Source organism: Streptomyces sp. NPDC050147, from assembly GCF_040660195.1.
In the GTDB taxonomy this organism is placed as follows: Bacteria; Actinomycetota; Actinomycetes; order Streptomycetales; family Streptomycetaceae; genus Streptomyces.
In genome coordinates this window covers 57,541-172,883 of sequence record NZ_JBFALJ010000008.1, presented here as the reverse complement: position 1 = coordinate 172,883, position 115,343 = coordinate 57,541, and the positions used below count along the sequence as shown (strand labels likewise).

General features: G+C 70.5%; 92 protein-coding genes (2 of these 92 only partly in view). 49 read left to right on the top strand and 43 right to left on the bottom strand.

Annotated elements, in window-relative coordinates:
- The 3 genes from AB0I94_RS15305 to AB0I94_RS15295 all read left to right on the top strand — a co-directional run.
- A protein-coding gene (locus tag AB0I94_RS15305) for an MMPL family transporter (RefSeq protein WP_363310041.1) crosses the window boundary here: on the top strand, positions 1-761 show its end. Its footprint begins 1,516 nt before the window's first position; only the last 761 of its 2,277 coding nucleotides appear in the window; the start codon falls outside the window, past its left edge; it ends in the stop codon at positions 759-761.
- A 61-nt stretch (positions 762-822) separates the two neighbouring features.
- Complete coding sequence (locus tag AB0I94_RS15300) at positions 823-2,871, top strand: APC family permease (protein WP_363310040.1); 2,049 nt, start codon at positions 823-825, stop codon at positions 2,869-2,871.
- A 107-nt stretch (positions 2,872-2,978) separates the two neighbouring features.
- On the top strand, positions 2,979-4,361 hold the full coding sequence (locus AB0I94_RS15295; RefSeq protein WP_363310039.1) for a class I SAM-dependent RNA methyltransferase: 1,383 nt from the start codon (positions 2,979-2,981) through the stop codon (positions 4,359-4,361).
- A gap of 407 nt (positions 4,362-4,768) precedes the next feature.
- Here the strand turns inward: AB0I94_RS15295 and AB0I94_RS15290 are convergent, their stop codons facing one another.
- Positions 4,769-6,592: a discoidin domain-containing protein gene (locus tag AB0I94_RS15290; RefSeq protein WP_363310146.1), complete on the bottom strand. Its 1,824-nt coding sequence runs from the start codon at positions 6,590-6,592 to the stop codon at positions 4,769-4,771.
- A 179-nt stretch (positions 6,593-6,771) separates the two neighbouring features.
- Positions 6,772-8,586: a coagulation factor 5/8 type domain-containing protein gene (locus AB0I94_RS15285; protein WP_363310038.1), complete on the bottom strand. Its 1,815-nt coding sequence runs from the start codon at positions 8,584-8,586 to the stop codon at positions 6,772-6,774.
- Between the two features lie 449 nt (positions 8,587-9,035).
- Here AB0I94_RS15285 and AB0I94_RS15280 point away from each other — a divergent pair, with 449 nt between their 5' ends.
- Positions 9,036-10,088 carry a LacI family DNA-binding transcriptional regulator gene (locus tag AB0I94_RS15280; protein ID WP_363310037.1) on the top strand — a complete coding sequence of 351 codons (1,053 nt, stop codon included), beginning with the start codon at positions 9,036-9,038 and terminating at the stop codon, positions 10,086-10,088.
- Positions 10,089-10,112: 24 nt separating this feature from the next.
- On the opposite strand, the gene AB0I94_RS15275 is transcribed toward AB0I94_RS15280, so the two are convergent.
- Both AB0I94_RS15275 and AB0I94_RS15270 read right to left on the bottom strand, forming a co-directional pair.
- Positions 10,113-10,613 carry an ATP-binding protein gene (locus tag AB0I94_RS15275; RefSeq protein ID WP_363310036.1) on the bottom strand — a complete coding sequence of 167 codons (501 nt, stop codon included), beginning with the start codon at positions 10,611-10,613 and terminating at the stop codon, positions 10,113-10,115.
- Complete coding sequence (locus tag AB0I94_RS15270; protein ID WP_363310034.1) at positions 10,610-11,473, bottom strand: MEDS domain-containing protein; 864 nt, start codon at positions 11,471-11,473, stop codon at positions 10,610-10,612. The genes AB0I94_RS15275 and AB0I94_RS15270 overlap by 4 nt, the downstream gene beginning before the upstream one ends.
- Before the next feature lie 128 nt (positions 11,474-11,601).
- Here AB0I94_RS15270 and AB0I94_RS15265 point away from each other — a divergent pair, with 128 nt between their 5' ends.
- Positions 11,602-12,510, top strand: a complete 909-nt coding sequence (locus AB0I94_RS15265) for an aminoglycoside phosphotransferase family protein (RefSeq protein ID WP_363310033.1) — start codon at positions 11,602-11,604, stop codon at positions 12,508-12,510.
- 81 nt (positions 12,511-12,591) lie between these two features.
- On the opposite strand, the gene AB0I94_RS15260 is transcribed toward AB0I94_RS15265, so the two are convergent.
- From AB0I94_RS15260 to AB0I94_RS15245, 4 genes are all read right to left on the bottom strand, one after another.
- A complete protein-coding gene (locus tag AB0I94_RS15260) occupies positions 12,592-14,604 on the bottom strand; it encodes an ABC transporter permease (protein WP_363310032.1) in 2,013 nt (670 codons plus the stop codon).
- A 240-nt stretch (positions 14,605-14,844) separates the two neighbouring features.
- Positions 14,845-15,651, bottom strand: coding sequence for a molybdate ABC transporter substrate-binding protein (modA, locus tag AB0I94_RS15255; protein ID WP_363310031.1), 807 nt, complete (start codon positions 15,649-15,651; stop codon positions 14,845-14,847).
- Between the two features lie 78 nt (positions 15,652-15,729).
- A complete protein-coding gene (locus AB0I94_RS15250; RefSeq protein ID WP_363310030.1) occupies positions 15,730-16,137 on the bottom strand; it encodes a helix-turn-helix transcriptional regulator in 408 nt (135 codons plus the stop codon).
- A 99-nt stretch (positions 16,138-16,236) separates the two neighbouring features.
- A complete protein-coding gene (locus AB0I94_RS15245) occupies positions 16,237-17,019 on the bottom strand; it encodes an arylamine N-acetyltransferase (RefSeq protein WP_363310029.1) in 783 nt (260 codons plus the stop codon).
- A 172-nt stretch (positions 17,020-17,191) separates the two neighbouring features.
- On the opposite strand from AB0I94_RS15245, the gene AB0I94_RS15240 reads away from it, so the two are divergent.
- The 6 genes from AB0I94_RS15240 (at position 17,192) to AB0I94_RS15215 (ending at position 22,845) form a co-directional block, all read left to right on the top strand.
- Positions 17,192-18,346, top strand: coding sequence for an epoxide hydrolase family protein (locus tag AB0I94_RS15240; protein ID WP_363310028.1), 1,155 nt, complete (start codon positions 17,192-17,194; stop codon positions 18,344-18,346).
- Positions 18,347-18,497: 151 nt separating this feature from the next.
- A complete protein-coding gene (locus AB0I94_RS15235) occupies positions 18,498-19,733 on the top strand; it encodes an alpha/beta hydrolase-fold protein (RefSeq protein ID WP_363310027.1) in 1,236 nt (411 codons plus the stop codon).
- A 118-nt stretch (positions 19,734-19,851) separates the two neighbouring features.
- Positions 19,852-20,232 carry a cell division protein SepF gene (locus tag AB0I94_RS15230; RefSeq protein WP_363310026.1) on the top strand — a complete coding sequence of 127 codons (381 nt, stop codon included), beginning with the start codon at positions 19,852-19,854 and terminating at the stop codon, positions 20,230-20,232.
- Between the two features lie 324 nt (positions 20,233-20,556).
- Positions 20,557-21,732 carry an ATP-binding protein gene (locus AB0I94_RS15225; protein ID WP_363310025.1) on the top strand — a complete coding sequence of 392 codons (1,176 nt, stop codon included), beginning with the start codon at positions 20,557-20,559 and terminating at the stop codon, positions 21,730-21,732.
- Positions 21,719-22,042 (top strand): nucleotide pyrophosphohydrolase, encoded by a 324-nt coding sequence (locus AB0I94_RS15220; RefSeq protein WP_363310024.1) that lies wholly within the window; start codon positions 21,719-21,721, stop codon positions 22,040-22,042. Before AB0I94_RS15225 ends, AB0I94_RS15220 begins: the two co-directional genes overlap by 14 nt.
- 320 nt (positions 22,043-22,362) lie before the next feature.
- The gene (locus AB0I94_RS15215; protein ID WP_363310145.1) at positions 22,363-22,845 is read left to right on the top strand and encodes a DUF6099 family protein; all 483 of its coding nucleotides are present in this window, start codon (positions 22,363-22,365) and stop codon (positions 22,843-22,845) included.
- Between the two features lie 260 nt (positions 22,846-23,105).
- Here the strand turns inward: AB0I94_RS15215 and AB0I94_RS15210 are convergent, their stop codons facing one another.
- Positions 23,106-24,029: an LLM class F420-dependent oxidoreductase gene (locus tag AB0I94_RS15210; protein ID WP_363310023.1), complete on the bottom strand. Its 924-nt coding sequence runs from the start codon at positions 24,027-24,029 to the stop codon at positions 23,106-23,108.
- A 178-nt stretch (positions 24,030-24,207) separates the two neighbouring features.
- Here AB0I94_RS15210 and AB0I94_RS15205 point away from each other — a divergent pair, with 178 nt between their 5' ends.
- The 6 genes from AB0I94_RS15205 to AB0I94_RS15180 all read left to right on the top strand — a co-directional run bounded on the left by AB0I94_RS15205 (position 24,208) and on the right by AB0I94_RS15180 (position 32,946).
- On the top strand, positions 24,208-24,660 hold the full coding sequence (locus tag AB0I94_RS15205) for a cold shock domain-containing protein (protein ID WP_363310022.1): 453 nt from the start codon (positions 24,208-24,210) through the stop codon (positions 24,658-24,660).
- Positions 24,661-24,783: 123 nt separating this feature from the next.
- Positions 24,784-26,313 (top strand): 3' terminal RNA ribose 2'-O-methyltransferase Hen1, encoded by a 1,530-nt coding sequence (locus AB0I94_RS15200; protein WP_363310021.1) that lies wholly within the window; start codon positions 24,784-24,786, stop codon positions 26,311-26,313.
- Positions 26,310-28,916: a polynucleotide kinase-phosphatase gene (locus AB0I94_RS15195; RefSeq protein ID WP_363310020.1), complete on the top strand. Its 2,607-nt coding sequence runs from the start codon at positions 26,310-26,312 to the stop codon at positions 28,914-28,916. The genes AB0I94_RS15200 and AB0I94_RS15195 overlap by 4 nt, the downstream gene beginning before the upstream one ends.
- Positions 28,917-28,982: 66 nt before the next feature.
- Positions 28,983-30,209 (top strand): arginine deiminase, encoded by a 1,227-nt coding sequence (locus AB0I94_RS15190; protein ID WP_363310019.1) that lies wholly within the window; start codon positions 28,983-28,985, stop codon positions 30,207-30,209.
- 140 nt (positions 30,210-30,349) lie between these two features.
- Positions 30,350-31,348 (top strand): ornithine carbamoyltransferase, encoded by a 999-nt coding sequence (gene argF / locus AB0I94_RS15185; protein WP_363310018.1) that lies wholly within the window; start codon positions 30,350-30,352, stop codon positions 31,346-31,348.
- 152 nt (positions 31,349-31,500) lie between these two features.
- Positions 31,501-32,946 carry an amino acid permease gene (locus AB0I94_RS15180; protein ID WP_363310017.1) on the top strand — a complete coding sequence of 482 codons (1,446 nt, stop codon included), beginning with the start codon at positions 31,501-31,503 and terminating at the stop codon, positions 32,944-32,946.
- Here AB0I94_RS15180 and AB0I94_RS15175 read toward each other — a convergent pair.
- Complete coding sequence (locus AB0I94_RS15175) at positions 32,927-33,343, bottom strand: ATP-binding protein (protein ID WP_363310016.1); 417 nt, start codon at positions 33,341-33,343, stop codon at positions 32,927-32,929. The genes AB0I94_RS15180 and AB0I94_RS15175 overlap by 20 nt on opposite strands.
- A 283-nt stretch (positions 33,344-33,626) precedes the next feature.
- Here AB0I94_RS15175 and AB0I94_RS15170 point away from each other — a divergent pair, with 283 nt between their 5' ends.
- Together AB0I94_RS15170 and AB0I94_RS15165 are read left to right on the top strand one after the other, a co-directional pair.
- Positions 33,627-34,454 carry an enoyl-CoA hydratase family protein gene (locus tag AB0I94_RS15170; protein ID WP_363310015.1) on the top strand — a complete coding sequence of 276 codons (828 nt, stop codon included), beginning with the start codon at positions 33,627-33,629 and terminating at the stop codon, positions 34,452-34,454.
- 2 nt (positions 34,455-34,456) lie between these two features.
- A complete protein-coding gene (locus tag AB0I94_RS15165; RefSeq protein ID WP_363310014.1) occupies positions 34,457-36,760 on the top strand; it encodes a bifunctional salicylyl-CoA 5-hydroxylase/oxidoreductase in 2,304 nt (767 codons plus the stop codon).
- Here AB0I94_RS15165 and AB0I94_RS15160 read toward each other — a convergent pair.
- Positions 36,744-37,559, bottom strand: a complete 816-nt coding sequence (locus AB0I94_RS15160) for a PaaX family transcriptional regulator C-terminal domain-containing protein (protein WP_363310013.1) — start codon at positions 37,557-37,559, stop codon at positions 36,744-36,746. The genes AB0I94_RS15165 and AB0I94_RS15160 overlap by 17 nt on opposite strands.
- Before the next feature lie 4 nt (positions 37,560-37,563).
- Positions 37,564-39,186, bottom strand: coding sequence for an AMP-binding protein (locus AB0I94_RS15155; protein WP_363310144.1), 1,623 nt, complete (start codon positions 39,184-39,186; stop codon positions 37,564-37,566).
- Between the two features lie 121 nt (positions 39,187-39,307).
- On the opposite strand from AB0I94_RS15155, the gene AB0I94_RS15150 reads away from it, so the two are divergent.
- Together AB0I94_RS15150 and AB0I94_RS15145 are read left to right on the top strand one after the other, a co-directional pair.
- Positions 39,308-40,480 (top strand): acyl-CoA dehydrogenase family protein, encoded by a 1,173-nt coding sequence (locus tag AB0I94_RS15150; protein ID WP_363310012.1) that lies wholly within the window; start codon positions 39,308-39,310, stop codon positions 40,478-40,480.
- A gap of 56 nt (positions 40,481-40,536) precedes the next feature.
- Positions 40,537-40,935 (top strand): RidA family protein, encoded by a 399-nt coding sequence (locus tag AB0I94_RS15145; protein ID WP_363310011.1) that lies wholly within the window; start codon positions 40,537-40,539, stop codon positions 40,933-40,935.
- A gap of 60 nt (positions 40,936-40,995) precedes the next feature.
- On the opposite strand, the gene AB0I94_RS15140 is transcribed toward AB0I94_RS15145, so the two are convergent.
- From AB0I94_RS15140 to AB0I94_RS15130, 3 genes are all read right to left on the bottom strand, one after another.
- On the bottom strand, positions 40,996-42,390 hold the full coding sequence (locus AB0I94_RS15140) for a VCBS repeat-containing protein (protein WP_363310010.1): 1,395 nt from the start codon (positions 42,388-42,390) through the stop codon (positions 40,996-40,998).
- A 93-nt stretch (positions 42,391-42,483) separates the two neighbouring features.
- On the bottom strand, positions 42,484-44,013 hold the full coding sequence (locus AB0I94_RS15135) for a UDP-N-acetylglucosamine 1-carboxyvinyltransferase (protein ID WP_363310009.1): 1,530 nt from the start codon (positions 44,011-44,013) through the stop codon (positions 42,484-42,486).
- A 121-nt stretch (positions 44,014-44,134) separates the two neighbouring features.
- Positions 44,135-46,021, bottom strand: coding sequence for an amidohydrolase (locus AB0I94_RS15130; protein WP_363310008.1), 1,887 nt, complete (start codon positions 46,019-46,021; stop codon positions 44,135-44,137).
- 158 nt (positions 46,022-46,179) lie between these two features.
- Between AB0I94_RS15130 and AB0I94_RS15125 the strand changes: the two genes are divergently transcribed.
- The gene (locus AB0I94_RS15125) at positions 46,180-47,187 is read left to right on the top strand and encodes a LacI family DNA-binding transcriptional regulator (protein ID WP_363310007.1); all 1,008 of its coding nucleotides are present in this window, start codon (positions 46,180-46,182) and stop codon (positions 47,185-47,187) included.
- Here the strand turns inward: AB0I94_RS15125 and AB0I94_RS15120 are convergent.
- Positions 47,169-48,275, bottom strand: coding sequence for an alkene reductase (locus AB0I94_RS15120; RefSeq protein WP_363310006.1), 1,107 nt, complete (start codon positions 48,273-48,275; stop codon positions 47,169-47,171). The two genes, AB0I94_RS15125 and AB0I94_RS15120, sit on opposite strands and share 19 nt — an antisense overlap.
- Positions 48,276-48,362: 87 nt before the next feature.
- On the opposite strand from AB0I94_RS15120, the gene AB0I94_RS15115 reads away from it, so the two are divergent.
- The 5 genes from AB0I94_RS15115 to AB0I94_RS15095 all read left to right on the top strand — a co-directional run bounded on the left by AB0I94_RS15115 (position 48,363) and on the right by AB0I94_RS15095 (position 59,302).
- Positions 48,363-49,268, top strand: a complete 906-nt coding sequence (locus AB0I94_RS15115) for a sigma-70 family RNA polymerase sigma factor (RefSeq protein WP_363310005.1) — start codon at positions 48,363-48,365, stop codon at positions 49,266-49,268.
- Between the two features lie 156 nt (positions 49,269-49,424).
- Positions 49,425-52,139, top strand: coding sequence for an aconitate hydratase AcnA (gene acnA, locus AB0I94_RS15110; protein ID WP_363310004.1), 2,715 nt, complete (start codon positions 49,425-49,427; stop codon positions 52,137-52,139).
- A 131-nt stretch (positions 52,140-52,270) separates the two neighbouring features.
- A complete protein-coding gene (locus tag AB0I94_RS15105; RefSeq protein ID WP_363310003.1) occupies positions 52,271-55,465 on the top strand; it encodes an NACHT domain-containing protein in 3,195 nt (1,064 codons plus the stop codon).
- Between the two features lie 130 nt (positions 55,466-55,595).
- Complete coding sequence (locus AB0I94_RS15100; protein ID WP_363310002.1) at positions 55,596-57,755, top strand: ATP-binding protein; 2,160 nt, start codon at positions 55,596-55,598, stop codon at positions 57,753-57,755.
- Positions 57,752-59,302: an ABC transporter substrate-binding protein gene (locus AB0I94_RS15095; protein WP_363310001.1), complete on the top strand. Its 1,551-nt coding sequence runs from the start codon at positions 57,752-57,754 to the stop codon at positions 59,300-59,302. The genes AB0I94_RS15100 and AB0I94_RS15095 overlap by 4 nt, the downstream gene beginning before the upstream one ends.
- 15 nt (positions 59,303-59,317) lie before the next feature.
- Here AB0I94_RS15095 and AB0I94_RS15090 read toward each other — a convergent pair whose 3' ends face one another.
- The 6 genes from AB0I94_RS15090 to AB0I94_RS15065 all read right to left on the bottom strand — a co-directional run bounded on the left by AB0I94_RS15090 (position 59,318) and on the right by AB0I94_RS15065 (position 65,201).
- On the bottom strand, positions 59,318-59,707 hold the full coding sequence (locus AB0I94_RS15090) for a VOC family protein (protein ID WP_363310000.1): 390 nt from the start codon (positions 59,705-59,707) through the stop codon (positions 59,318-59,320).
- Between the two features lie 335 nt (positions 59,708-60,042).
- Positions 60,043-61,374: an MFS transporter gene (locus AB0I94_RS15085; protein ID WP_363309999.1), complete on the bottom strand. Its 1,332-nt coding sequence runs from the start codon at positions 61,372-61,374 to the stop codon at positions 60,043-60,045.
- 110 nt (positions 61,375-61,484) lie between these two features.
- Positions 61,485-63,467 (bottom strand): HEAT repeat domain-containing protein, encoded by a 1,983-nt coding sequence (locus AB0I94_RS15080; RefSeq protein ID WP_363309998.1) that lies wholly within the window; start codon positions 63,465-63,467, stop codon positions 61,485-61,487.
- Positions 63,468-64,115: an SAVMC3_10250 family protein gene (locus AB0I94_RS15075; protein WP_363309997.1), complete on the bottom strand. Its 648-nt coding sequence runs from the start codon at positions 64,113-64,115 to the stop codon at positions 63,468-63,470. It abuts the gene before it with no gap.
- A gap of 7 nt (positions 64,116-64,122) precedes the next feature.
- Complete coding sequence (locus tag AB0I94_RS15070; RefSeq protein ID WP_363309996.1) at positions 64,123-64,377, bottom strand: DUF397 domain-containing protein; 255 nt, start codon at positions 64,375-64,377, stop codon at positions 64,123-64,125.
- Positions 64,374-65,201 (bottom strand): helix-turn-helix transcriptional regulator, encoded by an 828-nt coding sequence (locus AB0I94_RS15065; protein WP_363309995.1) that lies wholly within the window; start codon positions 65,199-65,201, stop codon positions 64,374-64,376. Before AB0I94_RS15065 ends, AB0I94_RS15070 begins: the two co-directional genes overlap by 4 nt.
- Before the next feature lie 84 nt (positions 65,202-65,285).
- Between AB0I94_RS15065 and AB0I94_RS15060 the strand changes: the two genes are divergently transcribed.
- Positions 65,286-65,705 carry an ATP-binding protein gene (locus AB0I94_RS15060; protein ID WP_363310143.1) on the top strand — a complete coding sequence of 140 codons (420 nt, stop codon included), beginning with the start codon at positions 65,286-65,288 and terminating at the stop codon, positions 65,703-65,705.
- Between the two features lie 93 nt (positions 65,706-65,798).
- On the opposite strand, the gene AB0I94_RS15055 is transcribed toward AB0I94_RS15060, so the two are convergent.
- Entirely contained in the window at positions 65,799-69,653 is a 3,855-nt protein-coding gene (locus AB0I94_RS15055) for a GH92 family glycosyl hydrolase (RefSeq protein ID WP_363309994.1), read from the bottom strand.
- A 521-nt stretch (positions 69,654-70,174) separates the two neighbouring features.
- On the opposite strand from AB0I94_RS15055, the gene ngcE reads away from it, so the two are divergent.
- From ngcE to AB0I94_RS14990, 13 genes are all read left to right on the top strand, one after another.
- Positions 70,175-71,608 carry an N-acetylglucosamine/diacetylchitobiose ABC transporter substrate-binding protein gene (ngcE, locus tag AB0I94_RS15050; protein ID WP_363309993.1) on the top strand — a complete coding sequence of 478 codons (1,434 nt, stop codon included), beginning with the start codon at positions 70,175-70,177 and terminating at the stop codon, positions 71,606-71,608.
- A gap of 190 nt (positions 71,609-71,798) precedes the next feature.
- Positions 71,799-72,713 carry a sugar ABC transporter permease gene (locus AB0I94_RS15045; RefSeq protein WP_363310142.1) on the top strand — a complete coding sequence of 305 codons (915 nt, stop codon included), beginning with the start codon at positions 71,799-71,801 and terminating at the stop codon, positions 72,711-72,713.
- A 21-nt stretch (positions 72,714-72,734) separates the two neighbouring features.
- Entirely contained in the window at positions 72,735-73,628 is an 894-nt protein-coding gene (locus AB0I94_RS15040; protein WP_363309992.1) for a carbohydrate ABC transporter permease, read from the top strand.
- 148 nt (positions 73,629-73,776) lie between these two features.
- On the top strand, positions 73,777-75,039 hold the full coding sequence (locus AB0I94_RS15035) for an extracellular solute-binding protein (RefSeq protein ID WP_363309991.1): 1,263 nt from the start codon (positions 73,777-73,779) through the stop codon (positions 75,037-75,039).
- Positions 75,040-75,168: 129 nt separating this feature from the next.
- Complete coding sequence (locus AB0I94_RS15030; RefSeq protein ID WP_363309990.1) at positions 75,169-76,047, top strand: sugar ABC transporter permease; 879 nt, start codon at positions 75,169-75,171, stop codon at positions 76,045-76,047.
- The gene (locus AB0I94_RS15025) at positions 76,047-76,931 is read left to right on the top strand and encodes a carbohydrate ABC transporter permease (protein WP_363309989.1); all 885 of its coding nucleotides are present in this window, start codon (positions 76,047-76,049) and stop codon (positions 76,929-76,931) included. Before AB0I94_RS15030 ends, AB0I94_RS15025 begins: the two co-directional genes overlap by 1 nt.
- 199 nt (positions 76,932-77,130) lie before the next feature.
- Entirely contained in the window at positions 77,131-78,330 is a 1,200-nt protein-coding gene (locus tag AB0I94_RS15020) for an ROK family transcriptional regulator (protein WP_363309988.1), read from the top strand.
- Between the two features lie 120 nt (positions 78,331-78,450).
- The gene (locus tag AB0I94_RS15015; protein ID WP_363309987.1) at positions 78,451-79,569 is read left to right on the top strand and encodes a sugar ABC transporter substrate-binding protein; all 1,119 of its coding nucleotides are present in this window, start codon (positions 78,451-78,453) and stop codon (positions 79,567-79,569) included.
- Positions 79,570-79,762: 193 nt separating this feature from the next.
- On the top strand, positions 79,763-80,551 hold the full coding sequence (locus AB0I94_RS15010) for an ATP-binding cassette domain-containing protein (protein WP_363309986.1): 789 nt from the start codon (positions 79,763-79,765) through the stop codon (positions 80,549-80,551).
- A complete protein-coding gene (locus tag AB0I94_RS15005) occupies positions 80,548-81,840 on the top strand; it encodes a sugar ABC transporter permease (RefSeq protein WP_363309985.1) in 1,293 nt (430 codons plus the stop codon). The genes AB0I94_RS15010 and AB0I94_RS15005 overlap by 4 nt, the downstream gene beginning before the upstream one ends.
- Positions 81,841-82,063: 223 nt before the next feature.
- The gene (dxs, locus tag AB0I94_RS15000; RefSeq protein ID WP_363309984.1) at positions 82,064-83,998 is read left to right on the top strand and encodes a 1-deoxy-D-xylulose-5-phosphate synthase; all 1,935 of its coding nucleotides are present in this window, start codon (positions 82,064-82,066) and stop codon (positions 83,996-83,998) included.
- A gap of 146 nt (positions 83,999-84,144) precedes the next feature.
- Positions 84,145-85,644 carry an amino acid permease gene (locus tag AB0I94_RS14995; protein ID WP_363309983.1) on the top strand — a complete coding sequence of 500 codons (1,500 nt, stop codon included), beginning with the start codon at positions 84,145-84,147 and terminating at the stop codon, positions 85,642-85,644.
- Between the two features lie 84 nt (positions 85,645-85,728).
- Positions 85,729-87,207, top strand: coding sequence for a glycosyltransferase family 39 protein (locus tag AB0I94_RS14990; protein WP_363309982.1), 1,479 nt, complete (start codon positions 85,729-85,731; stop codon positions 87,205-87,207).
- A gap of 26 nt (positions 87,208-87,233) precedes the next feature.
- Here AB0I94_RS14990 and AB0I94_RS14985 read toward each other — a convergent pair whose 3' ends face one another.
- Positions 87,234-87,605, bottom strand: coding sequence for an NTP pyrophosphohydrolase (locus tag AB0I94_RS14985; RefSeq protein WP_363309981.1), 372 nt, complete (start codon positions 87,603-87,605; stop codon positions 87,234-87,236).
- A 109-nt stretch (positions 87,606-87,714) separates the two neighbouring features.
- Between AB0I94_RS14985 and AB0I94_RS14980 the strand changes: the two genes are divergently transcribed.
- Positions 87,715-88,839, top strand: a complete 1,125-nt coding sequence (locus AB0I94_RS14980; RefSeq protein WP_363309980.1) for a hypothetical protein — start codon at positions 87,715-87,717, stop codon at positions 88,837-88,839.
- A 128-nt stretch (positions 88,840-88,967) separates the two neighbouring features.
- Positions 88,968-89,429, top strand: coding sequence for an ester cyclase (locus AB0I94_RS14975; protein ID WP_363309979.1), 462 nt, complete (start codon positions 88,968-88,970; stop codon positions 89,427-89,429).
- A gap of 60 nt (positions 89,430-89,489) precedes the next feature.
- On the opposite strand, the gene AB0I94_RS14970 is transcribed toward AB0I94_RS14975, so the two are convergent.
- From AB0I94_RS14970 to AB0I94_RS14950, 5 genes are all read right to left on the bottom strand, one after another.
- Positions 89,490-91,631, bottom strand: coding sequence for a 3-hydroxyacyl-CoA dehydrogenase NAD-binding domain-containing protein (locus tag AB0I94_RS14970; protein WP_363309978.1), 2,142 nt, complete (start codon positions 91,629-91,631; stop codon positions 89,490-89,492).
- Complete coding sequence (locus tag AB0I94_RS14965) at positions 91,628-92,854, bottom strand: acetyl-CoA C-acyltransferase (protein ID WP_363309977.1); 1,227 nt, start codon at positions 92,852-92,854, stop codon at positions 91,628-91,630. Before AB0I94_RS14965 ends, AB0I94_RS14970 begins: the two co-directional genes overlap by 4 nt.
- Positions 92,855-93,156: 302 nt before the next feature.
- Positions 93,157-94,437 (bottom strand): ribonuclease D, encoded by a 1,281-nt coding sequence (locus AB0I94_RS14960; protein WP_363309976.1) that lies wholly within the window; start codon positions 94,435-94,437, stop codon positions 93,157-93,159.
- Between the two features lie 78 nt (positions 94,438-94,515).
- Entirely contained in the window at positions 94,516-95,178 is a 663-nt protein-coding gene (locus AB0I94_RS14955; RefSeq protein WP_160507754.1) for a response regulator transcription factor, read from the bottom strand.
- Between the two features lie 289 nt (positions 95,179-95,467).
- Positions 95,468-96,136 (bottom strand): DUF3000 domain-containing protein, encoded by a 669-nt coding sequence (locus AB0I94_RS14950; RefSeq protein WP_363309975.1) that lies wholly within the window; start codon positions 96,134-96,136, stop codon positions 95,468-95,470.
- 133 nt (positions 96,137-96,269) lie between these two features.
- Between AB0I94_RS14950 and hemE the strand changes: the two genes are divergently transcribed.
- A complete protein-coding gene (gene hemE, locus AB0I94_RS14945) occupies positions 96,270-97,352 on the top strand; it encodes a uroporphyrinogen decarboxylase (protein ID WP_363309974.1) in 1,083 nt (360 codons plus the stop codon).
- 120 nt (positions 97,353-97,472) lie between these two features.
- On the opposite strand, the gene AB0I94_RS14940 is transcribed toward hemE, so the two are convergent.
- Both AB0I94_RS14940 and AB0I94_RS14935 read right to left on the bottom strand, forming a co-directional pair.
- Positions 97,473-98,855: an FAD-dependent oxidoreductase gene (locus tag AB0I94_RS14940; protein WP_363309973.1), complete on the bottom strand. Its 1,383-nt coding sequence runs from the start codon at positions 98,853-98,855 to the stop codon at positions 97,473-97,475.
- A gap of 37 nt (positions 98,856-98,892) precedes the next feature.
- A complete protein-coding gene (locus tag AB0I94_RS14935; RefSeq protein ID WP_363309972.1) occupies positions 98,893-99,849 on the bottom strand; it encodes a DUF4349 domain-containing protein in 957 nt (318 codons plus the stop codon).
- Positions 99,850-99,975: 126 nt separating this feature from the next.
- Between AB0I94_RS14935 and hemG the strand changes: the two genes are divergently transcribed.
- The 3 genes from hemG (at position 99,976) to AB0I94_RS14920 (ending at position 102,691) form a co-directional block, all read left to right on the top strand.
- Positions 99,976-101,427, top strand: coding sequence for a protoporphyrinogen oxidase (hemG, locus tag AB0I94_RS14930; protein WP_363309971.1), 1,452 nt, complete (start codon positions 99,976-99,978; stop codon positions 101,425-101,427).
- 4 nt (positions 101,428-101,431) lie between these two features.
- Positions 101,432-102,160, top strand: a complete 729-nt coding sequence (gene hemQ / locus AB0I94_RS14925) for a hydrogen peroxide-dependent heme synthase (RefSeq protein WP_363309970.1) — start codon at positions 101,432-101,434, stop codon at positions 102,158-102,160.
- Positions 102,161-102,316: 156 nt separating this feature from the next.
- Entirely contained in the window at positions 102,317-102,691 is a 375-nt protein-coding gene (locus AB0I94_RS14920) for an RNHCP domain-containing protein (protein ID WP_363309969.1), read from the top strand.
- Here the strand turns inward: AB0I94_RS14920 and AB0I94_RS14915 are convergent, their stop codons facing one another.
- The 12 genes from AB0I94_RS14915 to AB0I94_RS14860 form a co-directional block, all read right to left on the bottom strand.
- Complete coding sequence (locus AB0I94_RS14915; protein ID WP_363309968.1) at positions 102,692-104,311, bottom strand: alpha/beta hydrolase; 1,620 nt, start codon at positions 104,309-104,311, stop codon at positions 102,692-102,694. It abuts the gene before it with no gap.
- A 107-nt stretch (positions 104,312-104,418) separates the two neighbouring features.
- On the bottom strand, positions 104,419-105,180 hold the full coding sequence (locus tag AB0I94_RS14910) for a TIGR04222 domain-containing membrane protein (protein WP_363309967.1): 762 nt from the start codon (positions 105,178-105,180) through the stop codon (positions 104,419-104,421).
- A gap of 39 nt (positions 105,181-105,219) precedes the next feature.
- Positions 105,220-106,083: a DUF4142 domain-containing protein gene (locus tag AB0I94_RS14905; RefSeq protein WP_363309965.1), complete on the bottom strand. Its 864-nt coding sequence runs from the start codon at positions 106,081-106,083 to the stop codon at positions 105,220-105,222.
- Positions 106,084-106,250: 167 nt separating this feature from the next.
- On the bottom strand, positions 106,251-107,216 hold the full coding sequence (locus AB0I94_RS14900) for a TIGR04222 domain-containing membrane protein (protein WP_363309964.1): 966 nt from the start codon (positions 107,214-107,216) through the stop codon (positions 106,251-106,253).
- 12 nt (positions 107,217-107,228) lie between these two features.
- The gene (locus tag AB0I94_RS14895) at positions 107,229-108,539 is read right to left on the bottom strand and encodes a DUF692 domain-containing protein (RefSeq protein ID WP_363309963.1); all 1,311 of its coding nucleotides are present in this window, start codon (positions 108,537-108,539) and stop codon (positions 107,229-107,231) included.
- 109 nt (positions 108,540-108,648) lie between these two features.
- Positions 108,649-109,416 carry a DUF4142 domain-containing protein gene (locus tag AB0I94_RS14890; protein ID WP_363309962.1) on the bottom strand — a complete coding sequence of 256 codons (768 nt, stop codon included), beginning with the start codon at positions 109,414-109,416 and terminating at the stop codon, positions 108,649-108,651.
- Between the two features lie 86 nt (positions 109,417-109,502).
- Entirely contained in the window at positions 109,503-110,120 is a 618-nt protein-coding gene (locus AB0I94_RS14885) for a TIGR03086 family metal-binding protein (protein ID WP_363309961.1), read from the bottom strand.
- A 20-nt stretch (positions 110,121-110,140) separates the two neighbouring features.
- The gene (locus tag AB0I94_RS14880; RefSeq protein ID WP_363309960.1) at positions 110,141-110,590 is read right to left on the bottom strand and encodes a hypothetical protein; all 450 of its coding nucleotides are present in this window, start codon (positions 110,588-110,590) and stop codon (positions 110,141-110,143) included.
- A gap of 109 nt (positions 110,591-110,699) precedes the next feature.
- Positions 110,700-111,386 carry a TetR/AcrR family transcriptional regulator gene (locus AB0I94_RS14875; protein ID WP_363309959.1) on the bottom strand — a complete coding sequence of 229 codons (687 nt, stop codon included), beginning with the start codon at positions 111,384-111,386 and terminating at the stop codon, positions 110,700-110,702.
- Positions 111,387-111,572: 186 nt separating this feature from the next.
- Positions 111,573-112,247, bottom strand: a complete 675-nt coding sequence (locus AB0I94_RS14870) for an aminoacyl-tRNA hydrolase (protein ID WP_363310141.1) — start codon at positions 112,245-112,247, stop codon at positions 111,573-111,575.
- 191 nt (positions 112,248-112,438) lie between these two features.
- Positions 112,439-112,663, bottom strand: a complete 225-nt coding sequence (locus AB0I94_RS14865) for a hypothetical protein (protein WP_363309958.1) — start codon at positions 112,661-112,663, stop codon at positions 112,439-112,441.
- Positions 112,664-112,673: 10 nt separating this feature from the next.
- Positions 112,674-113,528: a polysaccharide deacetylase family protein gene (locus AB0I94_RS14860; RefSeq protein WP_363309957.1), complete on the bottom strand. Its 855-nt coding sequence runs from the start codon at positions 113,526-113,528 to the stop codon at positions 112,674-112,676.
- 337 nt (positions 113,529-113,865) lie between these two features.
- Between AB0I94_RS14860 and AB0I94_RS14855 the strand changes: the two genes are divergently transcribed.
- Entirely contained in the window at positions 113,866-114,288 is a 423-nt protein-coding gene (locus AB0I94_RS14855; protein ID WP_363309956.1) for a VOC family protein, read from the top strand.
- A gap of 118 nt (positions 114,289-114,406) precedes the next feature.
- Positions 114,407-115,343, top strand: the 5' portion of a protein-coding gene (locus AB0I94_RS14850; RefSeq protein WP_363309955.1) for a Cmx/CmrA family chloramphenicol efflux MFS transporter. 269 nt of this gene lie beyond the right edge of the window; only the first 937 of its 1,206 coding nucleotides appear in the window; its start codon is at positions 114,407-114,409; its stop codon lies beyond the right edge, outside the window.

Sequence of the window (115,343 nt, the reverse complement as noted above, 5' to 3'; positions counted from 1 at the left end):
TCCCCGCGACGGTCGGCAAGCTGCCCGGCGTCGAGACGGCCGTCACCGGCGAGGTGCCGCGCGGCACGGACTACGTGGAGCACCAGAACGAGAAGCTGCCGCTCGTCCTCGGCTTCCTGCTCCTGATGACCTTCGCCATGACGGTCTTCGCGTTCCGCTCGGTCGTCCTCGGACTCCTCGGCATCGTGCTCAACCTGCTCTCCGCCGTGTCCGCGCTCGGACTGCTCGTCCTGGTCTTCCAGGGCAAGTGGGCCGAGGAACTGCTCTCGTTCGTCTCGCTCGGCGGGATCTCCTCGCGGGTGCCGCTCTTCCTCTTCGTGATCCTCTTCGGGCTCTCGATGGACTACCAGGTGTTCGTGGTCAGCCGGATCCGGGAGGCCGCGCTGAACGGGGTACCCACCCGGCAGGCCGTCATTGAGGGCATCGGCTCGTCGGCCAAGGTCGTCACCAGTGCCGCGATCGTCATGGTCACCGTCTTCGCGAGCTTCGTGATGCTGCACATCCTGGAGATGAAGCAGATGGGCTTCGTCCTCGCGGTGGCCGTCCTGCTCGACGCGTTCGTGATCCGCATCATGATCCTGCCCGCGGCGCTGCTGCTCCTCGGGCGTGCCACCTGGTGGCCGTCCCGAGCGATCCGCCGCGCCGAGCAGCGGACGGCCGAGCGGTACGGGGCGCGGGGGGTGCCAGAGGCACCGCAGGCCACCGACGGGCGTCCGCTTTCCGGGCATTGGGCGGAGCCGCCGGCGGCGCGTCGTGGCTAACCGGCGCGGTTAGGGGGTGGTGGGTGGGCGGGCCCCCATTCGAACGCTTACGATCCTCTGCGTGTCCAAACTGACCGACGTGCCCAAACGGATCCTCATCGGGCGCGCACTGCGCAGCGACCGGCTCGGAGAAACCCTCCTGCCGAAGCGCATCGCTCTACCCGTGTTCGCGTCCGACCCGCTCTCCTCCGTGGCCTACGCGCCGGGGGAAGTGCTCCTAGTCCTCTCGATCGCGGGTGTGTCGGCGTACCACTTCAGCCCCTGGATCGCTGTCGCGGTCGTCGTGCTGATGTTCACCGTCGTCGCGTCGTACCGGCAGAACGTGCACGCCTACCCGAGTGGTGGTGGCGACTACGAGGTCGCCAACACCAACCTCGGCCCCAAAGCCGGACTCACCGTCGCGAGCGCCCTGCTCGTCGACTACGTCCTGACCGTCGCCGTGTCGATCTCATCGGGCATCGAGAACCTCGGCTCGGCGGTGCCGTTCGTCGTCGAGCACAAGGTGCTCTGCGCCGTCGCCGTCATCGTGCTCCTCACGGTGATGAACCTGCGCGGCGTGAAGGAGTCCGGGAAGCTCTTCGCCATCCCGACGTACGTCTTCGTGGCCGGCGTCTTCATCATGATCGCGTGGGGTGCCTTCCGCGGCATCGTCCTCGACGAGTCGATGAAGGCGCCCACCGCGGATTACGAGATCAAGCCCGAGCACGGGGGCCTGGCGGGCTTCGCGCTTGTCTTCCTCCTCCTGCGGGCCTTCTCCTCCGGCTGTGCCGCGCTCACCGGCGTCGAGGCGATCAGCAACGGCGTCCCGGCCTTCCGCAAGCCCAAGAGCAAGAACGCCGCGAGCACCCTGGCGCTGATGGGCGCCCTCGCCGTCACCATGTTCTGCGGCATCATCGCGCTCGCCATGACGACCAAGGTCCGCATGGCCGAGTATCCGGGCAAGGACCTCTTCCACAACGGGGTGCCGGTCGGCGCCGACTACGTCCAGAACCCGGTGATCTCCCAGGTCGCCGAGGCGGTCTTCGGCCACGGCAGCTTCCTCTTCATGATCCTCGCCGCCGCCACCGCCCTTGTCCTCTTCCTCGCCGCCAACACGGCCTACAACGGCTTCCCGCTGCTGGGCTCGATCCTCGCGCAGGACCGCTACCTGCCGCGTCAGCTGCACACCCGCGGAGACCGGCTCGCGTTCTCCAACGGCATCGTGCTGCTCGCGGGCGCCGCGGCGCTCCTCGTCGTCATCTACGGCGCGGACTCGACCCGCCTGATCCAGCTCTACATCGTCGGCGTCTTCGTCTCCTTCACGCTCAGCCAGATCGGCATGGTCCGGCACTGGAACCGCCATCTGCGCAAGGAGAGGGACCAGGCCAAGCGGCGCCACATGATCCGCTCGCGGGCGATCAACACCTTCGGCGCCTTCTTCACGGGCATGGTCCTGGTCGTCGTACTCGTCACGAAGTTCACGCACGGCGCCTGGGTCGCGCTGCTCGGCATGGTGATCTTCTACGCGACGATGTCCGCGATCCGCCGTCACTACGACCGGGTCGCCGAGGAGATCGCCGCCCCGGACACCCCGTCCGACGACAGCGTGCGCCCCTCGCGCGTGCACTCCATCGTCCTGGTCTCCAAGATCCACCGCCCGACGCTGCGCGCCCTGGCCTACGCCAAGCTGATGCGCTCGCACAACCTCGAAGCGCTCAGCATCAACGTCGACCCGGCGGAGACCAAGGTGCTCAAGGAGGAGTGGGAGCGACGCGGCATCACCGTGCCGCTGAAGGTCCTCGACTCGCCCTACCGCGAGATCACCCGGCCGATCATCGAGTACGTGAAGAACCTGCGCCGGGAGAGCCCGCGCGACGTGGTCAGCGTGATCATCCCGGAGTACGTGGTGGGCCACTGGTACGAGCATCTGCTGCACAACCAGAGCGCGCTCAGGCTCAAGGGACGGCTGCTCTTCACCCCGGGCGTCATGGTGACGTCCGTTCCCTACCAGCTCGACTCCTCCGAGGCCGCGAAGAAGCGGGCCCGGAAGCGGTCGGAGTGGAACGCGCCGGGCGCGGTGCGGCGGGGGCCGGTGGAGAAGCGCCCCAAGGAGCCGAGCAACAAGGCCTGAGCCCTGCTTCTGGTGAGCGGCCGGACAACACCCAAGTAGACTGGTGGGCTGTTGTCCGGCCGTTTCCTTTCGGCCGATCCCCCCTTACGTAGTGGAGTCACCCCGCCATGCAGGCAGAACCGAAGAAATCGCAGGCGGGGAACTCGGAGGAGGGCTCGCGCTCGGAGGGCTCGCAGGCAGCCTCCCTCGTCGGGCAGGAGTACGAGGTCGAGGTGGGCCCCGTCGCGCACGGGGGCCACTGCGTAGCCCGCACGGCGGAGGGCCGCGTCCTCTTCGTCCGCCACACGCTCCCTGGCGAGAAGGTCATCGCGCGCGTGACCGACGGCGACGAGGAGAGCCGCTTCCTGCGCGCGGACGCGGTGACGGTCCTCGACCCCTCCAAGGACCGAGTCGAGGCTCCCTGCCCGTACGCGGGCCCCGGCCGCTGCGGCGGCTGCGACTGGCAGCACGCGAAGCCGGGCGCGCAGCGCCGCCTCAAGGGCGAGGTCATCACCGAGCAGCTGCAGCGCCTCGCGGGGCTCACCCCCGAGGAGGCCGGCTGGGACGGCACGGTCGTCCCGGCGGAGGGCGACAAGCTGCCCCCGGGCGAGGTCCCCTCCTGGCGCACGCGCGTCCAGTACGCGGTCGACCCCGACGGCAACGCGGGCCTGCGCCGCCACCGCTCGCACGAGGTGGAGCCCATCGAGCACTGCATGATCGCCGCTCCCGGGGTCTCCGAGCTGGGCATCGAGAAGCACGACTGGTCCGGCATGGAATCGGTCGAGGCGATCGCGGCCACGGGCTCCCAGGACCGCCAGGTCATCCTGGAACCGAAGCCGGGCGCGCGCCTGCCCCTCGTCGAGCTGGACAAGCCGGTGTCAGTCCTCCGCATCGCCGAACAGGACGGCGGCGTCCACCGCGTCCACGGCCGCCCCTTCGTCCGCGAGCGCGCCGACGGCCGCACGTACCGCGTCGGCAACGGCGGCTTCTGGCAGGTCCACCCGAAGGCCGCGGAGACGCTCATGCTGGCCGTCATGCAGGGCCTGACCCCGCGCAAGGGCGACACGGCCCTGGACCTCTACTGCGGAGTGGGCCTGTTCGCCGGCGCGATCGCCGACCGGGTCGGCGAGAAGGGCGCGGTCCTCGGCATCGAATCCGGCAAGCGAGCCGTCGAGGACGCCCGCCACAACCTCGCCGCCTTCGACCGCGTCCGCATCGAACAGGGCAAGGTCGAGGCGACTCTGCCGCGCACCGGCATCACGGAGGTCGACCTGATCGTCCTCGACCCGCCGCGCGCGGGCGCGGGCAAGCAGACGGTGAAGCACTTGACGGGCCTGGGAGCACGCAGAATCGCGTACGTGGCCTGCGACCCGGCCGCACTGGCACGTGACCTGGGGTACTTCCGCGAGGGCGGCTACCGGGTGCGGACGCTGCGGGCGTTCGATCTGTTCCCGATGACGCATCATGTGGAGTGCGTGGCGATTCTTGAACCGATCAAGGAAGACAGCTGACCTACTGCCCGATGCCTGTTCCGATCACGCGAGCGGAAGTCTTATCCTCGGCTGAGGAGTGAGGACGCAGCTGTGTGGTCGCACCGGTGACCGTCCTGCACCCTTCTGCTCGACGCCGACCGGACATGCCTGCGGGCCAGCAGGAGCCGCATCACCGACGACGCGGCTCCTGCCAGAGCCCTTCGTGGTGGGACATCCCGCATCCCACCCATGGAGGGCACCGCGCGAGGAAGCGACGAGGGGGAGCCTCGTTCCTCGCGCCCCGAGCGGCCGTCGCCACCCAGTGCGCGGCGGCCGCCGTCAATCAGCCGCTCCTATCGCACGGTCACGACATTACTCCGCCTTACCTTCACCGTCCGCACACAAGTGCGGAGTTGGTGTGAACCGTTGTGCCTCGGGGATCCGCCTCACCCCTTCTGCTCCACCCGCACCCAGTCGACCTCCGCTCTGACCCCGCCCCGCGCGATCTTGTCGACGCTGGACTGGGGCAGACCCCAGTACGGCTGGGTGACTTTGTTCCAGCCGGCCGGGTAGGCGCCGCCGAGGGCGAGGTTGAGGATGACGTACTGGTCGTGGTCGAAGACCCACTCGCCGCGGGTGGACTCCAGTTTGTTGCGCGTCGTCTCCTGGACGAGACGGTCATCGACGTAGAAGCGCATGGCCGTCGGTGTCCACTCCACCGCGTACGTGTGCCACTGGTCGGCCCTGCCGCCGTCCGGATAGGTCTGGCGGGCGCCGATGTTGCCGTCCGCCGAATAACCGGGGCCGTGCAGGGCGGAACTCGTCCAGTCCGCGTAGCCGATGTTCTCCATGATGTCGGTCTCGCCGGAAGCGGGCCACGAGACGTTCGGGTCGTCCACGTCACTGCCCAGCATCCAGAAGGCGGGCCAGAACCCGTCGCCGACCGGCAGTTTCATGCGCGCGCTGACCTTGCCGTACGTGAAGTCGAACTTGGTGTTGGTGTCGACGCGGCCCGAGGTGAAGTCGTAGGTACCACCACCCGCGGTGGTGCAGTTGTCGCAGTAGTCGGCCTCGAGGACCAGACTGCCGTTCTCCGTACGGATGTTGTCCGTCGAGTCGACGTACGCCTGCGACTCGCCGTTGACCGGCCCCATCTCCTGGCCCGTCCTGACGACACGCCACTTGGAGCGGTCCAGGCTCCCGGTCGTGAAGTCGTCGAAGAACGTCGTCCTGTACGCCCCCGACTGGTCGCCCGGCAGCGCCGGATACGCGGCGGACGCGCTGCCGCCCGTTCCCCACACCTGGAACTCGTACAGGGAGTAGCCGAATTGAGCGGTGGCCGGGGCCGGGTTGTGGAAGGACCGGCGCTCCTTCCCCAGCATCCGTACGTAGCGGCCGGCCGCGGGCTGTGAGAGCCGCACGCTGTCGTGCCGGCCCACCGCGTCGGCGGGAGACTTGACGTCCGCCCGGCGCGCGGCGACCTCCGCGGCGGAGGGTTTGTGGACCGTGCGCCAGTTCTGGTTGTCGTCGGAGACCTGGAGTTCGTAGTCGACCGCGTAAGCCGCCTCCCAGTACAGGTCCACGGTGTCGATGGTGGAGCGTGCCCCCAGGTCGACCGAGATCCAGCGATTGGCGTTCCAGTCGCTCGACCAACGGGTCTGATCGGCCTTGAGGTCCCTGGGCCAGCCGCCGTCGGTCGCGTAGGACGGTGAATTGCCCGCGTGCTGATACCGGTTGGTGTAGGCGGGGTGGTTCAGGGCCAGGTTGGCGCGGGTCGTCGAGGCCGGGGCGGGTTCACCGCCGTAGACCTTGAAGGCGTGCAGCGAGTAGCCGTAGGGCGTGGCACGCTCGACGCCGCGCATCCTGACGTAGCGGCCCGTCACCTCCTGGGGGTAGGTGTGGGCGGTGACGGAGCCTCCGGTGCCCGCCGTCTCGGTGTAGAAGGGGGTCCAGTCGGAGCCGTTCTTGGACACCTCCAGGGCGTACTTCTTGCCGTACGCGGCCTCCCAGTCCAGTACGACGCGGTCGACGCGAAGGGTGGCGCCGAGGTCGATGCGTATCCACGCGTCGTCGGTGAACTGGCTGGACCAGCGGGTCGAGGCGTTGCCGTCGAAGGCGGCGCCAGGGCCGGCGGTGCCCGCCTCGTTGCCGGACGCGGTCACGGAGGACGGGTTCGCGGTGTACGCCTCGGCGGCGCGGTCGGTGTCCCAGGCCGCTGCGGCGACCGCGCCGGGAGGGTCGGCCGGAGCGGCGGAGGCCGAACCGGCCATCAGGGTCAGGACACAGGCCGTCGCCAGCGCGACGACCGGGGTGAGTCTCCTTCTCCGGGGGACGCCGGATATTCGGGAGACGCGGGTTCTTCGGGGGGTGCCGGTTCTTCGGGGGGTGCTGGAGCGCATGCTGCTCTCCTCGCGGGTGGGTGAGTGACTGGCCCGGGCTGTCCGGTGGTTCAGGGGAAGGAGACGACCGTGGACGGCACCGTGCCGGAGCCCGATGTGGGAGCGCCGGTCGCGTTGATGACGTGTGCGTACTGGCCCTTGCCGCCGAGCGAGACGACGAGCAGGTGGTGGAATTTCACGCCCGGTTTGTTCGGCGCCGCGAAGCCGTGTTCCTGCACGATGGTCGGGTCGACGTTGTAGTAGCAGTAGCTGCCGAGCCCCCACCCCTCATGGGTGTTGACGGAGTCGGCGACCTTGTACGAGGCGTAGCCCCTGAGGCTGCCGTTCTGGATCGCGGCCTGGTTGGGGGCGTCGTACGCCTTCTCGTTCTGGTAGAAGATCGTGCGCCCGCGCTCGCCGTTCCACTGCACGTCGTACTTGTTGAAGTGCTCCACGAACAGGCCGGTCGCCAGCACGTCCGCGCCGTTGACGACGACGCCGTAGTCGGCCCGGTTGGTCTCCCAGCCGACGCCGTCGCCGTGGTCGGCGCGCCAGACCCAGGTGTGGTCGACGATGGTGTGGCGGCTGTTGACCACCATGCTCGTGGTGGCCTTGCCCGCGCCCGCGCCGCCGATGCGGATGAACACGTCCTGGACGGTGGTCGGATTGCCGACGTGCGAGGCGCTCGCGCCCGAGGGGCCGACCTCGACGAGCGTGCGGGAGTTCCGCGTCCCGGCGTCGACCAGGAACCCGGCGAGCCGCACGCCGTCGACGTCGGCGGTCTTCACCGCGGTGACTCCGTTGTCCGGGATGAGGGTGGCGTAGCCGATGCCGAGGACGACGGCGTCGGCCCTCTTGACCTCGATCGGCCGGTCGAGGTGGTAGATGCCGGGGGTGAGCAGGAGGTGCAGCCCCTGGGCGAGGGCGGCGTTGAGGGTGGCCGCGCTGTCGCCCGGCTTGGCGAGGTAGAAGGCGGAGAGGGAGAGCGCCTGCCCCTGCGGGGTGCCGTGGCCCCAGCTGGTGCCGCGGGCGTTGGTGCGCAGGGCGGGCAGGAAGACCTTGTACTCCGTGCCGTCCAGGTAGAGGAAGGGCTTCTCCCGGGAGTACGGGGTGTTGTTCAGGGTGGTGTAGGGCGGGTTGGGGAAGGAGTCGCCGGGCGCGCCCTCCACCCCGGAGAACACCATGTTCCACACCGCGTTCAGCCAGCCGCCGATCGAGCTGTCACGGGTGTACCACTGCTGCTGGGAGTACGGCTGGACGGTGCCGTCGATGCGGCTGTCGGCGATGTATCCGCCGCTGGCCCAGCCGTAACCGTTGGGGGCGAGGTTCAGGTCGCCGCGGATGTGCATGCGGCGGAACGGGGCGGCCTGAGAGACCGCCCAGCGGTTGGCGCCGCTGACCGGGGAGAGGGAGAGGTTCTCGGCCGAACGCCAGAAGTTCTGCGTGGCGTTTCCGTTGAACCAGCCCGCGTCGACCGTGACGTCACCGTTGAAGTGAGTGTCGTCGGGGGAGAGGCCCAGGCCCATGATCGAGGTGTAGAAACCGATCTGGGCGTTGAGGCCGCTGTAATGGCCGGGCTTGAACAGCAGGGCGTAGCGGGCCGTGCCGAACTGCGCGGACTCCTGCTTCCTGAAGATCTCGTCCAGTTTGGCCTGGATGCCGCCGGTGGACGGGTCGAAGACGATGACGTTCGGGCCGAAGTCGGGGGCGAGGGCGTTCGCGGGCCGTGGTCGGCGGGCGGCGGCGGACTGCTCCGAGGACGCGTCGGGAGCGGCGACCGCCTGGGAGGCGAGCAGGCCGGTGGCCGGGACCGCCAGCGCGGCGGCCAGGGCGGAGCGGCGGGAGAGGGTGGATCTCGCGGCGGGCACAGGCTGGTGCTCAGACATGGCAAGTCCTTCTGTTCGCTGGGCGACGGGTGCGCTGAAGTGCTGGTGGTGGGGGGCAGCACCGCCCGGAGCGGGGGAGCAGCGCCGCCTGGAGTGGCGGGGCAGCGCCGCCAGGAGTGGTTGGGGCGGAGCGGTGCCGCATGCGTTCGGTTCACGTGCCGGACTTACGTTCAGGACCTGAACGGTGATCGCTGAGAGAGCGCTCTCTCGCGTTGGATAGTTGTGTCTGGGACAAGGCGCGTCAAGGGGGTGCGCACGATGTCGCACTGACTGGGCGGGAAGAAGTCAACTAGGTACCTGTCTGGGCAAGTTGAAACCGATCGCTCGCGCCTGAGCGATATGTCCGACGGTGCGACGTGCCGTACAACAGCCGCCGTGGAGACGCGAGGTGACGTTGCATCAGAAAGGTGCGCCGAACGCACGCCCGCCCCGGTTGCTATAAAGGCCCCGTGACTGCCGACGCCCTGCGCCCAGCCCGCCCCGTGACCCTGGAGGACGTGGCCCGGACCGCCGGGGTGTCGCGCGCCACCGCCTCCCGGGTCGTGAACGGCGCGCCCACCGTCGACCCGGTGCTGCGCCGCAAGGTGGAGGAGGCGGTCGAGGCCACCGGCTACGTCCCCAACCAGGCCGCCCGGTCCCTGGTGACCCAGCGGACCGACTCCATCGCCCTGGTCGTGTCGGAGCGGGAGCGTCGGCCCGTCGAGGCCCCCTTCGTCGGCCGGATGTTCACCGACCCCCACTTCGGCCGGGTGGTCGGCGGCCTCCTGGACGTGCTGCGCCCGGCCGGGGTCCAGATGGTCCTGATGCTGGTGGACGACGACACCTCGCGCAGGCAACTGCTGTCGTACCTGCGCCAGGGCCACGTGGACGGCACGGTGCTCGTCTCCTCGCACGCCTCCGATCCGCTGCCCCGGCTGCTCGCGGAGACCGGCCTGCCCGCGGTGCTCGCGGGTCGCCCGGCTCAGCCGGTCCCGCTGCCGTACGTGGAGGTGGACCAGCGGGCGGGGGCGCGGATGGCCGTCGACCGTCTGGTGGCCGGGGGCCGACGTGTGATCGGCAGCATCGCGGGACCGCAGGACATGCCGGCCGCCCAGGAACGCCTCCAGGGCTTCCGCGACGCGCTGGCCGCGCACGGCATCACCGAAGCGCCCTGGGCGGAGGCGGATTTCACCCGGGCGGGGGGCGCCGAGGCGACCCGGCGGCTTCTTGCCGAACGCCCGGACCTGGACGGTGTGTTCGTCGCGTCGGACCTCATGGCGCAGGGCGCGCTGCAGACCCTGTTGCGGGCGGGCCGACGGCTGCCGCGGGACGTGGCGGTGGTCGGCTTCGACGACAGCGAGGCCGCCGGTGCCTGCGAGCCCGCGCTGACGACGGTGCGCCAGCCGGTCGAGGAGATGGCCGCCGAGATGGCCCGGCTGCTGCTGGGCCGGATCAAGCAGCCGGGGAACGCGCCGCTGTCGATGGTGTTCCGTCCGGCGCTGATCGAGCGGGCGTCGGCATGAGCGGTGAAGGCGGTGCGGCCCGGCTCAGGAGAGCAGCGCCACCAGCGTGACCGTGGTCCCGGCCGGGCAGACCGCGATGTCGAAGTGGTCCGTGAGGGTCTGGGCGAGCCACAGACCCCTGCCGCTCTCGGCCTCGTCCCCGTCGGGAAGGGTGGCCGACGCGCACGGCTGCGCCCGGGACAGCCCCTGTCCGCTGTCCCCGATGACGCACCGCAACCCCTCGGGCGTGTGCGTGAGATGGATGCGGCCCTTGCCACCGCCGTGCACGACGGCGTTGCTCGCGACCTCGTGCACGGCGAGCACGAAGTCGCTGAGCCGGGGGTCGCAGAGACCGGCGTCCTCGGCGCGGCGGGTGACCTGGTGGCGCAGCCGAGCCAAGTCGCCCATGGTGAACGGCAATTCAAGCGATGACGCCCTGACCGGTGTGGAGGCGAGTTTGGCGTCGATGTGATCCCGGTGTGGGGCCGGATCACCGCCGTTGTCGTCGTTGCCGATTCCGCGGTTGAGGATCACTTCGCGGATCACCCTTCTCCCAGGACCAGTTGAGGCACTTCGACGGCTCCGCAGAGCCGTATCACTCTGTCCTGCTCGGGCCGGGAGCGGACCGCGAGGAGGTGGTCGCGGGGCAGCCCACCCGCGAGCCGCACCAGCGTCGATGCGGCGTGTACGTCCATGAAGCACAGCTCGGAGAGATCGAGCAGGCCGGGCCGGTCCGGGCCGGTCAGGGCGCGCGCGAGCGCCGAGTCGAATTCCTCGCGCGTGGCGAGGTCGACGTCTCCGGCGACCCGCAGCTCGGTGCCTGTCCGGGTGATGTCCAGGGCGCCCAGGTGGCGCAGGACCTGTTTGGGATGGGCGCCGCGGACTCGGTCGAGGAGTTCGCCGCCGTACTTGCGCCGGTCGTACTCGCAGATGGCGGTGAACCCGATCTCCGCGAAGAGCGGTGAGAGCCCGGTCTCGTACTCGACCAGGAGATCCTGGTCGACGCCCGGCTCGGTGGCCCAGCCCATGTCGCCGACCGCCCGGATTCCGGAGAAGCCGTCGTGGCGTGCCTTGTCGGTCAGCTCCACCCAGGTGGCGGCGCGTTCGACGGGGTCGAAGCCGGTGACCGGGTCGTACCCGGGGACGTCGTTGACCACGACGAGGCGGCCGTCCATGAGTGCGGGGCCCAGCGGAAAGCCGCCCGCACTGAGCTGCTCGGCCGCGACGGCGGGTGTGGTGGCCCGGTCGGTGAAGAACACCACCTGCTCGCCGCGCGACAGGCCGATGTCGGCGTACGCGGCACGGAGTTCCCAGCGGGTTTCGTCATCGTCGAATCCGAGGCATGCGTGGTCCCCGGAAGTCATACGGGTGACGGAGACCGTCCTGGTCGCAGAACTGGCATCCATGGGGCAGAGCCTAGGGTCCGCGCGAGGCGGCGCGCCCGTGGTGATCATTGTTGACTGAAGTCGTTCCAATCGCTCGACAACTGGAAAATTCGTTGCGCGGCACGATCACCGAAGACGATGATCCCCGCATGGTTTCGACTCCTCCTGATGGCCGCGCCGGAATCGACGCCGCCCTGGTGAAGCGCCTGGTCGCCGCCCAGTTCCCGCAGTGGCGCGACCTGCCCGTCAGGCCGGTGGAGGTCGACGGCTGGGACAACCGCACCTACCGCCTCGGAACCGCCCTGACGGCCAGACTGCCCACTGCCGCCGGTTATGTTCCCGCGGTGGCCAAGGAGAACGCATGGCTGCCGCGGCTCGCGCCGTCCCTGCCGTTCGCCGTCCCGCCGATTCTGGGCGAGGGCGCCCCGGGCGAGGGCTATCCCTTCCCGTGGTCGGTGCGCGGCTGGCTCGACGGGGAGACGGCCGCGCGCGGACGCATCGACGACATGGCCGACTTCGCCCTCTCCGTGGCCGAGTTCATCCTCGCCCTCCAGCGCTGCGACACCACCGGAGGCCCGCTCGCGGGCGAGCACAGTTGGTACCGGGGAGCGTCACCGGCGTACTACGACGAGGAGACCCGGCGGTGCCTCGCCGCGCTCGACGGCCGCGTCGACACGGCCGGAGCGGCGGCCGTCTGGGATGCCGCCCTCGCCGCCGAGTGGCGCGGGGCGCCCGTGTGGTTCCACGGGGACATCGCCTCGGGCAATCTGCTGGTCGCCGACGGCAAGCTGACCGCCGTCATCGATTTCGGCACGTCGGGCGTGGGGGACCCGGCCTGCGACCTGGTGATCGCGTGGGGGATGTTCTCGGGCGAGAGCCGGGAGGTGTTCCGCCGCGCGGTCGGGCAGGACGAGGGCACCTGGGCGCGGGCCCGCGGCTGGCTCCTGTGGAAATGCCTGCTGACCCTGTCCGAGAACATCGACACCGACGCCGAGCGGGCAGCCGTCGACCAGCGGCTGATCGCGGACGTCCTGGCCGACCACGAGCACTTCGGCTGAGGCGGAGCCGGGGAGGGCGACGCTGCGGCTCCGGTGCCGCCGCCACGCGCTACGTATTACGCGCCACGCGCGAAGCCGGCCTTACGTGGGCACGACCGTGACCTCCGTCGCCTTCACGCTGGTCCATACGCGCGTCCCGTCGGTGAGGCCGAGTTCGGCGGCGGCCTGCGGGGTGATCTCGGCGACGAGGTCCGGGGCCGCGGGCGAGGTGATCAGGAGCCGGAGCCTGCTGCCGCTGGCGGTGATCTCGCGGATGGTGCCGGGCCAGACGTTGCGGGGGCTGCCGGTGGGCCTGTCGCGGTGCACGGAGACCGCTTCGGGGGCGATGATCGCCAGGGCATCGGTGCCCGGCTCCAGCGGATCGGCGATCACGAGGGTCCCCCCGCCGGGCAGGGCGAGCCCCTCGGGTCCCGCGGTGCCGGGCCAGGCGTTGCGGCCCAGCATCCTGGCCACCCACGGGGAGCGCGGGTGCCGGGTGACCTCGGCGGGTGCCTCGTCCTGCAGGGCGAGGCCCTGGTCCAGTACGAGAACCCGGTCGGCGAGGGACACCGCCTCGACGGGGTCGTGCGTGACGATCAGGCAGACGCCACCGAAGGTGTCGAGGTGCGTACGCAGGGTGTGGCGCACGTGGGCCCGCGTCGTCTGGTCGAGCGCGGCGAGCGGTTCGTCAAGCAGGAGCAGCCGGGGCCGAGCCGCCAACGCCCGTGCCAGCGCCACCCGTTGGGCCTGACCGCCGGAGACCTGGCCGGGCCTGCGGTGCGCGAGGTGACCGACACCGAGCCGGTCGAGCCACTCCTGCGCGCGCCGCCGGGCCTCGGCCCGTGGCACACCCAGCGCGCGTGGCCCGTACGCCGTGTTGGCGAGGGCGCTCATGTGCGGGAAGAGGGCGCCGTCCTGCGGGACCCAGGCGACGTGGCGGCGGTGCGGCGGCAGTCCGGTGACGTCGGTGTCGCCGAGCCGGAGCTCGGCGTGGGCGCGCGGGGTGAGGCCGAGGAGCGCCCGCAGCAGCGTGGTCTTGCCCGCGCCGTTGGGTCCGACGACGGCGATCGTGGTGCCTGGTCCGGCGTCCAGGGTGAGCTGATTGAAGCCGGTGACCTCGGCATGCAGGGACCAGCGCTCCGGGGACGGCGACGGTGACGCGGGCTCGGCGGTGTCCGCTTCGGCTGCGGGCTCTGCGGTGCCTGCTTCCGCTGTGGACCCGGCAGTGGCGGACCCGGCCGCGGGCTCGGGGAGCGCGGGCGACGACGCTTCGTCCGGCAGCCGCTCGTACCCCCCCTTGCGCCGGCTGCCCGGAGCGCCCATCCAGCGGCCGCGCAGCGCGACGAGCACCGCCATCGCGATGGCGAGCAGCAGCAGCGACACGGACGTCGCCGCCTCGGGGGAGTCCTGGAGCAGCAGGTACACCTGGAGGGGCAGGGTCTGGGTGGTGCCGGGGAGGTTGCCGGCGAAGGTGATGGTCGCGCCGAACTCGCCCAGGGCCCGCGCCCAGGTCAGGGCGGCTCCGGCGATGAGCCCGGGAGCGACCATGGGCAGCGTGACGGTGCGGAAGACCCGTACCGGCGAAGCGCCCAGGGACGCCGCGGTCTCCTCGTAACGGGGGCGGAGCCCGCCGAGCGCGCCTTCGAGGCTGATGACGAGGAACGGCATCGCGACGAAGGTCGCGGCGATCACCGCGCCGGACGTGTGGAACGGCAGGGTGATCCCGAACGTGTCCTCGAGCCACGGCCCGAGCAGCCCGCGCCGCCCGAACGCGAGCAGCAGGGCGACGCCGCCCACGGTGGGCGGAAGCACCATCGGGAGCAGGACGAGGGACCGTACGACCGCCTTGCCGGGGAAGTCGACGCGGGCGAGCAGCCAGGCCAACGGCACCCCGAGCAGCAGGGAGAGCGCCAACGCCCAGAAGGAGACGACGAGGGACAGCTCCAGGGCCTGCGTGGTTCCCTCGCTGGTCAGATGGGTCCCGATCTCGCCCCATTCGGTGCGGGCGAGGATGCCGAGCAGCGGCAGCGCCAAGAACGCGATGGCGAGGAGCGCGGGGATCGCGAGGGCGATCGGGGTGCGGGGGCCGACGGTGCGGCCGCGCAGGCGTTTCATCGTGGTCCCTGGGGTGCGCGCTGGATGGTTCTCGTTCGTGAGGTGAGGGGGCGTCAGGGGCGTTCCGGCGTTCCGACATTCCGGTATCCCGGCGTTCCGGTATTCCGGCGTTCCGGAAGACGGTCGGACCGCCCAGACCGGGGAGGCGGTCGGCCCCCTCACCTCGGCGGGTGCGGACCCATCCTGTCGGTTGAGGTCGGTTTCTCCCGACAGGACGGAGCCACGGCTTCTGAGCGGTGGTTACGGCTTCTCGAAGCCCGCGCTCCGCAGGATCTTCTGCGCGGCGGGCGTGGAAAGCCATTTCACGAACGCGGTCGCGGCCTCCGCGTGCTCCGACGTCTTCAGGGTGGCCGCGGGGTACTCGGCGATCGCGTTCTCGCCGTCGGGGATCTTGACCGCGTCGACCTTCTCGGTCGCGGTGGCCGCGTCGGTCTTGTAGACCAGCCCGGCGTCGGCCTCACCCAACTCGACCTTGCTCAGGACCGCGCGGACGTTGGGCTCCTGCGAGACCGGCTTCACGTCGATCTTCTGGTCGTCCAGGATCTGCTTGCCGTAACGGCCGACCGGCACCTCGGACGCGGCGAGGACGACCTTCAGCTTGCTGTCGGAGAGGTCCTTCAGCTCGGTGATCTTCTCCGGATTGCCCTCGCCGACCGCGATGACCAGGCGGTTGGCGGCGATGACGGACGGCTTCCCGGTGTCGGCCGCGAGCCCGTCCATGGTCTTGGTGTCGGCGGTGACCAGGGCGTCGGCGGGAGCGCCCTGCTTGACCTGGGCGGCCAGTTCCTGGGAACCGGCGAAGGAGAAGTCGACCTTCGTCCCCGGGTGCTCCTTCTCGTACGCGGCGCCCGCGGTCTTGAAGACATCGGTGAGCGAGGAGGCGGCGAGCACGGTGAGGTCGGCCTTCGGGGCGGCGGCGCCCGCGGGCTTCTTGCCGCTGTCGTCCTTGCTGTCGTCGTTGCCGCAGGCGGCGAGCGGGACGAGCAGGGCGGCCGTCAGTACGGCTGCCGCGGCGCGGCGCCGGACGGGGGTGAGAGCGAGGGACATGAGCGTGGAACTCCTTGGAGCCGGTCCGGCGGCGCGGTCCGGCCCGTGGTGGCGGACCCTGGGGTGCGGACCAGGGGGTCAGGTGCGGTCGATGTGCACGCTGGTGGACTTCACGCGGGCGGTCGCCTGCATGCCGACCTCCAGGCCGAGCTCCTCCACGGCCTCCCGGGTCAGGAGCGAGACGAGCCGGTGCGGACCTGCCTGGATCTCGACCTGGGCCGCGACGTCGCCGAGCTTCACGGCGGTGACGATGCCGGGGAAGGCGTTGCGCGCGGAGGTGTAGGGGACCTCGTCCTCGTGGTTGCCTCCCTGCGTCTGGCCCTGCGCGACCTCGACGGAGAACGCGGCGAGATCGCGGCCGTCGATGAGCCGCCGGCCGCCCTCGTCGCGGTGGGTGGCGACCCGTCCGGCGTCCGCCCAACGACGAGCGGTGTCGGGGCTGACGCCGAGCAGGCGTGCCGCCTGTCCGATGGTGTAGGACTGCATGCGCGACACGATAGGCCGGTTTGCCTGGCATCTACAACACTTCTGGGCGTTCCTCCATAGCAGATGCCGCACCTCTTGGAGGAAGGGTCAAGAGGCGGGTCAAGCCGGTTGAGCCCGCACCTGCGGCACCTGCTTCAGGGCGATGCCGAAGTGTGTGGCGTACGCGTCGAGCACGTCGGCGTCCGTGGCCAGTTCGGTGGTGTGGCGCTCCCCGTCCTTCGTCGTGGTGAGGGTGCGGCCGCTGAGGGTGATCCGTCCGGTCCCGGTCAGCATCGAGCAGACCAGTGACCGCGTGAAGTGGGACCGGGGCGAGGTGCGGTGCCACCACGCGCCGGAAGTGAAGTCGCCGAGGGCGCGCGGGCGCCGGTCGAGCACGTACTGGGCCTTGCCGTCCATGCTGACGTCCAGATCACCTTCGGGGGTCTCGGTGATACGGAAGGTGCCGCCGGGGTCCGGCTGGTCGCCGCGCTCGTCGAAGGCCAGCGGGTAATGGCTGTGGGCGCCGAAGCCGACGTCCGCGAGCCGGTCGTCGCCGTCGGAGGTGCGCACGCGCAACGCCATGTGGTCGTAGGGGATCCCGGGCCGCCCTTCGGCGTCGTACACACGGGCCTGCAGCAGGGTGACCTCGAAGCCGAGCGCGGTGAGCAACGCGGCGAAGGCGCCGTTGAGTTCGTAGCAGAAGCCGCCGCGCCGGGCGCCGACGACCTTCGCGACCAAGGAGTCCTCGGTGAGTTCGATGTCCTCGCCGAGATGGATGGAGAGATTCTCGAAGGGGACGGCGCGCAGGTGCGCGAGGTGCAGGTCGTGCAGGGCCCGCGTGGTGGGAGCCGCGGGGCGCTCGGCACCGATGCGGCGCAGGTAGGCATCCGTATCAAATTCCATGGGCAGATTCTTGCGCGTCGCGCATCATGGGTCTGGCGCCGCGTCACTGACGTATCGCCGCTGTACTGCCGCTCCACAACCGCTGCATCGCCGACGTATCGCTGACCTGTTGCAGCTGTATCGCCGTCTACCGGCGTTGCGGCACTCCCTGTCTCCCGCTCCCAAAGGAAACATGACAACCGCACCCGCCCCTTTTCGGACCTCCGTCTCCGACGACGTGCTGAACGACCTGCGTACGCGCCTGAAGCGCACCCTCTTCACGCGGCCCTCCGACTCCACCCACTGGGCGGCCGGCGTCGACCCCGGCTATCTGCGCGAACTCGTCGCCCACTGGGCGGACGGCTTCGACTGGCGCGCCGCCGAGGCCGAACTCAACGCCTTTCCCCAGTACGTCGCCGAAGTCGCCGGACGGCGCGTGCACTTCGTCCATCTGCGGGGCCGCCGCCCCGCAGGCGCCCCCGCGCCACTGCCGCTGATCCTGAGCCACGGCTGGCCGAGCAGCTTCGTGGAGATGCTGCGGGTCGCCGGGCGTCTGGCCGACCCGGGCGCGCACGGCGGTGACCCCGCCGACGCCTTCGACGTGGTGATCCCCTCACTGCCCGGTTTCGTCCACTCCGAGCTGCCGCGCGAGCCGTTCACCCGGCGGGGCGTCGCCGAGATCTGGCACGAGCTGATGACCCAGGCCCTGGGGTACGAACGCTTCGGGGCCTTCGGCGGTGACATCGGCGGCGGGGTCACGCAGTGGCTCGGCGCCCTCTATCCGCAGGCCGTGGCCGGGGTGCACCTCACCTCCGCCGTGATCACGGAACGGTTCGACGGGGAGCCGCCGACTGCGGAGGAGCGGGCTTACCTCGACGCGCTGGCCGCGTACGACGTGGGCGACCAGGGCTACAGCGAGATCATGTGCACCCGCCCCGACACGATCGCCGCGGCCCTGATGGACTCGCCGGCGGGGCTCGTCGCCTGGATCGCCGACAAGTACCGGGACTGGAGCGACTGCGGCGGCGATCTGGAGGCCCGCTGGGACAAGGACACCCTGCTCACGGTCGCGACCCTGTACTGGGCCACCGGCAGCATCGGCTCGTCCTTCCGGCAGTACTACGACTACCCCCGGAACGAGCCGGTGCCGCCCATCACCGTCCCCGGGGCCATCACCCTCAGCCATGAACCGGCGTTCGCGGGCTACCCCAGGAGCCTGGCCGAGCGCGCCTTCACCGATCTGCGCCACTGGAGCACCCCGAAGCGGGGCGGGCACTTCATGGCGCACGAGGAGCCGGAGCAGGTGGCGCGGGAGCTGCGGACGTTCTTCCGGCCGCTGAGGAACTGATCCCAAAAGCGCGACACCCCGCTGAGCAGTCATGCGGCGACTTGGACAAGGCGGGGGTTAGGTTAGGCTTAGCTAAGTTAGTGCTGAGTTGATGCTTAGTTGCGTGCTGGACCAGGAAGGCGGGAACGATGCGGGTCCTCTTCGTGTGCGGATGAGTGTGACCACGGGGGTGCTCACGGCCGACGCGGCGCCCCGCAGGGTCGCGGGCCCGGCGCCCCGCGTCGAGCGCGTCGCCGCCCTCGCCGCCGACGCCACCGAAGCCGAGCGTGCCGTCATCCTGGAGGAGTTCTGGGCGGATGCCGCGCGCCGCGGCACTCCGCTGATCGAGGCGCTCGATGGTGACCCCGACCACCGTGCCGTGACGTTCCTGTGGCGGGGGCACCGCGCCACCCGGCAGGTCCTGCTCCTCGCCGAGGGCATCGCGGACCGTACCGACCTCGCCGCGTCCCGGCTGAGCCCGCTGCCCGGCACGGACATCTGGCACCTCACCTACCGGCTGCGCGCCGACCACCGCGGCTCGTACCGCATGGCCGCCGACATCTCGCCCGGTGAACCGCCCGTATCCGCCGAGCTCCTCCAACGGCGGCTGCTCTCCCTGTCCGCGCACGCCGCGCCCGACCCGCTCAACGGCCGTCGGATGCCAGGGCGTTGGCCGGACCGCGACACCTCCGTGCTCGAACTCCCGCAGGCGCCCGCCCTGCCCCGGGCCGAGCGGCGCGCCGGGGTGCCCCGGGGAAGCGTCGAGCGGCATCGGCTGCCCGCGGGGGTGCTCGGCGCCGAGCGGGACGTGTGGGTGTACCTCCCGCCGGGCGGTGGCCGGGCGGCCGAACTGCCGGTGCTCGTGTTGAACGACGGCGACATGTGGCTGGGGCGGCTCGCCTTCCAGGACACGCTGGACGCCCTCGTCGCCGACGGCGCCGTGCCGCCGCTCGCGGTTCTCGCCCCGGACGCCGTCGACAGGGACACGCGCGGCCGGGAACTGGGCGCCCACGACAGCCATGTGAGGTTCCTCGCCGACGAGCTGCTGCCGTGGGCGGCCGGCCGCTGGCGCCTCACCGCCGACCCCGCGCGCACGCTCGTCGCGGGCCAGGGCCTGGGCGGACTGGCCTCGCTGTACGCGGGCTTCCTGCGGCCGGAGCGCTTCGGCAAGGTCCTGGCCCAGTCCGCGCCCCTCTCACGCCTCGGTGTCGGCACCTCACGGCCCGTCACCGTGCGTCTGGATGTCGGACTTTGTGAGGAAGAAATTCTCGACCACCATCGTGATCTGTACGAGGTCCTGCGCTCGCACGGCTGCCCGGTGACCCTGAACGAATACAACGGCGGTCATGATTGGGCCTGTTGGCGCGCCTGTCTGACCGAAGGTCTTGTGGGACTCCTGGGACACTGACCCGCCGGCCCTGGCACACTGGTCCGCCCGCTCCGTGTCGCTGTTGGGCTGAACGGGTGAGGTCGCGTAAGAATGAGCCAGTGCAGATATCGAGTGCGAGCCAGGACGGGGTGGAGCGTTGAACAGCCACGACGTCACCGATGAACAGTGGGAAGGGCTCGCCCAGGTCGTACCGCTGCGCAGCCGCAACGAATGGCCGTCCTGGCCCGGCCACCGTGCGATGCCCGACGCGGAGACCGAGGCGCGGCGGCGTTTTGTGGTGATGCGGGTGAACGTCTTCTCGGACGCCCGCGAGGTCGCCGAGACCGTGATGGCGCAGATCCCGGTCCTGCTCGACCTGACCGGCGCGGAGACGGAAGTCGCCAAGCGGGTACTGGACTTCAGCAGCGGCGTGGTCCTCGGCCTCGGCTGCGGGATGCACCGGGTCGACAAGAACGTCTTCCTTCTCGCCCCGCCCGGCACGGAGGTGCAGGGTCTCGTCGCGGCGGCACAGTCGTAGGGGACGCAGGGGTGCTGCCCGGCGTGTAGACCGCCGGGGTGACGGTTCGCAGAGGCGCTGGGGTGCTGGTCGTAGAGGCGCTGGTCGTAGAGGCGCTGGGGCGCCGGTCGTGCCGGTCGTAGCGGTGGCTAAGGTGTTCAGCCGAGCTCGTCGGGGTGCCGTCGGGACGTTTCATGTCTTCGGCGTGGTCGTCGTCCGGCATAGGCCAGCCGCATAGCCACTCGCGGCGCGGTGCCTGCATCGCTCTCCGCGGAATCCCTCATTCGTAGGAAGGTCACTTGGGCGGAACGGTTCGCCAGAGCCTGCGCCGCCTACCGTCCGGACATGACTGTGCACCTCCCGGAGGCGGGCGCCGAGCCCCCGTCGGGTCCGGACCGGAGCCGCGTCACCGAACTGCGGCTGTCGGCTTTCGCCTCACACCGGGGCGCCGTGTTCCCGCTCGGTCCGCTGACCCTCGTCGCGGGGCCGAGCGGGAGCGGCAAGACCACCGCGCTCACGGCGTACGAGGCGCTGGCGAGGCTCGGCGCGGGTGAGGAACTCGTCGACGTCTTCACCGATCCCGTGGCCTGTGTGCCGGACCGCGCTCGGGGCGACGGACAGCACCGGCGTGGATTCCGCATCGGCTGCACGGTCGAGGGTCCCGTTGGAGCGGTGCGGCTCGACGTCGCCGTACAGGCCGAGCCCGAACTGCGCGTCGTGGGTGAGCGGCTGACCCGGGGCGGGCTCACGCTGCTGGAGACGGCCCTGCGCGATCCGGGGCGGCGCGCGGTGCAGGCCGCCTGGCACACGGCGGGCATGACGCCGGTGACGCGCGGTCCGCTGCCCGACGACCGGCTCGGCACGGCGCTGCTTCCGCTGCGGGTCGCGGGCAAGACCGAGGGGCAGCGCCTGGTGCTCGCCGCGGCCGAGCAGGTGGTGGTCGCGCTGCGCTCGGTGTTCCCGTGCTCCCCCCGGCCCGGCCTCATGCGGCTGCCCGTGCCTCCCGGACTGATCGGCGCCGGCCGCCTCCTGAGCGGCTGCGACAACCTCGCCGAGGTCCTTCTCCGTACGCGGGAGGAGTGCGGCCGGCGTCATGCGCGGCTGGTGGCCGCCGTGCGGGCGGGGTGTGCGGGGCCGGTCGCCGACGTGCTGGCGGAGGTGGCCGTCGACGGCTCGGTCCATGCGCTGATCGACCGGGGCGGCGGCATCAAGTCGCCTGTCGGGCGGCTCGGGGACGGCGAGTTGCGGTATCTGGCGCTCGCCCTGGTGCTGCTCACCGGGCCCGGGGTGCTCGAGGTGGACCCGGTGGCCGAGGTGCCCTCGGCGTACCAGAGCCTCACCGTGCTCGCCGACGGCCTCGACCACTTCCTCGACGAGCGACAGAAGCGTGCCATCGCCGAACTGGCCGCGAGCATGTGCGAGCGCGGGCACATCCGCCTCGTCGGGACGGTGAGCGACGCGTCATGGGGCGCTCTGGCGACGGGGGCCGCGATGGTAGACCTGGGGCGTGACGGAACTTGATGTAGCGGGACTGCAGCGCAGGCTGGCCGACTTCGCGGCCGAGCGGGACTGGGAGCAGTACCACACGCCGAAGAACCTGGCCGCCGCGCTCAGCGTGGAGGCGTCCGAACTGGTCGAGATCTTCCAGTGGTTGACCCCGGACGAATCGGCACGGGTGATGGAGGACCCGGAGTCGGCGCACCGGGTGACGGACGAGGTCGCCGATGTGCTGGCCTACCTGCTGCAGTTCTGCGAGGTGCTCGGCATCGACGCGCTGGCGGCGCTCGCCGCGAAGATCGACCGGAACGAGCGGCGTTTTCCGGCGACGTGAGGGCCGTGCATGCGTTCGGTCCTGAGAATGTGCGGGCTTGTGACGCGCGGGCTTTGTGACCTCACGGGCTTGTGACCCCGCGGACTGGTGACCCCACGAGCTTGTGCAGCGCTTGAGCACTGCGGAATCCGCGAGTCCGCAGATCTGTGCCACGTAGATCTGTCACTCTCTGGAGTGGACACGTTGTCCACATTCGATAACTTGTCCACAGATTTCCTGGTTGCTCTGGCTTTTCATCCCGCTGGCACTCACTCTGGGTAGTGAGCAAGGGAGTTCGGGCGAACGTGCGGTGGATGCGCGCGGGATGGGTGGGGGTGCGCATGGAGGCGATGCGGCTCATCGAGGCGAGCAGGCACGCACTGGCTCGGAGTCAGGACCCGTCGGACGTCGTCGTCGAGGTAGGGCAGTCCCAGGCCCTCGCGCAGGCGATCGGCAGCAGGCTGGCGATCGCCGGGCCTCCGGAGTTACGGGGCGAGGCACTCAGCCTGAGCGAGGTCGGCGGCAGGGGCTGCGGAGTCCTGGTCACCCCGGGCCTCGGGAAAGAGGGGATACGGGCGGCGCGGCTCACGGGCATCGGCCAGGCGTACGAGGTGCTGCGGGGGCTCGACGAACTGCTCGGCGAGGTGGGCATCGCGCTGGTCGGTGTGGCCATGGGAGCGGACGACGAGGGGGTGTATTGGCAGTGCATGGAAGCGATCGACGCCGCCGACGAGTCGAGGGACCGGGTGCTCGAGATGCTGCGCAGGCTCGCGGTGCGCGAACAGAGTCTGCCCGAGCCCGACTCGGCGGCGGGGCCGCCCTGAGCCGGGGGCGTGGAGGGCAGCTGACGCAAGCGACGCGCAGGCAGCTGCCGCCGACGCGGGTGCCGGGCGGTCCGGCTCCGCCCGAGCCGACGATCACTCGCGGCGGCGCGTCACTGGGGCGGGGCCGCACCGGATGCGGGGTTGACGGAATTTCACCCGGCAGGGACGGCGCGCGACCGGCGGGGCCGGTGGGGTTGACGGGAGTGCGACAGAGGCCGGCCCCACCGGCACCGCCCGGCCGAGGGGCGGCCGCGTCGCGGTCAGGTCAGCCGCGTCATGACCTGCGAGGAGATCAGCTCCAGGTGGTCGAGGTCGTCCAAGTCGAGAATCTGGAGATACATGCGTTGCGAACCGACGGCCTGGTAAGCGGCGATCCTCTCCACGACCTCCTCCGGGGAACCGGCGAGCCCGTTCGCCTTCAGGTCCTCCACCTCGCGTCCGATCGCGTCGGCACGGCGCTTCACCTCGGCGTCCGTCTTGCCGACGCAGGCCACCAGGGCGTTGGAGTAGGTGAGGTCGGCGGCCTTGCGGCCGACTTCCTCCGCGGCGGCCCGGACCCGCTTGAACTGCTGCTCGGAATCGGCAAGAGAGGCAAAGGGAATGTTGAACTCGCTCGCGTAGCGGGCCGCGAGGGCGGGCGTCCGCTTGGCACCGTGGCCACCGATGAGGACAGGCACCTTGGGCTGTGCGGGCTTGGGGAGGGCGGGGGAGTCGGCGAGTTGGTAGTAGGTGCCGTCAAAGGCGAACCGCTCACCGACCGGGGTCTCCCACAGTCCGGTGACAATGGCGAGTTGCTCCTCCAGGCGACCGAACTTCTCCTTCGGGAAGGGGATTCCGTACGCGGAGTGCTCCGCCTCGTACCACCCGGAGCCGAGGCCCAGCTCGATGCGGCCGCCGGACATCTGGTCGACCTGTGCGACCTGGATCGCGAGGACGCCGGGCAGCCGGAAGGTGCCTGCGGTCATCAGCGTGCCGAGCCGGATCCGCTTGGTCTCGCGGGCCAGTCCGGCGAGGGTGATCCAGGCGTCCGTGGGACCGGGAAGGCCGTCGGAGGCGCCCATCACGAGATAGTGGTCGGAGCGGAAGAAGGCGCTGTAGCCGAGGTCCTCGGTGGCCTTGGCGACGCGGAGAAGCGTCTCGTAGGTCGCACCCTGCTGTGGTTCGGTGAAGATTCGAAGGTCCATGCAGCTATCTTGCCCGGACGCCCGATCCAGTTTCCGTCGCCCGCCGGCCGTGTTGCCGCCGCTCGCCGACGGCGCGTGAGGGACAGCCGGGCGGGCCGGCACAGGGGCTCGGAGGTTAGGCTTCGGCACTGGCTGTCCGGGCGAGGGGCCCGGGGATGGTGTCGGGGTTGGGGTCAAGATGGTCGCTGGCAGAGTTGTCCGGTTCGACGGCGCGCGGGGGTACGGGTTCATCGCCCCGGAGCACGGTGGGGAAGACGTGTTCCTGCACGCCAACGACCTGCTCATCCCGGAGCCTTTGGTGTACACGGGGGCTCGGGTCGAGTTCGAGATCGAGGAGGGCGAGCGCGGGCCCAAGGCGTCGTCCGTCCGGCTGCCCAAGGGGGCACAGGCGCAGACGGCACCGCCGTTCGCGGGCGGCAGGGCCCAGGTGCCCCCGTCGATCCAGGCGTCGGCCGCGGCGTTCGACGACGGGGAGGAACCGACCTGCGATGTGCTCAGCGTCGCGGAGTACTCGTTTGAGATGACCGAGCTGCTGCTCGCGGCGGCTCCGTGGATGACCGGGGAGCAGATCAAGCAGCTCCGCGAGCAACTGGTGCAGCACGGCAGGAGCCACGGCTGGGTGGAGGGCTGACGGGTCCGGGGGAGCGAAGAAAACCCCTGAGTGAGTCAGTGGTGTCCGCTGTACGGTCTAGAGGCGCGCTGGAGCCGCAACCCGTAAGTTTCCGCAGTTCAGATTGCGTTTCGAGGCATACCCGTGTTCCTGACGATCAGTACCTCCGGTACCCCTGAAAGCCCCGCGACGGATCTCGGGTTCCTGCTGCACAAGCATCCCGACAAGTCGCAGACGTTCTCCACTTCCCACGGCACCGCGCACGTCCTGTATCCCGAGGCGTCCGTGGAGCGTTGCACCGCGGCGCTGCTGCTTGAGGTGGACCCCGTGGCGCTGGTGCGGCGGGGCAAGGGGAAGGGCCGGGGCGGGGCACCCGACGCGGCCCTCGCGCAGTATGTGAACGACCGGCCCTACGCCGCTTCGTCGCTGCTCGCCGTGGCGCTGAGCTCGGTGTTCTCCAGCGCCATGCGCGGGGTGTGCAACGCGAGGCCCGAGCGGGCGGGGCAGCCGCTGCCGCTGCACATCGAGGTGCCCGCGCTGCCCGCGCGCGGCGGCGCTGACCTCGTGCGCAAACTGTTCGAGCCGCTGGGCTGGACGGTCACGGTGACGCGGGTTCCGTTGGACGAGCAGTTTCCGGAGTGGGGCGAATCGCGGTACGTCCACCTCGTACTCGACGTGCCCGAAGGGAAGTTGACCCTCAGAGACGCGCTGCGGCACCTGTATGTCCTTCTCCCCGTGCTCGACGACGCCAAGCACTACTGGGTCTCGGCGGACGAGGTCGACAAGTTGCTGCGCGCCGGCGAGGGCTGGCTCGCGGACCACCCGGAGCAGAAGGTCATCACCAGCCGCTATCTGGCGCGGCGCTGGTCGCTGACCCGGGAGGCCATGCAGCGGCTCGAACTGGTGCGGCTGGCCGACGCGGACGACACGGATGTCGACGACCTCGACAACGCGGTCGACGAGGAGAGCGCTGACGCCGAAGCTGAAGAGGGCTCGGACAAGACCGTGCCGCTCGCCGTGCTGCGGCGTGAGGCGATACTCGCGGCTCTGAGTGCGGCCGGGGCCGGACGCGTGCTCGACCTCGGCTGCGGGCAGGGCCAGTTGGTGCAGGCGCTGCTCAAGGACACCCGGTTCACCGAGATCGCCGGTGTCGATGTGTCGATGCGGGCGCTGACCATTGCCTCGCGGCGGCTGAAGCTCGACCGCATGGGCGAGCGCCAGGCCGAGCGCGTCAAACTCTTCCAGGGCTCGCTCGCGTACACCGACAAGCGGCTCAAGGGGTACGACGCCGCTGTGCTCAGTGAGGTCATCGAGCACCTCGACGAGGAGCGGCTGCCCGCCCTGGAGTACGCGGTGTTCGGCTCGGCGCGACCGCGCACCGTGCTCGTGACGACGCCGAACGTCGAGTACAACGTCCGCTGGGAGACGCTCCCGGCCGGGCACGTCCGGCACGGTGACCACCGTTTCGAGTGGACGCGCGAGGAGTTCCGGGGATGGGCCCGGCAGGTGGCCGAACGGCGCGCGTACGGCGTGGAGTTCGTTCCCATAGGGGACGACGACCCCGAGGTGGGGCCGCCGACCCAGATGGCCGTGTTCACCCAGGCCGACAAGAGCGAGAAGACCGACGAGTACGCCAAGAACACCCAGAACGCGAAGGAGGTGCGGGCGGCATGACGAATGAAATCAGCACCAGCACCAGCACCAGCTCCAGCACGGAAGCCGCTCACGCGGGACGCGTGCTGCCCGTCACCGACCTCTCCCTCGTCGTCCTCGTCGGCGCCACCGGCTCCGGCAAGTCCACTTTCGGCCGCAAGCACTTCAAGTCCACCGAGGTGCTCTCCAGCGACTTCTGCCGCGGCCTCGTCGCAGACGACGAGAACGACCAGGGCGCGAGCGGCGACGCCTTCGACGTGCTGCACTACATCGCGGGCAAGCGCCTGGCCGCGGGCCGGCGCACCGTCGTCGACGCGACCAACGTGCAGAGCGAGAGCCGCAAGCAGCTGATCGAGCTGGCCAGGCAGTACGACGTCCTGCCCATCGCCATCGTCCTGGACGTACCGGAAGAGGTCTGCGCCGCACGCAACGCGCAGCGCGCCGACCGGGCCGGCATGCCCCGCCGCGTCATCCAGCGGCACCAGCGGGAACTGCGGCGCTCGCTGCGCCACTTGGAGCGCGAAGGGTTCAGGAAGGTGCACGTCCTCAGGGGCGTGGAGGAGGTCGACAACGCCACCATCGTCACCGAGAAGCGCTACAACGACCTCTCGCACCTCACCGGCCCCTTCGACATCATCGGTGACATCCACGGCTGCGCCGCCGAGCTGGAGACACTGCTCGGCAAGCTCGGTTACGTGGACGGCGCGCACCCCGAAGGGCGTACGGCCGTGTTCGTCGGCGACCTCGTCGACCGCGGCCCGGACACCCCGGGCGTGCTGCGCCGCGTGATGTCGATGGTCGCTGACGGCACCGCCCTGTGCGTCCCGGGCAACCACGAGAACAAGCTCGGCCGTTACCTCAAGGGCCGCACGGTCCAGCACACCCATGGACTCGCCGAGACCGTCCAGCAGTTGGAGGCTCAGAGCGAGGAGTTCCGCGCGAGCGTCCGGGAGTTCGTGGACGGCCTCGTCTCGCACTACGTCCTGGACGGCGGCAAGCTCGTCGTCTGTCACGCGGGTCTGCCCGAGAAGTACCACGGGCGTACGTCGGGCCGGGTGCGCTCGCACGCGCTGTACGGCGACACGACCGGCGAGACCGACGAGTTCGGCCTGCCCGTGCGCTACCCGTGGGCGGAGGACTACCGCGGCAGCGCCGCCGTGGTCTACGGCCACACTCCGGTGCCGACCGCGACCTGGCTGAACAACACCATCTGCCTGGACACCGGCGCCGTCTTCGGCGGCAGCCTGACCGCGCTGCGCTGGCCGGAGCGCGAACTGGTCGACGTACCGGCGCAGCAGGTCTGGTACGAGCCTGCCAGGCCGCTGCGCACCGAGGCCCCCGGCGGTCACGACGGGCGCCCGCTCGACCTGAACGACGTGCACGGCCGCCGTGCGGTGGAGACCCGTCACGCGGGGCGCGTCGCGGTGCGCGAGGAGAACGCGGCGGCGGCCCTGGAGGTCATGAGCCGGTTCGCCGTGGACCCGCGGCTCCTTCCGTACCTGCCGCCGACGATGGCGCCGACCGCGACATCGCAGCGCGAGGGCTACCTGGAGCACCCGGCCGAGGCCTTCGCGTCGTACGCCCAGGACGGCGTCGGCCGGGTCGTGTGCGAGGAGAAGCACATGGGCTCGCGCGCCGTGGCCCTGGTGTGCCGCGACGCGGACGTGGCCCGCGAGCGCTTCGGCGTGGACGGCCCGACCGGCTCGCTCTGCACCCGCACGGGCCGCCCCTTCTTCACGGAGTCCGTCAGTGGAACCACCTCGGGGGCGAAGGTCACCGAGGAGATACTGGGGCGCCTGCGCACCGCCGTCACCGAGGCGGGTCTGTGGCAGGAGCTCGACACGGACTGGCTGCTGCTCGACGCGGAGTTGATGCCCTGGTCGCTGAAGGCGTCCGGCCTGCTCCGCACCCAGTACGCGGCCGTGGGTGCCGCGGCCGGAGCCGTCTTCCCCGGGGCGATCGCCGCCCTGGAAGCGGCGACGGCGCGTGGCGTGGACACCGCAGGGCTCCTGGCCAAGCAGCGCGAACGAGCCGCGGACGCCGCCGCGTTCACGGACGCCTACCGCCGCTACTGCTGGCCGACCGAGGGACTGGAGGGCGTGCGTCTCGCGCCGTTCCAGATCCTGGCCGTCCAGGGCCGCAGCCTGGCCTCGCTCCCGCACGACGAGCAGCTCGGCCTGATCGACCGCATGGTGGAGCACGACGGCACGGGCCTGTTGCAGACCACCCGGCGGCTCTACGTCGACACGGGCGACGAGGCGTCGGTCCGGGCAGGCATCGACTGGTGGTTGGAGATGACGAGCCGCGGCGGCGAGGGCATGGTCGTCAAGCCGGTCGAGGCGCTGGTCAGGGATGGGAAGGGCCGCATTGTGCAGCCCGGCATCAAATGCCGCGGACGCGAGTACCTCCGGATCATCTACGGCCCGGAGTACACCCGCCCCGCCCAGCTCGACAAGCTGCGTGGCCGATTCCTCGGCCACAAGCGCTCGCTGGCGATACGCGAGTACGCGCTCGGTCTTGAGGCACTGGACCGTCTCGCGGCCGGCGAGCCGCTGTGGCGCGTGCACGAAGCGGTGTTCGCGGTCCTGGCCCTGGAGTCGGAGCCGGTGGACCCGCGGCTCTAGCCGACGAAACGCGGGGCTTCGGCCAACGGCGGGCGTCAGCCGTCCGGCAGGGGAAAGATGGGCTCCATGGGATTCCATGTCGACTCCGAGGCCGGGCGGCTGCGCCGCGTGATCCTGCACCGCCCCGATCTGGAGCTCAAGCGGCTCACGCCGACCAACAAGGACGCGTTGCTCTTCGACGACGTCCTGTGGGTCCGCAGGGCCCGTCAGGAACATGACGGATTCGCCGACGTGCTGCGCGACCGCGGGGTGGCCGTCCACCTCTTCGGGGACCTGCTGACCGAGGCGATGGACGTGCCGGGCGCGCGCCTGCTCGTCCTGGACCGGGTCTTCGACGAGAAGGAGTACGGTCCGCTGGCGACGGACCATCTGCGAGCCACGTTCGAGACGTTGCCGTCCGCGGAACTCGCCGACGCGCTGATCGGCGGGATGACGAAGCGGGAGTTCCTGGAGCGCCACCCGGAGCCCACGTCCGTGCGCTTCCACTGCATGGACCTGGACGACTTCCTGCTCGGCCCGCTGCCCAACCACCTCTTCACACGCGACACCTCGGCGTGGATATACGACGGCGTCTCGATCAACGCGATGCGCTGGCCCGCGCGGCAGCGCGAGACCGTGCACTTCGAGGCGATCTACCAGCACCACCCCCTCTTCAAGGCCGAGGAATTCCACCTGTGGTCCCAGGGGCAGTCGGACTACCCCTCCACCATCGAGGGCGGCGACGTCCTGGTGATCGGCCGGGGCGCGGTCCTCATCGGCATGAGCGAGCGCACCACGCCGCAGGCCGTCGAGATGCTCGCGCACAAGCTCTTCGCGGCGGGCTCCGCGCAGACGATCGTGGCCCTGGACATGCCGAAGAGGCGCGCGTTCATGCACCTCGACACGGTGATGACGATGGTCGACAGCGACACCTTCACGCAGTACGCGGGCCTGGGCATGCTGCGCTCGTACACCATCGAGCCGGGCGTCGACGGTCGGGAGCTGAAGGTCACGGACCACCCGCCCGAGCACATGCACCGGGCGATCGCGGCGGCGCTCGGGCTGCCCGGGATCCGGGTGCTCACCGCCACCCAGGACGTGCACGCGGCCGAGCGGGAGCAGTGGGACGACGGCTGCAACGTACTCGCGGTGGAGCCGGGCGTCGTCGTGGCGTACGAAAGGAACTCGACGACCAACACGCATCTGCGCAAGGAGGGCGTCGAGGTGATCGAGATCAGGGGCAGCGAGCTGGGGCGCGGCCGGGGCGGTCCGCGGTGCATGAGTTGCCCGGTGCAGCGGGATGCCGTCGACTGAGCCGGTGCGGGGCGGCGGCCCGTGCGAGGTGGTCGGTCGGTGCGGGTTGGCAGCCCGTGTGCGGAGGCAGGTCTGTATAGAAATGTGTAGCGTCGTATAGACTTCCAGTGTCCCGTACGCGTACCCCCAGGAGCGCCATCATGGCCATCGATCTCACCGGCCGCCACTTCCTCAAGGAGCTGGACTTCACCGCCGAGGAGCTCCGCGGCCTGATCGATCTTGCCGCCGAGCTGAAGGCGGCCAAGAAGGCGGGGACCGAGACGCAGCGGCTGCGCGGCAAGAACATCGCGCTGATCTTCGAGAAGCCCTCCACGCGCACGCGCTGCTCCTTCGAGGTGGCGGCCGCGGACCAGGGCGCGTCGACGACGTACATAGACCCGGCCGGATCGCACATCGGCAGCAAGGAGTCCGCGAAGGACACCGCGCGGGTGCTCGGCCGGATGTTCGACGCCATCGAGTTCCGCGGCGCCGCCCAGTCGACGGTCGAGGAGCTCGGCGCCCACGCGGGCGTGCCCGTCTACAACGGCCTGACCGACGACTGGCACCCCACCCAGATGCTCGCCGACGTGCTCACGATGACCGAGCACAGCACGAAGCCGCTCACCGAGATCGCCTTCGCCTATCTCGGTGACGCCCGTTACAACATGGGCAACTCGTACCTGATCACCGCCGCGCTCCTCGGTATGGACGTACGCATGGTCGCGCCCAGGGACTACTGGCCGGCCGACGAGATCGTCGCCAGGGCCCGCGAGCTCGCCGAGGTCAGCGGCGCCCGGATCGCGCTCAGCGAGGATGTCACCGAAGCCGTCGTGGGAGCGGACTTCGTCGTGACCGACGTGTGGGTCTCCATGGGCGAGCCCAAGGAGATCTGGGACGAGCGCATCACGGCCCTCGCGCCGTACGCCGTGACCATGGACGTCCTGCGCGCCACGGGCAACGCCGACGTGAAGTTCATGCACTGCCTCCCGGCCTTCCACGACCTGGGCACGAAGGTCGGCCGCGAGATCTACGCCTCGCACGGTCTAAGCTCTCTCGAGGTCACCGACGAGGTCTTCGAGTCGGCGCACTCCGTCGTCTTCGACGAGGCCGAGAACCGCCTGCACACGATCAAGGCGGTCCTCGTCGCCACGCTCGCCTGACACACCGGCCGCCAGGCCGCCAGAAGCCGTCCGACCTGCCACCCACGCGTTACCAGCTCAACTGGTGGGGCCGGGGAACACCATCCCCCGGCCTCGCTTCTCCGCGGCCCACCCCCGCCGCGACTCAGCACCACCGAAATGAGAACCACCGCATGCGCTCGACCGGTCCGGCAGGACTCCGCATCAAGTCCCCCGATCTCCTCGTAGCCGAATCGGGCGCCGACCTCGAAGGCCACGGCCTGAAGCGCACCATGGGCCTGTTCCAGCTCGTGTGCTTCGGCGTCGGCGCGATCGTCGGCACCGGCATTTTCGTCGGCCTCTCCGACAGCGTCGCCGAGGCCGGCCCCGCGGTCGCCGTCTCGTACTTCCTGGCCGCCGTCACCTGCATCTTCACCGCCTTCTCGTTCGCCGAGCTGGGTGGCGCGATCCCGGTCTCCGGCAGCTCGTACTCCTTCGCGTACGCCTCGCTCGGCGAGCGCACCGCGTTCCTCGTCGGCTGGTGTCTGCTCCTGGAGTACGGCGTCTCCGTCTCCGCCGTGGCGGTCGGCTGGAGCCAGTACCTGAACGAGCTGCTCGAAAGCCTCACCGGCTGGCACCTGCCCGACGCTCTCTCCTCCGGGCCCGGCGAGGGCGGCGTGGTGAACCTGCCCGCCGTGGTCGTGATCCTGCTGGCCGCGGTGCTGCTCGTGCGCGGCATCCGGGAGAGCGCGCGGGCGACGGCCGCCATGGCCATGCTCAAGATCGGCATCCTGCTGTTCTTCCTCGCGATCGCGTTCACGGCGTTCAGGGCCGGCAACCTCACCCCCTTCGCGGGCGCCGGAGCATCCGGCATCACCGCGGGAGCCTCGCTCGCCTTCTTCTCCTTCATCGGGTTCGACGCGATCACCACGGCGGGCGAAGAGGTCAAGAACCCCCGCCGGAACATCCCGATCGCCATCCTGATCTGCATCGGCATCGCCACGCTGCTGTACGTCGCCGTAGCCCTCGGGGCGATCGGCGCACTGGGCGCGGACGCGGTCGCCGACAAGCCCGCCGCGCTCTCGCTCGTCGTCGACCAGGTCACCGACTCGGCGGTCGGCGGCGGCATCATCGCCTTCGGCGCGGTCGTGGCCATCGCGTCCGTCGTGCTCGCGGTGATGTACGGCCAGACCCGCATCCTGATGTCGATGTCCCGCGACGGGCTCATCCCGCGCGTCTTCGAGCGCGTCTCGCCGAAGACGTCGACGCCGGTCGCCAACACCTGGATCGTCGCCGCGGTCTTCGCCGTCCCGGCCGCCTTCTCGTCGCTCGACGTGGTGGTCAACCTGACGACGATCGGCACACTGGCGATCATGGTCGCGGTGAATGTCGCGGTGCTCGCGCTGCGCCGCTCGGCGCCGGAGCTCAAGCGCACCTTCCGGGTGCCGCTGTACCCGGTGAGCCCGATCCTCGGCGTGGGCTTCTGCCTCTACCTGATCTGGGGCACGGGCTGGACGACGTGGGTGCAGTTCGCGGTGTTCCTGGTCGTCGGCTCCCTGGTGTACGCGCTGTACGGGCGCCGTCACTCACGGCTGGGCAAGGCCGCCGACGCCGAGTCGGCTACGCCGCGGGCAGTGTGAACCAGACCGCCTTGCCGGAGTCGGTGGGGCGGTGACCGCAGGACGAGCTGAGGGTGCGGATCAGGAGCAGGCCGCGCCCGTGCTCCTGCCAGGGGTCCGGCTCGCTCATCGGCGCGGGGCTGCTGAGATCGCCGGGCGGCAGTGGGTTCGAGTCATGGACCTCGACCTGGCAGCCGGTCGGCAGGAGCTCGATGACGAGCTCTATCGGGTCGTGCCCCGAGGTGTGCTTCACCGCGTTGGCCACCAGCTCGGCCGTGAGCAGCTCGGCGGTGTCGCTGTCGGCGGGCGACTCGATCTCCGTGAGCGCGGTGCGCACCAGCGCGCGGGCGATCGGTACCGCCGCAGTGGTGTGCGGCAGGGCGATGCGCCACGAGGCAGGTACGGGAGGTTCGTGCAAGGCGGGTCCGTTCAGGGCAGCAGGCGATCCTGCTTTCAACCGTACGAATCTTAAGCGCTATGTCGACAGGGTCGACGGTCGGGCATATCCGGGACGTCCGGCCCCTGGGTTCTCCGTGGGAAGAACGTGCATGCCGGGGTTCGAGTTCCCGCGGAGGCCTGTGACGCGCCTCGTCTATCGCGTGCTCGTGACGACAGTCACGGATGAGTGATAACTTCGAGAGGCAGCGAGAACTTCCAGAGCTGGACCGCCGCCGCCCCTACCGAGGAGGCCGCACGTCGTCATGAGTCCCTTCACCGGCTCCGCCCCCCGCACCCCCGACTGGCAGCACCTCCGTTTCGAGGTGGACGACGGGGTCGCCACGGTCACCCTCGCCCGCCCCGACAAGCTGAACGCGCTCACCTTCGGTGCCTACGCCGACCTGCGCGACCTCCTGGCCGAGCTGTCCCGCGACAAGTCCGTACGCGCCCTGGTGCTCGGCGGAGAGGGGCGCGGCTTCTGCTCGGGCGGTGACGTCGACGAGATCATCGGCGCGACCCTCGGCATGGACACCGCTCAGCTGCTCGACTTCAACCGCATGACGGGGCAGGTCGTCCGCGCCATCCGCGAGTGCCCCTTCCCGGTGGTCGCCGCCGTGCACGGAGTGGCCGCGGGCGCGGGCGCCGTGCTCGCCCTCGCCTCGGACTTCCGGGTGGCGGACCCCTCGGCGCGGTTCTCCTTCCTCTTCACGCGGGTCGGCCTGTCGGGTGGCGACATGGGAGCGGCGTATCTCCTGCCCCGCGTCGTCGGACTCGGCCACGCCACCCGCATCCTGATGCTGGGCGACCCGGTGCGCGCCCCCGAGGCCGAACGGCTCGGCCTGATCAGCGAGTTGACGGACGAGGGCAAGGCCCCCGAGGCCGCACAGGCCCTCGCCCGCCGCCTCGCCGACGGCCCCGCGCTGGCGTACGCGCAGACCAAGGCGCTGCTGACCTCCGAACTCGACATGCCCCTGGCCGCCGCCGTGGAGCTGGACGCGGCGACCCAGGCCCTCCTGATGACCGGCGAGGACTACAAGGAATTCCACGCGGCGTTCACGCAGAAGCGCCCGCCCAAGTGGCGGGGGCGCTGACGATGGCAGCCACCGGCCAGGGAACGGCCCACCGCATCGCCGTCATCGGCGGCGGGCCCGGTGGGCTCTACGCCGCCGCCCTCCTCAAGCGCCTCGACCCTCAGCGCGAGATCACCGTCTGGGAGCGCAACGCCCCGGACGACACCTTCGGCTTCGGAGTCGTCCTCTCGGACGAGACGCTCGGCGGCATCGAGCACGCCGACCCCGTGGTCTACCGCGCGCTCCAGGCGGAGTTCGTGCGCTGGGACGACATCGACATCGTGCACCGGGGGACCCGGCACACCTCGGGCGGGCACGGCTTCGCGGCACTCGGACGGCGCAGGCTGCTCGGCATCCTGCACGAGCGGTGCCGGGAGCTCGGCGTCGACCTGCGCTTTTGTGCCGAGGCGCCCTCCGCAGCCGAGCTCTCCACCGCGTACGACCTGGTGATCGCGGCGGACGGTGTGCACAGCCTCACGCGTGAGGCACATGCCGAAGCCTTCGGGCCGAGTGTCGAGACGCACCGCTGCCGCTACATCTGGCTCGCCGCCGACTTCGCCTTCGAGGCGTTCCGCTTCGAGATCGCCGAGACCGAGCACGGCGTGATGCAGCTGCACGGCTATCCGTTCTCCACGGCGGGCACCGGCGAGTCCACCGTCATCGTCGAGATGCGCGAGGAGGTGTGGGAGGCGGCCGGGTTCGCGGAACTCGACGAGCGGGAGTCGACCGAGCGCTGCGCCAAGATCTTCGCCGACGCCCTCGACGGCCGGGCCCTGCGCGGCAACAAATCCGCCTGGATCAACTTCCGCACGGTCGTCAACGAGCGCTGGTCGCACGAGAACACGGTGCTGCTCGGCGACGCCGCGCACACCGCCCACTTCTCCATCGGTTCCGGCACCAAGCTCGCCGTCGAGGACGCGCTCGCGCTCGCCGCCTGCCTGGAGGAGCGGCCCGGCATCGCCGACGCGCTGGCCGCTTACGAGACGGAGCGCCGCCCCGTCGTGGAGTCGACGCAGCGCGCGGCCCGCGCGAGCCTGGAGTGGTTCGAGCGGCTCCCGGACTACCTCGGCCAGCCTCCGCGCCAGTTCGCGTTCAACCTGCTCACGCGCAGCCGACGCGTCACCCACGACAACCTCCGGCTGCGCGACGCCCACTTCACCGAGGCCGTCGAGCGCGAGTTCGGCTGCCCGGACGGTACGCCGCCGATGTTCACGCCCTTCCGGCTGCGCGGCCTCACCCTGCGCAACCGCGTCGTCGTGTCCCCCATGGACATGTACTCCGCGGTGGACGGCGTCCCCGGTGACTTCCACCTCGTCCACCTGGGCGCACGGGCGCTCGGCGGCGCCGGCCTGGTGATGACCGAGATGGTGTGCGTCAGCGAGCGGGGCCGCATCACACCGGGCTGCGCCGGGCTCTACACCGAAGGACAGGCCGACGCCTGGCGCCGGATCACCGACTTCGTGCACGCGCAGGCGCCGGGCACCGCGATCGGGGTCCAGCTCGGGCACTCCGGCCGCAAGGGTTCGACGAAGCTGATGTGGGAGGGCATCGACGAACCGCTCGACGAGGGCAACTGGCCGCTGGTGGCGCCCTCACCCCTCCCGTACAAGGCGAACAGCGGGCGCCCGCACGAACTGGACAGGGCCGGGCTCGACGAGGTCCGGGAGGAGTTCGTCGCGGCGGCCGGGCGGGCCGAGCGCGGCGGATTCGACCTCCTCGAACTGCACTGCGCGCACGGTTACCTGCTCTCCGGGTTCCTTTCGCCGCTGACCAACCGCAGGACGGACGCGTACGGAGGCTCGCTGGACAACCGGCTGCGCTTCCCCCTCGAAGTCTTCGACGCCGTGCGGGAGGTGTGGCCCGACGGCAAACCCATGACCGTCCGCATCTCGGCCACCGACTGGGCCGACGGCGGTACCACCGCGCAGGACGCGGTCGAGATCGCCCGCGCCTTCGCCGCGCACGGTGCCGACGCGATCGACGTCTCCACGGGCCAGGTCGTCTCCGACGAACGCCCCGCGTACGGCCGCTCCTACCAGACTCCGTTCGCCGACCGCATCCGCAACGAAACCGGCGTTCCCGTCCTCACGGTCGGCGCCATCTCCTCCTGGGACGACGTCAACTCGCTGATCCTGGCTGGCCGTACGGACCTGTGCGCGCTCGCGCGACCGCATCTGTACGACCCGCACTGGACCCTGCACGCGGCGGCCGAGCAGGGCTACGCCGGACCGGGCGTCAGCTGGCCCCAGCAGTACCGGGCGGGCAGCCGCCGACCACAGACGGGCCGCACCGACGCCCCCAAGCCCCGCCTCAGGCTGGGGAGTTGACGAACCCCGCCCCCGCGTCCCGCAGCCGTCCGTCGAGCGCCGTGAACACCTCGGCGGACCGGTCCCCGGGCCACCCCGCCGGGAGGAGTTCTCCCGGCAGCCCCGGATCGGCGTACGGCAGTCGGCGCCAGGAGTCCAGGGCGAGGAGATAGTCGCGGTACGCCTCCTCGGGCGGGGTGTCAGCACGCCCCTGCCAGGCCCGGAGCACCGGCTCGTGCCGGTCGAGGAAGGCCTCGTGCTCCTTGGCGATGGAGGACAGGTGCCACCAGCGGGCCACCGCCTCCGCCGTCGCCGCGAAGCCCAGGTGCTCGCCGCGGAACAGATCGACGTACGAGGCGAGTTGGAGGCGCCGCAGGGTGTGCCTGGTCTCCTCGTAGAGGTGCGCCGGGGCGATCCACACCCCCGGAGCGGCCGTTCCGAAGCCCAGTTTGGCGAGGCGGGAGCGGAGTACGTGCCGCTTCTGGCGCTCGGACTCCGGCACGGAGAAGACGGCGAGCACCCAGCCCGCGTCCCGCCGTGTCGCCGGGGGCGAGGCGTAGATGCGCCGGTCGCCGTCCTCCAGGAGCTGACGTGCGTCCGGTGACAGGGCGTACCCCGCCGCGCCCGCGGCCGTGCGCGCGGGGACGAGCAGCCCGCGCCGCTTGAGCCGGGACACGGACGAGCGGACGGACGGGGCGTCCACGCCGACCGGGGCGAGGAGCCTGACCAGCTCGGCGACGGGCACCGGGCCGGGGGCCGCGCGCCCGTAGGCGCCGTAGAAGGTGACGATCAGGGACCGTGGAGTGTGCTGCTCGGACACGTGATCACTCTACGGGCCCCGGCTCCCGCAGCCGGAACCGTTGCAGCTTGCCTGTCGCGGTGCGCGGCAGCGCGTCCAGATAGACGATCTCGCGCGGGCACTTGTACGGCACGAGCTCGCCCTTCACGAAATCGCGCAGCCGCTCCGGGTCGCGGTCAGCGCTCGCGCGCGGGACGACGTACGCGACGACCTGCTGCCCGCGCAGCTCGTCGGGGCGCCCCACGACGGCGGTCTCCAGGACGTCGGGGTGGCGCATGAGTGCCTCCTCGACCTCCGGGCCCGCGATGTTGTACCCGGCCGAGATGATCATGTCGTCCGCGCGGGCCACGTAGGTGAAGTAGCCGTCGGCGTCACGGACGTAGGTGTCCCCGGTGACGTTCCAGCCGTGGCGCACGTACTGGAGCTGCCGCTCGTCGCCCAGATACCGGCAGCCGACAGGGCCGCGCACGGCCAGCAGACCGGGCTCGCCGTCCGGCACCGGCGCGCCCGAGTCGTCGACCACGCGCGCGTGCCACCCCGGGACGGGGCGGCCCGTGGTGCCGGGGCGGATCGCCTCGTCCGCGGCGGAGATGAAGATGTGCAGGAGCTCCGTGGCGCCGATGCCGTTGATGATGCGGTGCCCGGTGCGCTCGTGCCAGGCCTGCCAGGTGGCGGCGGGCAGGTTCTCGCCCGCGGAGACGCACCGCCGCAGCGACGAGACGTCGGGCGCGTCCGGCTTGCTCAGCTCGTCGAGCATCGTGCGGTAGGCGGTCGGCGCCGTGAAGAGCACCGTCACGCCGTGTTCGCCTATCGCGGGCAGCAACTGCTTCGGTCCGGACTGTTCGAGCAGGAGCGAGGAGGCGCCGGCCCGCAGCGGGAAGATGACGAGCCCGCCGAGCCCGAAGGTGAAGCCCAGCGGAGGGCTGCCCGCGAACACGTCGTCAGGTCCCGGCTTCAGGATGTGGCGCGCGAAGGTGTCGGCGATGGCGAGCACGTCACGGTGGAAGTGCATGCAGCCCTTGGGGCGGCCCGTGGTGCCGGACGTGAAGGCGATGAGGGCGACGTCGTCGGCGGAGGTGGCCACGGGCTCGTAGACATCAGGCTGCCGGGCGGCGCGTGCCCGCAGGTCGTCGCCCGCGTCCCCGCCGAAGGTGGTGACGTCGAGCCCGGGAATCCCGGCCTTGATCAGGTCGTCCACGGCACGGGCGTCGCACAGGGCGTGGCGGACCTCGGCGATCTCGCAGATCGTGGCCAGTTCGTGCGGACGCTGCTGGGCCAGAACGGTGACCGCGACGGCGCCCGCCTTCATCACCGCGAGCCAGCAGGCCGCGAGCCAGGGTGTGGTGGGGCCGCGCAGCAGGACGCGCTGACCGGGCAGTACGTCGAGTTCGCCGGTCAGGACGTGTGCGATCCGGTCGACGTGCCGCTGGAGCTCGCCGTACGTCCACACGTCGCCGGAGCCCGAGCGGAACGCGGGCCGGTCGCCGCCGAACCGCTCCACCGTGCGGTCCAGGAGCTCGGCGCCGCAGTTGAGGCGGTCGGGGTAGTGCAGCTCGGGCCGGTCGTGGACGAACGCGGGCCACTGCTCCGGCGGCGGGAGGTGGTCCCGGGCGAAGGTGTCCACGTGAGCCGATGGGTGGAGTCGCAGTGCACTCTTGGCGTCCACAGCGGGTCGCCCCCTTGCCGTTCGGGCTTGTGGTGAGCTCGCGCAACGAGCGTATCGTGTTGGTGACGACAGTCAACGGTGCGCGATAGAGGAGGGGCCCGGCATGACGGCATTCTCGCTCAACCCGGAGCAAATCGCCTGGTGTGCGGAGCTGCGTACGCTCGCCGATGAGCGGCTGCGCCCCCTGGCGGAGAAGGGCGAGCCGGGGCGCGTGAACCGCCCGCTGGTGGAGGCGCTGGGGGAACTCGGCCTGCTCGGCCCCCTCTTCGCGGGGGAGGGTTCCGGCACCGGCCCCGCTTCCCGCACCCCGCACGTCGCTTCCGGCGCCCTGGGTCTCTGCCTCCTGCGCGAGTCCCTCGCCCACGCCTGCACGGAGGCCGAGACCGCCCTCGCCCTGCAAGGGCTCGGGGCGCACCCCGTCGCCGCGTTCGGCTCCCCGCGACAGCGCGAACAGTGGCTCGCGCCCGCCCGTGCGGGGCGCGCCGTCGCCGCCTTCGCGCTCTCCGAGCCCGGGGCGGGCTCGGACGCCGCGGCGCTGGCCCTGAGCGCCGCACCGGACGGTGCCTCCTCCTGGCGGCTCACCGGCGAGAAGTGCTGGATCTCCAACGCCCCCGAAGCCGACTTCTACACCGTCTTCGCCCGTACGACGCCCGGTGCCGGCGCACGCGGCGTCACCGCCTTCCTGGTCCCCGCCGACCGTGCGGGCCTCACCGGCACCCCGCTGGACATGCTCTCCCCGCACCCCATCGGCGCCCTCGCCTTCGACGGCGTGACCGTCACCGGCGAGGACGTGCTCGGCGAACCCGACCGCGGCTTCCGCGTCGCCATGACCACCCTCAACCGCTTCCGCCCCAGCGTCGGCGCCTTCGCGGTCGGCATGGCGGCCGCGGCCCTGGACGCGACGCTCGCGCACACCGCCCGACGGGACGCCTTCGGCGGCAAGTTGAAGGACCTCCAGGCGGTGGCCCACCAGGTCGCGGAGATGGCGACCCGGACCGAGGCGGCACGCCTCATGGTGTACGCGGCGGCCGCCGCGTACGACCGAGGTGAACCCGACATCGCCCAACGCGCGGCCATGGCCAAGCTGCTGGCCACGGAGACGGCACAGTACGTCGTGGACGCGGCGGTTCAGCTGCACGGTGCGCGCGCTTTGCAGCGGGGGCATCTCCTTGAGCACCTCTACCGGGAGGTGCGGGCGCCGCGCATCTATGAGGGGGCGAGCGAGGTGCAACGGTCCATCATCGCCAAGGAGTTGTACGCGGGTCCGAGCGGGTGATTTTTTCCCCGACCCCGCCGCAGGCGCAACGAACCCGCACACAAAGGAGAGACCCCATGCCCCTCAACCGCCTCAACCCCGCCGAACTCTCCCCGCCCACCGGCTTCTCGCACGCCGTCACCGCGACCGGTGGCCGCCTCGTCTTCCTCGCGGGCCAGACCGCCCTCGACGCCGACGGCAAGGTCACCGGCACCACCCTGCCCGAGCAGTTCGAGCGAGCGCTGACCAACCTCCTCACCGCCCTGCGCCACGCGGGCGGCACCCCCGCGGACCTCGCCCGCGTCACCGTCTACGCCACGGACGTCGCCGACTACCGCGCTCAGGCACCGCAACTCGGCCGCATCTGGCGGCGGTTGGCGGGACGCGACTACCCCGCCATGGCGGTGATCGGCGCGGTCCGGCTCTGGGACGAGCAGTGCCTGGTGGAGCTCGACGGGGTGGCGGTCCTCGACTGAGCCGCATGGCGTCAAAGACTCCGGAGGGCCGGGGGGCGAGCACGTAGGCGCGACGACGCCTCAGCCGCGCCCGCGGAACGCCGTCGTGGTGAACGCGGTCTTGTCCCGTGCCGTCGTGCCGTCGGTGATCCACCAGTGCGACGGCTGATCGCCGTACAGGCCGAAGAGCGTGCCCGCCCCCCAGTTCATGACCAGCTCCTCCTTGCCGTCGGCGTCGAAATCAGCGGCGGCGTACGGACGCGCGTGCCGCCATCGGGCCGGGGTCTTCTTGCCCTTCGCACGGGGCGGGCCCTCCCGGAGAATCTTCGTCCGCTTCTCGCCCTCGATCAGGAGGGCGTTGTCGTCCGTCGCGACGAGGATGCCGTCCTTGCCGTCGCCGTCCGGGTCCGCCGACGTGTAACCGCCGGGCCCGTAATAGGAGTTGTCGCTACGCGGGATCTTGTGTGTGACCGGGTCGCCGCCCTTGCCGGGGTAGACCGCGAGCGAGGAGTCCCACTCCGGCTTCTCCACCGAGGCGCCCGGCTCGTTGTTGCTGCTTCCGTTGTCACCGATGGCCAGGTCGCGGACCCCGTCACCGTCGTAGTCGCCGAACGCCGTCGCGTTGCCGTCGCGCAGCTCGACCGGGCTGCGGGAGAGGCCGCTCCCGGCGCGTGCCGGGTAGAGGACTCCACCTGTCTGCTCGCCGTCGTCGCCCTCGTGGACGAGAAGGCCGGTCGCGCGCGCCTTGCCCGACGGCTCGATGTCGTCCGCGACGAGCCGGCTTCCCTTGCCGGGCCGGGTGTCGGTGCGGGCCGCGGCGCCGGAGCGGGTGAAGGGGCCGTACAGCAGGACCACGGACCCGTCCTGCCGAAGCGCCGCGATGTCGTGGTGCCCGTCCCCGTCGAAGTCGCCGCGCTCGGGGTCGGTCAGATCCACTCCCGGACCGCCTTCGGGTATCTCGATCCGGGTCGCCTCACCGCCGGCCTTCGGACCGCTCGGGCCACCCCAGTTCACGACCGGTCGCCGCCGATCCGTGTACCAGCCGGACTCGGACTCCTCCTCGGGCACCTTCTCGGTGATCACGGTGATGAAATCGGGATAGCCGTCGCCGTCCAGATCGGCGGTGACGACGGTGCCCGGGGCGTAGTCGTACACGGCGTGTGTCGACGGGTCGAGCCCTTTGGCGGAGCCGAAGACGACGCCGGTACGCCCGTCCGCGTTCTGGCCGCGGGAGGGCACGGCCAGGAGCAGATCGCGGTGCCCGTCGCCGTTGATGTCGTCCGGGTCCTTGGAGCCCTTGCCGCCGGAGGGGACCGGACGGGAAGCGGTCGGCGTCGACACGGGGTTGCCGGTGTCCTTGGCCGGCGACGACGTGCCGGTGTCGCCCTGCTCGGCGCACCCTGCCGCGAGCAGGGCCAGCGAGGCACAGAACACGACGAGGGCGCGCGTGCCGGGGGCGAGGGTGCGATCTTCCATGCGCCCACCCCAACACCGCGCCCTCGCAGCCTCCAGGGGTGAGCGGTGATCGTTGCCCAGTCGTAGCGGGAGAGCCGACTGCGCGGACGGCTCCTAGATGTCCCGGAACGTTTCGATCTGCGCGCCCACGGAGTTGAGCCGCTCGGCCAGATCCTCATAGCCACGATTGATCACGTACACGTTGCGCAGGACGGACGTTCCCTCGGCGGCCATCATCGCAAGCAGCACCACCACGGCGGGCCGCAGCGCGGGCGGGCACATCATCTCGGCGGCCCGCCAGCGGGTCGGACCCTCGACAAGCACCCGGTGCGGGTCGAGGAGTTGGAGGCGTCCGCCGAGGCGGTTGAGGTCGGTCAGATAGATCGCGCGATTGTCGTAGACCCAGTCGTGGATCAGCGTCTTGCCCTGCGCCGCCGCCGCGATGGCCGCGAAGAAGGGGACGTTGTCGATGTTGAGGCCGGGGAACGGCATCGGGTGGATCTTGTCGATCGGCGCCTCCAGTTTGGAGGGCCGGACGGTGAGGTCGATCAGGCGCGTACGGCCGTTGTCGGCGAAGTACTCCGCCGTCCGGTCGTGGTCGAGCCCCATCTCCTCGAGGACCGCGAGCTCGATCTCCAGGAACTCGATCGGGACGCGCTTGACGGTCAGTTCGGACTCCGTGACGACCGCGGCGGCGAGCAGGCTCATCGCCTCGACCGGGTCCTCGGAGGGCGAGTAGTCGACGTCGACGTCGATGTTCGGAACGCCGTGCACCGTGAGGGTCGTCGTTCCGATGCCCTCGACCTTGACGCCGAGCGCCTCCAGGAAGAAGCACAGGTCCTGGACCATGTAGTTCGACGAGGCGTTGCGGATCACGGTCGTGCAGTCGCTGCGCGCCGCGGCGAGCAGCGCGTTCTCGGTCACGGTGTCGCCGCGCTCGGTCAGCACGATCGGGCGGTCCGGTACGACGTCGCGCGCGACCTCCGCGTGGTAGAGCCCCTCGGTCGCGGCGATGTCGAGCCCGAAGCGGCGCAGCGCGATCATGTGCGGCTCGATCGTGCGGGTGCCGAGGTCGCAACCGCCCGCGTACGGCAGCTTGAAGCGGTCCATGCGGTGAAGCAGCGGACCCAGGAACATGATGATCGAGCGGGTCCGGATCGCGGCCTCCGCGTCGATCGCCTCCATGTCGATCTTGGCCGGCGGCACGATCTCCAGGTCGACCCCGTCGTTGATCCAGCGGGTGCGGACGCCGATCGAGCCGAGCACCTCGAGGAGGCGGTAGACCTCCTCGATGCGCGCCACCCGGCGCAGCACCGTGCGTCCCTTGTTGAGCAGGGAGGCGCAGAGCAGCGCCACGCAGGCGTTCTTGCTCGTCTTGACGTCGATGGACCCGGAGAGTCGGCGGTTGCCGACCACGCGCAGATGCATCGGCCCGGCATACCCGAGGGAGACGATCTCGCTGTCAAGCGCTTCGCCGATACGGGCGATCATCTCAAGGCTGATGTTCTGGTTGCCCCGCTCGATGCGGTTCACGGCGCTCTGACTCGTGCTGAGCGCCTCGGCGAGCTGCGACTGTGTCCAGCCCCTGTGCTGGCGGGCGTCGCGGATGAGCTTGCCGATACGTACGAGGTAATCGTCTGCCATGTTCCGCAGGTTATCTCAGATATGAGATGACGCACGCGCTGGGGTAGGCCATCCGGGAAGCGACCAATTCCGTACGGAAGTTCCTGCACGTCGTTTCCGTACGCCACCTGTCCGCGCGGTTTCAGCCGCATCCGCACGAGGCGTGCCGCCCACCGTGCACCGCGGCCTGCGCCGTGAGCCGCGGCCCGGCCGCCGCGCGCGTCACCCGGGCGGCGGCCGCGCGCCCGGCCGACGAGGCGGCGTCATGCACCACTGTGCCTCCGGTCAACGTCAGACGCACTTCGGAAGAGCTGATATCGGCCACCGGACACCGCGTCACATCGCGGTCGAGCAGGACGAGATCGGCCGACTTCCCCGTTTCGACGGTCCCCGTGAAGTGGTCCGTACGGAGCTGCCGCGCCGTGCCGAGGGTGTGCATGAGCAGGGCCGACGAGCGGCTGAGACCTTCCTCGTCGCGGTACAGATCGCCCTCGCCCTCGTCCCCGAACCGGTCGACGGCGGTGCGCACCTGGTTCCACACCTGGAGCGGATCGACAGGCCAGTCCGAGCCACCGGAGACCCGCGCCCCGTGCCGCTCCAGGCTGCGCGCCGGGTACTGCCACCGGTGCCGCCCGGCGCCGATGTAGGGCAGCAGGGCGTCCATGGTCCAGGTGTTGCGGGTGGCCCATTGGAGCTGCATGCAGGGGATGACGCCAAGGCGGGCGAAGCGGGGCAGGTCGGCGGGGTCGACGAGTTGGAGATGGGCGACGGTGTTGCGCGGGCCGCGCACCCCGGTCTCGCGCAGGGCGTACGCGTACCCGTCGAGGGCGGTGCGCACGGCTCGGTCGCCGATGGCGTGCGCGTGCATCTGCCAGCCGTCCTCGTTGAACGCGGCGGTGAGCCGGCCGTAGTCCGCCGCCGAGACGTACAGGTCGCCGCGGTGGTCGGTGGGCCTGCCGTCCTTGTCGAGATAGGGCTTCAGGAGCGCCGCGGTCTGCGCCGGGTACTCGATGACCCCGTCGAGGAACACCTTGACGGTGCCGAAGCGCAGCGCGCGTACGTCCTCGAACTCCGCGCGCAGGCCCCGCGCGTACGCCAGGGCGGCCGCCGGGTCCTTCGTCTTGTCGGTGTCGACGCGAAGGGCGGGCACGATGCGCTGCGGCAGCCTCCCGCTCTCGGCGAGCGCTTTGTAGAGGGCCAACTCGCCCTTGCCGACGACGGCTTCCATGAACGTGGTGATCCCCGACGCGGCGGCCTCGGCGAAGACCTTCGCCGCCGCGTCGGCGAGCTGCTCCGCGTCGGGCTCGGGGATGTGCCGGGTGACGAGCGGCTGGGCATCGTCCTTGAGCACGCCGGTGGGCTCGCCGTCTTGGCCCCTGACGATTTTGCCGCCGACCGGGTCCGGGGTGGACGCGGTGATGCCCGCGATCTCAAGGGCACGCCGGTTGACCCAGATGTTGTGCCCGTCGCCGCCGCGCAGCGCGACGGGCCGCCGGGTCGGCAGTGCGTCGAGCATCGAGTGGTGCGCGGCGGTGCCGTGCGGCAGGAGCCCCACGGGGTTCCAGTCCTCCACCACCAGCCACCCGTCTGGTTCCTGCTCCGCGGAGTCCTTCAGGAACGCGGTCAGGGTCTTTTGCAGGTCCGCGACGGTCTGCTCGGCTCCGGCGAGCGAGGGCCGCAGCGAGCGGCTCGCGGCGTCCATGGGGTGGGCGTGCCCGTCGTGGATGCCGCTCATGAGGGTGCCACCACGCCCGTTCACGACGTCGGTGTCCCGCCCGATGAACCGCTTGAGCGAGGAGTCGCTCCCGACGGCGAGGATCTTCCCGTCCCTGCCGACGGCGACGGCCCGCGCGGGGGCGTGCCCCCCAACTCCGCTGACCACACGGGAGGTGTGCACCACCAGGGCGGCGGACCGGCGGGGTGACGCGGACGCGGGCACCCCCGAAGCCGCGGTGAGCCCGGCGGCTCCGGCGGCTCCGGCGGCGAGGAGGGTGCGACGGGAGAGCGAGGAGAGGCGGGGAGAGGACATGGCGCTCCTGAGTGCGGCCGACGCCGGACGCTGACGGTGTGTCGCGGGGGGTCGGGTGGATGGCCGGGAAAGAGCCGCCGGGAAGCGGCGGCACACAGACTCCGTGAGTAAGCCGTTAACCAGAACCCACCGGCTACGACGGAATCCGCATCCGTACGATGTGCCGCGTGCCAGGGCCCACCCTCACCGACATAGCCCGCGCGGCCGAGGTGTCGACCGCGACGGTCTCCCACGCCCTCAACGGCACGGGCCGCATCGCCGGGCCCACGCGACGCCGCGTACGCGAGGTGGCCGCCGGCCTCGGATACGTCACCCGCCGCACCGCTCCGCGCACGCGGACCCTCGGCGTCGCGGTGACCACGTACCCGAGAGCCTGGGACTACGCCGAGGTCGCCTATTTCTCCCGGGCCCTCACGGCGGCCACCTCCGCGGCCCACGCACGCGGCTACGCCCTCACCACGCTGCCCGCCGACCGCGCCGCCGACGACACGTGGCACAGCCTCGCCGTCGACGGCATGCTGATCATGGACAGCCCGCGCGGGGACCCGATGGCGCACGCGCTGCGCGCCCGCGGCATCCCGCTCGTCTTCGACGGTGTTCCCGGCGACCCGCGCCCCGGCGACCACTGGGTCGACAACGACCACGAGGCGGCCACCCGCGAGGTCCTCGACCACCTCGCCGCCTCCGGCGCCCGCCGTATCGCCCTGCAGTCCGGCGACGGCGACGAGCACTACGCGCGCGCGGTGACAGCGGCGTACACCGGGTGGTGTGCGCGGCGCGGCGCCGATCCGCTGGTGGTGCCCTTCGACGTGACGGACGGCCAGGGGCGCGCGTTCGACGCGCTGTTGCGGGGTCCGCACCGGGCCGACGCCGTCTACGCGGCGTACGACCCGGGCGGCCGTCAGCTCCTGGCCGCCGCGGCCCGCCTCGGGCTGCGCGTCCCGGGCGAGCTGCGCGTGGTGTGCGCGAGCGAGGACCCCGGGTACGCGGCGACGCTGCCGCCCGTGACCACCGTGACCCTCGACCCGGAGCGGACGGCGCGCGCCGCGGTCGGCCTCCTCGTCGGCCTGATCGAGGGCGACGGCGGTACGGCGCTCGGCCCCGTCGTCGTACCGGCGGGCCTCCTGGTGCGCGACTCCTCGCGCGCTCAGCCCGCGGCCGGATAGTCGGCGTACCCCCGCGCGCCGCCCTGGTAGTACGTGGCGGGGTCACCGGCCGCCAGTTCCCGGCCCAGGGCGAAGCGGCCGACCAGGTCGGGGTTGGCGACGAAGTGCGTGGCGAAGGACACGGCGTCGGCGCACCCCGCATCGACGAGGGCGTTCGCGGAGTTCCTGTCGAAGCCGTTGTTCGCGATCAGTGGTCGCTCGAACCGCTTCCGGTAGCGCGCGAACGGCTCAGAAGCGGGGGACTCGCCGGACCCGGCCGGGTCGGGGCCGCGCAGGTGGAGATAGGCGAGCGGGCGGTCGTTCAGCGCCGTCACCAGTTCGTCGAAGTCGCCGAGCAGCTCCTCCACGACGAAGTGCTCGGTCGCTGCCAGGTACGGCGAGAGACGCACACCCACGCGCCGCCCCTCCCACTCGGCGGTGACCGCGTCGACGACGTCGAGCAGCAGCTTCCGTCGCCCCGCGCGGTCACCGCCGTAGGCGTCGTCGCGGTGGTTGAGGCGCGGGTTGAGGAACTGGGCGAAGAGGAACGCGCCGAGGGCGCCGATCTCGACCCCGTCGAACCCCGCGCGCCGTGCGTTGGCCGCCGCCGTACGGAATTCCTCCACGGTGGCCTCGATGTCGCCCGCGGTCATCGCGCGCGGCGTGAGCGTCTCCTTGAAACCGCCGGGGGTGAAGGTCTGCGTACGGGGGTCGATCGCCGAGGGCCCCGCGGGCAGTTCACCGCCGAGGTGGTCGGGGTGCGAGGCGGCTCCGGTGTGCCAGAGCTGCTGCACGATGCGCCCGCCGAGGGCGTGGACGACGTCGGTGACCCGGCGCCAACCGGCGACCTGGGCCTCGCTGTAGACGCCGGGGACGTTGACGAACCCGATGGCGCGTTCGCTGACCCAGGTCCCCTCGGTGACGATGAGTCCGGCGCTGGCCCGCTGCCCGTAGTAGGCGGCGTGCAGCGTGGTCGGGACAAGACCGGGGTTGTCGGCGCGCGCCCGGGTGAGCGGGGCCATCACGACGCGGTTGGGCAGCCGGAGGTCACCGACCCCGGTGGGGCGCAGGAGCGGCTGGTCGAGGAGGGTGGGCAGGGTGGCGGTCACGGTGGTTCTCCTTCGTGGCGTTACTGTCACGGCGGCTGTGCCGCCGGGGACACGAAGGTGACGGCGTACGACGGGGAAAGGTGACCGATGGACGGACAGGAGGTCCTCGCGGACCGGTTCGAGGCGCACCGCGGCCATCTGCGCGGGCTCGCCTACCGCATGCTCGGCTCGCTCAGCGACGCCGACGACGCCGTGCAGGAGGCCTGGCTGCGGCTGAGCCGCACCGACGCCGACGAGATCGAGAACCTCACCGGCTGGCTCCGTACGGTCGTCTCCCGCCTCTGCCTGGACATGCTGCGGTCGGCCGCCGCGCGCCACGAGCGACCGGCGGGGGAGCATCTGCCCGACCGGATACCGGAGCCCGGCGACGGCGGGGGCCCGGAGGAGGAGGCGCTCCTGGCCGACTCGGTGGGCCGCGCGCTGCTCGTGGTCCTCGGCACGCTGGGTCCGGCCGAACGGGTCGCCTTCGTGCTGCACGACCTGTTCGCCGTGCCGTTCACGCAGATCGCCCCGATCGTGGAGCGCACCCCGGTCGCCACCAAGAAGCTGGCGAGCCGCGCGCGCCACAAGGTGCAGGCCCCGCCCGAGGTCCTCGCCGCGCCCGGGCTCGCGGGGGACCGGCGTGTCGTCGAGGCCTTCCTCGCGGCAGCCCGCAGCGGTGACCTCGAAGCGCTGCTCACCGTCCTGGCCCCCGACGTGGTGCGCACCGCCGACCTCTCCGCGGTGATCCGCGGCGCGCGGGCCGTGGCGCGGGAGACGGTGCTCCTTCGGAACAACGCCCGCTTCGCGGAGGTCGTGCTCGTCGACGGCATGGTGGGCATGGCCGTGGCCCCGTACGGACGGCTGCTCCTCGCCCTGCTGATCAGGGTCGAGAACGAGCGGATCGCCGCGTACGACGTGGTCGCGGATCCGGCGCGGCTGCGCGCTCTGGAGTTCTCCGTGCTCCCTTCGGCGGGCGGGCAGGCGGGCGCGCCTCGTCGTACGCGCGGGTGATGTACTAGAGTTATCTCGACATCGAGATATCTGCCGAGGCGCACTAGAAGCCGCCACTCGGTAAGGGTTACCTAACTAAGCCTTACCTTAGCGGATCGACGAGGAGTCGTGGCGGCAGGATGTGATTCAACGCGCACATATATGAAGGAGACTGTCGTGTCGGCGAACAGCTTCGACGCCCGCAGCACGCTGCGCGTGGGCGACGAGTCGTACGAGATCTTCAAGCTGGACAAGGTCGAGGGCTCCGCGCGCCTCCCTTACAGCCTGAAGGTGCTTCTGGAGAACCTCCTCCGCACCGAGGACGGCGCGAACATCACCGCCGACCACATCCGTGCGATCGGCGGCTGGGATTCCCAGGCGCAGCCGTCGCAGGAGATCCAGTTCACGCCGGCCCGCGTGATCATGCAGGACTTCACCGGTGTGCCCTGTGTCGTCGACCTCGCCACCATGCGTGAGGCCGTCAAGGAGCTCGGTGGCGACGCGGACAAGGTCAACCCGCTCTCCCCGGCCGAACTGGTCATCGACCACTCCGTCATCGCCGACAAGTTCGGCACGGCGGAGGCCTTCGGCCAGAACGTCGAGCTGGAGTACGGCCGCAACAAGGAGCGCTACCAGTTCCTGCGCTGGGGCCAGACCGCCTTCGACGACTTCAAGGTCGTCCCCCCGGGCACCGGCATCGTCCACCAGGTGAACATCGAGAAGCTGGCCCGTACGGTCATGGTCCGTAACGGCCAGGCCTACCCCGACACCCTGGTCGGCACCGACTCGCACACCACCATGGTCAACGGCCTCGGCGTACTCGGCTGGGGCGTCGGCGGCATCGAGGCCGAGGCCGCGATGCTGGGCCAGCCGGTCTCCATGCTCATCCCGCGCGTCGTCGGCTTCAAGCTGACCGGTGAGCTGCCCGCGGGCACCACCGCCACCGACCTGGTGCTCACGATCACCGAGATGCTGCGCAAGCACGGCGTCGTCGGCAAGTTCGTCGAGTTCTACGGCGAGGGTGTGGCGGCCACGAGCCTCGCCAACCGCGCCACCATCGGCAACATGTCGCCGGAGTTCGGCTCCACCGCCGCGATCTTCCCGATCGACGACGAGACGCTGAAGTACCTGCGCCTGACCGGCCGTGACGAGCAGCAGGTCGCGCTCGTCGAGGCGTACGCCAAGGAGCAGGGCCTCTGGCTCGACCCGGCCGCCGAGCCCGACTTCTCCGAGAAGCTGGAGCTCGACCTCTCCACGGTCGTCCCCTCGATCGCCGGTCCGAAGCGCCCGCAGGACCGCATCACCCTCGCCAACGCCGCGCAGCAGTTCGCCCAGGACGTGCGCAACTACGTCAGCGACGACGAGGAGGCCGGCAAGGAGTCCTTCCCGGCGTCCGACGCCCCGGCCAGCAGCAACGGCATCCCGACGAAGCCGACCACGGTCACCGCCCCCGACGGCTCGACGTACGAGATCGACCACGGCGCCGTCACCGTCGCCGCGATCACCTCCTGCACCAACACCTCGAACCCGTACGTGATGGTCGCCGCCGCGCTCGTCGCGAAGAAGGCCGTCGAGAAGGGCCTGACCCGCAAGCCGTGGGTCAAGACCACCCTCGCCCCGGGCTCCAAGGTCGTCACCGACTACTTCGACAAGGCGGGGCTCACCCCCTACCTCGACAAGGTCGGCTTCAACCTCGTCGGCTACGGCTGCACCACCTGCATCGGCAACTCGGGCCCGCTGCCCGAGGAGGTCTCCAAGGCGGTCAACGACGCCGACCTGGCCGTGACGTCCGTCCTCTCCGGAAACCGGAACTTCGAGGGCCGCATCAACCCCGACGTCAAGATGAACTACCTGGCGTCCCCGCCGCTGGTCGTCGCGTACGCCATCGCGGGCTCGATGAAGGTCGACATCACCAGGGAGGCCCTCGGCGCCGACCAGGACGGCAACCCGGTCTACCTGAAGGACATCTGGCCCTCCGAGGCCGAGGTGAACGACGTCGTCGCCAACTCCATCGGCGAGGACATGTTCAACAAGTCCTACCAGGACGTCTTCGCGGGCGACGCCCAGTGGCAGGCCCTGTCGATCCCGACCGGCAACACCTTCGAGTGGGACCCGCAGTCGACGTACGTCCGCAAGCCCCCTTACTTCGAGGGCATGACGATGGAGACGACCCCGGTCGCCGACATCACGGGCGCCCGCGTCCTGGCCAAGCTGGGCGACTCGGTCACCACCGACCACATCTCCCCGGCCGGTGCGATCAAGGCCGACACCCCGGCCGGCAAGTACCTCACGGAGCACGGCGTCGAGCGTCGCGACTTCAACTCCTACGGCTCGCGCCGTGGCAACCACGAGGTCATGATCCGCGGCACGTTCGCCAACATCCGCCTGCGCAACCAGATCGCGCCGGGCACCGAGGGCGGCTTCACCCGCGACTTCACGAAGGAGGGCGGTCCGGTCTCCTTCATCTACGACGCCTCGCAGAACTACCAGGCGGCCGGCACCCCGCTCGCGATCCTCGCGGGCAAGGAGTACGGCTCCGGCTCGTCCCGCGACTGGGCCGCCAAGGGCACCGCGCTCCTCGGCGTCAAGGCCGTCATCGCCGAGTCGTACGAGCGCATCCACCGCTCGAACCTCATCGGCATGGGCGTCCTGCCGCTCCAGTTCCCGGAGGGCCAGTCCGCCGTGACCCTCGGCCTCACCGGCGAGGAGTCCTTCTCCTTCACCGGCGTGACCGAGCTGAACGAGGGCCGTACGCCGCGCACCGTCAAGGTCACGACCGACACGGGCGTGGAGTTCGACGCGGTCGTCCGCATCGACACCCCCGGTGAGGCGGACTACTACCGCAACGGCGGCATCATGCAGTACGTGCTGCGTTCGCTCATCCGGAAGTAGTCACAGGCGCAAGGAAGCATTGCCGTAAGGCAGTTGGGCCCGCATCCCCCTCGCAGGGGGGTGCGGGCCCTACGCTTTGAGCACGGGGCGTTGTGGGTGCCGGAAAGCGCGCGGCGGCGACGGAGGTTTCTGTGGACGCGGGAACAATGGGAATCAAGGTCGCGTCCTCGGTCGTGGTGCCGTTGCTGAAGCGGCTGCTGCTTCCGCCGCCCAAGGCGCCCGGGGCCGAGTACACCGAACGGCCCGTACGGATCAAGGGAATGCTCTCCTTCGCCGGGGACCAGCCCTCGCTCAGCAAGGACGACATGCACCGGCTCGCGCGGGAGCTGGTGCGCCGTGCGGTGCGCGCGGCGGGGCCGCACGAGCGGCCGATCGCGGACGACGAGCACGACGCCGTCGGGCAGGCCCTGACCCGCACCCTCTTCGCCCTCGGCGAGCTCGACATGGACGACGTGCAGGTCTTCGTCCTCGGGCCCGAAGAACTGGCCAAGGAGCTGTCCCGCAAGGCCGGACCCGACACACGCAGGCTGCTCACCCGCGACGCGGCGCTCTTCCATGACGTACTCCTGCGGACCGCCTGCGTACACCTCGTGCGGTTCTTCACCCAGCGGCCCGGATTCGCGGCCCGCGCCCAGCTGGAGGAGTTCCTCGAACTGCGGCGACTGCGGGACCAGTTGGAGGTCCTCACACGCCGTGTCTCGGGCGACGACTGGACGGTGGCGGACGCCCGCTTCGAGGAGGACTACGCGCGCTACGTCGTCAAGCGCCACGGCAACCTCACCCTCTACGGAGTCGATCTGCGCGACCCCCGCGGCAAGGAATGGCCCCTGGAGAGCGCCTACCTGAGCCAGCGGGCCGTCGCGACGGCCGCCGCGGACGACGAACCCGACGTGGACCGCGAGGGAAGGGCGGCACAACTTCAGGAGAGCGTCGAGACCGTCCTCGTCGATCGCCGGCGGGTACTGCTGCACGGACTCGCCGGTACGGGCAAGACGACGCTCGTCCAGTGGCTGGCCCTGACCACCGCGCAGCAGGACACGGTGCCGGGCCATCTGCCGCAGCTCCTGGGACGGGTTCCCTTCGTCCTGCCGCTGCGCACCCTGGTCCGCGAAGGCACCGAACTGCCGCTGCCCGACGACTTCCTGCGCCGGATGGGCTGCCCGTTGGCGGGCACCGAACCCGCGGGCTGGGCGGCGCGCCTGCTGCAGAACGGCCGCGGGGTCCTGCTCATCGACGGCGTCGACGAGATCCCCCGCGCCGACCGCACGCGCACCAGGGAGTGGCTGCGCGGACTGCTCGCCGCCTTCTCTGGCAACCTGTGGCTCGCCACCACCCGCCCCTCCGCGCTCGCCCCCGGCTGGCTGGAGAGCGAGGGGTTCCACGAGTTCACCCTGAACGCGCTCAGCCCCTCCGACCTGCGGCGCTTCATCCAGCGGTGGCACACGGCGGCCTCGGCGCGCGAGGGGGAGGACGACGCGCTGATCCAGTCCCTGCGCGCCCGGCCGTCGTTGAGCAGGCTCGCCAGCAACCCGCTGATGTGCACCCTCATCTGCGCCCTGCACAGAGAGCGCAACGGCTATCTGCCCGCCGGGCGGGCCGCCCTCTACAAGGCGGCTCTTTCCATGCTGCTCGAACGGCGCGACGTGGAGCGCGGCCTGCGCGGCCTCAAGCTCAGCGAGGAGGCCGCCGCCGAACCCCTCAAGCGGCTCGCGTACTGGCTGATCCGCAACGAACGCACCCAGATCGAGCGTGCCGACGCCGTGGAACTGGTCCGCAGGCTCCAGCCGCAGGTGCCGAGCCTCCAGAAGATGGGTGAGCCCGAGGACGCCCTGCAGTACCTCGTCGAACGCAGCGGGGTCCTGCGGGAACCCGCCTCGGGCGCCGTGGACTTCATCCACCGCACTTTTCAGGATTATCTCGGGGCCAAGGCGGTGCTCGAAGAGCGAGACTTCGGCATTCTGGTGAAGAACGCCCATGCCGACCAGTGGGAGGACGTGGTGCAGATGGCCGTCGCGCAGAGCGACCACAACGGACGTGCCGATCTGCTCATGCGGCTCAGCGAGCGCGGCAACCGCGAGAAGGACGCGACGGTCCAGGCCAGACTGCGGCTGCTCGCCCTCGCCTCGCTGGAACAGGCCACCCGACTCGACCCCGCCGTCCGGCTGACCATCGAGACCGAGGCGGCGCGCATGGTGCCGCCGCGCAGCCTGCGCCAGGCCAGGGTCCTCGCGCGCACGGGTCCGCTGCTGCTCGGTCTGCTGCCCGGTGCGCGGGAGCTGGACGGGGACGAGGAGCTGGCGACCGTCCACGCCATCTGCCAGATCGGCGGTGACGCCGCCATCCCGCGCCTGCGGGAGTTCCTCGACACCCGCCAGCCCGTGGTGCGGGCCCAACTCCTCGGCCACTGGGACCGGTTCGAGACCGGTCCGTACGCCGACGAGATCATCCGGCCGCTGCTCACCGCCGACCCCTCGCAACCCGTCACCGTGCGCTCGGAGGCCGAACTCGAAGCCCTCGCGACGCTGCCCGGCTGCGAACGCGTCGGCATTCACGGCGACTTCGCGCCTCAGGCCGTACGCGCGGCGCTGGACCCGCAGCGCCTGCGTGAGCTCAGGCTGCGCGGCGCGCTCCAGCTCGACGACCTCGGTCTGCTCGCGGACTTCCCGGCCCTGGAGAGCCTGACCCTCCAGGGCTGCCGCAACCTCAGGGAGCCCGCGCCGCTCACCCGGCTGCCCCGGCTGCACACCCTCGTCCTCGAGGATCTCCCGCAGTTCGAGCCACTGTCGAAGCTGGCTCAGTGCCCCAACCTGCGCGCCCTGCACCTGGGGCTGCAAGTGCCCTGGCGCGGGCTCGCCGATCTGTCCCGCCTCACCGGCCTGCGGGTTCTCGCCCTGCCCATGGGCACGGTCGACGTCACGGAGATCAGGCACTTCCAGACCCTCGAGGAGCTGCGCCTGCACGAGGCGGGGGAGCGGCTGCTGCCCGACGGGTGGGGCGCCCTGCTCGCCCAGCTGCCCGAGCTGCGCACGCTGACCCTCTCCCCGGAGCAGCTGAGCACACTGCTCTTCGACCCCAAGGCGCAGGTCTCCCAGGTCACCCACCTCTACGTGTACGCGAAGCCGGGCGCGCCGGTGTCGTTGCGGCGCATCGCCCGGAGGCTGCCGGGGCTCGTGGAGATCCATCTCACCCAGGGCACCGACATCGATCTCTCGCACCTGGCAGGCTTGTCCGGGCTGCGAAGGGTCAGGCTCGCGTACCCGGGAGAGGTGCGCGCGGCGGCGAACATCCCAGAACGGGTCGATCTGGAGATTTACCCGCATCCCTGAAGCGAAGGGGGGTAAGTTCCTCTGTTCCGAGGGGACTTGGAGCAGTAGTCAGAGGCTGATGTCCGGGGGAGCGCTGCGTCTCGCCCCGGTGGTGGCCGAAGGCTCCCAGGGGGAAGCAGGAAGTCGTCGGATGGGCAAGCCGGAAACACCACTGCTGTACGGTCGCGGCCCGCTGGTGGGCTCGCTTGTGCCGTCGCTCACCGGCCTCGCCTACGACGAACGGGCCCGCAGAAAACGGGAGTTCGGAGACGACGTGCCCGTCGTCCTGCTCACCGGACAGCACGGCCTCGGCCGCAGCGCCGTCCTCGACGGGCTCGCGCGGCATTACGACAAGAGGCTCCCACTGGCCCACGTGCAAGCCGTGGCGCCGGGGGTGACCGCCGCCGCGGCCGTCGTCCTCGCACAGGCCGGGGGCGTGCCCGCCGCGCCGGCCGCCGACTTCGTACAGGTCCTGGAGCGGATCGTGTGCGCGCTCGCTCCCGAGCTCGGCCACTTCCCCGTCCTGGTGCCCGGCCTGTTCGCGGTCTCCGGCTGGTCCCTCGGCGACGCGGACGGGCGGGACGCCGTGTGCGCCCGGCACGCCCGGCTACTGGTCGCCGGCGGGCTGCTCGCCGGCGCCGAGCGGGACGTGGCGCGGCAGTGGTCGGAGCGGGTCGAGGCCTCCGTCGCCGAGGCGGCGGACGACGACGACTCGCTGCCGGTCACCGCGGCGATCCTGGGGGAACTCCAGTCCCTGCGCGGCCTCGCCCCGGCCCGGAGCTGGTACGGGAAGCGGCACACCACGCCGGACGGCGCCACCACGAAGCCGGACGCTCTGCTCGAGCTCGGCCGGCGCTTCCACCGGGGCGGCGACTACCGCAACGCCGTCGAGAACACCCTCATGGCCGCCTTCCTGGAAGAGGTGGCCGCCACGTACGGCCTGGTGCGGCACCTGAACCGTGAACCCTGGCCGTTGATCCTCGTCGACGAGGCGCACGCCCCCGCGGGGCGGCGCTTCCTGGAACTGCTCCTCGAACACCGCGCCAGCGCGCAGCGGCCTCACCGCGACCGGATCACCGTCGTCGCCACCCGCCTCGGGGACGTACCGCAGGAGGAGGCGCCGCAGGCGGTACGCCGCGAACTGGCCGACCTGCTGCCGGCCGCGGGCGGAGCGCGGCGCAAGCAGGCCGCCGCCATCTGGCAGCGCACCGGCCACGATCCGTCCGCCGGGCTGCTCGTCGTGCCGCTCACGCCACTGAGCAGGGACGACGTCCTCTCGATGCTCGACCGGGCGTCCGCGCGGCTGCTCCACCCGCACCTGGCGTCGGCGCTGCACTCGCTGACCGGAGGGCACCCGGCGGCCACCACCGTCCTGTGCGACGCCGTGGTGCACGCGGCCCGGCACAACCGCACGGTGGCCCCCAGGGACCTGCTTGACCTGCCCACCCCGCAGGGGCGCCCGGTCACGCAGGTGCTCCTGGAGGATCTGCTGCCCGACCGGCGCCAGCGCGACCGGCTCCTCGTGCTGTGCCTGGCGCGGGACAACGAGACCGCGGAGGCCCTCGCCGAGGACCTGCGTCTGGACGGCCCGGAGCAGCTGCCCGCCAACGCGGCGGCGCAGTACCTCGTGGAGCGGCAGTGGCAGCAGTCCGTCCCCGTCGGGGCGCCGTTGGTCGAGAGCAGGCTCCTCCAGTCGCTCCTCGTCCATGAGGCGCGCCGCACCTCGCCACCCCCCGACGACGCGCACAGCTGGCACGAGATCCACCGCCTCCTGCACCGGCACCACGTGCAGCGCTCCGACACCGGAGAAGCGGACGCGCTGCGGCACAGCCTGGCCGCCGGGAACGCGGCGCAGGCGGTGGACATCCTGGCGGACGAGTTCGGCGCGGAGGAGGCCGCGCAGAGCGTTCAGCACTGGCTGGAATGCCTGCGGCACTGTGCCACCGCTCCCACGCCGCCGTCGGGAGGAACCGGACGGGACGCGAACTTCCCCGAAGACACGGGCGGTTGGAGCGATCACCGGGTGGAGATCGCGCTCGGGGAGCACGCCTCCCGCTTCAGCCACCTCGACGAGGCGGGCCGCAGCATCAACCGGCTGCTGCACGCCTTGTGGTACTTGTCCGAGCCGTACGCCGACGCGGCGATCGACCCGGATGCCGAGACCCTGTGCCAGGCGGTCGGCGACGAACTCGCATTCCTCTCCCGCCGCCACCGCACCTGGTACGCAGCCCTTGGCAGGGCCGCCCGCGACTGGCCGACGGCCGCCCGCAGACGGCAGATCCTGCCCGTCCCCGCCAGTGAGGGGTCATGATGTTCAACCACCCGCCCAAGGAGTGGGGGCCCCTCGAATGGCTCGTGGCCGCGGTCGTGGTCATCGCCCTCGTCGCGGGCCTCGTCACCTGGAACAGCTCGCGGCCCGGTCCGTGCGGGGACGGCCTCGAGGAGATCGCGGGGGAGTGCGTCGGGGTCACCGACCAGGCCTTCGACGCGGACGAGGAGACCGAGAGCCTCATCGAGGCCGTGGCCGAGGAGAACGCCCGGGTCGCGCGGGACTGGGAGAACCCGTCGGACAGCAGCACCCGCATCCCCTACGTACGCATCGCGATGATGATGCCCTTCACGTCGGACGAGTCCAGCGCGATGACCGGCGACATGATCCGGCGCGCCCTCGCCGGGGCCCTCGCGGCGCAGCTGGAGGCGAACAGCGCCAGCGGGCCGCACTACCAGCTGCTCTTCGCCCCCGACGGCAAGCATCTCGACGAGTGGGAGCCCGTCGTCGACCGTCTCGCCGAGCTGGCGCGGGACCCCGAGGCCCCGCTGGTGGGCGTGACCGGCATCCCGAGCAGTACGACGGAGACCCGCAAAGCGGTCGGCGAGCTCACCAGGCGCGGCATCCCCACGGTCGGCCCGGTGATCACCGCCGCCTCCATGAACTTCCGGTACTTCTTCAAGACGTCGCCCAACAACGAACAGTTCGCCAAGGCCCTCTCCCGCTACCTGGACCGCTACCCGCAGAAGGAGAAGGGCCTGCTGCTCTGGGACAGCCGCGAGGGCGACGTGTACTCCAAGAACCTGCGGGAGGTCTTCGACCGGCACTTCGGCAAGACCTACGACCTGAAGAACCACAACTCCCACTACATCGGCTCCTCGGGCGACGACCAGGGCATCCCGCAGCGCTTCGCCGACGCCGTCGCGAGGATCTGCCGCGACAAGGCGGACACGGTTTTCTTCGCAGGCCGAGACCAGGATCTGCCGGCGTTCATCAACCGCCTCGCCAACGAGGGGGGTTGCGACCGCAGCGGCGGCAAGCTCCGGATCCTCAAGGTCGGCATCGGCCTGGAGCCGACGCTCACTTCCGCCGGCACCGAACGCAGCCTGCGCAGGGCCGACGCCACGATCGTCGACGCTTCGGCCTACGACCCGGACTGGGCCAAGAACCCCGGCGACGCACCCTCGGGCTTCTCGCCCTTCCACGCGCGCTTCAAGAAGATCCAGAGCGAGCACGGGCTGGGAGACGAGGCATTGCAGGACGGGTACGCGGCCATGTACTACGACGGGTTCGCTCTCTTCGTTTCCGCGGTCGACCGTACGTACGGCGAGATCAACGCGTTGCCCTCCACCAAGGACGTGTACAGCACGCTCACCCTGTCGACCATCGACGGCGGGACGTGCACCGGCTGTCTCGTCGGGGCGGGCGGCACCTACGGGTTCACCGGTCCGGGCGAGAACGACCAGTGGGCCGTCTGCAAGCCCGTCCCGGTCATCGAGTTCCCCCCGGTGGACCGCTCCGGCGACGAGGAGAAGCTGCCGCTGTACCGGACGTACCGGGGGGACAAGGAGGAGAGCTGCCCGTCATGAGGGGCGGTTCGGTGATTACTTCGGGAAGCCGCCGTACGGCACCGTGATGAGTTCCATGGCGTGCCGCGACGGGTCCAGGAAGTACACACCACGGCCGCCGTCATTGGTGTTGATCTCACCCGGCAGCTTCTGATGCGGATCGGCCCAGTGCTCGACGCCCCGTGCCCTGATCTTCTCGTACGCCGCCTCGAACTCCGCCTCGGAGATCAGGAAGGCGTAGTGCTGCGGGGTGATCTTGTCCGCGGGGACGGTCGCGAAGTCCAGGGTGACGGAGTTGCTCAGTTGCACCGCGATGAACGGGCCCCACTCCGAGGCGATCCCAAGGCCCAGCAGGTCCGCGAAGAACTCGGCGGACTCCCGGTTGTCCCGGGCGTGGATGATCGTGTGATTCAGTTCGACTGACAAGGAATGCCTCCAGAAGGCACCTCCCGACACCTCCATGCCTCACCCAGCCGGTGACCGACACGCGATGTCGCCGTAGATCTTAGGCACGGCGACATCACGCTGTCGAGCCATTACCGCGGCGGCCCGACTCCTGCGGACGACGGGCGTCGCGCTGACGGGCCCGCGCCCGCTCCACGAGGCCCACATCGAGTCCGAACCGCGGTGCGCCACACCCTCGGCGAGCGCGCCTACGCGGCGGCGTTCGCGGAGGGCGCGCACACCCGGGACCCTTTGCGGCCGGCACTGGGCGGGCCCACCAGGCCCCGCCCACCCGGTGACCGTTACGCGATGCCGCGCTACTTCCTGCGCCCGGCCACAGCCATGCCCACCACCGTGACGAGCACGCACACCGCCGCCCACCCGAACGCCGCCCGGAAATCCGGCCCTTGAGCGCTGCCGCCACCGATCGCCGTACCCACCAGAACCGCGAGCCCGAGCGAGCCGCCGAGTTGGTCGACGGAGCGTTGGACGCCGGAAGCAGTGCCCGCGTCGTCTTCGGTGACGTCGGAGAGGGCCGCGTTCTGCAGGGCCAGCAGGCCGACGCCCATGCCGGCCGCGACGCCGATCATGCCCGGCAGTACATCTATCCACAGGCCGCCCTCGTCCGGCAGCCGGGCCAGCCAGCCGAGCCCCGCCGCCGTGACGAGGAGACCGAGCAGCGCGGTGCGGTTGGTGCCGATCGCCCCCATCAGCCGGGGCGTCAGGAGGATCGCCGACAAGAGCGCGGCACAGAAAGGAAGGTACGCCAACCCGGCCTGGAGCGGCGAGAGTCCGACGGCGTCCTGCATGTAGAGGGTGAGCAGGAAGAAGCTCGTGGAGAGGCCCGCGCTGAGCGGGACCGTCGCCGCGTTGGCCACCGCGCGGGTGCGGTGCGCGAAGAACGAGAGCGGCACCAGCGGACTCTTCGTACGCGCCTCTACGAGGATGAAGGCGGCCAGGAGCACGGCCCCGGCGAACATCGCCGCCACAGACCCGCGCAGGACACCGTAGACGAGCGTGAGGGGACCGCCCGTCAGGAGCGCGGCACCGGGAAGGTCGAGCCGACGGCCCGCGACACGCGAACCGTCCGCCCGCACCAGCATGGGCGTGAGCGCGATGACGAACGCCGCGAGGGGCACATTGATGCCGAAGATCCAGCGCCAGTCGAGGAGTTGGACGATCACTCCGGAGAGCAGTACGCCGACAACGAGCCCGCCCGCCGAGATCGCCCCCCACACCCCGAGCGCCCTGGCGCGCTCCTCGGGACCGGGGAAGAGCAGCGCGATCAGTGACATCGCGGCAGGCGAGGCAAGGGCCTCGCCCGCGCCCTGCGCGAAGCGGGCGGCGATCAGCGTCTCCAGGTTCGGTGCGAGCCCCGCCGCGAGCGACGCGAGTGCGAACAGCGCGGCGCCGAGCAGAAACATCCGCCGCCTGCCGAGCAGATCGGTGAGCCGCCCACCGAGCAGCAGCAGGCCGCCACCGACGAGCGTGTAGCCGGTGACCACCCAGGACAGGGCGGCCGGTCCCGCGTCGAAGCGCTCCCCGATGGCGGGGAGGGCCACGTTCACGACGGTGACGTCGATCGCGATGAGGAACTGCAGGAGGGAGAGAAGGGCAAGCGTGAGCGTGCGCCGGGGAAAGGTGTTCACGGAACGAGCACTCCAGGTCGGCCCCGGGCCGTCGACCGGCGGGGGCGGAGGAAGACAGGACGCTTCCGTGCCGGACCCGCGGGGCGGGTGGGGCACCTGGAGTTACTTGGTCACGGACACGGTGGCGACTGTAGTCGGCCGGATGCCTGGGCGCACTCGATTTCCCGGCGGTCCGCGATGACGGTGAGGGCCGCACGCTGTGCCTCGCCGTCGTGGCCGGTCCTGCGGCAGTAGGCCAGCACGTACTCGTCGGCCTCCTCGGTGCCCAGCTCGGCGAGGGCCCGCACGGCGGCGCCACGGCTGGAGTACCGCCGGTCGTCGGCCAGCAGCGCCACCAGGGGCCCGGCACTCTCCGGCGCGCGTCGCACACCCAGCGCCTCGGCCACCGCCACATGGGCGTCCTCCGGCAGGATCGCCCCGGCCAACTGGCAGAGCCCCGCGACCGCCTCGGCCCCGGGGCAGTGCGTGAGCGCGGCGATCAGTTCATCGGCGACGTCCCTCCGGAGCCGCTGCGCCAGGGATACGAGGACAGGTCCTGCCGGGGCGCCGACCCGGCCCAGGGCTTCGACGGCGGCCCGTGCGACATCGAGGTTCACGTCCAGAGCGGCGACCACCCCGAGCGCCTCGGCCGCCTCTGCCGCCCCGGCCGTCTCGGTCACGGGGAACTCGCCCAGAGCCCGCACCGCCTGTAACCGCACCGGCTCCGACGGGTCCCGCACAGCGGCCAACACCACCGGCAGCGACTCCCGCGCCCCGATCAGCCCCAGTGCGCGCACGGCGCGGGCCCGGAGCGTGCCGGGCTGCTCCTCGTCCCCCGCCAGGGCCGCGAGGCGTTCGGCCGCCGGGCGGTGGCGCAGCGCGGCGAGCGCGTCGACGGCGGCGGTCCGCAGCCCCGGCGTACCGGTGTCGTCCAGGGCGGCAAGGAGCGCAGGAGCGGCCTCCGTGCAGCCCAGAACCCCCAACGCCCGCGCCGCAAAACCCCGTTGGGTCGCATCGCCGCCTCCGGACAGCAGCGCGAGCAGCTCCTGTACGGGTGGCTCCGGCAGGCGGGTCATAGCCCGCGCGGCCGCCTCCCCGATCCGTTCGTCGCCGAGCGCGGCGAGGAGCGCGCCGCCCGCCGCCGTGCCTCCCACGGCGCCGAGCGCGGAGGCCGCGGCCCTGCGCAGGGTCGGGTTCGCCTCGTCAAGGAGCTTGACCAGCGCCGGAACGTCCCGGTAATCGTGTGCCTCGCCGAAGAGTTCGGGCCGGTCCTGGATGAGGGCGCAGACCGTGACGCCGGAACAGCTCGGAGCCCGGTAGGGCGCCCGGCGCCCCGGCGAGGCATCCCTGAGATGGCCCCGCAGTTCGTCCCGGCCTGTCTTGGTCCTGGAGAGGAGCTCCGCCGCGGGCCGTGCGGTCGCGGCATCCGGATCACGCAGCGCGCGCCGCAGCATGATCTCGGGGATCCAGCCTGCCGGCGGGGGCCAGGACTCCTCCGGAAGTTCGGTGAGCGCCCGGACCGCCGCCCTGCGCAGTTCGGCAGAGGTGCCTTCCGAGGCCACGAGGAACAGCAGCGCCGCTCCCGTACGGGGATCGCGCATCGCACCGAGCACCCGCACCGCGTGCACCTCGTCACCGGGCAGCAGCGTCCAGAGCGCGGCCAGCAACGCGGGCACGGCTTCCGGCGGGCGCAGCGCGGCCACCGCGTCGACCACCAGCTTCGAAGGGCGCGGCTCGGCCAGCCTGCCGATCAGTTCGCTGACGACCTCGGGCCCGCCGATGGCGGCCAGGGCCCGGAACACCCCTTCTTCCTGGCCGTGGTTCTCCAGCCGCCCGTCGTGCAGCAGCCGCAGCAACAGCGGGACCGCGCGGCGCTCACGCAGCTTCCCCAGCGAGGCGAGGGCCCGCAGGTGGAGATAGCGCGGGTAGCTCTCAGGCCGCTCCAGACAGTCGAGGAGTGCGTCGGCTGCCGTCGGGCCACCGATGTCACCGAGCAGCGCGGCGGCCTGCCGTGCCATGGGGAACTCGCCGGACCGCAGGACCCGGCACAGGCCCTCGACATCCCCGGCCAGCCGCATCCGGCCCAGGTCGGCGCGTGCCGCACCCTGCTCCACTCAGGCCCCCTGCTCCTGATCCCCGTCCGCCATCGCCACGTACAGCGGCGTGCCGATGACGACCTCCAGTTCGCGCCCGTCCTCCCCGGTGACGGTGCCGTGCAGCAGGCGCCGCGCGAGGAACTCGCTGTAGACGGGCGGTACCGTCAACGACTTGGAGAAGTCCAGGACTTGGCGCAGCGGGGACTGCCTGTTCGCCTGGGGGCGGCCGTCCGGAGCGTCGTGCAGGAGCTGAAACAACGACGGCAGGTTCGAGTAGGCCGCCTGGATCGTGTCGACAGCCGTCCGCTGCCCGATCAGATGGTGCGCCGACCCGATGAGCGCGATGACGGTGTCACCCTCGCGTCCCGTCATGAACGTCGGCCGGTCGGCCGCCCCGTACCCCGCGATCCGCAGCCCCAGATCACCCCGGAACCAGGGCCTCGGCTCCGTCATCCAGCTGACGTCGAACTCCCGCTCCAGATACTTCTCGACGATGTCGAGCCGGTCGTACGTGCCGGCCTCCGCGCGCGGCGACGACTGCACGGCGACGCTCAGCACCTTCAGGTCGACCTTCGCCTCGACGGCGAGCCGCTTGAGCAGCTTGGGCGGGATCTGCTCGTACAGCATGTCCAGCTTGGAGCCGGACACGTAGAGGTAGTAGCGCACGTGCCGGTCAGGCTGGGGCCTGGGGGAGGGCCAGGAAGGCGCTCCAGGCGTCGGGGGCCACGGCGAGCTGCGGGCCGCCGTCCGGGTTCTTGGAGTCGCGGATGTGTACGGCGGTGGGGTGGGCGGCGAATTCCAGGCAGGCGCCGCCCTGCTCGCTGCTGTGGCTGGACTTGCGCCAGGTGTAGGCGACTTCTAGGCATTGGCCGCCTTCGTCGCCGCTGTAGCTGGACTTGAACCACTCAAGCGCGGTGCTGCCGCTCATTGCTCTCCTAGCAGTTGGTCCAACAGGCCCATGGTGTCCTCTGAGTTGAGGGCCTGTGTCCGCAGCATCGCATATTTCTGGGTAAGGATCGCTACCTCATCGGGATCAGCGATCAGTCGGCTTCCGCGTTGTGTCTCTGTGTACGCGAGCCTCTGGTGTTCAGGTGTCTCCAGCAGGACGAAGGGACCGTTGAGCCCCGCGTGTGTGGTGCGTCCGAGCGGCATAACTTGCAGGGAAAGCCCCGGGATTTCAGCGTATTCGCGAAGATGGCGGAGTTGCTCGGCATATACGCCCTTGCCGCCGAGCCAATCTCGTAGTGCCGCTTCCCAGAGTACGAAGCTGGTAGTCGGCGGGACCTTGCGATGCAAGATCGCCTGTCGCTCGATGCGTGTCGCCACGAGCTGCTCGATCTCGTCCTCGTCGTACACCGGAACGCGGCTGCGGAAGACCGCCCGTGCGTACCCCTCGGTCTGAAGCTGGCCGGGGACGAGCAGGCTCTCGTACACGGAGATCGCAATAGCCTCCCGCTCACAATTCAAATACTCCTCCGCCCACCGAGGAACCAGATCCACCTCCGGCATATTGTCGACGGCCGTCTCCAACGTCCGGTTGGTACTTAGGAGCTCGTCCAGCTGGATTGCCAAATCCATCTTGAGAGGCCGCCGCCCCTGCTCAATAGAAGCGATGGCCTCCTCGCTGATGACGAACCGCTCGGCCAGAGACCTCTGCGTGTAGCCCGCAGCCTCGCGGTGGACGGCGAGCAACGCCCCCACCATCCGCATGGCTGAGGCGTTCCTTCGTGACCGTCGCTTGGGACTGCTCATGCCGTCCAACTCCCCATCAGAAGCTCCGCATTCACGCAGTGAACCCGTACAGCCCAGCAGTACGGGTTCACGCACTGCTCCATGATGACCACGGAGTGTGACTCTCGTCACGTGAACGACGAAACTCCACGCGAACGCTTCTACCGGCGTGAACGCCAGTCCGTCCCCGCCGCCCGCGCCTTCGTGAGCGCCGCGCTCGCTGACTGGGAGGTCGGTGAACGCGCGTACGACATCGCTCTCTGCGTCAGCGAGTTGACGACAAACGCCCTGCTGCACGGGGTCCCACCCGGGCGGGGGTTCCGGCTCCACCTCCGTTACGAGGGCGACGTACTGCGCGTGGAAGTGCACGACAGTGGCGGCGGGTGGCCCCGGCCGGGCGACGGCGTCGGCGACGCCGACGAGTCGGGGCGGGGCCTTCTGCTCGTGGCGGCTCTGGCCGACAAGTGGGGTGTCGCCGAACGCGACCCCGGCAAGATCGTCTGGTGCGAGTTCGGCGAATGCTAGAAAGTCGCACCGACACGCCGAAACTGTCGGCGTGTCGGTGCGACTTTTCTGCAATACCCTCGCTCAGCCAGCCAGCCAGCTCACCCAGTCAGCTCAGCCGAGCAGCTCGACCTCCGCGAGCGTCGCCGACCCCTCGGGCACGAGCCGGTAGTGCCGGTACGTCCCCGGATCGTCGACCGTGAACACCCGGGTCTGCTGGTCCCAGGCGAAGGACTCACCCGACCGCTTGTCCAGCTCCCGCCACTTCTCGCCGTCGGCGGAGCCTTCGAGGACCCAGCCGCGCGGCGCCTTCGCCTTGTCCTTCGACGACGTCAGCGTGTACTGCACCGCCTTGGTCTCCTTGGCGACCGGCAGATCGACGGCCGCGTCCGAAGTCGCGTCGGTGGCGGAGGAGTTGTCGAAGAGCGCGCCGTCATCCTTGATGGCGTCACCGCGCGGCGACGGCACCTCGTCGTCCTGCGTGACCGACGTCGGCTGGGCGTTCTTGCCCGTGCCCCACGACGAGGGCTTCGGGCCCATGTCGAACTCCAGGACGCCGCCGCGTGCGATCTCCTTGTGGGGAAGGGCAGTCGAGGTCCACTTCTTGCCGTTGACCTTCAGGCCCTGCACGTACACGTTCTTCGCGCTGTTCTTCGGCGCCTTGACGACCAGGTCACGCCCGCTGTCCAGGTGCACGGTCATCTTGGTGAACTGCGGCGAACCGATCGCGTACTCGCCGCTGCCCATGACCAGCGGATAGAAGCCGAGCGAGGAGAAGAGGTACCAGGCCGACTGCTCGCCGTTGTCCTCGTCGCCGTGGTAGCCCTGCCCGATCTCGCTGCCGGTGTAGAGGCGGGAGAGGACCTCGCGGACCTTCTCCTGCGTCTTGGCCGGCTCACCGGCCGCGTCGTACATGTAGGCGGCGTGGTGGGCGACCTGGTTGGAGTGCCCGTACATGCCCATGCGTACGTCGCGTGCCTCGGTCATCTCGTGGATGACGCCCCCGTAGGAGCCCGCGAACTCGGCGGAGCCGGTCTCCGGAGTGGCGAAGTACTTGTCCAGTTTGTCACCGAGGCCCTTGCGGCCGCCGTACAGGTTGGCCAGGCCGCGCGAGTCCTGCGGGGCGGTGAAGGCGTAGCCCCAGGCGTTCGTCTCCGTGTAGTCGTAACCCCACACACGCGGGTCGAACTTGTCGGACGGGACCCGCCATTCGCCCTTCTTGCTCTTGCCCTGGAAGAACCCGGCCTTGTCGTCGAAGAGCTTCACGTAGTCACGGGCGCGGTTGAGGAAGTACTCCGACTCCTCCTTGTAGCGCTTCTCGCCCGTCTTCTTGTAGAGGGCCTCGCCCATGCGTGAGATGCCGTAGTCGTTGAGGTAACCCTCCAGCGCCCAGGACAGGCCCTCGTGTGTCTCGCTGGGCGTGTAGCCGAGGAAGGGCGAGGTCTCCATGCCCTTGCGGCCGACGCCCGAACTCGGCGGCACCACGGTCGCATTCTTCAGCGCCGCGTCGTACGCGTCCTTGGCGTCGAAGTCCACGCCCTTGACGTACGCGTCGGCGAACGCCACGTCGGACGAGGTGCCCGTCATCAGATCCGCGTAGCCCGGCGAGGACCAACGGGATGTCCAGCCGCCGTCCTTGTACTGCTGCACGAAGCCGTCGACGAGCTCACCGGCCTTCTTCGGCGTGAGGAGCGAGTAGGCGGGCCAGGTCGTGCGATACGTGTCCCAGAAGCCGTTGTTGACGTACGGCTTGCCGTCGACGATCTTCGCACCGGTGTGGGTCGGGGTGTCGGGGCCCGTCTGCGGCGAGAAGGGCGACGCGTACTGGTACTTCGACTTGCCGTCGGCCGAAGTAACCTTCTCGAAGCCGGAGTTGGGATAGAGGTAGAGCCGGTAGAGGCTGGAGTAGAGCGTGGTCCGCTGGCCCTCGCTCGCGCCCTCCACCTCCACCTTGCCGAGGATGTCGTCCCAGCTCTTCTGGGCGCGGTTCTTCACGCGGTCGAAGGAGGTGCCGGACGGGATCTCGCGGTTCAGGTTGGCCTTGGCCTGGTCGAGGCTGATGAGCGAGGTCGCCAGGCGCAGGTTGACCGTGCGGTCCTTGCCCGCCTTGAAGCGCAGGTAGCCGGTGACGTCACCGCCACCGCCGCCGTCGAGCTTGCCGCCGGCCGTTACGGGGGAGTCGAAGGTCCCGTACACGAAGAGCCGGGTCGCGCCGGTGGAGAGCCCGGACTTGACGTCCGAGAAGCCGCTGACGACACCGCTCTCCTTGTCGAGGGTGAGGCCGCCCTTCTCCGAGACGTTGTCGAAGATGACGCTCGCGTCGTCACCGGGATAGGTGAACTTCATCATCGCTGCGTGATCGGTCGGGGCCATCTCGGCCTTCAGACCGTTCTCGAACGTCACGCCGTAGTAGTGCGGGCGTGCCGTCTCCTTCTCGTGCTTGAAGGGCAGCGCGCGCTTCGTGCGGGACGCGGACGGGGTGTCCTTGTCGACCGAAGGCATCATCTGGAACGTCTGCCGGTCACCCATCCAGGGGCTCGGCTCATGGCTCGCGCTGAACGCCTGGATCGTCGGCAGGTTGTCCGCGTTGTTGCCCCGCGCGTAGTCGTAGAGCCAGCTCAGGGAGCCCGCGTTGGTCACCGGCGTCCAGAAGTTGAAGCCGTGCGGGACGGCCGTCGCGGGGAAGGTGTTGCCGCGCGAGAAGCCGCCGCTGGAGTTGGTGCCGCGGGTGGTGTCCGCGTAGTCCGAAGGGTGGGCCTTCGGCTTCGCCGGGGCCTTCTCCTTCAGGGAGACGTCGTCCACCCAGCCGCGGAACTTCGCCGGGCCCTTGGGGGAGTCGTACGCGACGAGCACCCGGTCGACGGTCTTGCCGCGCGCGACCTGCCCGATACGCGCGGCCACGTTGTTCCACTGGTTGACGTAGAGGCCCTTCGCGGCACCCTGGCCCTGCGGGGTCAGCGGGAAGCCGTGCTGGTCCATGGCCTTGAGGTCACTCAGATAGGTGCCGTCGGTGAAGGCCAGGTCCACGGACACGTTCGTGGCGTCGTAATCGAGGTCGCCCTCCGCCATGGACGGGAAGATCCGGTACGACAGCTCGGTGTCACGGCGCACCGAGACGTTCACGTCGAAGACCTTGTTGTACGAGTAGCCGCGGCCGTCCACCTTGTGGGTGCCCGCGTAGCGCAGCGCGCGCTTGCCGGTGAACCCGGCGCCCGACTTCGCGGTCGGGGAGCCGCTGGGGCCGCGGTCCACGAGGGAGAGCATGTCCTCGGGGGCGGGCGCCTCGCTGCCGCCCACGGAGAGCTGGACGTCGGAGAGCTGGAGGGCGTCGGACGCGCCGTTGTTGGCGGTGACCTCCAGGCGGTAGTGGGCGTAGGCGGTGGCGTTGTCGAACTCGTACTTCTTGGTCTGGTGGCGCTTGTCGAACGCCTCACCCTTGCGGGTGTCGAGGACCTTCCAGTCCTTGCCGTCCGTGGAGCCCTGGAGGGTCCAGTCCTTGGGGTCGCGCTCGTCGTGGTCGTTCGCCGACGTCAGCGCGTACATCACGGCCTTGGCCGGTTCGTCCAGGTCGAACTCGACCCAGCCGGTCGGCGCGAAGGTGAGCCACTTGCTGGTGGGCTCCCCGTCGATCAGATTCTCCTTGACCTCACCGCTCCCGGAGTTCTCGCCGCTCGCGCGGACCTCCGTGATGTGGTCGTTCACACTTCCGGGTATCCCCGCACTGAACGCGCCGTTGACACCGGCGGTCCGCTTCTTGCCGTCGGGGCCGGTCTCCACGGTGTTCAGCCAGTCGGGCTGGGCCTCGCCCTCCTCGAACGAGGAGACGAACTCCCGCGCCGCTTTCGGCGGTTCCTCCGGTTTGGCCATCGCGGCGCCCTGCGCTGTCGCGACGAGCGTGAACGCGGCCGCTGTGAGGACCACGGCCGAACGATGGTGTCTGAAGCGAGGCCTGCGTGATCTGTGCGGCATCCCCGAACCCCTCCCTGCGAGTTGGACAACGTTGTCAAGTCGCTGCTCAAGGTCCAGTAGGGCGCCAAGTGGAGGGTGGTGTCAAGGCTGTTGAAAGCGTCGGAGGAGCCGGGAGGTGCGACGGACCTCAAGGGAAAGTCCAAGGGGACTCAGGAGAAAGTCCAATGAGGTGCGAACGGGCGCCAGGGAAGATCGATGGAGGGGAGTCGCGGCGGGGCCCGGACGCGTTCGATTGCTTCGGCTGAATTTGCTCACGCCGTGAACGAACCAGGTCGTGTCTCCGCGAGGTCTCAACTCGGGAAAGACTGCTGGCCCAAGCTGCATTCGATCTTGCTCTGCCGCCGAGAAGTGGACTATACCTATCGGCACCCTGAGTGGCGGGTGCGAGCCCTTGCCATGTAGTTGTCGCACGTTCGGTACCACCAGAGCTTCAACTGACCCGCGGTGTCGGGCCCTTCGCCACTGGCGAGCTGTCGGGAGCCCCGTACGCCGCCTGAGTCCTGGAAGGCGAGGACTTGAGCATGGGATCCACCAGCATCAACCGTCGTGACGTGATGAAGAGGGCCGCGGCCACCAGCCTTCTCGCAGTGCCGGCCATGGGCGCCCTGAGCTCCTGCGCGAGCGGTGGCGGGGACGAGAACAAGGCGGAGAAGGGCGAGAAGTCCAAGAAGAACCCGCTCGGCGTGAAGCCGGACGCCGCACTCGCCGTGGTCGTCTTCAACGGCGGTTATGGCGACAAGTACGCCCAGTTCGTGACCGACATGTACAAGAAGCGGTACCCGGACTCGGACGCCGGCCAGAAGTCGACGACGAAGGTCGCCACTCAGGTGCAGCCGAAGATCGTCCGCGGCAACCCGACGGCCGACGTCATCAACAACTCCGGCGCCGACCAGATGAACCCCGGCAAGCTGGTCTCCAACAAGCAGGTGGCGGACCTCACCGAGCTGCTCGACGCGCCGTCGTGGGACGACCCGAGCGTCAAGGTGCGCGACATCCTCGAACCGGCGGTCGAGGCGAGCGGCAATTTCGGTGGTCCTGGCACCTTCCAGGCCGGCATCTCGCTGACGGTCTACGGCACCTTCTACTCCAAGAAGCTCCTTGAGGAGGGCCTGGATTCCGCGTACCCGAAGACCTGGGACGAGATGCTGGCCGTCTGCAAGAAGGCCAAGGCCAAGGGCATCCACGGCTGGAGCTACCCGGGCGGCCACCCGCGGTACATGTTCTTCAGCATCTACACGATGTTCGCGCAGCGCGGCGGGCGCGAGATCACCACGGCCATGGACCACCTCGAGCCGGGCGCCTGGAAGAACGACGCGGTCAAGGACGTCTTCGAGGCCTGGGAGGAACTGGTCGCCAAGAAGTACGTCCTGACCGGCTTCGACGGCACCGAGGCGCACACCGAGATGCAGACCGCCTGGACCAAGGGGGGCAAGTGCGTCTTCGTGCCCAACGGTTCCTGGGTGGAGAACGAGGCCAAGGACACCACCCCGAAGGACTTCGGGATGTCGTTCGGCCCGAGCCCGTCGCTGGATTCGGGCGACAAGATGCCGTTCGGCACGATCAACGCTCCGGCCGGTGAGTTCTACGTCGTCCCCGAGAAGGCGCAGAACCGGCAGGGCGGCCTGGAGTGGTTGCGGGCGATGTACAGCAAGGAAGCCGCCCTGAACAACTTCAAGGAGCTCTCCGCCCTGCCGGTGGTCAAGGGGGCCATCGACGGCCAGGAATTGCCGCACGGTGTGGCGAGCGTGCAGGCGGCGATCAAGGCCGCCGGCGAGAACGTCGTCATCGCGAAGCACATGGACTGGTACAACGAGCTGTTCCGCGAGGACTTCAACAACATGATCGCCAAGTTCATGCTGGGCCAGATCGGTACCAAGCAGGCCATGGACATCATGGAGAAGGCCGGGGCCCGGATCCTCAAGGACCCTGACGTCGTCAAGGTCAAGAAGTCCTGATCAGCGGCGGATCGTCCGAGAACGCGAGCACGTGAACGAGGCGGGGCGGAGTGGCGTGAAGAGTGACACCCGGGTGGACGATTCCCCACCTTCGAAGAAGGCACCGGAGCGGACGGGCCCACTCAAGGCGCCGAACCGGCTGCTGTTCTTCCTGGCAGTGCTGCTGCCGCCCCGCTTCACGCCTCAGAGCGTGCGCTACGACCGGCGCTACCGGACGCTCGACAAGTACCGCTTCATCGTGGGCTTCCTGGCGCTGCCGCTCGCGTTCTACGCCCTGTTCGTCATCTCGCCCTTCATCCAGGCGATCTACTACTCGTTCACCGACTGGTCCGGCGGGCCGGTGGCGAACTTCATCGGCTTCGACAACTTCACGAAGATGTGGAACGACGAGCGCTTCTGGGAATCCCTGGAAGTGAGCGTGGTCCTGGCGGTCGTCGCCCCGCTGATCACGCTCGTGCTCGGCATGTTCTTCGCCTACATGATCACGTCGGGCGGCAGGCACCGCAGGGGCCAGGCCATCGCCGGTGTCGCGGGCTCGTCGTTCTACAAGGTCGTCTACTTCTTCCCGCAGGTCCTGTCCGTCGCCATCATCGCCGTGGTCTGGGGCCGCGTCTTCAACACCAACAGCGGCCTGATCAACGGCGGCCTCGACAAGGTGGGCATCGACGGCCCCGCCTGGCTGGGCGGCGACCGCGGTCTCGCCCTCATCGCGGTGATGGCGGTGCTCTCCTGGAGCTTCGTCGGCTTCTACGTGGTGCTGTTCTCCGCCGCGATGGGCGCGATCCCCAGGGACATCTACGAGGCGGCGCTGCTCGACGGCGCGGGCCGGGGGCGGACCTTCTTCAGCGTGACGCTCCCGCTGATCTGGGACACCGTGCGCACCGGCTGGATCTACATGGGCATCCAGGCGCTCGACTCGTTCGCGATCGTCCTGGTCATGGTGCCCGAGCACGTCCTGAAGGTGACCCCGGTCTTCCTCTACGAACGGTTCCGGGACGGCCAGTACGGCTATGCCACCTCCATCGGCGTCGTCCTCCTCGTCCTCAGCATGGCGTTCTCGCTGATCGTCATGAGGATCGGGAATCGCGACCGGATCGAATACTGAGACCGCGGGAGCCACTGCATCATGACCACGACCACAGCGCCCCGCGCCGAATCCGCCGACACACCCCGCCGCGAGACCGATTCGGCCGGCGGAGCGACCCTCAACGTCTTCTCGCACGCCTTCCTCGTCCTGTGGGTGGTCCTCGCGGCGGGCCCCCTCGTCTGGGTCGCTCTCACCGCATTCCGCCCGTCGGTCGAGATCCTCAGCGATCCGATGGGCTGGCCGACCTCGTTCCACTGGGAGAACTTCACCAACGCGTGGACCGAGGCGAACATCGGTCAGTACGCCATCAACTCAGTGATCATCCTTGCGGGTTCGCTGACCGGCACCATGCTGCTCGGTTCGATGGCGGCGTACGTGATCGCCCGCTTCACCTTCCCGGGCAACCGGCTGATCTTCATGCTCTTCGCGGGCGGCATGATGTTCCCCGTCATCCTCGCCCTCGTCCCGCTCTTCGCGGTCATGGAGAACTTCGGACTCCTGGACACCCGGCCGGGGCTGATGATCGCGTACATCGCGTACTCACTGCCTTTCACCGTCTTCTTCCTGACCTCCTTCTTCCGCACGCTGCCGACCGGCGTCCAGGAGGCGGCGATGGTCGACGGGGCCTCGCACACCCGCACGTTCTTCCAGATCATGCTGCCGATGGCCAAGCCGGGCCTGGTGAGCATCGGCATCTTCAACTTCCTCGGCCAGTGGAACCAGTACCTGCTTCCGCTGCTGCTCAACAACGAGGAGGAGAGCAGGTACGTGCTGCCGCAGGGGCTCGCCTCGCTGGCGGTCTCGCAGGGCTACCGGGGCGACTGGGGGGCGCTCTTCGCGGGCCTGACGATCGCGATGCTTCCGGTGCTCGTCGTGTACGCGGTGTTCCAGCGCCAGGTGCAGGCCGGGCTCACCGCGGGGGCTCTCAAGTGACGCTGACCGCAGGTGATTTCAGCTTGGCCACGAAAGTGGTCTAGGCCTGTTGCGGCGATTCCGGCCGTGAGTAATGTCGGCGCCACGGCGCCGCGGGGGGACCTTTGCCCGCGTTCAAGTCGACACTGATGTCGAAGGGTTGAACAGCATGAGGAATCGAGTAATCGCCACCGGTGCGGCAACGCTCGCGATGGCAATGGGTCTCAGCGCTTGCGGCGGTGACAGCGACAGCGGCGACGGCAAGACCATCAAGATTGTCGCCGCCGACTACGGCGACAAGGCCTCCAACGCCTCCAAGAAGTACTGGGACGGCGTGAAGAAGGAGTTCGAGGCGGAGAACAAGGGCTACAAGGTCGACGTCCAGGTCATCAACTGGAACGAGATCGACAAGTCCGTCAAGAACATGATCCAGGCGGGCAACCAGCCCGACCTGCTGCAGACCGGCGGCTACGCCGACAAGGTCGCGGACGACCTGCTCTACAAGGCCGACGAGGTCCTCTCGCCCAAGACGCGGGAGAACCTCATCCCCACCTTCGCCAAGGCCGGCGAGGTGAAGGGCACCCAGTACGGCATCCCGTGGGTCTCCTCCAGCCGCGTCATGTTCTACAACAAGGACGCCCTGAAGAAGGCGGGCGTGAAGACGCCGCCCAAGACGTGGGACGAGATCGCCGCGGCCGCCAAGAAGATCAAGTCCTCCAAGGCCGCCGAGACCCCGTACGCCCTGCCGCTCGGCCCCGAGGAGACCCAGGGCGAGACGATGATGTGGGAGCTCGGCAACGGCGGTGGCTACACCGACGCGAGCGGCAAGTACACGCTCGACAGCGCCCAGAACGTCGAGACCTTCGAATGGCTGCAGAAGAACCTCGTCAAGCCTGGCCTCACGTACTCCAACCCGGCCTCCACCGACCGCAAGACGGCCTTCGCGGACTTCGCGGCCGGCAAGGTCGGCATGCTCAACGGCCACCCGAGCCTCATCCAGATGGCCAAGGACGGCAAGGTCGACTACGGCGTCGCGCCCATCCCCGGCAAGGAAGGACCGCTGGAGTCCACCCTCGGCGTGGCCGACTGGATGATGGCGTTCAAGGACGGCGGCGCCGAGAAGGAAGGCGTAAGGAAGTTCCTGGACTTCACGTACTCCAAGAAGATGCTGGAGTTCGACGAGATGTACAACCTGATGCCCGTCACCCAGGACGCGCTCAAGGAGATGCAGACCAACGGCAAGCACAAGGACCTGGAGCCGTTCTTCGAGGTCCTGCCGAACGCCAAGTTCTACCCCCTTGGCGACACCGCCTGGGACGTCATCTCCGCCGAGATGAAGAAGACCGGCGGCAAGGCCGTGAGCGACGACCCGAAGACGGTCCTCGGTGACCTGCAGAAGAAGGCGGAAGCGGCGGCTGCCGAAGCCAAGTAGCGGGCAGGCGGCCCCCGTTCGCTCCGTACGCTCTGTTCGCTCCGTACGCAAGGAGTCCTTGTGTCACTGAAGGCCCCTCCGCCCCCGGCCGACACCGGCCAGGGACGGAGCGGGCGCGCACCCAGGCCCGTGAGCCGTCGCAGCGGCATCGCCCGACTCGGCCCGCTGCCCTGGATAGCGCCCGTCATCCTGTTGATCCTCGCCGTGGTCATCTGGCCGGTCGTCGAGCTGATCCGCACCTCGTTCCTCAACATCTCCATCGCCGGCATCGTGCGCGGCAGCGCGGGGACCGACAAGTACAAGAAGCTCTTCGACGAGACCGACTTCGGGGCGGTCCTGCTCTGGACGGTCGTGTGGACCGTCGTCGTCGTGAGCGTGACGATGCTGCTCTCGCTGGCCCTCGCCCAGCTCTTCAACCAGAAGTTCCCCGGCCGCACCGTCACCCGCTGGGCGCTCATCGCGCCCTGGGCGGCATCCGTCCTGATGACCGCCATCGGCTTCAAGTGGATGCTCAACCAGACCGCGGGCGTGCTCAACACGCTGATGCTGGACCTCGGCCTGATCGACAACTCCAAGGACTGGCTGGGCAAACCGGAGACGGCCTGGCCCTGGATGATGGCCGTCGCGGTCTTCGTGTCGCTGCCCTTCACCACGTACACGCTGCTCGCCGGTCTGCAGACCATCCCGGGCGAGGTCTACGAGGCGTCACGGATCGACGGGGCGAGCCCCTGGCAGACGTACCGGCACATCACGCTGCCGATGCTGCGGCCCGCGTTCCTGGTCGGTGTGGTCATCAACCTCATCAACGTCTTCAACTCCTTCCCGATCATCTGGGCCATGACGCAGGGCGGTCCCGGCTATGACACCTCCACGACCATGGTGTTCATGTACAAGCTGAAGGAGACCGACATCGGCGAATCCGCCGCCATGTCCGTGGTCAACTTCGCGATGGTCGTCGTGCTCGTGCTGATCTTCCTGAAGGTCAGCCGGTGGAACGAGGAGGACTGATGGCCACCGCGACGGCGCCCCGCACGGGGTCCCCGAAGGGGCCCGCGCCCCAGCGCAAGCCCAAGCGCACGTTCCGGCCGCGCACGCTGGTCATCACGGTGGCCGCCTGGGCGCTCGCCGCGATCTTCCTCGCCCCGTACCTGGAGATGGTGATCACCGCGCTCCGGCCCAAGGAGGAGCTGCGGGACCGGACGTATCTGCCGCAGAACCTGGAGTGGGCGAACTTCATCGAGGTCTGGAAGGAGTCCGAGCTCGGCCAGAACCTCCAGGTGACCCTGCTCGTCGCGGGCGGGGCGACCCTCCTGGTGCTCCTGGTCTCGCTGCCCGCCGCCTACTACACGGCCCGTATGCGCTACCGGGGACGCAAGGCCTTCCTGCTCCTGGTCCTGATCACCCAGATGTTCCAGCCCACCGCCCTGCTGGTCGGCCTCTACCGCCAGTTCCACCAGCTGGACATGCTCAACTCGGTCTGGACGCTGATCATCACCAACGCTGCGTTCAACCTCGCGTTCGCGGTGTGGATCCTGACGGCCTACATCAGCTCCATCCCGCCGGAGCTGGAGGAGGCGGCCATGGTGGACGGCACCAGCCGCTTCGGGGCCATGGTGAAGGTGACGCTGCCGCTCGCGCTGCCGGGTGTGGTGACCGCAGTGATCTTCACCTTCATCACCTCGTGGAACGAGTTCGTGATGGGGCTCACGCTCACCACCGAACCCGACAAGCAGCCGCTGACCGTCGGCATCAACAACTTCATCGGCGCCTACACCGTGGAGTGGAACTACCTCTTCGCGGCGTCCGTGGTGGCGATCGTGCCGGTCATCGTGTTGTTCGCCTTCATCGAGCGGCACGTGGTCTCGGGTCTCACCGCGGGATCGGTCAAGTAACGGATCGGCCCTCTCAGGCCGGGTCCGGGTGGTTTGGGGTACATCCTCGCCACTTGGACCCGGCCTGTCCTGCTGTTCAAGAGTGCCGATTTGGGTCAAGGACTTGACTGCGCCAACCCGTTCAGCAGAGCTTGGAGTTCACAACTTGTACGGGCAGCGAAGTCGCTGTTACGTCATACCGAAAAGGGTGGCTGAGTCAATGGAGACTCCGGGGTCGCAGTCGTCGCTGCACCGGGCCAATCTCGAGCGGGTCGTACGTGCCGTACGGCTCGCCGGGTCGCTCACTCAGGCGGAGATCGCCAGGACGACGGGTCTGTCCGCGGCCACGGTCTCCAACATCGTCCGGGAGCTCAAGGACGGCGGAACGGTCGAGGTCACGCCCACCTCGGCGGGCGGCCGCAGGGCCCGCAGCGTCTCGCTCAGCGGTGACGCGGGCATCGTCATCGGCGTGGACTTCGGCCATACGCACCTGCGCGTGGCCGTGGGGAACCTCGCCCACCAGGTGCTCGCCGAGGAGTCCGAGCCGCTGGACGTGGACGCGTCGGCCGCGCAGGGCTTCGACCGCGCCGAACAGCTGGTCAGCAGGTTGATCGGGGTGACCGGCGTGGACCGCGCGAAGATCGCGGGCATCGGCCTCGGCGTGCCGGGACCCATCGACGTGGAGTCCGGGACGCTCGGCTCGACCTCGATCCTGCCGGGCTGGAGCGGCACGAAGCCCGCCGAGGAGCTGGGGGGCCGCCTCGGCGTTCCCGTGCACGTCGACAACGACGCCAACCTCGGCGCGCTCGGCGAGCTGGTCTGGGGCAGCGGCCGCGGGGTCAAGGACCTGGCGTACATCAAGGTCGCGAGCGGTGTCGGCGCCGGGCTCGTGATCGACGGGCGGATCTACCGCGGCCCCGGCGGTACGGCCGGCGAGATCGGCCACATCACCCTGGACGAGTCGGGCCCGGTCTGCCGGTGCGGCAACCGCGGCTGCCTGGAGACCTTCGCGGCGGCCCGCTACGTGCTGCCCCTGCTCCAGTCCAGCCACGGCACCGAGCTGACCATGGAGCGCGTGGTCGCCCTCGCACGTGACGGGGACCCCGGCTGCCGTCGCGTGATCGCCGACGTCGGCCGGCACATCGGCAGCGGCATGGCGAACCTCTGCAACCTCCTGAACCCCAGCCGGGTCGTTCTCGGCGGTGACCTGGCGGAGGCCGGTGAGCTGGTCCTCGGGCCCATCAGGGAGTCCGTGGGGCGCTACGCGATCCCCAGCGCGGCCCGGCAGCTCTCGGTCCTTCCGGGGGCCCTGGGCGGCCGCGCGGAAGTGCTGGGGGCGCTGGCTCTGGCACTCAGCGAAATGGGTGATTCGACCCTTTTGGACGGCTCTCTGTCTGCCGCCGCACCTGCCTTCACTTAGATAACGCATGGCACCGTTGTCATCTCGTTAAGGATTTACTCCTTGACGCTGGTGTGGCGGCCGAGTTGACTTCGAGCCACCTCGGCCGCAACGACGCGGCCACGTCAGGGAGGTTCCCGAATGAACACGCGTATGCGTCGTGCCGCCGTTGCCGTTGCCGCCACCACCATGGCCGTCACCCTTGCTGCCTGTGGCAGCGCCAAGGAGTCCGGCGGTGACAAGGATGAAGCGGGCTCCGGCTCGAAGAAGGGCGACGCGCTGAACATAGGTCTGCTCCTGCCGGAGAACCAGACCGCGCGTTACGAGAAGTTCGACAAGCCGCTGATCGAGAAGCACGTCAAGGAGCTGACCAACGGCAAGGCCAAGGTCACCTACGCCAACGCCAAGCAGGACGCCAACACCCAGAACCAGCAGGCCGACACGATGATCACCAACAAGGTGGACGTGCTGATCGTGGACGCGGTGGACTCCAAGGCCATCGCCGGTTCGGTCAAGAAGGCCAAGGACGCGGGCATCCCGGTCGTGGCGTACGACCGCCTTGCCGAGGGCCCCATCGACGCGTACACCTCGTTCGACAACGAAGAGGTCGGCCGCGTCCAGGGCAAGGCTCTCCTCGAGGCCCTCGGCGACAAGGCCAAGGACGGTGAGATCGTGATGATGAACGGCGCGATCACCGACCCGAACGCCAAGCTCTTCAAGAAGGGCGCCGAGGCCGAGCTCAAGGGCAAGGTCAAGGTCGGCAAGTCCTACGACACCAAGGAGTGGAAGCCGGAGAACGCCAACGCCAACATGGAGGGCGCGATCTCGGCGATCGGCAAGGACAAGATCGTCGGCGTCTACTCCGCGAACGACGGCATGGCGGGCGGCATCATCACCGCCCTCAAGGCCGCGGGCGTCAGCAAGCTTCCGCCGGTCACCGGCCAGGACGCCGAACTCGCCGGTGTGCAGCGCATCGTCGCGGGCGAGCAGTTCATGAGCGTTTACAAGTCCTACCCGCAGGAGGCCAAGGTCGCCGCGGAGATGGCCGTGGCGCTCGGCAAGGGCGAGAAGCTCGACTCGATCGCCAAGACGACCGTCGACAGCCCCACCGCCAAGGACGTTCCCACCGTGCTCGTGCCGGTCGTCTCGCTGACCGACAAGAACATCAAGGAGACCGTCATCAAGGACGGGATCTACGCGGTCGACGAGATCTGCACCGCCAAGTACAAGGCTGACTGCGCCAAGGTCGGTCTGAAGTAAGTCCCCGCGTTCACCCAGGACTTCTCCACCATTGAGGCCTGTCCGGCGCCCCGCTCCAACAGCCCCGCAGCTATAGGCGGGGCGCCGGACAGAAACGCGCTCGGGCCGCCCCTCGGCCTCTCGCTCTTCTGGTTCTTTCTCGTTCTTCTCGTTCTCTTCTGTTCAACCTCCCGCCGGTCAGGCGGCGAAGGAGATGGTTCACGTGTCCGCTACGCCCGTGTTGGCGTTGCGCGGGGTCTCCAAGCGATTCGGTGCCGTTCAGGCGCTCACCGACGTCGAGCTTGAGGTCCACGCCGGTGAGGTGGTCGCCCTGGTGGGCGACAACGGCGCAGGAAAGTCCACGCTGGTCAAAACGATCGCCGGCGTGCATCCCATCGATGACGGCGTCATCGAGTGGGAAAGCAAGGCCGTCCAGATCAACAAGCCGCACGACGCCCAGAACCTCGGCATCGCGACCGTCTACCAGGACCTCGCGCTGTGCGACAACATCGACGTCGTCGGCAATCTCTACCTCGGTCGTGAGCTGCGCAGGCGCGGTGTGCTCAACGAGGTCGAGATGGAGCGCCGCGCCCGCGAGCTGCTCACCACGCTGTCGATCCGCATACCCAGCGTCCGCATCCCGATCGCCTCGCTCTCCGGCGGCCAGCGGCAGACGGTGGCGATCGCCCGCTCGATGCTCGGCGAGCCCAAGCTCGTCATCCTCGACGAGCCCACTGCCGCACTCGGTGTGGAGCAGACCGCCCAGGTCCTCGACCTGGTGGAACGACTGCGCGAGCGTGGCCACGCGGTCATTCTCATCAGCCACAACATGGCGGACGTCAAGGCCGTCGCGGACAAGGTGGCGGTGCTCCGGCTCGGCCGGAACAACGGCGTCTTCGACGTGAAGTCCACCTCGCAGGAAGAGATCATCTCCGCCATCACGGGCGCCACGGACAATGCCGTGACCCGTCGCGCGGCGCGCAATGGGGAGGCCCAGAAGTGAGCAGCATCGACAAGACCTCCACGCCCGGCGACGCGCCCGTCGACGCCCCGGCGGCCGCCGCCGACGCCGTCACCGCGGTGGACCCGCGCCTCCTCGTGCGCGAGCAGGGCTTCGCGGGCTACATCACCGAGTTCAAGCGGAAGCTGCGCGCCGGTGACCTGGGCTCCATCCCGGTCGTCGCGGGCCTCATCATCATCTGGGCGATCTTCGCCTCGATGAACTCGCGCTTCATGACCGCGGAGAACCTCAGCAACATCTCCGTCGCCATGGTCGGCACCGGCATGATCGCCGTCGGCATCGTCTTCGTGCTTCTGCTGGGCGAGATCGACCTGTCGGTCGGCTCGGTCAGCGGTGTCGCGGGCGCGGTCGCCGCCGTGCTCGCGGTCACGCACGGCGCGCCCGAGTGGATCGCGCTGATCGTCGCCATCCTCTCCGGCACCGTGATCGGCACCATCCACGGCTTCTTCTTCGCGCGCATCGGCGCCCCGGCGTTCGCCGTCACCCTGGCCGGCCTGCTGTTCTGGCAGGGCTTCATGCTTCAGATCCTGGGTGACAACGGCACCATCAACCTGGACTCCGAAGGCCTGATCGCCAAGCTGACCTCGTACTACTTCACGGACGTCGCCGCGGCCTACGGTCTCGCGATCGTCGGGGTGGCGGCCTTCTTCTTCTCCTCCTTGGTGGACAGCCGCCGCCGCGAGGCGGCCGGCGTCCCGTCCAGGCCGCTGAGCGAGATCATCGTCCGCACCGCGGTCCTGGCCGTGGGGGCCTTCGCCGCCGCGATCATGTTCAACCAGTACAAGGGCCTGCCGCTGGCCCTGGTGCTCTTCCTGGTGGTCCTGGTCGGCACCGACTTCGTGCTCCGCCGCACCGGCTACGGCCGCAAGGTCTTCGCCCTCGGCGGCAGCGTCGAGGCGTCCCGCCGCGCGGGCATCAACGTCACCCTGATCCGTACGTCGGTCTACGCGATCGCCGGTACGTTCGCGGCGGCGGGCGGCCTCTTCATGGCCTCCAAGATCGCCGCGGCCAACCAGGGCGCCGGCACCGGTGACCTCCTGATGAACGCCATCGCGGCGGCCGTCATCGGCGGCACCAGCCTCTTCGGTGGCCGGGGCCGCACCTGGAACGCCCTCCTGGGCGTCATGGTGATCACCTCGATCCAGTACGGCCTGGCGCTCGAAGGCATCGCGACACCGGTCCAGTACATGATCACCGGTGGCGTACTGCTCGCCACGGTCGTGATCGACTCCGTGACGCGCAAGACCCAGAAGACGGCAGGACGCGCCTGACCTGCCAGAACCCAGAACAGAGCTGCCCGGCACCGCAATGGAGCGGTGCCGGGCAGCTCTCTGCGTGCCCCTGATGTGCCCCTGATCTGCTCCCGAAGTGCGTCCGATCGCGTGACGCGGAACTCCCGGCCCGGACGCCGTCCGCAGCGGCGGAACATTAGACTCAACAGGCCCGGCAACATTCCGGTCAACGCTCGAACAGCTCTACTGCAAGGAGGCACGGGTGCCGCTGCTGACCCGCATCAGGGGACCGCGCGATCTGGACCGGCTCAGCCCGGAGGAGCTGAACCAGCTGGCCGGCGAGATCCGCGCCTTCCTCGTCGACGCAGTGTCCAAGACCGGCGGCCACCTCGGCCCCAACCTCGGCGTGGTCGAGCTCACGATCGCCATGCACCGCGTCTTCGACTCGCCGCAGGACAAGGTGCTCTTCGACACCGGCCACCAGAGCTACGTGCACAAGCTGCTCACCGGCCGCCAGGACTTCGCCAAGCTGCGCACCAAGGGCGGCATCTCCGGATACCCCTCGCGCGCCGAGTCCGACCACGACGTGATCGAGAACTCGCACGCCTCGACGGTCCTCGGCTGGGCCGACGGCCTCGCCAAGGCCAACGAGGTGCGGGGCAAGGACGACCACGTCGTCGCCGTCATCGGTGACGGCGCCCTCACCGGCGGCATGGCCTGGGAGGCGCTGAACAACATCGCAGCCGCCAAGGACCGCCCCCTGGTGATCGTCGTCAACGACAACGAGCGTTCGTACGCCCCCACCATCGGCGGCCTCGCGAACCACCTGGCCACCCTGCGCACCACCGACGGCTACGAGCGCTTCCTGGCCCGCGGCAAGGACCTCCTGGAGCGCACCCCGGTCGTCGGCAGGCCCCTCTACGAGACGCTGCACGGCGCGAAGAAGGGCCTCAAGGACTTCATCGCCCCGCAGGGCATGTTCGAGGACCTCGGCCTGAAGTACGTCGGCCCCATCGACGGCCACGACATCGAGGCCCTGGAGTCCGCCCTGGTGCGCGCCAAGCGCTTCGGCGGCCCGGTCATCGTGCACTGCATCACCGAGAAGGGCCGCGGCTACAAGCCCGCCGAGGAGGACGAGGCCGACCACTTCCACGGCATCGGCCCCATCCACCCCGACACGGGCCTGCCCATCGCCGCGGGCGGCATGGACTGGACGTCCGTCTTCGGCGAGGAGATGGTCAAGCTCGGCCACGAGCGCGAGGACATCGTCGCGATCACCGCCGCCATGCTCCAGCCGGTCGGCCTGCAGAAGTTCGCCAAGGCGTTCCCCGACCGGGTGTACGACGTCGGCATCGCCGAGCAGCACGCGGCCGTCTCCGCCGCGGGCCTGGCCACCGGCGGCCTGCACCCCGTCTTCGCCGTGTACGCGACGTTCCTCAACCGCGCCTTCGACCAGCTCCTGATGGACGTGGCCCTGCACAAGTGCGGCGTCACCTTCGTCCTTGACCGTGCGGGCGTCACCGGCACGGACGGCGCCTCGCACAACGGCATGTGGGACATGTCGATCCTGCAGTGCGTGCCGACCCTGCGCATCGCCGCCCCGCGCGACGCCGACCAGGTCCGGCTCCAGCTGCGCGAGGCCGTCGAGGTGGACGACGCCCCGACCGTCGTGCGCTACTCCAAGGGCGCGGTCGGCCCGGCGGTCAAGGCCGTCGGCAAGGTCGGTGGGATGGACGTGCTGCGCGAGGCGGGCACGAAGCGCGCGGACGTCCTGGTCGTCTCCGTGGGCGCGCTCGCCCCCATGTGCCTGGAGATCGCGGACCTCCTGAACAAGCAGGGCATCACGACGACGGTCGTCGACCCCCGCTGGGTCAAGCCCGTCGACGAGGCGCTCGCCCCGCTCGCCGAGCAGCACCGCGTGGTCGTCACCGTCGAGGACAACTCCCGCGCGGGCGGCGTCGGTTCCGCCGTCTCCCAGGCCCTGCGCGACGCGGGCGTCGACGTACCGCTGCGCGACTTCGGCATCCCGCCGCGCTTCCTCGACCACGCCTCCCGCAAGGAGGTCATGGCCGAGATCGGCCTGACCGCCCCGGACATCGCCCGCCAGGTGACCGGTCTTGTGGCCAAGCTGGACGGCAGGTTCGAACGCACGGCCGCCGTGGAATCGGTCGAGGCCGGGGAACCCGCGCGCGACTGACGTCAACGAGCACCGCCGATGGGCCGGTTCCGGCACCCTGTACGGGTGGTGGAACCGGCCCATTCGCGTGAATAGGCTCGCGCCACGGCCTACCGGGTACTCGCCCTCTCGATCATGTCGAGGACGACAAGCGTGGAGGTACGTCCGTGGCAAGCAGCCTTTTCAGAACGAAGAGCATCGAGCAGTCCATCCAGGACACCGAGGAGCCGGAGCACGCGCTCAGGAAGTCGCTGTCCGCCCTCGATCTCACGGTCTTCGGTGTCGGCGTCGTCATCGGCACCGGCATCTTCGTGCTGACCGGCGCGGTGGCCAAGGAGACCGCGGGGCCCGCCACCGCGATCGCCTTCGCCGTCGCCGGCGTCGTCTGCGCCCTCGCGGCGCTCTGCTACGCGGAGTTCGCCTCCACGGTGCCGGTGGCCGGATCGGCGTACACCTTCTCGTACGCCTCGCTCGGCGAGCTGCCCGCCTGGACCATCGGCTGGGACCTGGTCCTGGAATTCGCCCTCGGCACGGCGGTGGTCGCCGTCGGCTGGTCCGGCTACGTCCGCTCGCTGATGGACAACGCGGGCTGGAAGCTGCCCGACGCGCTCTCCGGACCCGATGCCGCCGAGGGCTTCAGCTTCGACATCCTCGCCACCGCCCTGGTGCTGGTCCTCACGGTCGTCCTCGTCCTCGGCATGAAGCTGTCGGCCCGTGTCACCACGGTCATCGTCGCCATCAAGGTGGCCGTCGTCCTCATCGTCATCATCGCGGGCGCCTTCTTCATCGACGGCGACAACTACAAGCCCTTCATCCCCAAGGCGCAAGAAGTGACCGCGGGCAACAGCATCGATTCCCCGCTCATCCAGCTGATGTTCGGCTACGCGCCCACCAACTTCGGCGTCCTCGGCATCTTCACGGCCGCCTCCATCGTCTTCTTCGCCTTCATCGGCTTCGACATCGTGGCGACCGCCGCCGAGGAGACCAAGATGCCGCAGCGGGACATGCCGCGCGGCATCCTCGGATCGCTCCTGATCTGCACGATCCTCTACGTCGCCGTCTCGATCGTCGTCACGGGCATGCAGCACTACAGCGAACTGTCGGTGGACGCCCCGCTCGCCGACGCCTTCAAGGCCACCGGGCATCCCTTCTACGGGGGCATCATCAGCTTCGGCGCCGCCGTCGGTCTCACCACCGTCTGCATGATCCTGCTGCTCGGCCAGACCCGCGTCTTCTTCGCGATGAGCCGCGACGGACTGCTGCCCCGGTTCTTCTCGCACGTCCACCCGAAGTACCGCACGCCGCACCGGCCGACCATCCTGCTCGGGGTCCTCATCGCGATCCTCGCGGGCTTCACCAGCCTCGACGAACTCGCCGAGCTGGTGAACATCGGCACGCTCTTCGCCTTCGTCGTGGTCGCCCTGAGCGTCATCATCCTGCGCCGCACCCGCCCCGACCTGCCCCGCGCCTTCCGCACCCCGCTGGTGCCGCTGGTGCCCATCCTCTCGGTGGCGGCCTCGGTGTGGCTGATGCTGAACCTGCCCGCCGAGACCTGGCTGCGGTTCGGCGTCTGGATGGCGCTCGGCTTCGTCGTGTACTTCGTGTACGGGCGCTCGCACAGCCGCCTCGGTCGGCAGGGCAAGCAGCAGACCGGTGACGTCCGGTAATCGCACCGGTTCACTTCCGGTCGGTCATCCGGCCCCGTATGTCCCGATCGGATAGGGACTGCGGGGCCGGATAGCGTGCACCTCATGCTCGCCGAGCCCTCCGCATCACCACGCTCCGTACGCGGGCTCCGGCTGCCGCGCCCGCGTACGGAGCAAGCGCCCCCGCCGTACTGGCCGCGCCTGCTCCCCCTCCTGACCGTGCTGGCCTGCGTCACCCGGATTCCTTCCTTCCGGTGGCCGCTGTGGAGCCCGGACGAGGGCTATCTCGCCGTCCAGGCAAGGATGTTGGCCGACGGGGGAGAGCTCTACGAAACGGTCGTCGACCGCAAGCCGCCGCTCGTCCCCTGGCTGTACGAAGCGGCGTTCGCGCTCTTCGGCGACGCGACGCTGCTCCCGCTGAAGGTGCTGGCGGTCGCGGCCCAGCTCCTGACCGCTGTCCTCCTGGTCTGCATCGCCCGACGCCGCTGGGGCAACGGGGCGGGCCGCACGGCGGGCGTGCTCTACCTCTTCGTCTCCGTGGGCCTGAACCCCGAGGACGTCCAGGCGGCCACCTTCGAGGTCTTCATGCTGCCGTGCACGGCGGCCGCCCTCTGGTGCGCGGACCGGCGCCGCTGGGGTGCGGCGGGCGCCGCGGTGGCCTGCGCGTTCCTCGTCAAACAGACCGGGGGAGCGGTTCTGGTGCCGGTGGTGTGGCTGCTCTGGCAGGCGGGCGGTGCCCGAAGGGAAGCGCTGCGCCTGGGGGTCGGGCTGTGCGGGCCCGTCCTCGCGGTGGCGGCGGTCACGAATCCCGCGGGGTTCCTGTTCTGGACGGTGACCGGGTCGGGGGCGTACGCCTCCTTCACCGGCTCCGAACTCCACGTGCTTTCTCGGGGGTTGACCAACGCGGCAATCCTCGCGGTGGCCTGCGCCGGGATCATCCCGCCCGTCGTACGCGTCCTGCGCATCGCCCGCACCGGCTCGACGGAACTGTGGCTCTGGCTCGCCTCGTCGGTGGGCGCGGTACTCGTCGGCTTCCACTTCTTCGGCCACTATTACCTGCAACTGACCCCGCCGCTCGCCCTGTTGGGCACCGCGGCGCTCCAGATCCTGCCCCGCGAGCGCACCCTGACGGCGGTGTCGGTCTCCGCCGGGGCGTGCGCGCTGTTCCTCACCTGGGGGATGCTGGCGCCGCGCCCCGAACTGGCGCACGCCACGCGCCTGGCGGAGACCGTCCGCGCGCTGACGGCGCCCCAGGACAAGGTGCTCTTCTGGGGGATACACCCGGAGGCGTACTGGCTCGCCGACCGCGCCCCCGCCAGCCGCTACCTCACGGCAGGGCTGCTCACCAACTACAGCGGAGGCAGGAACGGCCCGCAGGTGGGCGAGAGATACGCGGTCGAGGGCTCCTGGCGGGTCTTCCGCCGGGAACTGAGCGAACACCCACCGGCGATCGTCGTCGACGACTCCCGAGGCAAGCCGTTCACCCCGGAGCGGGTGCCGTCACTGCGGCGGGTCCTCGCCGTCGGGTACGAGCCGGTGGTGCGGGTGGGGGGAGCGGTGGTGTACGCCCGCGTCGAGCGCTGAGGCGGGCTGAGGCCGCCGCGAAGAGGTCAGTCGTCGCGTACCGTTCGCGGGCCCACCGACCGCGCCCCCCACTCGCCCACCCTGCGGCGCAGCTCGCGGTCGGCCGTGACGACGACGCATGGTCTGTCCGCCGCGTCGGCGGCCAGTTCCACGATGGTGTCGTCCCCGCTGCCGGGCGCGGAGACCACCCGTACGCCCTCGATCGACTCGACGCCCCGGGCGGCCCCCTCGACGACGAGCACCACGTCCAGCGGTCCGGGATGCCCGGCGACGCCCTCGTCGGCGTACGCCACGAGCCTGTCCCGGAGCCGCTCGGCGGCCCCGCGCCGGTCGCGCCACCAGCCGTCCGGGACCGAGCCGACGACGTTGGCCCCGTCCACGACCAGGAGAGTTCTCATGCCGTCACCCTGGCATACCGGGGCCGAGCCACGGCCGGGAGACGCAGGCGGAAAACGTAGACTCTGAGCCGTAGAGACCGCACGCTCGTAGGAAGGCCGGCGCCGAGTCATGCCGCAGAGGTCCGCCCCCAGGCCCGAGCGGGAGTCCTCCCGCCCGACGGCCGCCGCCGCCGCCCACGTGGCGAGCGGCACCCTCGCGACCGCCCGCTGGCTGCTGCGCGGCAAGGACGGCAGGCTCACCGCCTACGCCCGCTCGGCGGACGGCCTGCTGCGCTGGACGGAGACCCGCCCCGGCGGCCCCGACTGGACGGGCCCCGACCTCTTCGAGACGCCGCACCTGACCCACCTGACCCTGGCACAAGGCGCCGACGGGTACGTCCACTTCGTCGCCCTGCGCAAGCTGCCCAAGGACGGCGGCGGCACGGAGGTCGACGTCGTGCACGCCGTCCAGTACCAGTCGGGCCGCCCGCTCATGGACTGGCGCTCGCTCGGCAACCCGCACACCAAGATGGTCGAGCGCGCCCCGCACCTGGGCGCGCCGACCGCCGCGGTGGACGCCGCGGGCACCGTCCACGTCTTCGTGCGCGACGCGGTGAACAGCGTCCGGCTGCGGCGCGAGGGCAAGGGCGGCAAGTGGGAGGGGTGGAAGGACTTCAAGGTCCGCGAGGTCCTGGACGGCATCACGGCTCTCGCCACCTCCACGGGCCGGGTGGAGGTCTTCGGCCCGGCGGAGAACAAGACGCTGCACTGGACCCAGGAGAAGCAGGGCGCCGAGTTCCAGCGCACCGACGACATCCCGCTGCCCCCGGCCCCCGGCTCGGGCACGGCCCTGGAGACGGCCCCCGACCGCCTCACCTATTACGCCACCGACGCCCGCGGCAGAGGCGTCCTCGCCCACCGCTCCGGTGGCGACGAGGACGCGCGTCCCCTGGGCGGCTCCCCGGCCACGGGCCACACGGCCGCCCTCCGCGCGACGATAGAGGGCCACGACTGCACGGTCCTCGCCCACCGTGGCGCCGACAGCCGCCCGGTGATCGCGGCCTACCCCACGCAGGACGAGAAGGCGGGCGTCTGGTGGGCCGCCACCGGCGAACCCTGCCTGGGCTCCCCGGCATTGGCGCTTGACGCGCAGGGCCGCGTGGTCATGGCGGCCATCGGCCTCGACGGCACGCTGCGGCTCGCGCGCCAGAAGGCGGAGTCGGGGCTCGCGCTGGAGGCGTGGCGGCGGATCTGAGGCGCCGCGTGTCACATTCTTGGCGGCTGTGTCGTCGTACTGGGCAGACACGTACTGCGGCAGGCAGTGCGGCCACACGTACTGCGGCGACACGTAGTGCTGAGGCACGGAGCCAGAGGAGAGCCCACATGCCGACAGCCGGGGGAACAAGCGACACAGCGTCGCTCGACCGCCTGAACTCCGCCGTGAACAGCGGCGACCTGGACGTCATCTCGAGGACCATCGACGAGGTCGTCGCACCGGACGTGCTCTTCCACGCACCGGTACCGCTGGGCGCGACGGGAGCGGAGGCCCTGAAGCGGGTGTGGGAGGTCCTGCTGCGCGCGTTCCCCGACCTCCACGTCGCCGTCGAGGAGACGGTCGTGGAGGGCGGCAAGGTGGCCGCCATGAACACGGTGACCGGGACCCACCGGGGCGAGTACCAGGGCATGGCGCCCACCGGGAAGACCGTCCGCTACAACGAGATCTTCATCTTCCGCTTCGTCGACGGGCGGATAGCCGAGATCCGGGGCGTCGTCGATGTACTCGGGCAACTGCGTCAGCTCGGCGCCGTACCGGCCGGGCTCGACCCCGCCAAGTCGCGCGTGTGAAAAGGCAGATGCCCGGCCGGACCCCTGCGGGCCGGCCGGGCATCGCGTACGGACGAAGCGCTACGCGGGAACGCTGGCCACGCCCGGCGCCAGGAACCGCTTGCCGTTGACCCGCTCGCTGACACCGGCCCGGTCCAGGTACGGCGTGACGCCGCCCAGGTGGAAGGGCCAGCCGGCGCCGGTGATCAGGCACAGGTCGATGTCCTGCGCCTCGGCGACGACACCCTCGTCGAGCATGAGGCCGATCTCCTGCGCCACGGCGTCGAGCACGCGGTCGCGGGTCTGCTCCTCGGTCAGGACGACATCGCCCTGCTTGAGGAGAGCGGCGACCTCGGGGTCCAGCTCCGGCTTGCCGGAGTCGTAGACGTAGAAGCCGCGCTTGCCGGCCTTCACGACCGCCGCGAGGTTCGGGGACACCGTGAAGCGCTCCGGGAAGGCGCGGTTCAGGGTCTCCGACACGTGCAGACCGATGGCCGGACCGACCAGCTCGAGGAGGACCAGCGGCGACATCGGCAGGCCCAGCGGCTCGACGGCCTTCTCGGCCACCTCCACCGGCGTGCCCTCGTCGATGACGTTCTGGATCTCGCCCATGAAGCGGGTGAGGATGCGGTTCACGACGAACGCCGGGGCGTCCTTGACCAGGACCGCGGTCTTCTTCAGCTTCTTGGCGACACCGAAGGCCGTGGCCAGCGACGCGTCGTCCGTCCGCTCGCCGCGCACGATCTCCAGGAGCGGCAGGATCGCGACGGGGTTGAAGAAGTGGAAGCCGACGACCCGCTCGGGGTGCTTCAGCTTCGACGCCATCTCGGAGACCGAGAGCGAGGAGGTGTTGGTGGCGAGGATCGCGTGCGCCGGAGCGACGGCCTCGACCTCCGCGAACACCTGCTGCTTGACGCCGATCTCCTCGAAGACGGCCTCGATGATGAAGTCGGCGTCGGAGAAGCCCTCGGCCTTGTCGAGCACGCCGGAGACGAGCCCCTTCAGACGGTTCGCCTTGTCCTGGTTGACGCGGCCCTTGAGGAGGAGCTTGTCGATCTCCTCGTGGACGTAGCCCACACCCTTGTCGACGCGCGCCTGGTCGATGTCGGTAAGGACGACCGGCACCTCGAGGCGGCGCAGGAAGAGCAGCGCGAGCTGCGAGGCCATCAGACCGGCACCGACGACGCCGACCTTGGTGACCGGGCGCGCCAGGTTCTTGTCCGGGGCGCCCGCCGGGCGCTTGGCGCGCTTCTGGACGAGGTTGAACGCGTAGATGCCGCTGCGCAGTTCGCCGCCCATGATGAGGTCGGCGAGCGCCTTGTCCTCGGCGTCGAAGCCCTTCTGCAGGTCGCCGTCCTTGGCGGCCTCGATGATCTCCAGGGCGCGGTAGGCGGCCGGGGCGGCGCCGTGCACCTTGGAGTCCGCGATGCCACGGCCACGCGCCACAGCGGCGTCCCAGGCCTCGCCACGGTCGATCTCGGGCCGGACGACCTCGACCGAGCCGTTGAGGACGGAGGCCGTCCAGATCAGCGACTGCTCCAGGAAGTCCGCGCCCTCGAAGAGCGCGTCGGCGATGCCGAGCTCGAAGACCTGCTTGCCCTTGAGCTGGCGGTTCTGGTTCAGCGAGTTCTCGATGATGACCGAGACCGCGCGGTCCGCGCCGATCAGGTTCGGGAGCAGCGCGCAGCCGCCCCAGCCCGGTACGAGACCGAGGAAGACCTCGGGCAGCGAGAAGGCCGGAAGCGCCTTGGAGACGGTGCGGTAGGAGCAGTGCAGACCGACCTCGACACCGCCGCCCATCGCGGCGCCGTTGTAGTACGCGAAGGTCGGCACGGCAAGGCCCGAAAGCCGCTTGAAGACCTCGTGCCCGCCCTTGCCGATGGCGAGCGCGTCCTCGTGGCGCTTGAGGATCTCCACGCCCTTGAGGTCGGCGCCGACGGCGAAGATGAACGGCTTGCCGGTGACACCGACACCGACGATCGTGCCCTCGGCCGCCTCCTTCTCGACCTGGTCGATCGCGGCGTTCAGGTTCGCCAGCGAGCCGGGGCCGAAGGTGGTCGGCTTGGTGTGGTCGAAGCCGTTGTCGAGCGTGATGAGCGCGAAGCGCCCCGCGCCGGCCGGCAGGTCGAGGTGGCGCACGTGCGCCTGCGTGACGACCTCGTCGGGGAACAGCTCGGCCGCGCCCTTCAGAAGCTCCGTGGTGGAGCTGGTGGAGCTGCTCACTTGTCGCCTCCGGCGTCCTTGTGGTTCGGGTTCTCCCAGATGACGGTGGCGCCCATGCCGAAGCCGACGCACATCGTCGTCAGGCCGTAGCGGACGTCCGGCTGCTCCTCGAACTGCCGCGCCAGCTGCGTCATCAGACGCACACCGGAGGAGGCGAGGGGGTGGCCGTACGCGATGGCGCCGCCGTACTGGTTCACGCGCGTGTCGTCGTCGGCGATGCCGTAGTGCTCGAGGAAGGCGAGCACCTGCACGGCGAAGGCCTCATTGATCTCGAAGAGACCGATGTCGGAGATGCTCAGGCCCGCCTGGGCGAGGGCCTTCTCGGTGGCCGGGATCGGGCCGTAACCCATGACCTCGGGCTCGACACCGGCGAAGGCGTACGAGACGAGCCGCATCTTGACCGGCAGGTTGTTCTCGCGGGCGAAGTCCTCGGAGGCGATGATCGACGCCGTGGCGCCGTCGTTGAGGCCCGCGGCGTTGCCGGCGGTGACGCGGCCGTGCGTACGGAAAGGCGTCTTCAGGCCGGAGAGGTTCTCCAGCGTCGTGCCCGGCCGCATCGGCTCATCGGCGGTGGCGAGACCCCAACCGGTCTCACCGGCTTCCTCGTTGGTCCGCCGTACGGAGACGGGCACCAGGTCCTGCTGGATCTTGCCGTTGGCGTACGCCTTGGCGGCCTTCTCCTGCGAGCGCACCGCGTACTCGTCGGCGCGCCGCTTGGTGATGCTCGGGTAGCGGTCGTGCAGGTTCTCGGCGGTCATGCCCATGAAGAGGGCGGACTCGTCGACGAGCTTCTCGCTCACGAACCGCGGGTTCGGGTCGACGCCCTCGCCCATGGGGTGGCGGCCCATGTGCTCGACGCCACCGGCGATGACGGCGTCGTACGCCCCGAACGCGATGGAGCCGGCCGTGGCCGTGACGGCGGTGAGCGCGCCCGCGCACATGCGGTCGATGGAGTAGCCCGGCACGGACTGGGGCAGGCCCGCCAGGATGCCGGCGGTGCGGCCCAGCGTCAGACCCTGGTCGCCGATCTGCGTGGTCGCGGCGATGGCGACCTCGTCGATCTTGGCGGGGTCGAGGGCCGGGTTGCGGCGAAGGAGCTCCCGGATGGCCTTGACGATGAGGTCATCCGCACGGGTCTCGTGGTAGATGCCCTTCGGGCCCGCCTTGCCGAACGGGGTGCGGACGCCATCAACGAAGACGACGTCCCTGACGGTACGAGGCACGATGGCTCTCCTCCAGGGTGCGGGTGCGCCTGCCGGCGCGCTTCCGCACCCCATGCTACTTGTCGGTAACTAGGCTGCCCAGTCCCGGCTCGGGGAGGCGAAGGTCACATTCTTCGGGCGGGGGCGCCAAGGGCGGAGCGGAGGGTCGCTTCGCCTTGGCGGGGCCTTCCTGTACCGCCGCTTCGCGGCGGATCTTCCCCGCCCGCCCGCCCATTACTCGGCATCCATCGGCACCGCGGGACAATCGGGCGGGTGGGAGTGATCCGCTGCGGAGCGGCGGTCCAGGGCGGACGGCGCGCGCGTCAGTCGAGGGCGGCTGAGCCGAGCGCGGTCACCAGGACCGGAGTGACCTGGGTGATCTGCCACCGCCGCGCGCCGTGCGCGGCAAGCGCGCCCGCCACGGAATCCGCGTCCACCTGAGCCGGCGGCTCCCAGCAGACCCGCCGGACCGTGTCCGGAGTGATCAGGTTCTCCTGAGGCATGTTCAACTCCTCGGCCAGCGCCGAGATCGCGGCCCGCGCCGCGGAGAGGCGAGCGGCGGCGGCCGGGTCGCGGTCCGCCCAGGAGCGGGGCGGTGGGGGCCCGGAAACGGTCTGCCCGGGCTGCGGGAGCTCGGAGTCGGGCAGGGCCTTGGCCCGGTCCACCGCGGCCTGCCACTGCTCCAGCTGGCGCCGCCCCATCCGGTGCCCGAAGCCGGTGAGCCCGGCGAGCGCGTGCACGTTCGGCGGCAGCCCCAGCGCCGCCTCCACGATCGCGCCGTCACTGAGCACCTTGCCGGGCGACACGTCACGCCGCTGGGCCACCTTGTCGCGTGCGGTCCACAGTTCCCGTACGACCGCCATCTGGCGACGGCGCCGCACCTTGTGCATGCCGGACGTGCGCCGCCAGGGGTCCACGCGGGGCGGCGGAGGCGGCGCGGAGGAGATCGCGTCGAACTCCTCGCGGGCCCACTCCAGCTTGCCCTGCCGGTCGAGCTCCTTCTCCAGCGCGTCCCGCAGGTCGACGAGCAGCTCGACGTCGAGCGCCGCGTAGCGAAGCCAGGGGTCGGGCAGCGGGCGTGTCGACCAGTCGACCGCCGAGTGGCCCTTCTCCAGGACGAAGCCGAGCACGCCCTCGACCATCGCGCCGAGGCCGACCCGGGGGAAGCCCGCGAGGCGCCCCGCGAGCTCCGTGTCGAAGATGCTGGTGGGGATCATGCCTATTTCGCGGAGGCAGGGCAGGTCCTGCGTGGCGGCGTGCAGCACCCACTCCGCGCCGGAGATCGCCTCGCCGAGCCCCGAAAGGTCGGGGCAGGCGACGGGGTCGATGAGGGTGCTGCCCGCGCCTTCACGGCGCAGCTGCACGAGGTAGGCGCGCTGGCCGTACCGATAGCCGGACGCGCGTTCGGCGTCCACGGCCACGGGGCCACTGCCTGCCGCGAACGCGGCGATCACCTCGGCGAGGGCGGTCTCGTCGGCGACCACCGGAGGGATGCCATCACGCGGCTCATCCAGAGGGATCGGCGCCGTTTCGACGTCGTCCGGAGGGCCGCCTCCGGTGGTTCGCAGTGAACTGTCTGCTGCGGTCTCTTGGGCGTCGGTCACCTGTCAAGGGTATCTGTGTATGCACAGCGCCCGTCGACGGAACGTTCCGTCGACGGGCGCGCGAGGGGTGTAAATGAGTCAGTGGATGATTCCGGTGCGCAGGGCCACCGCCACCATCCCGGCGCGGTCACCCGTGCCGAGCTTGCGTGCGATGCGGGCGAGGTGGCTCTTCACGGTCAGGGCGGAGAGCCCCATGGAGACACCGATGGCCTTGTTCGACTGACCCTCCGCGACGAGGCGGAGAACCTCCACCTCGCGGCCGGACAGCTCTCGGTAGCCACCGGGGTGGCTGGGGGCGCCCGGCGGGCGGCGGTGCATTCGGGCGGCGGCCGAGCCGATGGGCGCGGCGCCGGGGCGGGTGGGGAGACCGACGTTGTTGCGGGTGCCGGTGACGACGTAGCCCTTGACGCCGCCCGCGAGGGCGTTGCGTACGGCACCGATGTCATCGGCGGCGGAGAGCGCGAGGCCGTTCGGCCAGCCCGCCGCGCGGGTTTCTGAGAGGAGCGTCAGGCCGGAGCCGTCGGGGAGGTGGACGTCTGCGACGCAGATGTCACGGGGGTTGCCGATGCGGGGACGAGCCTCCGCGATCGACGAGGCCTCGATCACGTCGCGTACACCGAGGGCCCACAGGTGGCGGGTGACGGTGGAGCGGACGCGCGGGTCGGCCACGACGACCATGGCGGTCGGCTTGTTCGGGCGGTAGGCGACCAGGCTTGCGGGCTGCTCGAGGAGAACGGACACCAGGCCTCCTGGGGTGCGGGACTGACCCGGCTCGGGGATGAAGCCGGGACGAACCGTGCTGTCAAGGTCACCAACCTCTTCGGCACCAAACCCGTCCGCCTTTAGAGAATGATCACGATTTGGTGAGTAACAATTCGGACCATTCGGACATGCGATCGATCAGCCGAAGATCAACCCGAATCGGAGTCGTTCAGAATCGCTCATCCGCATGATCGTCCAAACCCACCCATTTCCCCCGTCCTGCACCCGCCCCCGCATCCGCCCCGCATCCGCCCCGCACCCGCCCCGCTCACTGCGGCTGCGGCCCCCGCCGCTGGGGCAGCGACACCACGGAGCCGTCACCGCCGTGCCCCTGGTTCACCGGCGGCAGCCCCGCCACCTGGCAGAGCAGATCGCACCACGCCGCCAGATGCGCGGCGGTGTCCGGTACGCCGCCGAGCCCCTCGCGCGGCGTCCACGACGCCCGGATCTCGATCTGCGACGCGGGCGGCCGCTCGGCGAGCCCGCCGAAGTAGTGCGAACCCGCACGCGTGACGGTGCCGCTCGGCTCCCCGCAGGCCAGGCCGCGCGCCTGCAGCGCGCCCGTCAGCCAGGACCAGCAGACCTCCGGAAGGAGCGGGTCCGCCGCCATCTCCGGTTCCAGCTCCGCGCGGACGAGCGTGACCAGGCGGAAGGTGCCCTGCCAGGCGTCGTGTCCCGCCGGATCGTGCAGCAGGACGAGCCGTCCGTCCGCCAGATCCTCGTCGCCTTCGACCACCGCCGCCTCCAGGGCGTACGCATGCGGGGCGAGGCGCTGTGGCGGCCGTGTCGGGTCGATCTCGATCTCAGGCCGAAGCCGTGCCCCCCGCAGCGCCTCGACCGCCGCGCGAAAGGGCAACGGAGCCGATTCCGCCACCTTCCCCTCCGTACTTTCCATCTCGCCAGCGCCGTCCGACCGTTGTCCTTGAGCCGCAGCCATGCGGGGAAGATTAAGGGGAACGGCGGCTTCGCGCAGGGAGAGACACCCGTCGGAGGGGGCCCGGTCAAGGCAGGGTGCCCCCCGGAGTGTCCCTCGGAGCGGGGGCCGCGCGGGCCCGTGCGAGACTTTCCGCGTGAGCGCCAACAACAGTCAGAGCCCCGCGGGCCAGCAGAACGCAGCGACGGACGCCGTCAACGATTCAGCCTTCATGAAGGCCTGCAGGCGCGAGCCCGTGCCGCACACGCCGGTCTGGTTCATGCGGCAGGCGGGGCGCTCACTTCCCGAGTACCGCAAGGTGCGCGAGGGCACGGCCATGCTGGAGTCCTGCATGATGCCGGAGCTGGTCACGGAGATCACGCTGCAGCCGGTGCGCCGCCACAAGGTCGACGCCGCGATCTACTTCAGCGACATCGTCGTCCCCCTCAAGGCCATCGGCATCGACCTGGACATCAAGCCGGGCATCGGCCCGGTCGTCGCGAACCCCATCCGCTCCCGCGCCGACCTCGCCCAGCTGCGGGATCTCACGCCGGACGACGTGAGTTACGTGACCGAGGCGATGGGCATGCTGACGGCCGAGCTGGGGTCGACCCCGCTCATCGGTTTCGCCGGCGCGCCTTTCACTCTCGCGAGTTACCTGGTCGAGGGCGGTCCGAGCCGTAACCACGAGAACACCAAGGCGCTCATGTACGGCGACCCGCAGCTGTGGGCCGACCTGCTCGACCGGCTCGCGGAGATCACCGGCGCCTTCCTCAAGGTGCAGATCGAGGCGGGTGCGAGCGCCGTGCAGCTCTTCGACTCGTGGGTGGGCGCGCTGGCCCCCGCCGACTACCGCCGCTCCGTGATGCCCGCCTCGCGAAAGGTCTTCGAGGCGGTCGCCTCGTACGGCGTTCCGCGCATCCACTTCGGTGTCGGTACGGGAGAACTCCTCGGTCTGATGGGGGAGGCGGGCGCCGACGTGGTGGGCGTCGACTGGCGCGTCCCGATGGACGAGGCGGTCCGGCGGGTCGGCCCCGGCAAGGCCCTGCAGGGGAACCTCGACCCCGCGGTCCTCTTCTCCACCCGCGAGGCCGTCGAGGCCAAGACGGACGAGGTGCTGGAGGCCGCTTCGGGGCTCGAGGGGCACATCTTCAACCTCGGCCACGGCGTCCTGCCGACCACGGACCCCGACGCCCTGACGCGGCTCGTGGAGCATGTCCACACGCGGACCGCGCGCTGACGAAGTCGGTTCGTGATCGGTTCGTAGTTGGCTGAAAATCTCGCCTGAATGTGACGGATGAGAAGAGGGAGAAGCGGCGCGAGGCCCTCTTCTCACGCGTCTCGTGTGAGCCCCCGGGGTCTAGCCCGCTGCCCGCACCGCCGCCACCGCCTTGCGCGCCGCCACCAGGACCGGGTCCCACACCGGTGAGAACGGCGGCGCGTAGCCGAGGTCGAGCGCCGTCATCTGGTCCACCGTCATCCGGGCCGTCAGCGCCACGGCGGCGATGTCGACACGCTTGCCCGCGCCCTCACGGCCGACGATCTGCACGCCGAGCAGCCGTCCCGAGAGGCGCTCGGCGAGCATCTTCACGGTCATCACGGCCGCCCCGGGGTAGTAGCCCGCGCGGCTCGTCGACTCGATGGTCACCGTCACGTACTGCAGGCCGGCCGCCCGCGCCTCCTTCTCGCGCAGACCCGTGCGGGCGATCTCCAGGTCGCAGACCTTGCTGACGGCCGTGCCGACGACACCGGGAAACGTCGCGTAACTCCCGCCCACGTTCGAACCGATGACCTGACCGTGCTTGTTGGCGTGGGTGCCGAGCGCGATGTGGCGCTCGCGGCCCGAGACCAGATCGAGCACCTCGACGCAGTCGCCGCCCGCCCAGATGTTCTCGTGGCCCCGCACCCGCATCGCGAGATCCGTGAGCAGCCCGCCGTACTCGCCGAGTGGGAGACCCGCGGCGCGGGCGAGCTCCGTCTCGGGGCGCACGCCGATGCCGAGCACCACCACGTCCGCCGGATACTCGGCGTCCTCGGTGGCCACCGCCCTGACCCGGCCGTCGTCGCCGGTGAGGATCTTGGTGACCTCGGCGCCGTTGACCATCTCGATGCCCATGCCGGACATCGCGTCATGGACGAGGCGGCCCATGTCCGGGTCGAGCGTCGACATCGGCTCCGAGCCGCGGTTGACGACGGTGACCTCGTAGCGGCGCTGGATCAGGGCCTCGGCCATCTCCACGCCGATGTAGCCCGCGCCGATGACGACCGCCCTGCGACCCGGCGTGCGGGCCAGCGTGTCCAGGAGCCCCTGGCCGTCGTCCAGGGTCTGTACGCCGTGCACGCCTGGAGCGTCGATGCCGGGCAGGGAAGGGCGGACCGGCCGGGCGCCGGTGCCGATCACGAGCTTGTCGTACGCCGTCCAGTCCGCCGCCCCGGACTCCAGGTCCCGGGTGCGGACCCGGCCGCCCTCGACGTCGATCTCCATGACCTCCGTACGCATCCGCAGGTCGATGTCGCGGGCTCGGTGTGCCTCCGGCGTACGCGCGATCAGCTCGTCCCGCGAAAGGACGTCACCGCCGACCCAGTAGGGGATGCCGCAGGCCGAGTAGGAGGTGAAGTGGCCGCGTTCGAACGCGACGATCTCCAGCTCGTCAGGGCCCTTGAGCCTGCGTGCCTGCGACGCGGCGGACATGCCCGCCGCGTCGCCCCCGATGACCACCAGTCGTTCTTTCGCGCTCCTCATACGGACACGCTACGACGCCGCGACAGTTGACGGACCGTTAGTCGTCGTCACCCGCGCGCGCCGGTGCCGCCGCCACGGCAGGCCGCCGCGGCAGCCGGGGCCGCACCACGCGCTGCCACAGCAGGAACAGCAGCACCGCCACCGCCGCGAACGGCAGGATCGCGCCGAGGACGACCGCCACCCACCGCAGCATCGTCACGAAGGCGCTCCAGCCGCCGGCCACCGCGTCCACGAACGTCGGGTCGTCGTCGCCCGCGGCGGCCTTCTTCACGGCCGTCTCGCTGAGCGAGAGCGTGATGGTGGACAGGCTCGTACGGTCCTTGAGCGAGGACTGCCGCGCGAGCAGCGCCTCCAGTTCGGACTGGCGGGAACTCAACTCCCCTTCCAGGCTCACGACATCGCTCAGCTTGGTCGCCTTGTCCATCAGCTCCCGCACCCGCGCCACGCTCGCCCGCTGGGACTTGACGCGGCTCTCGACGTCGACGACCTGTTCGGTGACGTCCTGCGCCTTGGCCCTGCGCTCGATCAGCTTGCCCGTGCCCTCCAGGGACGTGAGGACCTCCTCGTACCGGTCCTGCGGGACGCGCAGCACGACGCGGGAGCGCTCGTGGCCGCGGCCGTCGCGGTCCGTGGTCTCGTCGCCGACGACGCCGCCCGCGTCGACGGCCGCCGCGCGGGCCTCGTCCAGGGCCTTTTGCACGTCCTTGACGCGGACGGTCAGGGTGGCGGTGCGGATGATGTGCGTGCCGGTGAACTCGGGCGGCGGCTTCCTCTTGCCGGACTTGTCCGCCTGGCCGCCGCCGAACCCCTTGTCGTCCCGGCTGCCGGCCGCGTCGGCGTCCTCCCGTGCGGCGCTGCCCGCCGCCTTGTCGCTGTCCCCGCCGCTGTCACCGCCCGCGCTGCACCCGGTGAGCGCGAGGGCGACGGCGAGCAGGAGAGCCGAGAGTGCCTGGACCGTGCGGTGCCTCGACGTGCTTGTGCTGGACGCGTGCATCTGGACGTACCCCCGAAGGTCGTGGTGACTGGTGCTCCTTTGACGCCCGGGAGGGGCAGAACGATGGTTGCCGACCGGTCCCGATGGGGTCACGGTCAGGACTCGCGCTCCTCGTAGAGTGGACGCATGCACGAAACGGACACACGTACGGGCCATGTCGTAGTCATCGGTGGCGGGATCGCCGGACTGGCCGCCGCCCACCGATTGCTCACCGCCGGGGCCCGCGTGACCGTCCTGGAAGCCTCCGGCCGGCTCGGCGGCAAGCTGCTCCCCGGTGAGATCGAAGGCGTCCGCGTCGACCTCGGTGCCGAGTCGATGCTGGCCCGCCGCCCCGAGGCAGTCGCCCTGGCCCGCGAGGTCGGCCTCGCGGACCGGCTGCAGCCGCCCGCGACGGCGACCGCGGCGATCTGGACCCGCGGGGCGCTGCGGCCGATGCCCAAGGGCCACGTCATGGGCGTACCCGGCGACGCGTCGGCCCTCTCCGGAGTGCTCTCCGACGAGGGACTGCGGCGCATCGAACAGGACCGTGAACTGCCGCCCACCGAGGTCGGGGACGATGTCGCGGTCGGCGAGTACGTGGCCGCGCGCCTCGGCCGTGAGGTCGTCGACCGCCTCGTGGAGCCGCTGCTCGGCGGGGTGTACGCGGGCGACGCCTACCGCATCTCGATGCGCTCGGCCGTCCCCCAGCTCTTCGAGGCCGCCCGCGATCACGCCTCCCTCACGGAGGGAGTCCGCGCCATCCAGGCCCGCGCCGCGAAGAACCAGCAGACCGGGCCCGTCTTCATGGGCATCGAGGGCGGCGTAGGACTACTGCCGTCGGCCGTCGCGGATTCGGTACGCGCGCGTGGCGCTGAGATTCTGCTGAGCTCCGAGGTCCACGGCTTGCGGAAGGTCGAGGAGGGCTGGGAGGTGTACGTCGAGGACTGGGACCTGGAGGCGGATGCCGTCGTCCTCGCCGTGCCCGCCCCGCACGCCGCCCGCCTCTTGGATCACGACGTACCTGCCGCCGCCGCCGAACTGCGCACCGTCGAGTACGCCTCCATGGCCCTGATGACCCTCGCGTACCGCCGCGGCGAGACCGACCTCCCCGAAGGCAGCGGTTTTCTCGTGCCGCCGATCGACGGGCACACCATCAAGGCGTCCACCTTCGCGTCACGCAAGTGGGGCTGGATCGCCGACGAAGACCCTGACCTGCTGGTGCTGCGTACCTCGGTGGGGCGGTACGGCGAGACGGAGATCCTCCAGCGCGAGGACGCCGAGCTCGTCGAGCTCTCCCGGCGGGACCTGCGCGCGGCCACCGGCCTGGCCGCCCGGCCCGTGGCGTCCCGCGTCACCCGCTGGCACGACGGCCTGCCGCAGTACCCCGTCGGCCACCACGCGCGCGTGGCCCGCGTCCGCGAGCACGTGAGCAAGCTGCCCGGCCTCGCCGTGTGCGGAGCGGCGTACGACGGAGTGGGCATCCCCGCGTGCATCGCCAGCGCCTACGCCGCCGTCGACCAGCTCGGCGGTGACCTCGCCGGTGTGCAGGAGCTCACCGCCAACCCGGTGCAGAGTCTGCACGGCGGCGGAGGAGAATAGGGCCATGAGTGACGATGCCCCCGCCAAGAGCCCGAACGCGGGCAAGAAGGCCAAGGACCTCAACGAGGTCATCCGCTACACCCTGTGGTCCGTCTTCAAGCTGAAGGACGTGCTCCCCGATGACGGCACGGTCCGCACCGGTTACGCCGACGAGGTCCAGGAGCTCTTCGACCAGCTCGCCGCCAAGGACATCACCGTCCGCGGCACGTACGACGTGTCGGGCCTGCGCGCCGACGCCGACGTCATGATCTGGTGGCACGCCGAGACCGCCGACGAGCTGCAGGAGGCGTACAACCTCTTCCGGCGCACCAAGCTGGGCCGCGCCCTGGAGCCGGTCTGGTCGAACATGGCGCTGCACCGCCCCGCCGAGTTCAACAAGTCGCACATCCCGGCCTTCCTGGCCGACGAGACGCCGCGCAACTACGTCAGCGTCTACCCCTTCGTGCGCTCCTACGACTGGTACCTGCTGCCCGACGAGGACCGTCGCCGCATGCTCAAGGACCACGGCATGATGGCCCGCGGCTACCCCGACGTGCGCGCCAACACGGTCGCCTCGTTCTCCCTCGGCGACTACGAGTGGCTGCTGGCCTTCGAGGCGGACGAGCTGTACCGCATCGTCGACCTGATGCGGCACCTGCGCGCCTCCGAGGCCCGCATGCACGTCCGCGAAGAGGTGCCGTTCTACACCGGTCGCCGCAAGTCCGTGGCGGACCTCGTGGCGGGCCTGGCCTAGTTAATTCGGTTGCCGTGCCCGCCGAGTGCGCGTTTCATCGAGAGGTCGTAGCAGAGAAGGCGTAGCCGAGAACGAAAGATGGTGCGTGTATGCCCAGGGCCCCGCGGAACAGCTCGAAGTCGGCCCATTCCGCGACGCACTGGAGTCCACCCCACCATGTCCCGCAACACCTCTCGGCGGGCCCGCACTGAAGCGCGCGCCCAGTCCTTCCGCTGCCTGCAGTGCGGTCTCGACGTATCGATGACCGCCCCCGGCACCGACCACCGCAACCACTGCCCCAACTGCCTGTGGAGCCGTCACCTCGACGACACCCCGGGCGACCGGGCCGCGGAGTGCGGCGCCCGGATGGAACCCCTCGCCATCTCCGTACGGGGAGACGGCGAGTGGGTTCTGGTCCATCGCTGCACGCACTGCGGCGTCCTGCACGCCAACCGCACGGCGGGCGACGACAACGCCCTGCCGCTGACCCGGCTCGCGGTGCGCCCGCTGGCCCAGCCGCCGTTCCCGCTGGAGCGGCTCGGCGCGCTGTAGCTAGCGCTTCTTGGGGAGAGCCGCCGCCCGCTTGCCGGAGAGCGGCTCGGGCTCCTTGTGCGGTGCGCACGCCGCGCGCCGCTCAGGGAGCCTGCCCTCCAGGAGGTAGGCCTCCATGTGGCCGTTGACGCACTTGTTGGGGCCGGCCCCGATGCCATGGGTGCCCGCGTCCCGCTCCGTCACCAGGACCGAATCCGCCAGCCTGCGGTTCAGCTCCCGCGCGCCCTCGTACGGGGTCGCCGCGTCCCGCTCGGCGGCCAGGATCAGCGTCGGGGGAAGCTCGCCGCGCTCGGTGCGGACGTCCAGGGGCTGGCGGCGGGTCTCGGGCCAGTAGGCGCACGGCAGGTTCATCCAGGCGTTGTCCCAGGTCTCGAACGGCGCCACGCGCGCGAGGAGCGAGTTGTCGCGGTCCCAGGTCCTGAAGTCCGTCGGCCAGGGCGCGTCGTTGCACTCGACGGCGGTGTAGACCGCGTTGCCGTTCTCCTGCTCCTTGGCCGCCTTCGGCTCGGGTGCCGCCTGCTCGATGAGCTGCTTCGGGTCGCCCTTCACATACGCCGAGAGCGCCGAGGCACGGGTCGGCCAGTAGTCGTCGTAGTACCCGGCCTGGAGGTACGCCGACTGGAGCTGGCCGGGGCCGACCTTGCCGCCCGCGGGCTTGGCCGCCAGCTCGTCGCGCACCTTCTCGTAGCTCCGCGTGACCGCTTCGGGCGTCTTGCCCAGGTGGTACGTCTTGTCGTGCTTGGCCACCCAGGCGCGGAAGTCGGCCCAGCGCCGCTCGAAGGCCGCGGACTGGTCGAGGTTGTTGCGGTACCAGATCTGTGCGGGGTCGGGGTTGACCGCCGAGTCGAAGACCATGCGGCGCACGTGCGAGGGGAAGAGCGAGGCGTACACGGCGCCGAAGTAGGTGCCGTACGAGGCGCCCATGAAGGTCAGCTTCTTCTCGCCGAGCGCCGCCCTCAGCACATCCAGGTCACGGGCGTTGTTCAGGCTCGTGTAATGCCGCACGGCCTTGCCGGAACGCTTGACGCAGCCCTGCGCGTACGCCTTCGCCTGCTTGACGCGCTCCAGCTTGTACGCGGTGTCGGGGTGGGTCGGCGCCTGCGTCGGGGCCTTGGCGAACTCCTTGGGGTCCTGGCAGGAGATCGGCGCCGAGCGGCCGACACCGCGCGGGGCGTAGCCCACGAGGTCGTACGCCGCCGCGAGGCGCTTCCACTCGGGGAGCATGCCGACCATCGGGAAGTACATGCCGGACCCGCCGGGACCGCCCGGGTTGAACACGAGGGCGCCCTGCCGCTTGACGGACTTGCCGCGCCGCGGTTCGGCCCGCTCCGTGGCCTTGACGCGGCTGACGGTCAGCTCGATCTGCTTGCCGCTCGGGTCGGCGTAGTCCAGTGGTACGGAGACCGTGGCGCACTTGACCGAGGGGGGCAGGCCCTCAACCTTCGGGCAGGTGCCGAAGCGCAGACCGGCCGCCTGCGCGCGCTGGGCCGCGACCTGGGTGCCGTGCGTCTCCGGGTACGGGGAGGTGTCGGCCGCGGACGCGCTTCCCGTGGGGGCGGCGACGAGTGCGGTCAGGACCAAGGATCCGGCGGTTCCGTAGAGGGCGGCTGCTGCTCTCATCGCTCTTCATCCCTTCATTCGGCCGTGCGTTGTTCGAACAAAAGGGATGATTCGTTTGGTATTGGGCGAAGTAAAGCACCGCGCCGCCGGTGTCGAGCGTGTCGGGCTCAATGACCCCGATGCGCCATGTCCCGGTGCGCGAAGGCCGCACGGAGCCGCGGGTCGGCGAGGGCGCGGGTGCCGCGTACGGCGACGGCGGTGAGCTCGCAGCCGCCGCGCGCCGGGAGCGCGCCCAGCAGGAGCCGGCCCGCGGGCGAGGCCCGGCGCGGGTACGGGTGGATCTCGAAGCGGGCGACGGCCAGGCAGCCCACGTTCAGGGCGAGGGCAAGCGCGAACCAGGGCCCGACGGGCACCCCTCCCTGCGGCCCCTGGGCGGGCATCAGCAGCGCGACCGTCCCGAGGGCGACCACCGCGACGGCGGCCGCCCGCACCTGCCGGACCGCTCCCGCCACCCCCGACCAGGTGCCTTCCGGCAGGGCGAGCCCCGCCGTGACGAGTCGGTCCGCGAGGGCGCGCATCGCGTCGGTGCCGGCCGTCGCGCGGCGCACCGGGGCGATCGGCGACTGGCCGCCCGGCCCTATCGCGCCGAGCACGGACCGCTCCATGTCGTCGCCGCCCACCGGGTCGACGACCGTCGCCCAGCCGGTGTGGGCGAGCAGCAGGCGCCGGGTGCGGGCCATCGAGACCAGGGTCAGGTCGGTGACGCGGGCGGGACCGCCGGAGAGGAACGCGGCTTCGTAGAGCGTCAGTTCACGGTGGTTTCCCGAGGCCGTGTCGTGCCGGGCGGTCCGGTACGCGGTGAGGCAGAGCCGGGCACAGGACAGGCCCGTCGCGATCCAGGCCACGAGAAGGAGCGGAAGCCAGAACATGCCGGTGTTGTATGCGAGGGGGCGGGGGCAGCGCCACGGTTATTCAGCATGCGGACGCGGGGTCGCGGGGACGTGACCTTCCGCTTTGCCACGGGGCTCGGCCTTGTCCCGGCCGCGCTCCTTGTCCTCCTTCGGGTTCTTGCCTTCCTGCGGGCCCTTGTCCTCCTCGGGCTTGGGGCGGGAGGCGGGCGGAGGCAGCGAGAACGTCGGGGAGGGGGAGACCGGGGTCGCCGGCGCCGGGGACTCGGCCGGGCCGGGCGGGGCGGGGGAACGGGTCACCGGGACGGGGCCCGCCGATGCCGCGTACCGCGCCAGGTCGTCGAAGTCGACGAGGCCCGTGCCCTCGAGCACCGTGATGTGGTCGAGGACCGTCGTGTTCGCGTCGTCCGCGAGCGCGCGCACCAGCGAGTTGCGGGTGGTCGCGCGGACCTCCGCGACCACCGAGAAGACCTTGCCGTGGGCGGCGCGCAGGATGTTGGCGAACTTCTCGTCGTACGCGCCGCCGTGCGCGTCGCTCATCTCGTCGAGCCAGCCCCGCTGCTGTGCGGTGGGCTGGTTGGGGAGTTCCAGGTCGAGCCGCGTCGCCACTTCGCGTACGCGCGCGTCCAGGAACGTATGGCCCTCGACGAGATGCTCGCCCGCCGTCTGGACGGCCTTCGTGGTGCCGCGCGCCTCGGCCTGCTGCCCGGCCGGGAGCTCCCACAGGCCCGCGAGCCGCACCTTGACGATGAAGTCCCGGTCGAGCGCGGAGAGCGGGCCGAACTCCGTCGACACGGTCTCCGCGTCAAGCAGGTCCTGGCCGGTGCCCGACCTGTCCTCGTACGACCAGACCGGAAAGAGCAGCGCGGCCAGCGTCGCGACGAGCCCCGCGACGATGAGGCCGGTGCCGTTGATGGATCGCATGACGCCTCCTGTTGCACCGCCGCACGTTAGTGCGCCACGGAGAGGCACCTGCGCCATACCGCGCGGAGTACGTCAACTGCCGTACGGCCAAGGGGCATGGGATGCGGGGCGGGTGCTTGGGGCGCGACGGAGCCGGGGGCGCGCTTGGACAGTGCCGGGCCCCCGCCCTAGGAGCTGCCCCCTCCGCCGCCCCCGCAGCCGCCGCCTCCGCCTCCGCCGCACGACGAGGAGCCGCCGCCCCCGCAGCCGCCGCCGGAACTTCCGCAGCTCGCGCCGCCGCACGCCGAGCCGCTTCCCGAGCCTCCGCACCACGCGATGGTGCCTGTCCCGGAACTCGCGTACGAGGAGGACGTCGCTGACGCACGCCCCGGCCTGACGCGGTGCGCGGCCTGTAGCTGTGCGCGCAGGTCGGGGTCGAGGACGCCGACCAGGCCGCCGACCGCCACGCGGTACGCCGCGCCCGGCGCGTGCGCACCCGCGGCGCGGTACTCCGCGAGAGCGGTCCGGCCCGTCGAGGTCACCCGCGTGCGGGTGGCGCGACCGCACAGCAGGCCGACCAAGGCGCCGAGCACCCAGGCCCCGATCAGCAGGATGGTCGCCGCGCTCACCGGGTCCCACGAGGGGCCGTCGCCGTCCTCCACGGCGATGACGCCGACGACGAGGAAGAACCCGGCGAAGCTCAGGGCGTTGTGCCGGATCTTCCGGCGCCGCAAGCGGTCGAGGGCCTCGGGCCGCACCATGAGGCCGCGCCGTGCCAGCGTGTCACCGATCGCCTGTACGGCGGGGCTGCGCATCACGCCGATGCGCAGCCAGTGCAGGGCGCCGCTCGGCGCGGCCTGGTGCGCCTGGAGCACCGCGCCCTCCACCGGATTGCGGACCTCGGTCGACTGGAGCGCGACGATGCCGGGGAAGGCGACCACCAGCCGCCCGTCCTCATGCATGGCCGCGATCGCGGTGTCGGCGACCCGGCCGGTGCCACCGGCGAGGAAGGCGGCTTCCAACGGGTCGAAGACCGCTCCGCGGCGCGCGTCGGGCTGTGGTGGCGCGGCCTGTCGTATGCGGGAGACGCCGACGAGGAGACCGGCTGACGAGGCGATGACCAGCAAGGCGAAACAGAGGGACAGGATCTCCACGGCTGCCGCCCCCTAGCCCCGTCGCAGCGCGAACCGCGCCGCCCGCAGCCACCGCGCGACCGGCCGCGCGTCCAGCGGCGCGGGCCCGGACCGGTCGAGCCACCACCGGGTCAGCCGGCCGCGCGCCTGAGCGTCCACCGGGCGCCCGGCGAGCAGCAGCCGCTCGGCGAAGTCCAGCGCGTCACGCCGGTAGCCGCCGGACATCGGCCGCGACTGCGCGTACGCGAAGAACTCCGCGCGATAGCTCCCGCCGAGGATCTCCGGCAGCTCCGGCGCCACCTTCGCCACGACGTCCGCCCGCTTGCCGGTCAGCGCCCGGCTCTGCACGGTCAGCCGGGCCCGGTCGAACCCCTCGGGCGCGGGCGTCCCGGCCACCAGAGCGGAGAGGAGCGAGGTCTGCGCGAGGGCGAGCCGCTGGCGGGCCGGCGCCGTGGCGGGTTCAGCGGCGGGGGCGCCCGCGTCCGGAGCCGTGCCGATGGCGCACTCGCCGGATGCGGGCGCCTTCGTCCGCACCCGCTCCCGTATCGCGTCCAGCTCCCGCTCCAGCTCCGGGGGCTCCGGAAAGTTCTCGTCCCGTTCCAGCAGGACACCCGGCGGGCTCACCCGGGCCGCCAGGTCCGACAGGATCTCCAGGACCGGCTCGGGCACCGGGTGGGCGTGACTGTCGTGCCAGACGCCGTCCCGCTCGAAGCCGCCCGCGACGTGGACGTACGCGATGGCCTCGACCGGCAGCTCGTCCAGGGCCTTCGACGGGTCCTCGCCGCGGTTGACGTGGTTCGTGTGGAGGTTGGCGACATCGATGAGGAGGCGAACGCCGGTGCGCTCGACGAGCTCGTACAGAAACTGCCCCTCCGTCATCTCGTCGCCCGGCCAGGAGATCAGCGCCGCGATGTTCTCCACGGCGAGCGGCACGGGCAGGGCGTCCTGCGCGATGCGCACGTTCTCGCACAGCACGTCGAGGGCGTCGCGGGTGCGCGGCACCGGGAGCAGATGACCCGCTTCCAGCGGCTGCGAGGCCGTCAGCGGGCCACCGGCGCGTACGAAGGCGATGTGCTCGGTGACCAGCGGCGACGCGAGTTCCTGGGCGCGCTCGGCGAGCGCGCCCAGGCGGGCCTCGTCGGGGCGGTCGGCGCCGCCGAGGCCGAGCGAGACGCCGTGCGGCACCACCGTGACCCCGCGTTCGCGCAACCGGAGGAGGGAATCGGGGAGGTGCCCGGGGCACAGGTTCTCCGCGACGGCCTCGACCCAGTCGATGCCGGGCATCCGTTCCACGGCGTCCGCGATCTCCGGACGCCATCCGATTCCGGTTCCCAGGTGCTTCATGTTCCCCCTCCTCCGCCAAGACCCCGCGTCGTGCTCGTGTCTTGTGAACGTGTGCAGGGGTCATGGCCCCGACAGACGCCGCCGAACCCCTGAGGAGGGACGTTCAGAGCTACATTTGAGGTTCCGGCCGATCGGTGTTGACCACCCCCGGTGGTGCGGGCGACGGCCTCGACGTCGTGGACACATCGCCGGTCGGGCCGGCCGGCGGGGGCGCCGGGGGAGCGGCGCCGGAGGGCGGGGGAGGGCCGGTCGGGCTGGCCGTCGCGGTGGCGGCGCCGCCGTTCGCGATGGAGTCGAAGTCGACGAGTCCGGTGGCCTCCAGCATGGTGATGTGGTCGAGGACCGTCTGGTTGGAGTCGCTGGCCAGCTGCCGGATCAGCGTGTTGCGCGTACTGTCCCGCACCTGCGCGATCACGCTGAACACCTTGCCGTGCGCGACCCGCAGCAGGTTCGCGAACTTCCGCTGGTACTCCATGCCTTCGGCCTCGGTCAACTCCTGCAGCCAGCCCTGCTGTTGGGCGGTGGGCTGGTTCGGCAGCTCCACGCCGAGCTGGGCCGCGACCGAACGGGCCCGCTTGTCGAGGTCGGTGTGGCCGACGATCAGGTGGTCACCCGCCTCCTTGATCGCCTCGGTAGGCGCGCGCTCGACGGCCTGCTGGCCTGCGGGCAACTCCCACAGGCCGGCGAGCCGTACCTTCACGAGCAGATCCCGGTCGGCCGCCGAGAGCGGGCCCCACTGGGTGGCCACGGAACCGGCGGCCAGGTTGGCGGGCCCCGTGCCCGAACGGTCGGCGTAGGACCACATGGGGAACGCGAGCGCCCCCAGCGTGACCACGAGTGCCGCGATGATCAGAGCCGTGCCGTTGATGCGCCGCAATGTGCCGTGCCTCCCTGCCCGTCAACCTGCCGTGAAGGCAAGCTACTTCCTGGTACCGGGAGATACGGAAGAGGCGTGCGTGATGTTCAACGCTCTGCCCGACCGGTGTGCGACTCCGGCGACCTGCCCAGGAGAGCCAGCATCTCCTCCAGCGGCGACGCGTCCTCCGGCGTGGGCAGTACCGGTGCGAACGCGGCCCCCGGGCCCCGGTGTTCGGGGTCCTTCGGCACGCGGCGGGCGATGTCGAGTGCGGCATCGACGACCGGCCGGGGGAGATCGATGCCGATGCCGACGACCGACGCCACGTCCCAGGTGTGCACCACGTAATCCAGGAGGTGGAAGCCGACGGCGACCCGCCCCGGGAACGTGCCCCCGACCTCGGGGAGTACGAACCCCCTTTCCCCGGCGCCCTCTTCGGCGAACGCCGCCAGCACATGACGTACCGACTCGTCGTAGACCTTGAACGGGTGGCGGCCGAGTTCCGGCGCGATCCAGTACGTACGGTCGGCGCCCGAACCGCGCGCCGCCGCCGCGAATCCGTGGTGCTGCGCGGTCATGTGCGCCACGAGGTCGCGCAGCGTCCAGCCGACGCAGGGGGAGGGGCGCGCCCAGTCGGCGTCGCGGGCGGCGCGCAGGACGCGGAGCGATTCCTGGAGGGTGGTGCGGTCGAATGCGATGAGGTCGTTCACGCTGGGGTCGTCCATGGGTTCGTCCATCGGATCCCTCAGGGTCCTTCCGTGGCGTGAACGGCCGGTTCCGGCCAGGGACTTGGGTCGGTGAGCAGCGCGTACGCGGCGGCCCAGGCGGCTGCAGTGTCGAGCCGGTCCGCCGTCCAGGCGGTGGCGCGCATCGCGCCCCGGTCTTGGTGCGCGCGGACGATCCGTATGTGGTCGGGACGCCCGACGAACGCGTACAGCGACCGCTCGTCGGTCCAGACCGAGACGGACCCCGAGCGCTTGCGCCGCGGGTCGGTCCAGAGCCACATGCCGACGGCGCCGGGTGTCTGCGGCCAGCTCCGGCGCAGCCGCAGCCCCGACAGGGCGATCGGGACGGTCTGGGTGTGACGGCGGGCGGTGAACTCCGTGACGCTCACCAGGAGGGGGCCGGGCGCGCGTGCCGCTGGGCCCGCTTGCCAAGGCGTACGCATGATCGATCGCAGGATCGGTGAAGGCATGCGCCGAGCTTAAATCTAAACGAACGGTCGTGCTACTTGTTTGCCGAAGTTGATGTGTGCGTCCGGGTGCGTCCGGGCGGCGGGAAGGTCTCCGGTTTGGGGCGGGAACTCAGGGGAGTCGGGGCACCCGCGACGGAGTCGTCGCCGCCGCGCGCAGTCGTGCCGTGATGGCGACGCCCGCCCTGCGGTAGGCGTCCGGTTCCTCATGCAGCACCGAGTGCGCGTTCGCCGCCTCCATCGGGGCGATGAGCTCGAAGGCGAGCTGGGGAACGTCGGTGTCCGGGAGCAGTTCGCCGGTGTCGCGTGCCTCGGCGACGCAGCGCTCCACCTGGCCGGTCCAGTCACGGTTGGCGCGGACCAGCGCGTCGTGCACCGCGCCCTCGCGGGCGTCGAACTCGGCGATCACCCCGTAGAAGAAGCAGCCGCCGGGAAAGACCCGCTGTTCCGAGTAGTCGAGCCAGCGCGCGCACAGTTGCCATACGCGGTCGAGGCCGGGCGGTGACTGTCTGGCCGGTTCCACCACGGCGTCCAGGAAGATGCGTCCCGCCGCGCGGACGGTCGCGAGCTGCAGTTCCTCCTTGGAGCCGAAGAGCGCGAAGACCCCGCTCTTGCTGAGCTTCAGCTCGGTGGCGATCCGGCCGACGGAGAGCGCCTCCAGGCCCTCGACCGAGGCGATGTCGACGGTGCGGCGCAGGACGAGACGCCGGGTCTGGTTGCCGCGCTCGACGCGCCCGTCGGGCTTGGTGCCCGCCGCGCCCGCTCCGGCGTCCACGCTCATGCCGAGCTCGCTCGCCATGTGGGTCTCCTCAACGCCGTACCTCCGTGCCGTGCCTCCGAGAGCTTCACGGGTACATCCTCTCGCGCGGCTCGGGCTGGTGGGAGCGCGGCGGGGGAGGAGCCGCGCAGGCGGGGTGGGGTGGGCGAACGGTGTGACGCGGGGTGCGGTTGCGCGGGCGGAACCGCAGCGGGGTGGACGGGTGGCTCAGCGCAAGGCGGGGTGGTCGGCGATCACGGTGCAGGAGCCGGGGGCGATCTCGGTGAAGCCGGCGTCCCGCACCACCGGCAGGCCGCTCGCCACGAGTTCCCGCCAGTGAGCGGCGTCCGGGGTGCGGACGAAGAGGGGGTAACCGGCGTCCCGCCAGGCCCCGCGCTCCTCGTCCGGCAGTTCCCACCAGGCCAGTTGGGCACCATGCCCCGCCTGCGCCATCGCCTTGCCCGCCGACATGTCGACATCGGGACTCATCCACAGGACCGGCGCGGTCGCGTCCGCCGGCGCCGGCGCCTCCGGGTCGTCCAGGTCCGTGCCCGAGACCTGGAGCCGGGCCAGGTCCTTGGGCCAGCCGTCCAGCGGCACCGGGGGAAAGACGCGGACCTCCGCCGACTTGCCGGTGACCGTGATGCCGGGGAGCGCCTCGGCCCGCCGCCACTCGGCGCCGCGGGCCCGCCGTACCACCTTGCGGATCCTGGCGTCCTGCCAGTCACGCATGGCCTGCGCCCACTCGCCGTCGCCGCGGGACCGCTCGTCGCCGAGCATCACGAGCACCGCGCGGGCCGCGGTCTCCAGGGCGTCCGTACGGTGCGGGGGCTCGGCGCGCTCGATACGGGCCACCAGCGGCAGCACGTACTGCGGTGCCTCGTCACGTGTCGTCTCCGCCACGCGGAAGGGGCTGCTCTGGGGGTCAGGGGTGTCCTGCGGCCGGGGGTCCCCGGCGGTCTGGTCGCTGCTCACGCGCCCAGTCTGCCAGGCGGAAGATCAGGCCCGGCAGGGGTTTTGCTTCGCTCCCGCCTTGTACGCACGTACTGGGGGCTCAGCCCGAGCCGGGTGGCTGAGCCCGAGCCGGAAGTGGCTTAGCCCGAGCAGGCCGAGCGCTGTGCCTCGTGCCACTCGCACACGGGGCACAGCGTCACGCCCTTGTGTGTCTCCGGATACTCGGTGGGCTCGCGGCACAGCACGCACTCGGCGAACGGGCCCGCAGCGGTCTCACCGGTCTCGGCGGTCTCACCGGTCCCGGCGGCGTCGGCGGGTTCAGCGGTCCCGGCGCTTTCGGCTGCGGACTCGGAGGTGTCGTCCATGCGCGCCAGACTAGCCACGCCTGCCCGCCGCCCTGATCTGCTCCGACACCCGCACGAACCGGAAGCCGCGCTCGCGCAGCTTCGGCACGATCGTCCGCAGGGCGCGCTCCGTCGTGGGGGCCGCGCTGCGCGTGCAGTGCATGACGACCACCGAGCCGGGACGCACCCCGTCGAGCACCTGCCGGGCCACGGCGTCGGCGTCCGTCGCGAAGGCGTCGCCGCTCACCACGTCCCACTGCACGGCCGTGACGCCGCCGGGTGCGAGCGCGCGCAGCGCCCGCTTGTCGTAACAGCCGCCGGGGAAGCGGAAATACGGCACCTGGTGCTCGACACCCGCCTTGCGGAAGGCGGCGAAGGCGCGCTCCACGTCCTCGCGCATACGGGAGGCGGGGACGGTCGGCAGGCCGTAGCAGCGGTCGGTGAAGGCGTAGTGGCTGTACGAGTGGTTGGCGACCTCGAAGAGCGGATCCCGGCCGATGTCCTTGGCCTGCGCCGGATACTCCTCGGCCCACCGCCCCGTCATGAAGAACGTCGCGGGCACCTTCAGGCGCCGCAACGTCGACACCAGTTCCGGATTGTCGAACCGTTCACCCGCCGCCGCACGTGCCCCCTGATCGGCCGTCATGTCGGCGTCGAAGGTGAGAGCGACGGTGGGAGCGGCGGACGCAGGGGTGCGGGGAGCGTTCTTGAAGACGGGGGTGAGCCCGGCGGGGCCGGGGGCGAGGGTCGCGGGGCGGGGCGACGCGCTCGCCGTGGGGCGCGCGGTCAGGTCGCGGCTGCCCGGCGCCGGGTCTGAACCACAGGCGGTGACTGCGGCGAGGGCGAGGACGCTCAGGGCACAGCCGACGGTCGTCGCCCGTGCCATCCGTCTCTTCGGGGCTGGTCCGCGTGCGGTCGGTGTTCGTGTCAGGGTGATCATCTGGCGAACGTATCGGCACAAAAAGGATGAAATGCCTAAGCGTGGTCCATGCCTGCCCCGTGCCGCCCGGACGGCGGAACCGGCGGAGGGGCTTCACGGCGGGACGTGCCTTACGGACGGGGGTGGTGTCTTACGGGTGGGTGCGGCAGCGTGACGATCAGCAGTGAGGGTGTACGGGCGGCCACAGCAGCGCGGCCCTGTGGCCCCACACCGCCACGAACGACCACGAACGACGACGAACGACGACGAACGACCGCACCGTCACGGACGAAGGGCTTCTCCCATGCGCTCGACCCTCTTCAACGTTGCCTTCGACTGCGCCGACGCGTACGAACTGGCCCAGTTCTGGAGCAAGGTGGTGGCACATCCGCTCGACGACGAAGACCACCCCGGTGAGTCGACGGCGTCCATCGCCCTGCCCACCGGCCTCCACCTCTACTTCGCCGAGGTCTCCGAGCCCAAGACCCAGAAGAACCGCGTCCACCTCTGCCTCCAGCCCGACAGCACCCGCGACGCGGAAGTGGAACGGCTCCTCGCGGTGGGCGCGACGGTGGCGTCGGACCGCCGGAACCCCGACGGCACCGGCTGGGTGGTCTTCACCGACCCCGAGGGCAACGAGTTCTGCGTGCTGCGCAGCGCGACGGAGCGCGCGGCGGGTGAGGCGGGTGAGCCGGTCGGTTGTGATCGGGGCGCTGCCTCCCGCTGACCCGAGCGGCGACGAGCGGGGCCCATTTTGAAGCGATCGATTCAGAATGTGTTAGCGTCCTGATCGTTGATTTTGGAGCGACTGCTCCAAAAGGTGGATCGCGATCAGGAGGGCAGCAATGCCGCTTGCGGTATACATAGTTGGGCTCGGCATCTTCACCCAAGGGACCTCGGAGTTCATGCTCTCGGGCCTCCTGCCGGGCATGGCCGCCGACCTGGGGGTGTCGATCCCGGACGCGGGGCTGCTGATCTCGGCCTTCGCGATCGGCATGGTCGTCGGCGCGCCGCTGCTCGCCGTGGCCACCCTGAGCTGGCCACGGCGGACCGCCCTGGTCTCCCTTCAGGCGGCCTTCGTCGTCGCCCACGTCATCGGAGCGCTCGCGCCCGGCTACGGGGTCCTCTTCGTCACGCGCGTGGTCAGCGCCCTCGCGTACGCGGGGTACTGGGGCGTGGCCGTGGCCACCGCGGTCGCCCTCGTGCCGCCCGCGGCCAAGGGGAAGGCGGTCGCCGTGGTGGCGGGCGGACTGACGCTTGCCACGGTCGTCGGCGTGCCGGCCGGGACCCTGCTCAGCCAGTACTCGAGCTGGCGCGCCGCGTTCTGGGCGGTGGCCGCCGCCACCGTGGTGAGCCTGGTCTGCACGCTGCTCGTCGTCCCCGGCGGCCGGCCCGAAGCCGGGCGTACGTCGGTGAGAGCCGAGCTGCGCGGTATGGCGCGGCCCCAGCTCTGGCTCTCGTACGCCATCACGGCCTTCGCCTTCGGCGCGGTCATCGTCACCTTCAGCTATCTCGCACCGCTGCTGACCGGAGTGAGCGGAGTGCCAGAGGAGTGGGTGCCCGCGGTCCTCGCCCTGTTCGGCGTCGGAGGGATGGTGGGTCTGGCCATCGGCGGACGCACGGCCGAAGCACGCCCCCTGCGGACCCTCGGCCTGGGGCTCGGGGCGCTCGCCCTCTTCTCCGCGCTGCTCGCGCTGACGGCCGGTTCCACCGTGATCGTGATCGCGCTGGTCTTCCTCCTCGGCCTGACCGGGTACGTCACCAACCCCGCCCTCCAGTCGC

What these genes read in the sequence shown, in the direction of transcription:
- AB0I94_RS15295 (WP_363310039.1), top strand. Translation starts at nt 2,979, where the DNA reads ATGCAGGCAGAACCGAAGAAATCGCAGGCGGGGAACTCGGAGGAGGGC.
- AB0I94_RS15290 (WP_363310146.1), bottom strand. Translation starts at nt 6,592, where the DNA reads ATGGCCGGTTCGGCCTCCGCCGCTCCGGCCGACCCTCCCGGCGCGGTC.
- AB0I94_RS15285 (WP_363310038.1), bottom strand. Translation starts at nt 8,586, where the DNA reads ATGTCTGAGCACCAGCCTGTGCCCGCCGCGAGATCCACCCTCTCCCGC.
- AB0I94_RS15270 (WP_363310034.1), bottom strand. Translation starts at nt 11,473, where the DNA reads ATGGATGCCAGTTCTGCGACCAGGACGGTCTCCGTCACCCGTATGACT.
- AB0I94_RS15265 (WP_363310033.1), top strand. Translation starts at nt 11,602, where the DNA reads ATGGTTTCGACTCCTCCTGATGGCCGCGCCGGAATCGACGCCGCCCTG.
- AB0I94_RS15260 (WP_363310032.1), bottom strand. Translation starts at nt 14,604, where the DNA reads ATGAAACGCCTGCGCGGCCGCACCGTCGGCCCCCGCACCCCGATCGCC.
- modA (WP_363310031.1), bottom strand. Translation starts at nt 15,651, where the DNA reads ATGTCCCTCGCTCTCACCCCCGTCCGGCGCCGCGCCGCGGCAGCCGTA.
- AB0I94_RS15250 (WP_363310030.1), bottom strand. Translation starts at nt 16,137, where the DNA reads ATGCAGTCCTACACCATCGGACAGGCGGCACGCCTGCTCGGCGTCAGC.
- AB0I94_RS15245 (WP_363310029.1), bottom strand. Translation starts at nt 17,019, where the DNA reads ATGGAATTTGATACGGATGCCTACCTGCGCCGCATCGGTGCCGAGCGC.
- AB0I94_RS15240 (WP_363310028.1), top strand. Translation starts at nt 17,192, where the DNA reads ATGACAACCGCACCCGCCCCTTTTCGGACCTCCGTCTCCGACGACGTG.
- AB0I94_RS15235 (WP_363310027.1), top strand. Translation starts at nt 18,498, where the DNA reads ATGAGTGTGACCACGGGGGTGCTCACGGCCGACGCGGCGCCCCGCAGG.
- AB0I94_RS15225 (WP_363310025.1), top strand. Translation starts at nt 20,557, where the DNA reads ATGACTGTGCACCTCCCGGAGGCGGGCGCCGAGCCCCCGTCGGGTCCG.
- AB0I94_RS15215 (WP_363310145.1), top strand. Translation starts at nt 22,363, where the DNA reads ATGGAGGCGATGCGGCTCATCGAGGCGAGCAGGCACGCACTGGCTCGG.
- AB0I94_RS15210 (WP_363310023.1), bottom strand. Translation starts at nt 24,029, where the DNA reads ATGGACCTTCGAATCTTCACCGAACCACAGCAGGGTGCGACCTACGAG.
- AB0I94_RS15205 (WP_363310022.1), top strand. Translation starts at nt 24,208, where the DNA reads ATGGTCGCTGGCAGAGTTGTCCGGTTCGACGGCGCGCGGGGGTACGGG.
- AB0I94_RS15195 (WP_363310020.1), top strand. Translation starts at nt 26,310, where the DNA reads ATGACGAATGAAATCAGCACCAGCACCAGCACCAGCTCCAGCACGGAA.
- AB0I94_RS15190 (WP_363310019.1), top strand. Translation starts at nt 28,983, where the DNA reads ATGGGATTCCATGTCGACTCCGAGGCCGGGCGGCTGCGCCGCGTGATC.
- argF (WP_363310018.1), top strand. Translation starts at nt 30,350, where the DNA reads ATGGCCATCGATCTCACCGGCCGCCACTTCCTCAAGGAGCTGGACTTC.
- AB0I94_RS15180 (WP_363310017.1), top strand. Translation starts at nt 31,501, where the DNA reads ATGCGCTCGACCGGTCCGGCAGGACTCCGCATCAAGTCCCCCGATCTC.
- AB0I94_RS15170 (WP_363310015.1), top strand. Translation starts at nt 33,627, where the DNA reads ATGAGTCCCTTCACCGGCTCCGCCCCCCGCACCCCCGACTGGCAGCAC.
- AB0I94_RS15165 (WP_363310014.1), top strand. Translation starts at nt 34,457, where the DNA reads ATGGCAGCCACCGGCCAGGGAACGGCCCACCGCATCGCCGTCATCGGC.
- AB0I94_RS15150 (WP_363310012.1), top strand. Translation starts at nt 39,308, where the DNA reads ATGACGGCATTCTCGCTCAACCCGGAGCAAATCGCCTGGTGTGCGGAG.
- AB0I94_RS15145 (WP_363310011.1), top strand. Translation starts at nt 40,537, where the DNA reads ATGCCCCTCAACCGCCTCAACCCCGCCGAACTCTCCCCGCCCACCGGC.
- AB0I94_RS15140 (WP_363310010.1), bottom strand. Translation starts at nt 42,390, where the DNA reads ATGGAAGATCGCACCCTCGCCCCCGGCACGCGCGCCCTCGTCGTGTTC.
- AB0I94_RS15135 (WP_363310009.1), bottom strand. Translation starts at nt 44,013, where the DNA reads ATGGCAGACGATTACCTCGTACGTATCGGCAAGCTCATCCGCGACGCC.
- AB0I94_RS15130 (WP_363310008.1), bottom strand. Translation starts at nt 46,021, where the DNA reads ATGTCCTCTCCCCGCCTCTCCTCGCTCTCCCGTCGCACCCTCCTCGCC.
- AB0I94_RS15125 (WP_363310007.1), top strand. Translation starts at nt 46,180, where the DNA reads ATGTGCCGCGTGCCAGGGCCCACCCTCACCGACATAGCCCGCGCGGCC.
- AB0I94_RS15115 (WP_363310005.1), top strand. Translation starts at nt 48,363, where the DNA reads ATGGACGGACAGGAGGTCCTCGCGGACCGGTTCGAGGCGCACCGCGGC.
- AB0I94_RS15100 (WP_363310002.1), top strand. Translation starts at nt 55,596, where the DNA reads ATGGGCAAGCCGGAAACACCACTGCTGTACGGTCGCGGCCCGCTGGTG.
- AB0I94_RS15095 (WP_363310001.1), top strand. Translation starts at nt 57,752, where the DNA reads ATGATGTTCAACCACCCGCCCAAGGAGTGGGGGCCCCTCGAATGGCTC.
- AB0I94_RS15070 (WP_363309996.1), bottom strand. Translation starts at nt 64,377, where the DNA reads ATGAGCGGCAGCACCGCGCTTGAGTGGTTCAAGTCCAGCTACAGCGGC.
- AB0I94_RS15065 (WP_363309995.1), bottom strand. Translation starts at nt 65,201, where the DNA reads ATGAGCAGTCCCAAGCGACGGTCACGAAGGAACGCCTCAGCCATGCGG.
- AB0I94_RS15060 (WP_363310143.1), top strand. Translation starts at nt 65,286, where the DNA reads ATGACCACGGAGTGTGACTCTCGTCACGTGAACGACGAAACTCCACGC.
- AB0I94_RS15055 (WP_363309994.1), bottom strand. Translation starts at nt 69,653, where the DNA reads ATGCCGCACAGATCACGCAGGCCTCGCTTCAGACACCATCGTTCGGCC.
- ngcE (WP_363309993.1), top strand. Translation starts at nt 70,175, where the DNA reads ATGGGATCCACCAGCATCAACCGTCGTGACGTGATGAAGAGGGCCGCG.
- AB0I94_RS15040 (WP_363309992.1), top strand. Translation starts at nt 72,735, where the DNA reads ATGACCACGACCACAGCGCCCCGCGCCGAATCCGCCGACACACCCCGC.
- AB0I94_RS15035 (WP_363309991.1), top strand. Translation starts at nt 73,777, where the DNA reads ATGAGGAATCGAGTAATCGCCACCGGTGCGGCAACGCTCGCGATGGCA.
- AB0I94_RS15025 (WP_363309989.1), top strand. Translation starts at nt 76,047, where the DNA reads ATGGCCACCGCGACGGCGCCCCGCACGGGGTCCCCGAAGGGGCCCGCG.
- AB0I94_RS15020 (WP_363309988.1), top strand. Translation starts at nt 77,131, where the DNA reads ATGGAGACTCCGGGGTCGCAGTCGTCGCTGCACCGGGCCAATCTCGAG.
- AB0I94_RS15015 (WP_363309987.1), top strand. Translation starts at nt 78,451, where the DNA reads ATGAACACGCGTATGCGTCGTGCCGCCGTTGCCGTTGCCGCCACCACC.
- AB0I94_RS15010 (WP_363309986.1), top strand. Translation starts at nt 79,763, where the DNA reads ATGGTTCACGTGTCCGCTACGCCCGTGTTGGCGTTGCGCGGGGTCTCC.
- AB0I94_RS14990 (WP_363309982.1), top strand. Translation starts at nt 85,729, where the DNA reads ATGCTCGCCGAGCCCTCCGCATCACCACGCTCCGTACGCGGGCTCCGG.
- AB0I94_RS14985 (WP_363309981.1), bottom strand. Translation starts at nt 87,605, where the DNA reads ATGAGAACTCTCCTGGTCGTGGACGGGGCCAACGTCGTCGGCTCGGTC.
- AB0I94_RS14980 (WP_363309980.1), top strand. Translation starts at nt 87,715, where the DNA reads ATGCCGCAGAGGTCCGCCCCCAGGCCCGAGCGGGAGTCCTCCCGCCCG.
- AB0I94_RS14975 (WP_363309979.1), top strand. Translation starts at nt 88,968, where the DNA reads ATGCCGACAGCCGGGGGAACAAGCGACACAGCGTCGCTCGACCGCCTG.
- AB0I94_RS14950 (WP_363309975.1), bottom strand. Translation starts at nt 96,136, where the DNA reads ATGGCTGCGGCTCAAGGACAACGGTCGGACGGCGCTGGCGAGATGGAA.
- AB0I94_RS14940 (WP_363309973.1), bottom strand. Translation starts at nt 98,855, where the DNA reads ATGAGGAGCGCGAAAGAACGACTGGTGGTCATCGGGGGCGACGCGGCG.
- AB0I94_RS14935 (WP_363309972.1), bottom strand. Translation starts at nt 99,849, where the DNA reads ATGCACGCGTCCAGCACAAGCACGTCGAGGCACCGCACGGTCCAGGCA.
- hemG (WP_363309971.1), top strand. Translation starts at nt 99,976, where the DNA reads ATGCACGAAACGGACACACGTACGGGCCATGTCGTAGTCATCGGTGGC.
- hemQ (WP_363309970.1), top strand. Translation starts at nt 101,432, where the DNA reads ATGAGTGACGATGCCCCCGCCAAGAGCCCGAACGCGGGCAAGAAGGCC.
- AB0I94_RS14920 (WP_363309969.1), top strand. Translation starts at nt 102,317, where the DNA reads ATGTCCCGCAACACCTCTCGGCGGGCCCGCACTGAAGCGCGCGCCCAG.
- AB0I94_RS14915 (WP_363309968.1), bottom strand. Translation starts at nt 104,311, where the DNA reads ATGAGAGCAGCAGCCGCCCTCTACGGAACCGCCGGATCCTTGGTCCTG.
- AB0I94_RS14910 (WP_363309967.1), bottom strand. Translation starts at nt 105,180, where the DNA reads ATGTTCTGGCTTCCGCTCCTTCTCGTGGCCTGGATCGCGACGGGCCTG.
- AB0I94_RS14905 (WP_363309965.1), bottom strand. Translation starts at nt 106,083, where the DNA reads ATGCGATCCATCAACGGCACCGGCCTCATCGTCGCGGGGCTCGTCGCG.
- AB0I94_RS14895 (WP_363309963.1), bottom strand. Translation starts at nt 108,539, where the DNA reads ATGAAGCACCTGGGAACCGGAATCGGATGGCGTCCGGAGATCGCGGAC.
- AB0I94_RS14885 (WP_363309961.1), bottom strand. Translation starts at nt 110,120, where the DNA reads ATGGACGACCCCAGCGTGAACGACCTCATCGCATTCGACCGCACCACC.
- AB0I94_RS14880 (WP_363309960.1), bottom strand. Translation starts at nt 110,590, where the DNA reads ATGCCTTCACCGATCCTGCGATCGATCATGCGTACGCCTTGGCAAGCG.
- AB0I94_RS14875 (WP_363309959.1), bottom strand. Translation starts at nt 111,386, where the DNA reads ATGGCGAGCGAGCTCGGCATGAGCGTGGACGCCGGAGCGGGCGCGGCG.
- AB0I94_RS14865 (WP_363309958.1), bottom strand. Translation starts at nt 112,663, where the DNA reads ATGGACGACACCTCCGAGTCCGCAGCCGAAAGCGCCGGGACCGCTGAA.
- AB0I94_RS14860 (WP_363309957.1), bottom strand. Translation starts at nt 113,528, where the DNA reads ATGGCACGGGCGACGACCGTCGGCTGTGCCCTGAGCGTCCTCGCCCTC.
- AB0I94_RS14855 (WP_363309956.1), top strand. Translation starts at nt 113,866, where the DNA reads ATGCGCTCGACCCTCTTCAACGTTGCCTTCGACTGCGCCGACGCGTAC.